102 protein-coding genes, 1 tRNA gene, 1 pseudogene and 1 riboswitch (1 of these 105 running past the window's edge) are annotated in these 115,343 nt (G+C 57.4%); of the genes and pseudogenes, 37 read left to right on the top strand and 67 right to left on the bottom strand.

Annotation, left to right across the window (positions count from 1 at the left end; genetic code table 11):
- Window positions 1-1,695, bottom strand: partial view of an acyl-CoA dehydrogenase gene (locus PFY00_RS09550; RefSeq protein WP_271432329.1) — the 5' portion only. 6 nt of this gene lie to the left of the window's left edge; only the first 1,695 of its 1,701 coding nucleotides appear in the window; it begins with the start codon at window positions 1,693-1,695; its stop codon lies off the left edge, out of view.
- A 134-nt stretch (window positions 1,696-1,829) separates the two neighbouring features.
- On the opposite strand from PFY00_RS09550, the gene PFY00_RS09545 reads away from it, so the two are divergent.
- Window positions 1,830-2,777 carry an L-threonylcarbamoyladenylate synthase gene (locus tag PFY00_RS09545; RefSeq protein ID WP_271432328.1) on the top strand — a complete coding sequence of 316 codons (948 nt, stop codon included), beginning with the start codon at window positions 1,830-1,832 and terminating at the stop codon, window positions 2,775-2,777.
- Window positions 2,778-2,883: 106 nt separating this feature from the next.
- Entirely contained in the window at window positions 2,884-4,353 is a 1,470-nt protein-coding gene (locus PFY00_RS09540; protein WP_271432327.1) for an ABC transporter substrate-binding protein, read from the top strand.
- Window positions 4,354-4,462: 109 nt separating this feature from the next.
- Here PFY00_RS09540 and PFY00_RS09535 read toward each other — a convergent pair whose 3' ends face one another.
- The 5 genes from PFY00_RS09535 to PFY00_RS09515 all read right to left on the bottom strand — a co-directional run bounded on the left by PFY00_RS09535 (window position 4,463) and on the right by PFY00_RS09515 (window position 10,581).
- Window positions 4,463-5,410, bottom strand: coding sequence for a hypothetical protein (locus tag PFY00_RS09535; protein WP_271432326.1), 948 nt, complete (start codon window positions 5,408-5,410; stop codon window positions 4,463-4,465).
- Window positions 5,411-5,497: 87 nt separating this feature from the next.
- Window positions 5,498-6,925, bottom strand: a complete 1,428-nt coding sequence (locus tag PFY00_RS09530; RefSeq protein ID WP_271432325.1) for a tetratricopeptide repeat protein — start codon at window positions 6,923-6,925, stop codon at window positions 5,498-5,500.
- Window positions 6,926-7,059: 134 nt separating this feature from the next.
- Window positions 7,060-8,817 (bottom strand): class I SAM-dependent methyltransferase, encoded by a 1,758-nt coding sequence (locus PFY00_RS09525; RefSeq protein WP_271432324.1) that lies wholly within the window; start codon window positions 8,815-8,817, stop codon window positions 7,060-7,062.
- A gap of 85 nt (window positions 8,818-8,902) precedes the next feature.
- Complete coding sequence (locus PFY00_RS09520) at window positions 8,903-9,586, bottom strand: hypothetical protein (protein ID WP_271432323.1); 684 nt, start codon at window positions 9,584-9,586, stop codon at window positions 8,903-8,905.
- On the bottom strand, window positions 9,583-10,581 hold the full coding sequence (locus PFY00_RS09515) for a hypothetical protein (protein WP_271432322.1): 999 nt from the start codon (window positions 10,579-10,581) through the stop codon (window positions 9,583-9,585). Before PFY00_RS09515 ends, PFY00_RS09520 begins: the two co-directional genes overlap by 4 nt.
- Before the next feature lie 315 nt (window positions 10,582-10,896).
- Between PFY00_RS09515 and PFY00_RS09510 the strand changes: the two genes are divergently transcribed.
- The 13 genes from PFY00_RS09510 (at window position 10,897) to PFY00_RS09450 (ending at window position 25,335) form a co-directional block, all read left to right on the top strand.
- A complete protein-coding gene (locus PFY00_RS09510) occupies window positions 10,897-13,179 on the top strand; it encodes a glycosyltransferase (RefSeq protein ID WP_271432321.1) in 2,283 nt (760 codons plus the stop codon).
- Entirely contained in the window at window positions 13,176-14,903 is a 1,728-nt protein-coding gene (locus PFY00_RS09505; protein ID WP_271432320.1) for a hypothetical protein, read from the top strand. The genes PFY00_RS09510 and PFY00_RS09505 overlap by 4 nt, the downstream gene beginning before the upstream one ends.
- A complete protein-coding gene (locus PFY00_RS09500; protein ID WP_271432319.1) occupies window positions 14,903-15,490 on the top strand; it encodes a hypothetical protein in 588 nt (195 codons plus the stop codon). Before PFY00_RS09505 ends, PFY00_RS09500 begins: the two co-directional genes overlap by 1 nt.
- A gap of 241 nt (window positions 15,491-15,731) precedes the next feature.
- Complete coding sequence (locus tag PFY00_RS09495; RefSeq protein ID WP_271432318.1) at window positions 15,732-16,019, top strand: hypothetical protein; 288 nt, start codon at window positions 15,732-15,734, stop codon at window positions 16,017-16,019.
- Window positions 16,020-16,241: 222 nt separating this feature from the next.
- A complete protein-coding gene (locus PFY00_RS09490; RefSeq protein ID WP_271432317.1) occupies window positions 16,242-16,670 on the top strand; it encodes an FKBP-type peptidyl-prolyl cis-trans isomerase in 429 nt (142 codons plus the stop codon).
- A 162-nt stretch (window positions 16,671-16,832) separates the two neighbouring features.
- Window positions 16,833-17,621: a 3-oxoadipate enol-lactonase gene (gene pcaD, locus PFY00_RS09485; RefSeq protein ID WP_271432316.1), complete on the top strand. Its 789-nt coding sequence runs from the start codon at window positions 16,833-16,835 to the stop codon at window positions 17,619-17,621.
- Between the two features lie 21 nt (window positions 17,622-17,642).
- Window positions 17,643-18,356 carry an alpha/beta fold hydrolase gene (locus tag PFY00_RS09480; RefSeq protein WP_271432315.1) on the top strand — a complete coding sequence of 238 codons (714 nt, stop codon included), beginning with the start codon at window positions 17,643-17,645 and terminating at the stop codon, window positions 18,354-18,356.
- 3 nt (window positions 18,357-18,359) lie between these two features.
- Window positions 18,360-19,697, top strand: a complete 1,338-nt coding sequence (locus PFY00_RS09475; protein WP_271432314.1) for a class-II fumarase/aspartase family protein — start codon at window positions 18,360-18,362, stop codon at window positions 19,695-19,697.
- 88 nt (window positions 19,698-19,785) lie between these two features.
- Window positions 19,786-20,991, top strand: a complete 1,206-nt coding sequence (locus PFY00_RS09470; RefSeq protein WP_271432313.1) for a TCR/Tet family MFS transporter — start codon at window positions 19,786-19,788, stop codon at window positions 20,989-20,991.
- A gap of 77 nt (window positions 20,992-21,068) precedes the next feature.
- The gene (locus PFY00_RS09465) at window positions 21,069-22,157 is read left to right on the top strand and encodes a Zn-dependent alcohol dehydrogenase (protein ID WP_271432312.1); all 1,089 of its coding nucleotides are present in this window, start codon (window positions 21,069-21,071) and stop codon (window positions 22,155-22,157) included.
- Between the two features lie 63 nt (window positions 22,158-22,220).
- Window positions 22,221-23,453: a mandelate racemase/muconate lactonizing enzyme family protein gene (locus PFY00_RS09460; protein WP_271432311.1), complete on the top strand. Its 1,233-nt coding sequence runs from the start codon at window positions 22,221-22,223 to the stop codon at window positions 23,451-23,453.
- A gap of 171 nt (window positions 23,454-23,624) precedes the next feature.
- Complete coding sequence (locus tag PFY00_RS09455; protein ID WP_271432934.1) at window positions 23,625-23,918, top strand: ArsR/SmtB family transcription factor; 294 nt, start codon at window positions 23,625-23,627, stop codon at window positions 23,916-23,918.
- A complete protein-coding gene (locus tag PFY00_RS09450) occupies window positions 23,908-25,335 on the top strand; it encodes an amidase (protein ID WP_271432310.1) in 1,428 nt (475 codons plus the stop codon). Before PFY00_RS09455 ends, PFY00_RS09450 begins: the two co-directional genes overlap by 11 nt.
- Before the next feature lie 34 nt (window positions 25,336-25,369).
- On the opposite strand, the gene PFY00_RS09445 is transcribed toward PFY00_RS09450, so the two are convergent.
- Window positions 25,370-25,672, bottom strand: a complete 303-nt coding sequence (locus tag PFY00_RS09445) for a DnaJ family domain-containing protein (protein WP_271432309.1) — start codon at window positions 25,670-25,672, stop codon at window positions 25,370-25,372.
- Between the two features lie 186 nt (window positions 25,673-25,858).
- Here PFY00_RS09445 and PFY00_RS09440 point away from each other — a divergent pair, with 186 nt between their 5' ends.
- The 5 genes from PFY00_RS09440 to PFY00_RS09420 all read left to right on the top strand — a co-directional run bounded on the left by PFY00_RS09440 (window position 25,859) and on the right by PFY00_RS09420 (window position 31,863).
- Entirely contained in the window at window positions 25,859-27,754 is a 1,896-nt protein-coding gene (locus tag PFY00_RS09440; protein WP_271432308.1) for an acyl-CoA synthetase, read from the top strand.
- A 191-nt stretch (window positions 27,755-27,945) separates the two neighbouring features.
- Window positions 27,946-29,145 (top strand): class I SAM-dependent methyltransferase, encoded by a 1,200-nt coding sequence (locus PFY00_RS09435; protein ID WP_271432933.1) that lies wholly within the window; start codon window positions 27,946-27,948, stop codon window positions 29,143-29,145.
- 12 nt (window positions 29,146-29,157) lie between these two features.
- Complete coding sequence (locus tag PFY00_RS09430; protein ID WP_271432307.1) at window positions 29,158-29,823, top strand: SOS response-associated peptidase; 666 nt, start codon at window positions 29,158-29,160, stop codon at window positions 29,821-29,823.
- A 54-nt stretch (window positions 29,824-29,877) separates the two neighbouring features.
- Window positions 29,878-29,951: transfer RNA gene (locus PFY00_RS09425), tRNA-Gly, on the top strand.
- Between the two features lie 112 nt (window positions 29,952-30,063).
- Complete coding sequence (locus PFY00_RS09420; protein WP_271432306.1) at window positions 30,064-31,863, top strand: ABC transporter transmembrane domain-containing protein; 1,800 nt, start codon at window positions 30,064-30,066, stop codon at window positions 31,861-31,863.
- Between the two features lie 100 nt (window positions 31,864-31,963).
- On the opposite strand, the gene pheT is transcribed toward PFY00_RS09420, so the two are convergent.
- From pheT to PFY00_RS09355, 13 genes are all read right to left on the bottom strand, one after another.
- Window positions 31,964-34,360 carry a phenylalanine--tRNA ligase subunit beta gene (pheT, locus tag PFY00_RS09415; RefSeq protein WP_271432305.1) on the bottom strand — a complete coding sequence of 799 codons (2,397 nt, stop codon included), beginning with the start codon at window positions 34,358-34,360 and terminating at the stop codon, window positions 31,964-31,966.
- 239 nt (window positions 34,361-34,599) lie between these two features.
- Window positions 34,600-36,279, bottom strand: coding sequence for a 30S ribosomal protein S1 (gene rpsA / locus PFY00_RS09410; RefSeq protein ID WP_271432304.1), 1,680 nt, complete (start codon window positions 36,277-36,279; stop codon window positions 34,600-34,602).
- A 204-nt stretch (window positions 36,280-36,483) separates the two neighbouring features.
- Entirely contained in the window at window positions 36,484-37,401 is a 918-nt protein-coding gene (locus PFY00_RS09405; RefSeq protein ID WP_271432303.1) for a sulfotransferase domain-containing protein, read from the bottom strand.
- The gene (locus PFY00_RS09400) at window positions 37,374-38,372 is read right to left on the bottom strand and encodes an aldo/keto reductase (RefSeq protein WP_271432302.1); all 999 of its coding nucleotides are present in this window, start codon (window positions 38,370-38,372) and stop codon (window positions 37,374-37,376) included. The genes PFY00_RS09405 and PFY00_RS09400 overlap by 28 nt, the downstream gene beginning before the upstream one ends.
- A gap of 16 nt (window positions 38,373-38,388) precedes the next feature.
- Window positions 38,389-38,994 (bottom strand): (d)CMP kinase, encoded by a 606-nt coding sequence (locus PFY00_RS09395; protein ID WP_271432301.1) that lies wholly within the window; start codon window positions 38,992-38,994, stop codon window positions 38,389-38,391.
- Between the two features lie 32 nt (window positions 38,995-39,026).
- Complete coding sequence (locus tag PFY00_RS09390) at window positions 39,027-39,650, bottom strand: hypothetical protein (protein WP_271432300.1); 624 nt, start codon at window positions 39,648-39,650, stop codon at window positions 39,027-39,029.
- Window positions 39,651-39,654: 4 nt separating this feature from the next.
- Window positions 39,655-40,998: a 3-phosphoshikimate 1-carboxyvinyltransferase gene (gene aroA, locus PFY00_RS09385; RefSeq protein WP_271432299.1), complete on the bottom strand. Its 1,344-nt coding sequence runs from the start codon at window positions 40,996-40,998 to the stop codon at window positions 39,655-39,657.
- 145 nt (window positions 40,999-41,143) lie between these two features.
- The gene (locus tag PFY00_RS09380) at window positions 41,144-42,478 is read right to left on the bottom strand and encodes an SPOR domain-containing protein (protein WP_271432298.1); all 1,335 of its coding nucleotides are present in this window, start codon (window positions 42,476-42,478) and stop codon (window positions 41,144-41,146) included.
- Between the two features lie 91 nt (window positions 42,479-42,569).
- Complete coding sequence (upp, locus tag PFY00_RS09375) at window positions 42,570-43,202, bottom strand: uracil phosphoribosyltransferase (RefSeq protein WP_271432297.1); 633 nt, start codon at window positions 43,200-43,202, stop codon at window positions 42,570-42,572.
- Window positions 43,199-44,203, bottom strand: coding sequence for an adenosine deaminase (locus tag PFY00_RS09370; RefSeq protein ID WP_271432932.1), 1,005 nt, complete (start codon window positions 44,201-44,203; stop codon window positions 43,199-43,201). The genes upp and PFY00_RS09370 overlap by 4 nt, the downstream gene beginning before the upstream one ends.
- A gap of 109 nt (window positions 44,204-44,312) precedes the next feature.
- On the bottom strand, window positions 44,313-45,524 hold the full coding sequence (locus PFY00_RS09365; RefSeq protein WP_271432296.1) for a phosphopentomutase: 1,212 nt from the start codon (window positions 45,522-45,524) through the stop codon (window positions 44,313-44,315).
- On the bottom strand, window positions 45,521-46,810 hold the full coding sequence (locus tag PFY00_RS09360; RefSeq protein WP_271432295.1) for a thymidine phosphorylase: 1,290 nt from the start codon (window positions 46,808-46,810) through the stop codon (window positions 45,521-45,523). The genes PFY00_RS09365 and PFY00_RS09360 overlap by 4 nt, the downstream gene beginning before the upstream one ends.
- Window positions 46,810-47,202, bottom strand: coding sequence for a cytidine deaminase (locus PFY00_RS09355; protein WP_271432294.1), 393 nt, complete (start codon window positions 47,200-47,202; stop codon window positions 46,810-46,812). The genes PFY00_RS09360 and PFY00_RS09355 overlap by 1 nt, the downstream gene beginning before the upstream one ends.
- A 197-nt stretch (window positions 47,203-47,399) precedes the next feature.
- On the opposite strand from PFY00_RS09355, the gene PFY00_RS09350 reads away from it, so the two are divergent.
- Window positions 47,400-49,679 carry an NADP-dependent malic enzyme gene (locus tag PFY00_RS09350; protein ID WP_271432293.1) on the top strand — a complete coding sequence of 760 codons (2,280 nt, stop codon included), beginning with the start codon at window positions 47,400-47,402 and terminating at the stop codon, window positions 49,677-49,679.
- A gap of 291 nt (window positions 49,680-49,970) precedes the next feature.
- Window positions 49,971-51,863: a propionyl-CoA synthetase gene (locus tag PFY00_RS09345; RefSeq protein WP_271432292.1), complete on the top strand. Its 1,893-nt coding sequence runs from the start codon at window positions 49,971-49,973 to the stop codon at window positions 51,861-51,863.
- A 75-nt stretch (window positions 51,864-51,938) separates the two neighbouring features.
- Here the strand turns inward: PFY00_RS09345 and PFY00_RS09340 are convergent, their stop codons facing one another.
- From PFY00_RS09340 to PFY00_RS09315, 6 genes are all read right to left on the bottom strand, one after another.
- A complete protein-coding gene (locus PFY00_RS09340; RefSeq protein WP_271432291.1) occupies window positions 51,939-55,520 on the bottom strand; it encodes a hydantoinase B/oxoprolinase family protein in 3,582 nt (1,193 codons plus the stop codon).
- Window positions 55,521-55,590: 70 nt separating this feature from the next.
- Window positions 55,591-56,874 (bottom strand): TRAP transporter large permease, encoded by a 1,284-nt coding sequence (locus tag PFY00_RS09335; RefSeq protein WP_271432290.1) that lies wholly within the window; start codon window positions 56,872-56,874, stop codon window positions 55,591-55,593.
- Entirely contained in the window at window positions 56,871-57,407 is a 537-nt protein-coding gene (locus PFY00_RS09330) for a TRAP transporter small permease subunit (protein WP_408648454.1), read from the bottom strand. The genes PFY00_RS09335 and PFY00_RS09330 overlap by 4 nt, the downstream gene beginning before the upstream one ends.
- Before the next feature lie 37 nt (window positions 57,408-57,444).
- Complete coding sequence (locus tag PFY00_RS09325; protein WP_271432288.1) at window positions 57,445-58,476, bottom strand: TRAP transporter substrate-binding protein; 1,032 nt, start codon at window positions 58,474-58,476, stop codon at window positions 57,445-57,447.
- 22 nt (window positions 58,477-58,498) lie between these two features.
- Window positions 58,499-59,332: a putative hydro-lyase gene (locus PFY00_RS09320; protein WP_271432287.1), complete on the bottom strand. Its 834-nt coding sequence runs from the start codon at window positions 59,330-59,332 to the stop codon at window positions 58,499-58,501.
- 93 nt (window positions 59,333-59,425) lie between these two features.
- Window positions 59,426-60,304: a LysR family transcriptional regulator gene (locus PFY00_RS09315; RefSeq protein WP_271432286.1), complete on the bottom strand. Its 879-nt coding sequence runs from the start codon at window positions 60,302-60,304 to the stop codon at window positions 59,426-59,428.
- A 235-nt stretch (window positions 60,305-60,539) separates the two neighbouring features.
- Here PFY00_RS09315 and PFY00_RS09310 point away from each other — a divergent pair, with 235 nt between their 5' ends.
- Entirely contained in the window at window positions 60,540-61,073 is a 534-nt protein-coding gene (locus PFY00_RS09310; RefSeq protein WP_271432285.1) for a ricin-type beta-trefoil lectin domain protein, read from the top strand.
- A gap of 41 nt (window positions 61,074-61,114) precedes the next feature.
- Here PFY00_RS09310 and PFY00_RS09305 read toward each other — a convergent pair whose 3' ends face one another.
- Genes PFY00_RS09305 through hisC form a run of 3 tightly spaced genes read right to left on the bottom strand, consistent with a single transcriptional unit; the run spans window position 61,115 to window position 63,791 of the window.
- Complete coding sequence (locus PFY00_RS09305; RefSeq protein ID WP_271432284.1) at window positions 61,115-61,789, bottom strand: extensin-like domain-containing protein; 675 nt, start codon at window positions 61,787-61,789, stop codon at window positions 61,115-61,117.
- A 2-nt stretch (window positions 61,790-61,791) separates the two neighbouring features.
- On the bottom strand, window positions 61,792-62,709 hold the full coding sequence (locus PFY00_RS09300; RefSeq protein WP_271432283.1) for a prephenate/arogenate dehydrogenase family protein: 918 nt from the start codon (window positions 62,707-62,709) through the stop codon (window positions 61,792-61,794).
- Window positions 62,706-63,791 (bottom strand): histidinol-phosphate transaminase, encoded by a 1,086-nt coding sequence (gene hisC / locus PFY00_RS09295; RefSeq protein WP_271432282.1) that lies wholly within the window; start codon window positions 63,789-63,791, stop codon window positions 62,706-62,708. The genes PFY00_RS09300 and hisC overlap by 4 nt, the downstream gene beginning before the upstream one ends.
- Before the next feature lie 141 nt (window positions 63,792-63,932).
- Between hisC and PFY00_RS09290 the strand changes: the two genes are divergently transcribed.
- Window positions 63,933-64,466, top strand: coding sequence for a CIA30 family protein (locus PFY00_RS09290; protein ID WP_271432281.1), 534 nt, complete (start codon window positions 63,933-63,935; stop codon window positions 64,464-64,466).
- On the opposite strand, the gene trmB is transcribed toward PFY00_RS09290, so the two are convergent.
- The 11 genes from trmB to miaB all read right to left on the bottom strand — a co-directional run bounded on the left by trmB (window position 64,467) and on the right by miaB (window position 76,216).
- Window positions 64,467-65,180: a tRNA (guanine(46)-N(7))-methyltransferase TrmB gene (trmB, locus tag PFY00_RS09285; RefSeq protein WP_271432280.1), complete on the bottom strand. Its 714-nt coding sequence runs from the start codon at window positions 65,178-65,180 to the stop codon at window positions 64,467-64,469.
- Window positions 65,181-65,243: 63 nt separating this feature from the next.
- Window positions 65,244-65,873, bottom strand: a complete 630-nt coding sequence (locus tag PFY00_RS09280; RefSeq protein ID WP_271432279.1) for a COG3904 family protein — start codon at window positions 65,871-65,873, stop codon at window positions 65,244-65,246.
- Between the two features lie 132 nt (window positions 65,874-66,005).
- A complete protein-coding gene (gene metK, locus PFY00_RS09275; protein ID WP_271432278.1) occupies window positions 66,006-67,184 on the bottom strand; it encodes a methionine adenosyltransferase in 1,179 nt (392 codons plus the stop codon).
- Between the two features lie 5 nt (window positions 67,185-67,189).
- Window positions 67,190-67,237, bottom strand: a riboswitch (SAM-SAH riboswitch).
- 37 nt (window positions 67,238-67,274) lie between these two features.
- A complete protein-coding gene (gene lnt, locus PFY00_RS09270; protein WP_271432277.1) occupies window positions 67,275-68,819 on the bottom strand; it encodes an apolipoprotein N-acyltransferase in 1,545 nt (514 codons plus the stop codon).
- Window positions 68,812-69,804 carry a hemolysin family protein gene (locus PFY00_RS09265; protein ID WP_271432276.1) on the bottom strand — a complete coding sequence of 331 codons (993 nt, stop codon included), beginning with the start codon at window positions 69,802-69,804 and terminating at the stop codon, window positions 68,812-68,814. Before PFY00_RS09265 ends, lnt begins: the two co-directional genes overlap by 8 nt.
- Before the next feature lie 35 nt (window positions 69,805-69,839).
- Window positions 69,840-70,343: an rRNA maturation RNase YbeY gene (gene ybeY, locus PFY00_RS09260; RefSeq protein ID WP_271432931.1), complete on the bottom strand. Its 504-nt coding sequence runs from the start codon at window positions 70,341-70,343 to the stop codon at window positions 69,840-69,842.
- A 41-nt stretch (window positions 70,344-70,384) separates the two neighbouring features.
- Window positions 70,385-72,394, bottom strand: a complete 2,010-nt coding sequence (locus PFY00_RS09255) for a PIG-L family deacetylase (RefSeq protein ID WP_271432275.1) — start codon at window positions 72,392-72,394, stop codon at window positions 70,385-70,387.
- Window positions 72,395-72,535: 141 nt separating this feature from the next.
- On the bottom strand, window positions 72,536-73,525 hold the full coding sequence (locus PFY00_RS09250; protein WP_271432274.1) for a PhoH family protein: 990 nt from the start codon (window positions 73,523-73,525) through the stop codon (window positions 72,536-72,538).
- Between the two features lie 220 nt (window positions 73,526-73,745).
- Window positions 73,746-74,075, bottom strand: coding sequence for a hypothetical protein (locus PFY00_RS09245; RefSeq protein ID WP_271432273.1), 330 nt, complete (start codon window positions 74,073-74,075; stop codon window positions 73,746-73,748).
- 15 nt (window positions 74,076-74,090) lie between these two features.
- Window positions 74,091-74,678, bottom strand: a complete 588-nt coding sequence (locus PFY00_RS09240; protein ID WP_271432272.1) for an OmpA family protein — start codon at window positions 74,676-74,678, stop codon at window positions 74,091-74,093.
- 236 nt (window positions 74,679-74,914) lie between these two features.
- Window positions 74,915-76,216, bottom strand: a complete 1,302-nt coding sequence (gene miaB, locus PFY00_RS09235) for a tRNA (N6-isopentenyl adenosine(37)-C2)-methylthiotransferase MiaB (protein ID WP_271432271.1) — start codon at window positions 76,214-76,216, stop codon at window positions 74,915-74,917.
- 104 nt (window positions 76,217-76,320) lie between these two features.
- Between miaB and PFY00_RS09230 the strand changes: the two genes are divergently transcribed.
- Window positions 76,321-77,190 carry a hypothetical protein gene (locus PFY00_RS09230; RefSeq protein ID WP_271432270.1) on the top strand — a complete coding sequence of 290 codons (870 nt, stop codon included), beginning with the start codon at window positions 76,321-76,323 and terminating at the stop codon, window positions 77,188-77,190.
- A 141-nt stretch (window positions 77,191-77,331) separates the two neighbouring features.
- On the opposite strand, the gene PFY00_RS09225 is transcribed toward PFY00_RS09230, so the two are convergent.
- From PFY00_RS09225 to PFY00_RS09175, 11 genes are all read right to left on the bottom strand, one after another.
- On the bottom strand, window positions 77,332-78,120 hold the full coding sequence (locus tag PFY00_RS09225; protein WP_271432269.1) for an enoyl-ACP reductase FabI: 789 nt from the start codon (window positions 78,118-78,120) through the stop codon (window positions 77,332-77,334).
- 98 nt (window positions 78,121-78,218) lie between these two features.
- On the bottom strand, window positions 78,219-79,241 hold the full coding sequence (locus tag PFY00_RS09220) for a glutathione S-transferase C-terminal domain-containing protein (protein ID WP_271432268.1): 1,023 nt from the start codon (window positions 79,239-79,241) through the stop codon (window positions 78,219-78,221).
- Between the two features lie 10 nt (window positions 79,242-79,251).
- On the bottom strand, window positions 79,252-79,818 hold the full coding sequence (locus PFY00_RS09215; protein ID WP_271432267.1) for a hemerythrin domain-containing protein: 567 nt from the start codon (window positions 79,816-79,818) through the stop codon (window positions 79,252-79,254).
- 168 nt (window positions 79,819-79,986) lie between these two features.
- Window positions 79,987-80,487, bottom strand: coding sequence for a cytochrome b (locus tag PFY00_RS09210; protein WP_271432266.1), 501 nt, complete (start codon window positions 80,485-80,487; stop codon window positions 79,987-79,989).
- Between the two features lie 31 nt (window positions 80,488-80,518).
- The gene (locus tag PFY00_RS09205; protein ID WP_271432265.1) at window positions 80,519-80,743 is read right to left on the bottom strand and encodes a hypothetical protein; all 225 of its coding nucleotides are present in this window, start codon (window positions 80,741-80,743) and stop codon (window positions 80,519-80,521) included.
- Between the two features lie 79 nt (window positions 80,744-80,822).
- Window positions 80,823-82,106 carry a sensor histidine kinase gene (locus tag PFY00_RS09200; RefSeq protein ID WP_271432264.1) on the bottom strand — a complete coding sequence of 428 codons (1,284 nt, stop codon included), beginning with the start codon at window positions 82,104-82,106 and terminating at the stop codon, window positions 80,823-80,825.
- Window positions 82,090-82,773 carry a winged helix-turn-helix domain-containing protein gene (locus PFY00_RS09195; RefSeq protein ID WP_271432263.1) on the bottom strand — a complete coding sequence of 228 codons (684 nt, stop codon included), beginning with the start codon at window positions 82,771-82,773 and terminating at the stop codon, window positions 82,090-82,092. The genes PFY00_RS09200 and PFY00_RS09195 overlap by 17 nt, the downstream gene beginning before the upstream one ends.
- Window positions 82,774-82,856: 83 nt before the next feature.
- Complete coding sequence (locus PFY00_RS09190; protein ID WP_271432262.1) at window positions 82,857-83,189, bottom strand: PepSY domain-containing protein; 333 nt, start codon at window positions 83,187-83,189, stop codon at window positions 82,857-82,859.
- Between the two features lie 168 nt (window positions 83,190-83,357).
- A complete protein-coding gene (locus PFY00_RS09185; RefSeq protein ID WP_271432261.1) occupies window positions 83,358-85,337 on the bottom strand; it encodes an ABC transporter permease in 1,980 nt (659 codons plus the stop codon).
- Window positions 85,337-86,356, bottom strand: coding sequence for a quaternary amine ABC transporter ATP-binding protein (locus PFY00_RS09180; protein WP_271432930.1), 1,020 nt, complete (start codon window positions 86,354-86,356; stop codon window positions 85,337-85,339). The genes PFY00_RS09185 and PFY00_RS09180 overlap by 1 nt, the downstream gene beginning before the upstream one ends.
- A 115-nt stretch (window positions 86,357-86,471) precedes the next feature.
- Entirely contained in the window at window positions 86,472-87,413 is a 942-nt protein-coding gene (locus PFY00_RS09175; RefSeq protein WP_271432260.1) for an ABC transporter substrate-binding protein, read from the bottom strand.
- A 287-nt stretch (window positions 87,414-87,700) separates the two neighbouring features.
- On the opposite strand from PFY00_RS09175, the gene PFY00_RS09170 reads away from it, so the two are divergent.
- Genes PFY00_RS09170 through PFY00_RS09155 form a run of 4 tightly spaced genes read left to right on the top strand, consistent with a single transcriptional unit; the run spans window position 87,701 to window position 92,756 of the window.
- Window positions 87,701-88,951, top strand: coding sequence for a sarcosine oxidase subunit beta family protein (locus tag PFY00_RS09170; protein ID WP_271432259.1), 1,251 nt, complete (start codon window positions 87,701-87,703; stop codon window positions 88,949-88,951).
- Between the two features lie 13 nt (window positions 88,952-88,964).
- Window positions 88,965-89,252 (top strand): sarcosine oxidase subunit delta, encoded by a 288-nt coding sequence (locus tag PFY00_RS09165; RefSeq protein ID WP_271432258.1) that lies wholly within the window; start codon window positions 88,965-88,967, stop codon window positions 89,250-89,252.
- Entirely contained in the window at window positions 89,249-92,200 is a 2,952-nt protein-coding gene (locus PFY00_RS09160) for a sarcosine oxidase subunit alpha family protein (RefSeq protein WP_271432257.1), read from the top strand. Before PFY00_RS09165 ends, PFY00_RS09160 begins: the two co-directional genes overlap by 4 nt.
- Window positions 92,193-92,756 (top strand): sarcosine oxidase subunit gamma, encoded by a 564-nt coding sequence (locus PFY00_RS09155; protein WP_271432256.1) that lies wholly within the window; start codon window positions 92,193-92,195, stop codon window positions 92,754-92,756. Before PFY00_RS09160 ends, PFY00_RS09155 begins: the two co-directional genes overlap by 8 nt.
- A gap of 16 nt (window positions 92,757-92,772) precedes the next feature.
- On the opposite strand, the gene PFY00_RS09150 is transcribed toward PFY00_RS09155, so the two are convergent.
- The gene (locus PFY00_RS09150; RefSeq protein WP_271432255.1) at window positions 92,773-93,768 is read right to left on the bottom strand and encodes a GlxA family transcriptional regulator; all 996 of its coding nucleotides are present in this window, start codon (window positions 93,766-93,768) and stop codon (window positions 92,773-92,775) included.
- A 150-nt stretch (window positions 93,769-93,918) separates the two neighbouring features.
- On the opposite strand from PFY00_RS09150, the gene PFY00_RS09145 reads away from it, so the two are divergent.
- Entirely contained in the window at window positions 93,919-94,542 is a 624-nt protein-coding gene (locus PFY00_RS09145) for a helix-turn-helix domain-containing protein (protein WP_271432254.1), read from the top strand.
- A gap of 64 nt (window positions 94,543-94,606) precedes the next feature.
- Here PFY00_RS09145 and PFY00_RS09140 read toward each other — a convergent pair whose 3' ends face one another.
- The 6 genes from PFY00_RS09140 to PFY00_RS09115 form a co-directional block, all read right to left on the bottom strand.
- Window positions 94,607-95,674, bottom strand: coding sequence for a heme-dependent oxidative N-demethylase family protein (locus PFY00_RS09140; RefSeq protein WP_271432253.1), 1,068 nt, complete (start codon window positions 95,672-95,674; stop codon window positions 94,607-94,609).
- Window positions 95,671-96,657: a PDR/VanB family oxidoreductase gene (locus tag PFY00_RS09135; protein ID WP_271432252.1), complete on the bottom strand. Its 987-nt coding sequence runs from the start codon at window positions 96,655-96,657 to the stop codon at window positions 95,671-95,673. The genes PFY00_RS09140 and PFY00_RS09135 overlap by 4 nt, the downstream gene beginning before the upstream one ends.
- Complete coding sequence (gene dmmA / locus PFY00_RS09130) at window positions 96,654-97,256, bottom strand: dimethylamine monooxygenase subunit DmmA (protein ID WP_271432251.1); 603 nt, start codon at window positions 97,254-97,256, stop codon at window positions 96,654-96,656. The genes PFY00_RS09135 and dmmA overlap by 4 nt, the downstream gene beginning before the upstream one ends.
- An 82-nt stretch (window positions 97,257-97,338) precedes the next feature.
- Window positions 97,339-98,490 carry an aminomethyltransferase family protein gene (locus tag PFY00_RS09125; protein WP_271432250.1) on the bottom strand — a complete coding sequence of 384 codons (1,152 nt, stop codon included), beginning with the start codon at window positions 98,488-98,490 and terminating at the stop codon, window positions 97,339-97,341.
- Window positions 98,491-98,681: 191 nt separating this feature from the next.
- Window positions 98,682-98,855, bottom strand: a complete 174-nt coding sequence (locus PFY00_RS09120; protein WP_271432249.1) for a hypothetical protein — start codon at window positions 98,853-98,855, stop codon at window positions 98,682-98,684.
- Window positions 98,856-98,867: 12 nt separating this feature from the next.
- On the bottom strand, window positions 98,868-100,253 hold the full coding sequence (locus tag PFY00_RS09115) for an ammonium transporter (RefSeq protein WP_271432248.1): 1,386 nt from the start codon (window positions 100,251-100,253) through the stop codon (window positions 98,868-98,870).
- 195 nt (window positions 100,254-100,448) lie between these two features.
- Between PFY00_RS09115 and PFY00_RS09110 the strand changes: the two genes are divergently transcribed.
- The 4 genes from PFY00_RS09110 to glnT all read left to right on the top strand — a co-directional run bounded on the left by PFY00_RS09110 (window position 100,449) and on the right by glnT (window position 104,831).
- Complete coding sequence (locus PFY00_RS09110; protein WP_271432247.1) at window positions 100,449-101,378, top strand: class II glutamine amidotransferase; 930 nt, start codon at window positions 100,449-100,451, stop codon at window positions 101,376-101,378.
- A gap of 1 nt (window position 101,379) precedes the next feature.
- Window positions 101,380-102,063 (top strand): GltB/FmdC/FwdC-like GXGXG domain-containing protein, encoded by a 684-nt coding sequence (locus tag PFY00_RS09105; RefSeq protein WP_271432246.1) that lies wholly within the window; start codon window positions 101,380-101,382, stop codon window positions 102,061-102,063.
- A 12-nt stretch (window positions 102,064-102,075) separates the two neighbouring features.
- Window positions 102,076-103,422: an FMN-binding glutamate synthase family protein gene (locus PFY00_RS09100; protein WP_271432245.1), complete on the top strand. Its 1,347-nt coding sequence runs from the start codon at window positions 102,076-102,078 to the stop codon at window positions 103,420-103,422.
- An 80-nt stretch (window positions 103,423-103,502) separates the two neighbouring features.
- Complete coding sequence (gene glnT / locus PFY00_RS09095) at window positions 103,503-104,831, top strand: type III glutamate--ammonia ligase (RefSeq protein ID WP_271432244.1); 1,329 nt, start codon at window positions 103,503-103,505, stop codon at window positions 104,829-104,831.
- Between the two features lie 56 nt (window positions 104,832-104,887).
- On the opposite strand, the gene PFY00_RS09090 is transcribed toward glnT, so the two are convergent.
- Window positions 104,888-106,129 carry an NAD(P)/FAD-dependent oxidoreductase gene (locus PFY00_RS09090; protein ID WP_271432243.1) on the bottom strand — a complete coding sequence of 414 codons (1,242 nt, stop codon included), beginning with the start codon at window positions 106,127-106,129 and terminating at the stop codon, window positions 104,888-104,890.
- Window positions 106,130-106,285: 156 nt separating this feature from the next.
- Here PFY00_RS09090 and PFY00_RS09085 point away from each other — a divergent pair, with 156 nt between their 5' ends.
- Entirely contained in the window at window positions 106,286-107,620 is a 1,335-nt protein-coding gene (locus PFY00_RS09085) for an NAD(P)-binding domain-containing protein (RefSeq protein ID WP_271432242.1), read from the top strand.
- Between the two features lie 78 nt (window positions 107,621-107,698).
- Here the strand turns inward: PFY00_RS09085 and hchA are convergent, their stop codons facing one another.
- Both hchA and PFY00_RS09075 read right to left on the bottom strand, forming a co-directional pair.
- Window positions 107,699-108,559, bottom strand: coding sequence for a glyoxalase III HchA (hchA, locus tag PFY00_RS09080; protein ID WP_271432241.1), 861 nt, complete (start codon window positions 108,557-108,559; stop codon window positions 107,699-107,701).
- A gap of 1 nt (window position 108,560) precedes the next feature.
- Window positions 108,561-109,202 carry an NAD(P)H-dependent oxidoreductase gene (locus PFY00_RS09075; protein WP_271432240.1) on the bottom strand — a complete coding sequence of 214 codons (642 nt, stop codon included), beginning with the start codon at window positions 109,200-109,202 and terminating at the stop codon, window positions 108,561-108,563.
- Window positions 109,203-109,261: 59 nt separating this feature from the next.
- Here PFY00_RS09075 and PFY00_RS09070 point away from each other — a divergent pair, with 59 nt between their 5' ends.
- On the top strand, window positions 109,262-109,690 hold the full coding sequence (locus PFY00_RS09070; protein WP_271432239.1) for a winged helix-turn-helix transcriptional regulator: 429 nt from the start codon (window positions 109,262-109,264) through the stop codon (window positions 109,688-109,690).
- Window positions 109,691-109,736: 46 nt separating this feature from the next.
- Here the strand turns inward: PFY00_RS09070 and PFY00_RS09065 are convergent, their stop codons facing one another.
- From PFY00_RS09065 to tdm, 4 genes are read right to left on the bottom strand one after another with little or no spacing between them, the layout of a single operon-like run.
- Entirely contained in the window at window positions 109,737-110,147 is a 411-nt protein-coding gene (locus PFY00_RS09065; RefSeq protein ID WP_271432238.1) for a hypothetical protein, read from the bottom strand.
- On the bottom strand, window positions 110,144-110,527 hold the full coding sequence (locus PFY00_RS09060) for a hypothetical protein (protein ID WP_271432237.1): 384 nt from the start codon (window positions 110,525-110,527) through the stop codon (window positions 110,144-110,146). The genes PFY00_RS09065 and PFY00_RS09060 overlap by 4 nt, the downstream gene beginning before the upstream one ends.
- Window positions 110,524-110,949 (bottom strand): globin domain-containing protein, encoded by a 426-nt coding sequence (locus tag PFY00_RS09055; protein WP_271432236.1) that lies wholly within the window; start codon window positions 110,947-110,949, stop codon window positions 110,524-110,526. The genes PFY00_RS09060 and PFY00_RS09055 overlap by 4 nt, the downstream gene beginning before the upstream one ends.
- Window positions 110,946-113,330 carry a trimethylamine-oxide aldolase Tdm gene (gene tdm / locus PFY00_RS09050; protein WP_271432235.1) on the bottom strand — a complete coding sequence of 795 codons (2,385 nt, stop codon included), beginning with the start codon at window positions 113,328-113,330 and terminating at the stop codon, window positions 110,946-110,948. Before tdm ends, PFY00_RS09055 begins: the two co-directional genes overlap by 4 nt.
- Before the next feature lie 156 nt (window positions 113,331-113,486).
- Here tdm and PFY00_RS09045 point away from each other — a divergent pair, with 156 nt between their 5' ends.
- The gene (locus PFY00_RS09045; RefSeq protein WP_271432234.1) at window positions 113,487-114,332 is read left to right on the top strand and encodes a DMT family transporter; all 846 of its coding nucleotides are present in this window, start codon (window positions 113,487-113,489) and stop codon (window positions 114,330-114,332) included.
- On the opposite strand, the gene PFY00_RS09040 is transcribed toward PFY00_RS09045, so the two are convergent.
- Window positions 114,329-115,195 (bottom strand): bifunctional 5,10-methylenetetrahydrofolate dehydrogenase/5,10-methenyltetrahydrofolate cyclohydrolase, encoded by an 867-nt coding sequence (locus tag PFY00_RS09040; protein WP_271432233.1) that lies wholly within the window; start codon window positions 115,193-115,195, stop codon window positions 114,329-114,331. The genes PFY00_RS09045 and PFY00_RS09040 overlap by 4 nt on opposite strands.
- Window positions 115,195-115,343, bottom strand: a pseudogene (locus PFY00_RS09035) (bifunctional methylenetetrahydrofolate dehydrogenase/methenyltetrahydrofolate cyclohydrolase); the annotation flags it as partial. The pseudogene PFY00_RS09035 and the gene PFY00_RS09040, both read right to left, overlap by 1 nt.

Genomic DNA, 115,343 nt, shown 5'->3' with positions numbered 1-115,343 from the left:
GGCCAAATCATCAGGCGACAGGGCCATCAGCGTTTCAGACCCAGCTTTGGCATGTGCGAACAAACCCATATGTTCCGGCAGAATTCGGGTGATGTAGAACCGTGCCAGACGTTCCGTTGCGCTGTCCGGTTCGGCCAACGCCGCGCGCAAATGGTAATAGCCCCCCAGAACCCGTGCAAATCCACGCAGAAACGGCACCGCACCGGCAAAGCGATCCGTCATGTCCATGGACAGCAGTGTTTCCAGCGTCTCTCGAAGGGTTTCGCAGGCCTGCCAGACTGGTTCGCCCAAATCCGGGGCTTTGCCACGCACAGATTCAGCAAAACCCTCGATCTCATCGACCAGCGCGAAAGCAGCCTCGCCACCGTCCATCAATTTGCGGCCGACCAGATCCATTGCCTGGATACCGTTGGTTCCCTCGTAGATTGGCGTCACACGCACGTCGCGCAGGAACTGTGCAGCGCCGGTTTCCTCGATAAAGCCCATACCGCCGTGAACCTGCACCCCGGCACTGGCCACATCAACGCCTGTGTCCGTTCCAAAGGCCTTGGTGATCGGGGTCAACAGGGCTGCGCGGGCCTTCCAATCGGCACTGCCCGTTGCCTTTGCCATGTCGATAGCAACAGCATTCGCCAACGCGATGGAACGGGCCACGAAAATATCAGCCTTCATCCCTGCCAGCATGCGCCGCACATCGGCATGTCCGATGATTGTCCCGGTTTCCGAACGCCCCTGTTTGCGATCCATGGCATAGGCCAATGCGTGCTGATAGGCGCCTTCCGCGACGCCAAGTCCCTGAACCCCGACACCCAGCCGTGCGTTGTTCATCATGGTGAACATGGCCGCCATGCCGCCGCCTTCCTCTCCGATCAGCCATCCTTTGGCTCCATCGTACTGCATCACGCAGGTGGCGCTGCCATGCAGGCCCAATTTATGCTCGAGGCTGACGACCTTGAGACTGTTAGGCTGAGCGGGATTGCCATTGTCATCGGGAATAAGCTTGGGCACCAGGAACAGGCTAATCCCTTTCGTACCAGACGGTGCGCCGGGCAACCGGGCCAGCACGAGATGGCAAATGTTCGATGCGAAGTCATTGTCGCCGCCACTGATGTAAATCTTCTGACCTGTGATTGCGTAGGTCCCGTCACCGTTTTCTTCAGCCTTGGTTGTCAGCGCGCCGACATCGCTACCGGCCTGCGGCTCGGTCAGGTTCATCGTCCCGCACCACTCGCCGGAAATCAGCTTGGGGATATACATCTCCTTGATGGCGTCGCTGGCATGGTGCTCCAGCGCTTCAATCTGGCCTTGGCTCATCAAGGTGGTGAGGTTCAACGACACACACGCGCCTGAGATCATTTCATTCACAATCGTCGTCAGCGTAATCGGCAGATCCATTCCGCCGTATTGTTCTGGGGCAGAAATTGCGACCCAGCCACCTTCGGCAATCGCGTGATACCCTTCGGCAAAGCCCTTTGGCGTTCGAACAACGCCGTTTTCCAGCCGTGCCGGATCGAGATCACCGATCCGTTGCAACGGCGCGACCATTTCCTGCGCAACTTTTGCTGCCCCAGACAGGATGGCCTCAGCGGTTTCGAACCCGGCCTCCGCGTATTTCTGCGTATCGGCCACGGCTTCATAGCCGACAACATGCTTCAGCAACTGGCGATAGTCATCAAGCGGCGCGCGATAAGCCATGATAATCCTCTTGGGTTGGCAATGTGCCACGGCTTTAGTAGCTAGAGGCACCGGGACTTAGGGTAAAGCCTCCTACGTGGCCTTCAACTCAAACGCCGCGTCACGACTTCGCGTTGGGTGGCAAAGAGATAGCAATGAAAACTCTGACAACCAAGAAGCTGAACGCCGATTCTGCAGGGCTGGCTGAGGCCGCCGCGTTGCTGCAAGATGGCGCATTGGTCGCCTTTCCGACCGAAACGGTCTACGGGCTGGGCGCCGATGCCAGCAACGACACGGCCGTTGCACGTATATACGAAGCCAAGGGACGCCCGGAATTCAATCCGCTGATTGTGCACCTTGCTGATATCGAAAACGTCCAACAGCTGGTTGTCTGGTCACCCGAAGCGCAAGCGATCGCAGACGCGTTCTGGCCCGGACCACTGACCTTGGTGCTACCACTTCGTCCCGGAGCCAAAGTGTCAAAACTGGTCACGGCCGGCCTGGACACACTGGCAGTCAGAATTCCCGAAGCGCCGGTTGCGCGCGCGCTTTTGCGCGCATTCGGCGGCCCTGTTGCCGCGCCCTCGGCAAACAGATCCGGACAAGTCAGCCCAACCCTTGCCGACCATGTGATGAACGGGTTGAACGGCAAAATCGAAGCGGTCGTCGATGGCGGGCGCTGTAGCGTGGGATTGGAATCGACCATTCTGGGGCTTGCGGGCAAGCCTACACTGCTCCGCCCGGGCGGGGTAACACAAGACGAACTGAACACGGTTTTGGGCAAACCAATCGCAGCCCGGCATGACGCTGAAGCGATTTCAGCGCCCGGACAGATGCGATCCCATTATGCGCCCCGCGCCCACGTGCGCCTGAACGCGACCGAATGGGAGGCCGGCGAAGCACGACTGGGCTTTGGTGCTGTTGACTGTGATCTGAACCTCTCGGCCACAGGCGATTTGACCGAGGCTGCCGCCAATCTGTTTGAATACATGATCCGTCTGGACGCCTCTGGCGCAAAGGTCATTGGAGTGTCCCCAATTCCGCATCTGGGATTGGGTGTTGCGATCAATGACAGGCTCAGTCGGGCTGCGGCCGAGCGATAGCGCAAACAAGAGGCGTGACGCCACGCCCTCCGACCTTTCCCTTGCACTCATGGGCGGTTTTGCGGGATGTTGAATATCACTATCCGTTTCCCAAGGAGGAACCTCCATGACCATCCGCCTCGGCCTTGCCGCCCTATTGCTCTCGGGCACTGCCACCTTTGCGCAGCAAACCGATCTGACCATTGCCCTGCAGCTCGAGCCGCCACATCTCGATCCGACCTCGGCCGCGGCAGGCGCCATCGACTCGGTTCTGTACACCAATGTTTTTGAGGGCCTCACACGCTTTACCGAAACCGGCGCGGTTGTGCCCGGTCTTGCCGAAAGCTGGGAAATCTCGGAGGACGGCCTGACTTATACGTTCAAGTTGCGCGCTGGTGTGACCTTCCATGACGGCACCGCAATGGATGCAGAGGACGTTAAATTCTCGCTTGATCGCGCTCTCGCCGAAGACAGCGCCAACGCGCAAAAAGCGCTGTTTGCCGAAATCGCGGATGTAACCGTTGTGGACGCGACAACCGTGCAAGTCACGCTGTCTCAGGCCAACGGGAACTTTCTGTTCAACATGGCTTGGGGCGACGCCATCATCGTTGCACCTGAATCCATCGAAGGTATCAAGCAAACTCCGATTGGCACGGGCCCGTTCAAGTTTGTTGAATGGAAGCAAGGCGACAGCATCATGCTGACCCAAAATGACGCGTATTGGGGCGACAAACCGGCCCTGACCGATGCGACCTTCAAGTTCATTTCGGATCCCACCGCAGCCTTTGCCGCCATGATGGCACAGGACATCGACGCCTTTGCCGGCTATCCGGCGCCTGAAAACCTGCCCCAGTTCGAAGCCGACCCCCGGTTTCAGGTGCTGGTTGGCAGCACGGAAGGCGAGACAATCCTGAGCACAAACAACAAAATGCCGCCTCTGGACAATGTCATGGTCCGTCAGGCCATTGCCCATGCCATCAATCGTCAGGATATCATTGACGGCGCGATGTTTGGGCTGGGCACGCCAATCGGCACGCATTTTGCACCGCACAATCCCGACTATGTCGATCTGACTGCGGGCTCGAATTATGATCCGACCAAAGCAAAGGCCCTGCTGGCCGAAGCTGGCTTCCCTGATGGTTTCACGACCACGCTCAAGCTGCCTCCGCCATCCTACGCACGTCGTGGCGGTGAAATCATTGCGGCCCAGCTGGCAGCCGTTGGCATCAAGACCGAGATCAGCAATGTGGAATGGCCTGTCTGGCTCGAAGAGGTATTCCGCGGCAAGGACTACGGCCTGACAATTGTCAGCCATACCGAACCCTTCGACATCGGGATCTATGCCCGTCCGGACTATTACTTCCAGTATGACAACCCGGATTTTCAGGCTTTGATGACCGAACTCACAGGCACCACGGATCCGGCCAAGCGTTCTGAACTGTTGGCGACGGCTCAGACAACCATCGCGCAGGATTACGTCAACGGGTACCTGTTCCAGCTGGCAACCCCAACGGTGGCCGATGCACGCATCGAAGGCTTGTGGAAGAACGCCCCGACACAGGCGACTGACCTGACCGGCGTTCGCTGGACCGAGTAGCAGTAGGCCAAGCTCTAAAAAATTGCCCGGGTTCTGGCTTCAGAACCCGGGCTTTTTTGTACCATCAGCGTATGTGCGGACTGATTGAACGATGACGACCAATCGTGCGTCAGGACACCGGTGAGAGCGCACCAAGGTCCGGGAACGCCGCCGCCAACTGTGCCATTCCGGCGTTTTTAGCCGTATCGCCCCGAGCTTTTCGCGCCTTGAGGTGGGCTTCGAGCATGGCCTGAGCGGTCTTGTCATCCCGCGACTGGATCATCTGGGTCAACGCCTGTGTCAGGGCCGCGTCGAACCAGTTCTCAACGACACGTTCCTTGAAGTCGTCCGTGTAGTGGTTCAGGTCCGGCTCCAGAGCTTCTTGCTGACCCATGTGCTGCATCATGTCCGTCGGATCGATGACCAAGCAACCTTCTTCCCCGGCAATTCGCTTTACCATCTGAATGTAACGGTCCCGCGTCTTGATAACCGTTCCTCCGGAATCGATCGCATTCACGTGGGTAACAAAAACAACAAAGGGCAGCGCTTCCTTCAAATATCGAATATCCGCGCGGGTTTGTTCCTCGTCTGCTCGGCGCAGACGGATATTCCTTAGAACCGCGCAATCTGCTTTTTGTTCGTCCGTTTCGGACCAGTGTTCCGCCAGAAGCGCGTCAATATCTTCCTGCGTGCCCTTTTCGATCGCCTTCCAATAAGCGTTCTTTCTTTTACCATCTGCAAAGAACGGCACGAACTGCGTCCGCAGATAATTGAGCTGCAGGTAAACGCCATTCATGCTGAGGATCTTTTCAGACGACAGCTCGACCACATGGATGTCACCGCTCTTGGGTGCCTGCGCCAGAACATCGGAGCGATCGTTGTTGGACACGTAGGGCCACAGCGCTTCTGGAATATCCAATTCACCGCGCATGAACTTTAACTGCTGAACAGCCTCGGGTGAGGTGTGCGTAAATCCGAAACTGCGGTTTCGCGACAGCTCAAACCCGTAGCCAGATCGAGCCCGGCGCAGCGGATCTACAATCCGGCACGACCCGATTGGAGTGATGGTAAATTTCATGAGCGGTTTACTCCCACTTCTGTTGTCATAGAGCCTAGCACGATCTGTTTGTTTCCCGCAGTCCGATTTTCCAATCGGTGTTTCCAATCACTGACGTTTGGCCAAAGCGGCAGACACCATACGCACCGCAGACCCGCGCAACGGGCCATGCTGGCATTCATCCCGGAAACCGGAATCCCGGCAGAACCGAACAACCGAATTCAGTGTCTTCTTGGTAAGTCTGCCGTTCTTTTTGCCCGAATATGCACCAAGCTGGGCCAGTTCAGACTGGATCAGGTAGGTGTAAACGTTCTTGTCAGCCCGCGAGACACCAACCATCAAATCATAGTATTCATCGGCCGACGCTTCGCTCAGCATTTTCGATAGGGCCGCACGCGCAGCCCGTGTGCTCTGTGTGTCGATGATGAACCGCGCTTTTTCCTCGGCCAAGGTCGCTTCGCTGAGAGTATCGGCATATCGGTTGATCAACGCCTCACGTTGTGAGGCATAGTTGCCAGACAAGCGCGGTTTTTGCCGGACAAACCGCAAAAGCGAGGCTGCGGCAGAGGCATTGCCTGAGTTGGCGGATGGCTCCAGCTTTTCAAGTAGCGCCTTTGAATCAAAGCCCAGTTTGAAGTTGTCCGCACGCAGATTGAGCGCCAGCGCGATGTATCGAGGGTCACCTTTTTCGACGCCCTCTTTGATCATGGACACACCCAATGATCGGTCAGACTTGCTACCAAGCATGCCGCGGATATGACCATTGGCCAGCTGAAGATCAGCGCCTTCTACTCCGGTTTCAATTGCACGTTCCAAAGTGGTTCGCCCATTTGAAGGCTTGCCGCGCCGGACTTCCATTTCGGCTGCGCCCAGAAGCGCATCTGACTGACCGGCTTCTGCCGCTTGGAAATAGTAGTCGCTGGCTTTGGGATAACTCCGCCTTACGCCCAGTCCGGATTGATAGAGCTTGGCCACACGTTGCAAAGCCGCCGGTTCACCAGAGTCGGCAAGGGGTTTTAGCACATCAAAGGCGCTTTCATAGTTAGCGAAACCAGTGCGAGGATCCGAATAGACTTTGGCCAGTTCGATCTTTGGTTTGACATCGCCGCCCTTTGCAATGGCCTTCAACAGCGTCAGCCCCTCTTCAGGGTCAGAATAGCGTCCAAATTTCCGCCGCAGATGCGACTTGGCGAAAATCAGTTCAAACCCTGTAATTCCGGCCTCCGAAGCTTTATCAAGCGCTTCAAACGCCTCTTCACCGCGTTCTTCCGAGAGCAATGCAACTCCCAGATAACGCCACGCCGGATCAAACCCCATGGTCGCGGCACTTTCATAGTACTGCAATCCCAGTTCTGGTTCGCGATCCACGAGCGTGCCACGGAAATAGATGTTGCCCAGACGAAACGCGGAACGCGCGTGGCCCTGTTCGGCCAGCCGTTGATAGACCGAGATGACTTCCTTCATATCGTCTTGGGTGCGTGCCGCTTTGCGGATTTCTTCTGTCTGTTTGTAGAGCCGCGTGACTTCCTTCGACATCGTCGCAGATTCTGCGCTGCCGGTGCTGCTGATCAAAAGCAAACAGGTCAAAGCTGCGGCGAAACAGTGCGCCAACCCCAAAGCGGGGCGACGAATTTGCAAAAGGCAAAATTTCTTTCCAGTCATCGGAGTCCTCATTTTACCGTGGCTATGCATGAAAGGCTTTGAACGAGAAAATCCCGTTCCGAAAGCTCAGGGTGCTGTGCCATGATTTCAGGTGTCAGTCGGTCGTGCCCAATGGCCGCCGTAGCAGGTTTTTCTTCGACCACATCCAGATCAAAGTAGCGTTCAACGGACTGCATGAGTGTATCGAGCCGAACTCGGTTCAAGACACGTCTGGTGTAATGATCCTCTGGTGCGTCCCAGGACAGGTGTTTCCAATCGATCAGATTGGCCTGATCGGGATCATTCACATCAATGGCATCGATGGTTTTCGGGGCCTGACGGTGTCCGTTCCAGCAATAGAAATTCTTGTGACGCAGAACAATCTGCCCCCCTGCCCGCAGCCGCTTTGCCACAGCGGCAAGAAGACCATCCACATCGTCGGATTGGGACAGGCAGTCGTTCAGCACCGCCAGATCGAACGTTCTATCGTTTTCAACATCCTGAAGAATAGACGGAACAACCGCCCAGGGTTCGATCTGTTCTGCGATTTGCTCGGGTGTCCAGCCAAAGGCTTCGCGACGTTTGGCGGCAAGGTTCTTGACCCTGTCCCGATCCAGCCGCAGTGAAGGGTCAACACCAAGAAACGTGTTGGCCCCCAGGCACAGATATCCGATGCCATGAAGTCCGGAGCCGCAGCCAACGTCCAGAACATCGCGGCCCGGCAGCATATTCCCGATCTCACGCGGCCAGTCCATGTAGCCAAACGCGCTGGCTTGAGCGATCACAGCAGGCGCAATAGACCGCGCCCGCCATTCCTGCCCGGCGTTGTTGATCCAAAACGCACGCGCCGCACCAATTGGCGTTCTGAGGTCATCTTCAGCCGACATGAGGTTCTCGGAAGGGTCATGATGGAGCTTCACGATCTCAGAGAATATCGCCAGTTCCATGGGGGGAACGTCAGAAGACAGGGTGACTTCGAGCTCTTCCCACAGCCGTAGCATTTCCGGGTTCGCCGCAGTCGCCTCCAGCGTTTCGTAGGCCTTGGACCATTGCCCAGTCTGAACCTGTTGGCTCATCTGAACCACTGCAAAGAAGTGCGGCGCAGGGTCTGCACTCTCCTGCGACATCGGTTCGGACCGTAGCGCATCGGAAAGAATGCCACTGCGTGCGCCGGGTGCCGCTTTGACAGTGAGTGTGGCGATGTTGCAGCGCTGAAAATCGTTGTCCTGGTCAAAGTCGAACAAACCTAGCCGGATCAGCCGGTCGATGTAGCCCATCATCTGGTGCTGTTTTGGGTTCAGACCGTTTTTGATCAAGACGCGCGCGCCGGGCACCAATGCCTCGATAACGCTGCTAAGGCATTCGAAAAGGGCCTTTGGGTTTTTCGGGGAATCGACAACCAACAGGTCGATTTGCGGACCGTCCCACTCAAAGTCACCAAAATCGCTTTCGTGAACAGTTGGCACCCCTTCGGTGCGTGCCATGATGTCCTCGAAAAGAGGTTTGAAGCTATCCCCAATCTCGATAAATCCCGGTACGCGACGGGCGTGATCTTTGGTCCAGACGAAATTATCGACAACGTGAAGATCACCATGTCGCGCCAGCTCAACACTCAGAAAGCCGAGCCAAGGGCCCATCTCTAGTATCGTCGAGCCACTAGCCAGCTCCGACGCAACCGATGAAACCCTGCGCAGATCCTCTTGTCCGACCATCCGTGGATGGCCTTGTTCGAGCAAAGCGTTCACCGTGCAAATATCTGTTTTGACATTCATTTTGGGTTTCGCCATTTGCATTCAGGTTTCTATTAACTGGTTGAAAAATAACTTTCTTTAGTAACTTTGATATGGGGCTTCGTGCGGTCAGGAAGGCATATCAGCCATTCCCACCGCCTTCGTTGCCAGTCCCGTTTCCGCCGCCATTGCCAACGCCATTGCCGTTGTTTCCACCGCCATTGCCGTTGCCATTGCCGCCGCCGTTGCCATTGCCGCCGCCGTTGCCATTGCCGCCGCCGTTGCCATTGCCGCCGCCGTTGCCATTGCCACCGCCGTTGCCATTGCCGCCGCCGTTGCCATTGCCACCGCCGTTGCCATTGCCATTTCCGCAATTGCCGCCGCATTCATAGGCACCGCCTTTGGCCAGATAGAGCCAATCTTTCAGATAGGTCTGACGATCCATGGTCTGCATACCAAGAACGCGGGAGCGAACATCCAGCATCGTGCTGAAACCGGCCTGATCCGCATTGTTGGCCATATGCCGGGTCCAGAACTCATCCAGAGCATCAATCTCAGCAGGTTTTGCGACCGAATAGCTCAGGGCCATGAGATGGCTGTTGTCAGAACCAGGCGCGACACGTTCCAACACCTGACGCAGTCCAGTGGAAAAACCGTCTGTGTTCTGATCTGCGCTCAATTCGCGGCGCACATCACGCCAGACATCCTGCGTGCCAGGCGATTGGACGATGCCCATAGCATGCCCAGTACCCGCAGCAGGAACAACAAGCGCGACGGTCCAAACCGCGACGCGGCCCAGACGTTTCAAAAGCGTGTCGACTGTCATTTTTCCAGTCCTGCAATTTTGGTCGGTTGCGCGAGCATGATGCCGGCCACCGAATAATCGCTGCTGGTACGGTAACCCGCCGTAAATTCGATCCGATCACCTGTGATGGCGTCGGTGGGGTACCAACCCAATTCGCCGTTCGATACTTCGCCAAGCTCACGCTCGGCTCGGGCACGTTGGATGATGTTCAATAGCGCCTGTTGGTCTTCGCGAATTTCCAGAATGCGGGCAGCGTTGTCCGATCCGACCGGGAACACCGGAATATCAGTCGCTGAGCCGATGATTTCATCCAGTTCGATCTGCTCAGACTCGAGGTTCAGGAAAATCGACTCTTTTGCCGGAGCAACGCGATCCAGCGACATGACAACTGAATTCAGTTCAGCGTCAGGCACGAGAATTTTCACATCACCCTCTTCAAAGATGACACGGTTCAGAAGATCACCGTCTTCTGTGAACAGGTCTGAAAACTGTTCGTTGAATGGCTCGGACGGCAACTTGAAGATGCCGTTGATACGCTTGCTTTGTGCGACGCGCGTGCCATCCAGGATTGCCAGATCGGCAATTTCTACATCGTCAGAGCTTTCCGGCCAATTCTGGTAGTGTGTCTCTTCTCCGATGAAGAGATCGCTCATCCATATACCTGTGAATTGCTGCGTTGCCGTGAACTGAACAACAAGACGCTCATCGATGTCGATCTCGTCATTTTGCTGGCCGCCCATTACGCCAAAGCCGTCTACCGGATCCCAATAGATAAGCGCCGGCTCCCAAACTCCATTGGAGACTTCACGTTCAGCGGTGACAGTCAGCGCCCCAAAGGCGCAGGTCGGCTTGGCAAGACACGGTTCAAAAACAATACTGCGGAAATCGATTTGCTCGGCAAGGGCGGTGTCGATGGCATCAGAGCGCAATTCACGCGCCAGCGTTTCAGCAGACACAGTTGTTGCGTAAACACTCAATAGCCATCCGGCTGCGACCGAAGGATGTAGTTTTGCCATGTCTTCGTTCCTCGTTACCCTACAGTCACCCAACGGCAAACCGCACAAACACAACACGTGTCAGCGGCTTTTCACCGTTGTGAGTATGTCGCGAAAAGATGCGAAGTTCTACTCAAGCTCTTTCTATCCAAGCCGAAATGTAACCGTAGATTGTGCCTAGAATATGGCTAAAAAACCTAATAGTCGCGCGGTCAAAAGGGGAAAAACCCGGAACTTTGGTCACGGAATCACGGCTATTGGGGAGTCAACATATCCTTTAGCGCCCCCTAAACTTGATTGTGGCAACCAATTCAAAAGGGTCCTAGGCTCATATCCATGAACTCGGATTTTGGAACGCTACGCACTCGGATCGTCCGCCTTTGTGCAGATGGCGCTTTCGTTGAGGCGTTTCTGGCGTTGGAAGACGCCGAAATCGAATCGCAAACAGCCGTCAGTCTGTGGGAATACCTGGAACGGCAAATGTCCCGCGTGGGTGAGACAAAGCTGGCGTCGACGGTGCGGGCTCGCCTTGCCACAGCAGGCGTTTACACTGAGAAAATGGCAATCGCTGATGCCGAAGCGGCGTTGGAACATGAAGACTTCCATCGTGCCTCTCTGATCCTGCGGTCTGCTTTCGGGGCTTTGGATTTGCCCAAAGATGCCGCGCGCGCAATGGCCCGTGCTCTGAACGGTTTGGCCAATCCGGATGCTCTGTTTCACCTGACAGAACTGGCACACGCCGAACCCGATATGGCGATCATGGAAATTGATTTGCTTCGTGCCGAAGACGCATTGATTTCGGCTCAGGACAAAAGCGCCGAATACGCCGCGCTTTTTCCTACAGACGACCGTTTTCTTGTTCGTGGCGCGCGAATTGCGGCATCCCTGAACCAATGGGACGTTGCTCTGGATCAGTGGAAGAAACTGCAAGAGCGCGGCAGTTTTCCACGCAGCACCACGCTTGGAAATCAAGTCCGGCTTTTGTGGCGGCTCGAACGCAAAGATGCGGCGATGGAGACCCTTTCTGAGTTTCTTTTGGCCGGACCGGCACTCACCGAATTGATACCGGTGACTTATACGCTTGGATTGGGCGATCTTCTCGACGAAGCGCTGGCCAAAGCCGTGCAACGCAATCCGGTCACGCCGGTTCCCGATCAGGATTGGGACGCAATCGCACAGTATCTATTGGATATCGGGCGGCTGGGCCATGTCGCTTGGTTGTCTCAGGCCGGGATTCCAATTGGCTCGACCGCGCAACTGGCGCTACAGGCCGCCAGCCGTCTGCTTGGAAACCGTGCGCTCGAAATAGGATCTTTGCCTTCGGCGGCACGCCTGAGCAGTCCGGATTGCCTGCTGCCTTTTGCATTGTTCCAACGGCACGCACGCCCCGCACCTTTGCCGCCAAAGAGCCAGATGAGCGTCATGCTGGTGAATGCTTCGCTGGTCAGTGGGGGCGCAGAGCGCCAGTTCGTCATGATGGTCAAGGCGCTGTTGCTGCAGGGACTTCGGCCTGATCAGATCGACGTAGCACTTTTTTCGCTATCCGAAGATCGGGGACGGTCGCACTTTCTGAGGGATCTCGAAGAGCTCGGCGTGCAGATCCATGATCTGGAAAACGTACCAAACAGTTTTCTGCGCATGCCATCGGAACTCGAAGATCGCTGTGCGCTATTGCCCAAGCCATTGCGTGCGGATGTGGCTGCCCTTTACAAATTGCTGGAACATAAACGCCCGGATGTTCTGCATGGATGGCAAGACCGCGCATCTCTGGCCTGTGGGTTTCTGGGGACGCATCTGGGGATCGGGCAAATCGTTCTGAGCGCACGTAACATGCAGCCGTCACGGCGCGATCGCGGATTGCAACAAGACGACCGCGCGCTTTTCTCAGCACTTTGTGGCTTGCCGAACGTAAAACTGGTCGCGAATTCCCGCGCCGGCGCACGTGACTACGAGGATTGGCTTGACCGACCGGTCGGGGACGTTGGCGTCATGAACAACGGTTTGGAAATTGACAGGTTCACCAAAATCGCCCAACCGGCACACAATCAAGTCGCCAAGGGTCGCCGAGTCGTTAATATCGTCGGGGTCTTTCGTCTGGCTCCCAACAAACGCCCCGAACTTTGGCTGGAAACCGTGGCCAAGCTTCAAGGGAGATCACAATACGACATTCGTCCCCGGATTGCCGGTGTAGGCCCCCTGAGCGACATTGCACAGGAACGCGCCGCTGCATTGAGGCTCCGGGATTTTCATCTGGAGGGCGGTCTCGTTGACCCGGCCGACATCTACCGCGACGCGGACGTGGTTTTGTTGATGTCCCGGGTGGAAGGCACGCCAAACGTTTTGCTTGAGGCACAGGCGCTTGGCATTGCCGTTGCAGGATGCGACGTTGGCGGCGTCAAAGAGGCCATGCTCGATGACACCGAGGCTGCGGGCCTGTTGCTTTCCGAAGATATCACGCCAGAGGATGCAGCCGCCGCAATCGAAGACTGGTTGCCACAAGCATTGAACGGTTCGAGGGCTGAGCGGATGTCGTTTATTGCGAACCGGTTTTCGGTTGAAGCGCTCGGCGCATTGGCAATGGAATACTACGGGCAATCTGACGGCGAGGGGGCACAATGACCGGCGCCCGGCTTCTCATAGATTTCGCCGGCTCCGATCCCGTCGCGGGGCTTTTGGCAGCCCAGATCGGCGCGGACGGAACGCTTCAGACCGTCACCGCGTCACACACGTTCGGGCCGCAAGATACCGTCTGGTTTTGTAGCCAAAACGGGTTTTTCGATGCCGTCGATCGGTGTCAGTCGACGGGCGCAACCGTCAACGTGATTGTCCGGCGCGCAGCGAAGTCGCCAGCAAGGCACCATCCTCTGCAATACGACCTTTTGAAGACGCTGGTCGCAAAGGTGAGTGGATTTTCGCTCCGGCTGTTTGCACTGGGCGAAGCTGCCGCGACCGAGATCCGCGCCTCTGGGCTGGAGTGTGAGCCGCTGGTATCCCCTCAGGGTGGAGGAGCTCAAACATTCGGACGGGCCGAGTTCAACGCCAGCCAATCCCGCTTCCGTCTTCTTTCCGAGAACCGGGACAGCGTCCTCGATTTTGATGCGATCAACTGGGCGCGACTGGCCCGCGACTATCGGCTAAGCGCTGTACAAGAAGACCCGCCGGACCTGATCGATATTGCCGAGTTCGCAAATCGCCTGCCTGCGAAGCAGCCTGCCGATCGATCAGATTTCCTGTTTGTCACCCCCAATGGTGTGGGATTGGGCCATTTGACCAGACAATTGGCCATCGCCAAGGAATTGCAGAACGCCAGTCCAGACCCGGATCAAGTCAAGATCGCGTTTTGGTGCTTTTCCCGAGCCGCAACAATCATTCAGCGCGCTGGATACAGCGTGTTCCTGCGCCATAACGCAGATCATCTGGGCGCCGACACGCCGCCTTGGCAGCAGTGGGAAACCCAAGCGTTTGCGCACCATCTGCGTCATAGCCGACCGACCGCGGTCATCGCGGATGGCAGCCGTATCGAACCTTTCATTGTCGATGCGATGAAACAGCCCGGATGCCATCATGCACGGCTGTTTTGGATCAGGCGCGGGATGTGGCGTGCCGATGCCGATGATCGCAGTCTGGCCGACGTCAGGTTCTGCGACCGGGTCTTGATACCCGGTGATCTGGCATCAGCGGCGGACCCCGGCGCAACCGCGCGCAGCAATCCTCACCCGGCGGGCTTGTCGTCTCTGGTCACGACAGCACCTGTTGTTCTCAGCAAACCTGATGATCGCTTGACCAGACGCGCCGCGCGGCGGGCCCTTGGCATCGGTATTGGGCGGGGAAAGACATGTCTGGTGTCACTGGGCGGTGAGGCATTTGCCCGAACATCGATCATCCATGACAAACTGATTGAGGCTGCGCGCAAAGCCCGCGTGCGCCTGATCTGGGCGCAGTCGCCAATGGCAGCGCGGCCTTCTGTTGACAATGACAATGAGGAACGGGTGTCACTTTATCCGGTCACGCCCTACCTCGCAGCTTTTGACGGTGTCGTTGCCGCGACCGGGTACAATACATTTCATGAACTGATGTTGCAGTGCACTTGCCCTGTGCTGTTCGTTCCGACAACGAACGAACGTCTTGATGATCAGGCCGCAAGAGCCCGCTTCGCAAGCGAACAAGGCTGGGCCGAAATTCTGGAACACGAAACCGGAGAGGAAGAAGAGGCCAAGTTGGATGCCTTTTTCCAACAACTGCGCCAATCCCAACCTGTATCGCGCCCGGCACTGCGCCGGGACGGAGCCATTGAAATGGCGACTGAGATATTGAACGCGACTACTGCAAGAGGAACATCCTGATGGCAGCTGGTCCAAATGATCTGGCAGGCGTGGATCCAGACGCTCTTCGCGTTTTGCGACGGGCTGGGCTAGAGCGTCAGGATCTGGCGCAACGACTGGCGCGCTTTGAGTTTCAATCGCTGCGCCGTGAATTGAGTTCAGCATCCGTTTTCGATTTGCAGGTAGACGTTGCCACCAGAAAGGCGGACCCGGTCCCCGAGCAAGCAGAGCCAGAAATGTCGATGCCCGCCGAACTTTTGGCGGGCCTGCCCCAACTGCCCGTCCCACTGGGCCGCATTGCATGGACCAAACGGCCCGAGGACCTGCAGGTTGCAGGTATTTTGATTGATGTGGAGGGTGACGACGCAGCACTGTCCTCTGCCCTGCTCTCGCTTCTGACTGAACACCACAGGAACCCGTTCGCGCGCATCGTCTTTCTGTGCCGCACACTTGATCCGGTTCACGTTCTGGGCCGCTACGGTTTCCTTTGTCATCAGGTTGGTCGCGCTGATCCGGCCAACATTGGCGCACTTATGCAGCGGCGATATGGCATGAAGCAGATCCGGAGTTTGGATAGCGGTCACAAGTTGTGGTCGGCGCTGGACTGACCGGGCCGGTCCGCCCATAACACCTGATCAAGAACTCAAAAGCAGTGCCACGACTACCCGTATATGGGGTTTTTTGAACCCCACTGTTTCTATTATGTGACCAATAGTCGAAATTCTAAAACTGTTTGCAAATAAACGCCAAATTACAAATTCTGCCCCTTAATTTTGACATATTGGTTACGCAGCGTAAGATCACAAACGATCCACCAAGACCGGACACTCACTCAATCTAGGTCATGCAATGAAAAAAATAACATTCGCGCTCCTGTTGATTTTCACAGCCAGCGCAGCCCAGGCAGAGCAATGTGCATCATCAAAGCAGGTTGCAGAACAAATCCAGACCCGGTTTGGCGAAAAGCTGAGCCATGTTGGTGTCCTGCCCAACGCCAATGTTCTGGAAATCTACTCTCACCCCAGAACGGGTACGTGGACCATGCTGGTTACCTTGCCCGACCGCCGATTGAGCTGCTTGCTTGCAACCGGCACCGGGCGGGCGTCATTGGATTTGCACCTCGCCAGCTTGTCCTGAAACGACGAACGCCGGGGTTGGGTCAATCCACAATCGCCGCTCAGGTATTGACGGCGAACGCCCATTGATTGGCGCGAGATACGGGTCGCTTTAGCGTTTATCCGGTTTTGCCGGTGGCCATTTGCAATTCACCCATTGCAACATTAGGCTAACCGCATCAATCGCGAGCACCCGGTCAGGCCGGCCTCGGCAATCAACCAATCCCCACATCTGGAGACCCTCATGACGCAGGTCAAATCCGGCGACACTGTTCGCATTCACTATACTGGTACGCTGGCCGACGGCAGCACGTTTGACAGTTCCGAAGGACGCGATCCGCTGGAGTTTGAAGTTGGTTCCGGCCAGATCATTCCGGGTCTCGATCGTGCCATTCCCGGCATGGAAGTCGGCGAGAAAAAAGTAGTGAACATCGCGGCAGATGACGCCTATGGACAGCCCAACCCGCAAGCGATGCAAACTGTTCCGCGTGGGGATATCCCTGCGGATATTCCGCTCGAGGTTGGTCTTCAGCTCCAGGTGCAAACCCCGACCGGTCAGGTCATGCCCGTGACCGTGACCGAAGTGACCGACGAACAGGTTACTCTGGATGCCAACCATCCTCTGGCAGGAAAAGACCTGACGTTCTCATTCGAGATCGTGTCCATCGCGTAGCGGCGGAATATCCACATCTGACCAGATTGGTCCTTGGATTGTGGAAAACCGATAAAGACAGGGGCCGGCCAACCGAAGTGGCTGGCCCCTTTTTGTGTGGCACCACTTTCCGCGCTGCCCGCAAAAAGATACATCTCATCCAAACGCAAGAGAGGTGGCTCCATGCACATGGCTGACCTGGGCGATGTTCGCCTGCACTACCGTATCGACGGTCCCGAAGACGGCGCGCCAATCGTGTTCGCCAATTCGCTGGGAACTGATCTTCGACTCTGGGATCCGATCATGCCGCTGTTGCCGGCCGGGCTGCGCATCTTGCGGTTTGACAAGCGCGGACACGGTTTGTCGGATTTGCCCACTGGCCCCTACTCCATGGGGGCGTTGGTCCGCGACACGGAAAACCTGATGGATCATCTTGGTTTCAAGGATGCCATTTTTGTGGGTCTGTCGATCGGCGGTATGATCGCGCAGGGTCTGGCCGCCAAACGATTGGATCTGGTCCGTGCCATGGTGCTGTCGAACACCGGTGCGAAAATCGGCACACGGGACATTTGGGCCGAACGCATCGACGCGGTGAACGCAGGCGGCCTGCAGGCCGTGGTGCACCCCACAATGCAACGCTGGTTTTCTGATGCCTTCCACAAAGACCCGACATTTCCTGCCTGGCGCAACCTGTTCCTGCGCACACCAGCAGAAGGTTGGACAGGGTGCGGCGCAGCGATCGCAGGTACAGACTTTTACACTACCACAGCCAGCCTGCGCTTGCCCGCTTTGGGAATCGCAGGCTCGGAGGACGGATCAACACCCCCCGATCTGGTTCGTGAGACAATAGACTTGATCCCCGGCGGGCAGTTTGCCCTGATCCGTGGCGCCGGGCATCTGCCTTGCGTCGAGAACCCCGTCGAATATGCCCGTATCTTGAATGAGTTCATCTCGGCACAAGGTCACATCTAACGTGGCAAAGGACAGCTGAGTTTGGCACGATTCCTACTGATACACGGGGCAGCGCACGGTGCTTGGTGCTGGCACAAGACCATACCTGCCCTGCAGGCACTGGGCCATCGGGCCTATGCAATCGATCTGCCATCAAACGGCGATGACACGACACCGCTTTGCGACGTAACCCTTGATTCCTGTGCTCGCGCGGTTCTGGATGCGCTGGACGAACCCAGCATTGTGGTCGGACATTCCATGGGGGGATACCCGATCACGCGCGCCGCTGATCTGGATCCGGACAAAATCGAGAGGCTCGTCTATCTGTGCGCCTATGTTCCACGCCCCGGTTTGACGTTGGCGGACATGCGCAAGCTGTCTGACGAACAGCCACTGATCGAAGCGATCCAGCGAAACCCAGATGGTCTGTCCATGCGCTTTGACCCAAGCAAAGCGCGTGAAAAATTCTATCACGATTGCAGCGATGAAGATCTGCAATACGCCTTGGAACGGCTGTGTGACCAGGCCCTTGCACCGCAAATGACAGCGTTCGAACCCGGCGACGCGGTGTCACGCATGCCGCGCAGCTATATCACCTGTGAACAGGACGGTGCCATTCCACCCCAGTTACAGGACGAAATGGCAAGCGCGCTCAATCCATCCGACCGGTACCGGCTGAACAGCTCGCATTCGCCGTTCTTTTCGATGCCGGAACAATTGGCCCAATTGCTGGGCAAAATCGCAGAAAAAGGCTGACCGATGCCCGCGACACCCTTTGACAGTGCCCATCTTTCCGCTCTTTTCCCGACGGGTGATGCCGGCCGATTGTTTTCTGACACGGCAGAAGTACGCGCGATGATGGTGGTTGAAGGCACACTGGCCCAAGCGCAAGCGGCGCAAGGCCTGATACCCGAGACCGCGGCCAAGGCGATCCATCGGGCCAGTCTGGAACTCCAGATCGACCCCGGCGCACTGGCGCAACCGACCGGCCAGAACGGGGTTTCGGTGCCCGGACTTGTCGCTGCCTTCCGAAAGGAAATGCAGGCCCCGGAACACGCACAATATCTGCACTGGGGCGCGACCTCACAAGACATCCAAGACACGGCGCTAATGCTGCGATTGCGGCAAGCACTGGCACAGTCAGAAGCGCACTTGCGAAAAATTCTGGCTGCACTCGGGTCCCTGGCCAATCGACATGCGCAGACACCGATGGCCGCGCGCACCTATGGCCAGCACGCAACGCCTACCAGTTTCGGCGCTCAGGTGGCGGAATGGGGATGGCCGCTGCTCACAGCCCTCGAGACATTGCCAAAACTTCGTCAGGACAACCTGCTGGTCTCGCTAAGCGGCGCAGCCGGAACGGCATCCGCATTGGGGCCGGACCCCGCAGCATTGCGCGCTGATCTGGCCAGTCGGCTGGGGCTTGGTGATCCGGGGCGCAGCTGGCACAGTGACCGGTCGCCAGTGCTGAACATTGCAAACTGGATGACGCAGGTGACGCTGTCCTTGGGTAAATTTGGCGACGATCTCACGCTGATGGCGCAATCCGGAATTGGTGAAATCACGCTGGGCGGTGCAGGAAGCTCTTCGACCATGCCGCAAAAACAAAACCCGGTGGCCCCATCGGTTTTGGTGGCTTTGGCCCGGCATGCGCAGGGCATCAATGCAACGCTGCAAGGCGCGGCCATCCATCGTCAGCAGCGGGATGGTGCGGCATGGTTTACCGAATGGCTATGTCTGCCCCAGTTGGTTTTGTCCTGCGCCGCAGCCCTCACCCAGAGCGTCACCCTTGCTGAAAACATGGCACCACGCGAAGCCGAAATGGCCGGGACACTGGACAACTCTGGCGGTCTGTTGCTGGCCGAGGCAATCAGTTTCGCCTTGGCTGAAACGATGCCCCGCCCAGATGCCCAAGCCGCTGTCAAAACCCTGTGTCAGGATGCCATCGCATCCGGGAAAGACCTATCCACTCTGGCAAAGGAAGCCTATCCAGAGCTGCCGGGCGACCTGTTTGACACGCGCAATCAACTTGGCAATGCGCCAAGGGCGGCGGCTGCTTTTGTTGAAAAACTGCGTGGTTTAGAGCCAGCCCTGTAAAACGAGCGTCACGGAACCCTTTCAAATCCGGGCGGGCAAACCTAGTTTGCAGCCAAAGGGCATTCCGCCCGGGGACGAAACAAACCGCATGCGCCTGCCCACAATATTCATTCTGATTACCGTTCTTATCGATTCCATGGGCGTTGGGCTGATCATCCCGGTGATGCCGGATTTGATTCAGGAAGTGTCCGGTGGCTCTCTGGCACAGGCCGCGCTCTGGGGAGGTTTGTTGTCGACGGTTTTTGCCGTGATGCAATTCCTGTTCGGGCCGTTGATCGGCAACCTTTCAGACCGCTACGGCCGCAGGCCGGTCTTGCTGATCTCGCTCGCAGTGATGGCGGCAGACTATGTCGTTATGGCATTGGCAGGGTCAATCTGGCTGTTGCTGGCTGGCCGGGTCGTCGGCGGTATCACCGCCGCAACACAAAGCACCGCGAGCGCCTATATGGCAGACATCTCTGAGCCCGGGAAAAAAGCACAAGGGTTTGGTTTAATCGGTGCTGCCTTTGGTTTGGGTTTCGTCATTGGACCGCTGCTGGGCGGCTTCCTTGGAGAATACGGCACGCGCGCGCCGTTCTGGGCGGCTGCGGCACTGGCCGCTGCGAATGGTGTCTTCGGATACTTCGTGTTGCGTGAAACGGTCACCGATGAAATCCGCCGGCCCCTTGATTGGCGACGCGCAAACCCGCTGGGCGCGTTCAAAGCTCTCGCAGAATTGCCGGGCATTTCGCGCGGCCTGCTGATCTTCTTTCTCTATCAGGTGGCCTTTATGGTCTACCCGTCCGTCTGGGCCTACTTCGGTGTCGCCAGGTTCGGATGGGATCCCGGCATGATTGGCCTGTCCCTTGCGCTTTTCGGTGTGATGATGGCGATTGTCCAAGGCGGCTTGATCCGGGTGATCCTTGCATGGTTCGGCGAACGCGGAACCGTGGTGTACGGGCTGGTCTTTGACGTCTTTGCCTTTGGCGCAATCGCATTTGTAACGTCGGGAACCATTGCCCTGATCCTCACCCCGCTCGCGGCATTGGGCGCTGTAATCACGCCCGCCTTGCAGGGTATCATGAGCCAGCAAGTCGGACCGCAAAGGCAAGGCGAGCTGCAAGGCGCTTTGACCTCTGCCAGCGCCATCGCGATGATCGTATCCCCGCTCGTGATGACTTCGGTCTTTGCGGCCTACACGGCACCGGACGCGGCGGTCTACTTTCCCGGCGCGCCTTTCCTTGTCGCGCTTGGGCTGATCATCGTGGCGCTAATCGTATTCCTTTGGCCCCCACGCCGGGACGCCGTCGCGTAAAAACAATCAACAGGTCGTTTTCACGCTTGCGCAATACAGATTCTCAAGCGCACGGTTGCGAAAAGGCCGGAGGATTCATGCCGCAGATCAAAGCCGCAACCTGCACCGCATTCGGTGCGCCGCTCGAAATTGAAACTTTGACCCTGCGCGCCCCCGGACCGGGCGAAGTCGCTGTGTCACTGGATGCCTGCGCGATTTGTCATTCAGACATTTCTTATGCAGACGGAATCTGGGGCGGTGATCTGCCTTTAGTCTTGGGGCACGAAGCCGCCGGACGCATCACCGCAATGGGCGCAGGCGTGACCGGGTTCAAAACAGGTGATCAGGTCGTGGTGACGCTGATCAAATCCTGCGGACGATGCAGCAATTGCACCGCAGGTAAACCAACCATCTGCGAGGGTGGCGCAGACGTGCCCACCAAATTGACACGCGCCGATGGCACAGCCGTTACTGCGGCGATGAACTGCGGGGCATTCGCAGAAGCCGTGGTTGTCGATCAAAGTCAGATCGTGGCGCTGCCCGACAGCATGCCGCCCGAAGCCGTGGCCCTCTTGGCCTGCGGAGTAATCACCGGTGTAGGCGCCGTTGTGAATGCGGGCAAACTGCGCGCAGGTGAGGATGTGGTGGTGATCGGGGCTGGCGGCGTTGGTCTGAACGCCATCCAAGGGGCCCGCATTGCGGGTGCGCGCCGGATCGTTGCCGTGGACATGAGCGAGGAAAAGCTCGCGATTGCCAAGGAATTTGGTGCCACACACGGCGTTCTGGCGACGGAAAAGGCCCCTTGGCGAGCGGCTATGAAAGCGCTTGGCGGCAGAGGGGCTGACATTGTCGCCGTCACTGTTGGCGCAGTACCGGCTTATAACGACGCACCCAGATATTTGGGTTGGGGCGGGCGCATGATCATGGTCGGCATGCCGGCGTCTGGAGCCATGGCGGAATACGAACCAGTTGTTCCTGCCTTCATGGGCCAGCACTTCGTTGGCTCAAAGATGGGCGACGTTGTGATCCAGCGCGACATTCCATGGTTGGCGGATCTCTATGAACAAGGCCGTCTGCAACTGGATGAACTGATTTCAAATCGCTTTCCACTTGAGCAAATCAACGAAGCCATCGCAGACACCAAAACTGGCTCAGCAAAGCGCAACGTGATCCTGTTCAAAAGCTGATCCGCGCATCGCGCATTTTCTGGCGCCGCCGGTGCACATGCCAATTTTCCGGGAACTGATCCGATGAAACTGCAAGATCTGGACATCATCGTCACCGCCCCACCCGCTCCGGGATGGGGTGGGCGATATTGGATATTGGTCAAACTGACCACCAGTGACGGGATCGTCGGTTGGGGCGAGTGCTATGCATCTTCGGTTGGCCCGGAAGCCATGCGCGCCGTGATCGAAGATGTCTTTCACAGGTATTTCGAGGGAGAAAACCCTGAGAACATCGAAAAGATGTTCCGCCGGACTTATTCATCCGGGTTTACACAGCGTCCGGACCTGACGGTCATGGGCGCGTTTTCGGGCCTTGAGATCGCGTGTTGGGATATATTGGGCAAAGCCCGCAACCGCCCGGTTTGGGCGCTCTTGGGCGGGATGATGAACGAGCGGGTACGGGCCTATACCTATCTCTACCCTCTTGAAAGTCATCGCATGGCTGATTTCTGGACCAGTCCCGAACTCGCCGCCGAGGCTGCGTTGGATTGCGTGTCGCGGGGCTATACAGCGGTGAAATTTGACCCCGCCGGTCCGTATACCATGCGCGGTGGGCACATGCCGGCCATGTCTGACATTTCGCAGTCCGTTGCCTTTTGCAAAACCATCCGCGAAGCGGTCGGGGACAAGGCAGATCTGCTATTTGGCACCCACGGACAATTCACGCCAGCCGGCGCTATTCGGCTGGGTCAGGCAATTGAACCCTATAGCCCGCTTTGGTTTGAAGAACCGATCCCGCCAGACAACCTGCTTGATTTCGCAAGAGTGGCCCAATCTGTGCGGATTCCGGTGGCAACCGGCGAACGGATGACCACGCGTTCGGAATTCGCCACGTTGCTGCGCACTGGCGGCGCTGAAATCCTCCAACCGGCATTGGGCCGCGCAGGGGGGCTTTGGGAAGCGCGCAAAATCGCGGTTCTGGCAGAAAGTTATGGCGCACAGATGGCTCCACACCTTTATGCCGGTCCGGTGGAGTGGGCGGCAAATATCCATCTGTCCGTCGCGATCCCGAACCTTCTGATTGCCGAGAGCATAGAAACGCCGTTCCACGACCAATTGATCCGAGGCAGCATTCGCGTAGATCAGGGCTTTGTCACCGCACCACAAAACCCCGGCTTGGGCATCGACATTGACGAAGATCTCGCGCGGGCCCATCCCTACACGGGCGACGGCTTGCATTTACAGATGCAGGATGACCCTTGCGACTATGTGAATGGCAACGCGTTTGAAGGTGGCGCACCCGCGCGCGAAAAGTGATCCGCGCAACTTTTGCCCAAAATTTAGGCGCTTAGTTTGAGTGCGCCGCATAATTCAGCCAGACTGGTTCAAAGGCTCGCCTTTGTGAAAAGGCGCTGCTAGAGTTTGCGCGCGAAACCGTAGGGCTCGAGAACCGTGACGATCCAAGAAAAAACCGCACCGCCAGACGAAATGGCCGACAATGCGCAGCATGCCGCTGCATTCCTCAAGACGCTGGCTCACGAAGGGCGTTTGATGATTCTTTGCCATTTGGGCACCGGCGAACGGTCTGTTGGCGAACTCGAAGCACTTTTGCAAATCCGGCAGGCCGCTGTCAGCCAGATGCTCGCGCGATTGCGCGAAGAAGGACTGGTCACGACGCGCCGCGAAGGCAAGACAATCTACTACAGTCTTGCCGACGAGAACACAGCACGCGTTATTGGCTTGTTGTACGAAATCTTCTGTAGTGGATCAGATGCCTGCTGAAAAAACTGCCTTTTCCGGCCCCGACCTTTGCAAATTGACCGCGCGTGAAGCGATCGCGCTGCTTAAACGCAAAGAGGTGTCCTCTGCGGAGCTTCTGGCTGCCAGTCAGGAACGCATTGCGCAAACCAGCCCGGCAATCAACGCAATGGTGACGCAATGCCCTGAGCGAGCCGCGGACGCGGCCGCGCATTCCGAACCATCATCGGTGCTGGCCGGATTGCCAATCGGCATCAAGGATCTGACCCCGGTTGCAGGCGTCAGAACAACATTCGGCACACCGGGGATGGCCGATTTCGTTCCCGAAGAGTCTGATCCGCTGGTCACCCGTCTGGAAGACCGCGGTGCTGTGGTCGTAGGCAAAACAAACACGCCGGAACTGGGCGCCGGTGCAAACACCTTCAATCCCATTTTCGGCCCCACCCGCAACCCTTGGGACACGCGTATGAACGCCGGCGGATCTTCGGGCGGCGCGGCTGCTGGTCTGGCTACGGGCGAGGTCTGGCTGTCGCATGGCTCGGATCTGGGCGGATCACTCCGGACACCCGCCGGATATTGCGGAATCGTTGGCCTGCGCCCATCACCCGGTGTTGCCGGTGGCGGCTCCGCCCAGCAGGGCTTTGACTCCATGCCAGTTCAAGGACCAATGGCCCGGAACGTGGCTGACTGCGCCCTGTTTCTGGATGCCATGGCCGGGTTTGACCCCGTTTGGCCGCTTTCGATGCCCGCACCGATGAACTCTTATCTCGAAACCTGTCTTGCAGATCCCGGCGCGGTGCGCATTGGCTTCTCCCCGGACATGGGCGGACTGGCTCCGATCGACAAGGCTATGGAGGATGCCCTGCGTGACGGCATGGCCCGCATTGATATCCCCGGTTTCGAAGTTGTCGAAGCCGCACCTGAACTGGGTGCGGTAGACCAGACATTCCGCACGCTGCGCGCGCTTGGTTTCTGGGCAGGCGCCCGCAAGACGCCCGAGGAAATCACGCGTCAGTACAAGGCGACTTTGCAGCAGAACATTGCGGATGGCGTCGCTCTGAAGCCAGAAGACATTGCAGAGGCTTTGATCGAACGCTCAGCGATCTATGACCGCATTCTTGCCTTCCTGGGACAGTATGATGTGATCGCCTGCCCAATCTCTGGTCTCTTCCCGTTGCCTTGGGAAAATGAGTATCCGCCGGAGGTCGCCGGCGTACCCAGCCGTGACTATCTCGATTGGCTTAAGTTTACCTTTCCGGCATCGCTGTGTGGGCTTCCTGCTCTTGCCCTGCCGCTTGGACGGAACAAGGATGGGATGCCATTTGGTGTTCAGTTGATTGGTCAGCCAAGGGGCGAAGGACGTTTGTTGCAGATTGCCCGTGCGATTGAGGAATCTCTGGCACTGGGTCAGGTTCCCGTAGACCCGAACGTCACACACTGAGGTCAACCAAGCTCTCTTGAACATCTGCGAGAGGCTATCGCCCTTTTTGCGCCAGTTCGATGCGTGCTTCGAGCACCGCCATGTCCCGAATGATACGGCGGCGTTCGTCCCGATCTGAGTTATCCATCAGTTCTTCGCGAAGCCGCCTCAGTTCTTGCGAAATGCTGACGATCTCGGGCACCGCGCCGTTGTCTTTGAGAATGCGGTTCAGCACGGCATTTTCCGGATCGTCGCAGCGCGGCAGAGGTTTGCCAGAGCCCGGCAAATCATCGAACGCGCCGTCTTTTTCGGCGGCTCGTATCTTGGCGTTGATCAAGTCTATCAGCGGATGATCCATGGTCCGCTTTGTGCCACGAGGCGGGATAAACGAAAAGACCCGCAAAGACGCTGCGTCAATTCATGCGTTCCCCAGCGTTCATGCCCCTTGCGCGAAAGCAGATAGCTTTCCAAACTGCCTAGGATAAGATGACTAACGGGCCAACCAAACAAGAGCCCAAGCCAACGATATGGGAGGAAACGGCCGATGACCTATGCAGGGATCGCCGATAGGGATGCAATTCAGGGCGAAATGCCTTGGGCGGAACGGGATGTACCGCAAACGCTTTGGGGACAACTCAGCAAAACAGCTGACGCTTTTCCGGATAGACCCGCGATCAGTTATCAGTTGCTGTCCGGCCCAACCGATAAGGCCGAAACCCTGTCCTGGCGGCAGCTGAAAGAGGGAACAGCGCAGGCTGCAAACCTTTTTCGTTCGCTGGGTGTGCAGGAAGACGATGTCATCGCCTACGTTCTGCCAAATGCCAACGAAACCATTCTGACATTGCTGGGCGGCGCCGTCGCAGGAATCGTTAACCCGATCAACCCACTGTTGGAGCCCGAACAGATCGCATCGATCTTGCGCGAAACCAACGCCAAGGTTGTCGTGACCCTGAAGCCTTTTCCCAAAACAGACGTTCCTCAGAAGGTCGCCGAGGCGGTGCGCCATGCGCCCAATGTGCAGACGGTTCTGCAAATCGACCTGAACCGCTACCTGACACCACCCAAAAGCTGGATTGTCCCGCTGATCAGGCCAAAGGTTTCCACCAACATTCATGCTGACATCAAGGATTTCTCGAAAGAGATGAAGCGCCAGCCAAAGACGCTTCAATTTGATGACAGCACCGGCGACCGGATCGCAGCCTATTTCCACACCGGTGGCACCACCGGGATGCCCAAGGTCGCGCAGCACAAATATTCGGGCATGATCTACAACGGCTGGCTCGGTGCCCGTTTGTTGTTTGATGAGACCGACAGCATCATGTGTCCGCTGCCCATGTTCCATGTTTTTGCGTGCCACGTGATCCTGATGGCCGCGTTGTGTTCGGGTGCGCATGTGGTGTTCCCCACGCCGCAAGGGTATCGTGGCGATGGCGTGATGGACAATTTCTGGAAGCTCTGCGAGCGCTGGAAGATCAGCTTTGTGATTACGGTGCCAACGGCTGTTTCCGCGCTGATGCAGCGCAAGGTGGATGCTGACATCTCTACCGTGAAAACCGCCTTTTCCGGTTCTGCGCCCATGCCGATGGAGCTGTTCAAGCGGTTTGAAGAAGCCTGCGGGGTTACGATCTGCGAAGGCTATGGTCTGACCGAAGCAACATGCCTCGTCTCGGTGAACCCGGTGGACGGCCTGAAGAAGGTTGGGTCTGTCGGCATCTCGTTGCCATATACCGAGGTGAAGATCATCAACGAAGTGGACGGCGCGCCGGTTGAATGCGGCCCTGACGAAGTCGGTGAAATCTGCATTTCCAATCCAGGCGTTTTCGCCGGCAATACCTACACAGAGGCCGATAAGAACGTTGATCTGTTCCACTACGGAACGCATCTGCGCACCGGCGATCTGGGCCGCGTGGACGAAGACGGTTATCTGTGGATTACGGGCCGGGCCAAGGACCTGATCATTCGCGGCGGACACAACATCGATCCAGCCGAAATCGAAGAAGCGCTGGTTACCCATCCCGCCGTGGCGATGGCAGGTGCAATCGGCCAGCCCGATGCGCACGCGGGTGAATTACCCTGTGCGTTTGTCGAACTGGTCGAAGGTGGACAGGTCACCGAGGAAGAATTGCTAGAGCACTGCAAGGTTCACGTTCATGAACGTGCGGCGCAGCCAAAGCACATGACCATTCTACCTGAACTGCCCAAGACAGCTGTCGGCAAAGTCTTCAAACCTGACCTGCGCAAAAACGCGATCACACGTGTTTACAACGCCGCGCTTGAAAAAGGCGAATGCCCTGCGCGTGTTGTTGGCGTGACCGACAGCAAGAAGCGCGGTCTCGTGGCTCAGGTCGAAGCGAATGGCGCCAGTGCAGAGGACGTGAGCAAGATCTTGGGCGATTTTGTGCGCCCATGGGAATGGGCCGAAGCTGAACAGGCAGCCTGATCTGGAATATTCCGGGACCTGCGCTCCGGAATTCACCTTGGGGACAAAGCGAAGGGGGGCGAAATTCGCCCCCCTTTTTTCGGGAGGCGCAAGCAACCATCAAAAACCGGCTGGCCCCTACCAGATGCCGGCCCTTGCCCTTGAACCGCCCTGCCCTCTGCGGCACTGTCCGCACACTGACAGGAGCACGCATGGTCACGGTCCAGCAACAATACGAAGCCTTTCCGTACCCGGAACGCGATCCCAAGGACGAAGCGAAACGGCTGATTATGGGATCTCCTTCTCATCCGCTCGAAATGGATCATTTCCTGTGGGGCGGCCGGCGGGATTGGTCAAAACCCCTGCGCGCACTTGTGGCTGGCGGTGGCACTGGCGATGGACTGATCCAACTGGCCCAGGTTCTGACCTCTGCAGGCAAACCCTTTGAGATCACATATGTTGATCTGTCCAAAGCCTCCCGCGCCGTGGCAAAGGCCCGTGCCAAGGCAAGAGGTCTGAAAGGCATCTCCTTTCACACCGGTTCTTTGCTGAATGCTTCGGACTATGGGCAATTCGACTACATTGATTGCTGCGGTGTGCTGCATCATCTGCCCGACCCCGCCGCAGGTTTCGCAGCCTTACGCGCGGCCTTGGCCCCCGGCGGCGGCCTTGGATTCATGGTCTACGCGCCCTATGGCCGGTCAGGGGTTTATCCTCTGCAAGAGGCTTTTGGCGCGCTCTTTGACGGATTGCCGCCCCAGGGACGCTTGGACGCTGCAAAATCCATCGTAGAGGCTCTGCCCGATGGACATCCGTTCAAAGCGAATATCAATCTTGGTGACCATCACGCATCAGACGCCGGGTTCTACGATCTGCTTCTACATGGGCAGGACCGCTCTTATTCGGTTAGCGAACTTCTGGACGTATTGGACCAGACCGGTTGGCGCCTACAAAGCTTTGCAACGCCCGCTCTGTACGATTTGGCCCGAATGACCGATCGGCCTGATACCATGCGCGATGCAGTGGCCATGGCCATCGCGGAAAAGCTGCGTGGAACGATCCGCGTTCAGGTTGGCTACGCCCTGCCCGCCGACGACAAAACGCCTATTGCCAACGGCCGCAAACGGACCGTTATCCCGCATCTGCGCGGCGTGCAGCCCAAAGCCTTGGCTCAGGCCGTCGCCCAAGGCAAACCGATCCCGGTCCGCATGAAGGAAGCTCAGGCCAACCTTCGCCTGCCCAAACGTGCCGCCCCCTTGATCGCTGCTATCGACGGGCGCCGGGATCTGTCGCAGATCGCACAGGCGGCGGGATTGGATACCCTCGCATTCGGAGCCTTGTGGACCCCGGTCGAAAAAGAACTCTGTGATTGGGGCCTGATGCTTTATTCTGATCTGGGCAAACGTGTGTAGGAGATCAGCCCGATGTGCGGACGATTTGCAGTGACATTGCCAAGCGATGCAATGGCCCAACTGTTTTCGGCACAGCCTGCGAATGATCTTCCTGACGTGCCAAATTACAATGTCTGCCCCACCAATCTCGTCCATACAATCAGCATTCAGGGCGACCAAAGACGTCTTGCGCCGATGCGCTGGGGCTTCCTGCCGCACTGGTACAAGGCAACCAATGCGGGCCCTCTACTGATCAACGCACGCAGTGAAACGATTGCAGAGAAACCAGCATTCAAGGCCGCCTGCCGCGAAAGACGTTGTTTGATCCCGGCCACCGGTTTTTACGAATGGACAAAAGACGAGGAAGGCAACCGGCTGCCGTGGTACATCTTTCCAGAACAAGATGATCCGCTGGTCTTTGCCGGGGTCTGGCAGGATTGGGAACGCGATGGCCAGTCCTTGAGAACCTGCGCTATCGTGACCTGCACCGCAAATCAGACCATGTCCCAGATTCATCATCGAATGCCGGTTATCCTCAAAGAACCGGATTGGGCGAAATGGCTGGGCGAGGAAGGGCATGGCGCAGCCACTCTGATGACCGCGGCCGCCGAGAATGCCCTGTCGTTTTATCGCGTCGGAACCGAGGTGAATTCCAATCGGGCCAGTGGTGCGGCGCTTTGCGCACCGATTGACGCATGAAGTTCCCCGATCTGCTTGACCCCGGCGCGGCGCTGTCCTAATTCTGCGCGCAGCGCGGGCGTTGTGTAATGGTAAGACCCTTGCCTTCCAAGCAAGAGATACGGGTTCGATTCCCGTCGCCCGCTCCAATCCTCCCAGAACATCCAATTTCGTACGCTTCAACCCGGGCGCGGCAATCCTGAGCCTTGACGCCCTGCGCTGGCATGGCAAAACAGCTTAATGCAAGGAACAGGAGGCTGAATGGCCCGAGGAGACGCTGCGGCGCACGCAACCGAAGAGCGGGAAAAATCCCGTAAGCTGGGATCGCTCTCTGCGCTCTGGCCATTCATGAAGCCGTACCGCGCGCTGATGGCAGCGGCGATTCTCGCTTTGGTGGCGACAGCCTGTATCTCATTGATCCTGCCTTTGGCGGTTCGACGGGTGGTTGATAATTTTAACGTCAAATCCGGCGAATTGCTGAACTTGTACTTTGGGGCCGCCCTCGCCATTGCGGCGGCGCTCGCGTTGGGCACTGCGTTGCGCTACGCGCTGGTCACGCGTTTTGGCGAGCGGGTAGTCGCAGACATCCGCAAGGCAACATTTGACCGCGTGATTTCCCTGTCGCCCGCATTTTTTGAACGCACCATGACAGGCGAGGTTCTGAGCCGGATTACAACGGACACCACGTTGATCCTCTCGGTGATCGGATCGTCCATTTCCATCGCTTTGCGCAATGTGCTGCTTTTCATTGGTGGCTTGGTCTTGATGCTGTTCACCTCTGCGAAACTCACGGGTTTGGTTTTGCTAATCGTGCCCGCTGTGATCGTTCCGATCCTCGTTCTAGGCCGGCGTTTGCGCGTGCTGAGCCGCGAGAACCAAGACTGGATCGCACAGAGTTCGGGCAACGCATCAGAGGCGCTGACTTCGGTACAAACCGTTCAAGCTTACACCCACGAGGCCATTTCGAAGGGCGCGTTTTCAGAAGTAACCGAAAAGAGTTTTGATGCCGCGCGACGCCGCATTTGGACACGGGCACTGATGACGGCCATCGTTATTTTCCTCGTGTTCACCGGCATAGTCGGCGTGCTTTGGATCGGTGCCTGGGATGTGCGCGCGGGCGGCATGACGGCGGGGACATTGATTCAGTTTGTGATCTATTCGGTCATGGTCGCAGGCGCTGTCGCGGCCCTGTCCGAAGTGTTCGGGGAACTCCAGCGCGCCGCAGGTGCAACCGAACGGCTGGTCGAATTGCTTAATGCCGAAGACACCGTGCAAGACCCCGCACAGCCCAAGACATTGCCCAGCCCGGTTCGGGGTGAGATCAGTTTTGACAACGTCGGCTTCACCTATCCATCCCGACCCGACGTCGCGGCATTGGATGCCGTTGATTTGACAATCGAGCCGGGGGAAACCGTAGCGCTGGTCGGCCCGTCTGGCGCTGGCAAGACAACCGTCATTCAGATGATCCAGCGGTTCTATGACCCGCAAAGTGGCGCGGTGCGAATCGACGGGCACGCGCTGACCGACATGGCCCGGCAGGATTTCCGCCGTCACATCGCATTGGTCCCACAAGACCCGGTCATCTTTGCCGCCTCGGCTCGGGACAACATCCGCTTTGGCCGTCCGGATGCCAGCGACGCAGAGATCATGGCCGCCGCACAGGCAGCGGCTGCGCACGAATTCCTGTCCGACCTTCCAGAAGGCTATGACACCTGGCTGGGGGAACGCGGTGTGATGCTGTCCGGTGGTCAGAAACAGCGCGTCGCAATTGCGCGGGCAATCCTGCGCGATGCGCCAATCCTGCTGCTGGACGAGGCGACCTCGGCTTTGGATGCCGAAAGTGAACGGGCGGTTCAGGCCGCAGTAGATACATTGGCGCAGGGGCGGACCACCGTGATCGTCGCGCACCGCCTTGCGACGGTGAAAAAAGCGGACCGGATTATCGTCATGGATCAGGGACGCGTCGTCGCCACAGGCGAACACGATGCGCTGGTTGCCGAAGGTGGGCTTTATGCACGGCTTGCCCGGTTGCAGTTTACTGACGGCGTGGCCGCCGAGTAGTCCAGCACTTCAGTCGAAACAGGACAAAAAAGCCCCGCGCACAGAACAACCTGAGCGCGGGGCTTTTTGTTTGCGTCTGACGGCCTGTCAGCTGGGCGAATTACCCGCGCAGCACGCCACCTGTGGCCTTGCCTACCTTTTCGATAATCTTGGCAGCGACAGCCTCAATATCTTTTTCCTTCAGCGTTTTGTCCGATGGTTGCAGACGCACCGTAATCGCCAGAGACTTCTTGCCCTCACCCAACGACCCACCAATGAATTCGTCGAACAAACGGACGTCTTCGATCAGCGCTTTGTCCGCACCTGCAGCCGCGTTCATCAGATCCAATGCCTGCACGTCATCGTTCACAACAAAGGCAAAATCACGCTCGACAGCCTGCAGATCGCTCATGACCATCGCACCGCGGCTGGCCCCGCTCTTTCTGGGTAGTGGCACTTCCTCTGGCCAGATCGTAAAGGCAACCGCAGGGCCCTTCACATCCAGTTCGCGCAGCACTTTGGGGTGCAGTTCGCCAAAGATACCCAGCACTTTTTTAGGGCCAAGGCACATCTTGCCATGGCGTCCGGGGTGCCACCATTCGTTGGCGCCGCGCAGGATCTGCATCTTGGCAGGTGCACCGATGGCCGAAAGCACAGCTTCTGCGTCGGCTTTGGCATCATAGAGATCAACGGGCCGCGATGCCCCATGAACATCCTTCGGGCCAGTGCGCCCGACCAAAAGGCCTGAAATCAGCAGGTGCTGTTCTTCTGGCTCGCCTCCGTGGAATGCGGCGCCCACTTCGAAAAGGGCCATATCCATGTAGCCGCGCGCCTGATTGCGTGCAGCGGCTTGTAACAGCCCAGGCAAAAGGGCCGGACGCATATGGCTCATTTCCGAGCTGATCGGGTTGGCGAGCATGGTCGCATCGTCGCCGCCGCCGAACAGTTCAGCCGCTTTGCTGTCGATAAAGCTATAGGTCACGCATTCGTTGTAGCCGAGCGCTGCGGCCGTACGCCGGGCAATCTGTTCGCGCTTTTGCATCGGAGACAGGATCGGACGCGGAACACCGGCTTGGACGCGCGCAAGTGGAACGCCCTGCAGCTTGGTCAAGGACGCAACGCGCGCAACCTCTTCGACGAGGTCCGCCTCGCCCAGCACGTCAGGCCGCCAGCTGGGGACATGCGCCATGGTGCCTTCCATTCTGAAACCCAAGGCCGTCAGTGTCTGACGCTGCTCTGCCTCAGGGATCTCCATACCAACCAGCGAGATGACGCGCTTGGCATCCAGTTTGTAGGCCCTCGACACGTCAGGCACTTCGCCCGCGACGATCATTTCGGATGCCTCGCCGCCCGCAACATCAAGGATCATGCTGACTGCCAGATCGAGGCCGGTCGAGGTAAAGGCCGGGTCGACACCACGTTCAAACCGGTACCGCGCATCAGAATTGACCTTGAGCGCCCGGCCCGTGTAGGCAATCTGCACAGGGTCCCAATAGGCGCTTTCAACGAACACATCGGTGGTGTCGTCCTGACAACCGGTTTCTTCACCCCCCATGATCCCGGCAAGGCTTTCCGGACCGTTCTCATCGGAAATGACCATCTGGCCTGCCTGCAAAGTGTAGGTCTTGCCGTCCAGCGCCAGAAGTTCTTCACCGCCCGCCGCGCGATGCACGCGCAGATCACCACTGACCTTGGCCATGTCAAAGACGTGCAAAGGGCGATTGCGATCGTAGGTGAAGAAGTTCGTCACATCGACCAGGAAATTGATCGGGCGCAGCCCAATGGCGCGCAACCGATCCTGCAGCCAGGCCGGGCTCGGGCCATTTTTGACACCACGAATGACGCGGCCGCAAAAGACCGGGCAACCATCAAGAGTGTCATCGTCGATGTGGACCAATAGAGGTGCAGCAAAGGACGCTTCAACCGATTTGGAGTCCTGTGATTTCAGCGTCCCCAATCCGCGCGCCGCAAGATCGCGGGCGATGCCCTGAACGCCCAGCGCGTCCGGGCGGTTCGGCGTAATGGCGATTTCGATCACAGGATCAACCTTGGCTGGATCGTTTTCCGCAAGCCAATCGGTGAATTTCTGACCAACTTCGCCAGAGGGCAATTCAATGATGCCGTCGTGCTCATCAGACAGCTCCAGCTCGCGCTCTGACGCCATCATACCGTGGCTTTCCACACCGCGAATATTGCCAACCGACAGTGTCACGTCGATGCCGGGGACATAGTCACCAGGTTTGGCCAAAACGACCGTGATTCCCGCGCGTGCGTTTGGAGCGCCGCAAACAATTTGCTTTTCGCCTTCATCTGTCTCCACACGGCAGACCCGCAGACGGTCTGCATCAGGGTGCTGTTCGGCATGAACCACCTTGGCCAGCGTAAACTTGGCCAGCTTGGCCCCCGGATTTTCCACGCCTTCGACTTCGAGGCCCAGATCGGTCAGGGCTTCGGCGATTTCATCGACCGATGCGGTGGTGTCCAGATGGTCTTTCAGCCACGATAGGGTGAATTTCATGCGACTTGGCCTTCGGGTTGGATGCGTTGGTTGCGCAGTCCTTACCGGATCGGCGGGAAGGTGAAAAGAGGCTGCGACAAGCCGGCAATTCTACTGCAGCCGCAGACTGTGCGGTCGGGCCAATCAAAGTCTGGCCCCAGTTATAAAATTCGCGGGGTTTCGGGCCCAAGGTTGTGGTCTCATCGAAAAAGGCCCCGCATTTCTGCGGGGCCTTTTCTGATTTTCATAAGTGCAGACGATTACTCGTCGCCGCCCTTCAGAGCTGCGCCAAGGATATCGCCGAGCGATGCGCCGGAGTCGGAGGAACCGAACTGTTCGACGGCCTCTTTCTCTTCTGCGATCTCGCGTGCCTTGATCGACAGACCCAGACGACGGGTCTTGGAGTCGATGTTGGTGACGCGCACGTCGACCTTGTCACCGGTGTTGAAGCGCTCTGGGCGCTGCTCGGCACGGTCACGCGACAAATCGGAGCGGCGGATGAAGGACTTCATGCCTTCGTATTCCACTTCGATGCCACCATCTTCGATTGCGGTCACTTCGACGGTGATCACGGAGCCGCGCTTTACGCCGCCAACCGCGTCCGCGAACTTGTCGCCGCCCAGGTTCTTGATCGAGAGCGAGATACGCTCTTTCTCAACGTCCACTTCGGAGACAACGGCCTGAACCATGTCGCCCTTGCGGTATTCCTGGATGGCTTCTTCGCCGCGCTGATCCCAGCTGAGGTCGGAGAGGTGAACCATACCGTCGATCTCGCCTTCGAGGCCGATGAACAGACCGAATTCGGTGATGTTCTTGACTTCGCCTTCGACCTGCGTGCCCTCGGGGTGTGTTTCTGCAAACACTTCCCATGGGTTGCGCTGGGTCTGCTTGAGACCAAGGGAAACGCGGCGCTTGGAGCCGTCGATTTCCAGAACCATGACGTCCACTTCCTGCGAGGTGGAAACGATCTTGCCGGGGTGCACGTTCTTCTTGGTCCAAGACATCTCGGAGACGTGAACCAGACCTTCAACACCGGGCTCGAGCTCAACAAATGCACCGTAATCGGTGATGTTGGTCACGCGACCTTTGTGGACCGACGACAGTGGGTACTTGGCGCCAACCAGATCCCATGGATCTTCCTGCAGCTGCTTCATGCCGAGGCTGATGCGGTGCGTGTCTTTGTTGATCTTGATAACCTGAACCTTGACCGTCTCGCCGATCGTGAGGATCTCGGAGGGGTGGTTCACACGGCGCCATGCCATGTCGGTTACGTGCAGAAGGCCGTCTACGCCACCAAGGTCGACGAAGGCACCGTATTCGGTGATGTTCTTGACGACACCGTCCACAGCCTGACCTTCGGTGAGGTTGGCAATGACTTCGGCGCGCTGTTCGGCACGGCTCTCTTCGAGGATCGCACGGCGCGAAACAACGATGTTGCCACGGCGACGGTCCATCTTGAGGATCTGGAATGGCTGCTTCAGACCCATGAGCGGGCCAGCGTCGCGCACGGGGCGCACGTCAACTTGCGAGCCGGGCAGGAAGGCTACGGCGCCGCCGAGGTCGACTGTGAAGCCACCTTTGACGCGGCCGAAGATCGCGCCTTCGACGCGTGCATCGTCGGCATAGGCCTTTTCCAGACGATCCCAGGCTTCTTCACGACGCGCCATCTCACGCGAGATGACAGCTTCGCCGCGGGCGTTTTCAGCCGAACGAAGGAAGACTTCTACCTCATCGCCAACAGCGATTTCGGGCGCTTCACCGGGATTTGCGAATTCTTTGAGTTCGACACGGCCTTCCATTTTGTAGCCGACGTCGATGATGGCTTGTCCCGCTTCGATTGCGATGACCTTACCTTTGACAACAGACCCTTCTTCGGGTGTGTCCATTTCGAGGCTCTCGTTCAGGAGGGCTTCGAATTCTTCCATAGTTGCATTAGCCATGTGGCGTCTATTTCCTTACATCTAGGTTTTACTGGCCGAGCGGTTGTCTCCGCCGGTCTTAGGGTTTCGTTGGTCAGACGGTCCGCAAAGCAAAGAGGGCCGGTAGACCCCGACCCTGCTCGATTCTTGTGCTTGCGGCGTTACCGCCTTGTCGACAGCGCGCGTATACGCAAAGGCCGGACCGATTTCAAGTCATAACGGCCCTTATGCAGAAGGGCCTGATCCCCATTCCAGCCAGCGCCGTTCAGCCGGTGACAAGACCGCATCGACGACATCGCCGTAGGCCGCCAGATCATCTTCTGTCAGGATGCCTTCCCACTTGTTGCAGCTTGCACTGTCGAAAAACCCTGTATCATTGCGCCAAAACGCATGCCCGGCAGACGGCGTGAATCTAGCCGCATTGGCCCTCATGCTGTCGAACCGCGCCGCGTCCGCGATTACATCCATCAAATCAGGGGCGTGACTGATCCCCGTATGCTTTGCGATCTGCGCAACGGCCCCGGGCAGATCATGCAACATGTCTGCATAGTGCAGGCAGATAAGGTTTTCGCGTTCTTTCCGCGCCAGAGTTGCGCGGAAATGGTCCAAGATCAAAGGCAACCCCAGATGATCGCGATCGTTGACCAGAAAGGCTTGGAAGCTCTCTCTTGGGTCTTCTGGCATCGGATCCAAACCTACGTCATGCGCAATGTTCGCCATATGCTTTCGCGACGAAAAATGAACATCGATCGGATGTCGATAGACAGTGATGTAACGCAGTGCATCCCAATAGGGGATACAGTCAAACGGCGAATGGGACTTCACCTGCCGGCGATGGTCCTGCGCATCAAGGCGCTCCATAACCTCGTCAAACGGGCGTACCGCTATGTCTATCCACGGTGATTTGGTCGACGTTTGCGCATCCACACCGGGATCGCCGGAAATCAGCATGGCCAGAATACCCTGCATCCAGGTGGTGCCGGATTTCGGCGGTGTGCAAACGACAATATCCCCTTCACGCGGACGAAAACCCTGCCATCGGCTGGAGTCATTGATCGGGTCACGAAAAATGCGGCTTGCGGGTTCGGCAGGTGCAATCATGCGATAAGCAAGGCTCAGCAGAACCGTTCCGGACCGATCCATTGGTCTTCTGTGTACCGGTCGCCATAGGCCCATCCGATCGGAAGGATTTCGTCAATACGCGCCAGAACATCAGGCGTCAGGGTGATCTGTGTACCGCGCACCAGATCGCGAAAGTGAGACACCGACCGGGTGCCCGGGATGGGCAGCACATGGTCACCACGCGACACCAGCCATGCGATGGCCAGCGCAGCTGTCGGCTCACCCAGTTCGGCTGCCAAATCACGCAGCGGCTGTGTCAGGCGCAGGTTCACGTCATAGTTCGGCTCAATAAAGCGCGGGTTGGTCCCCAGAAATGGCAGGGAGGGGATCACATCTTTTGACAGCGGGTCATCCGTCAGTAGTGAACGGCCAACCGGGGAAAAGGCGACCAAGGTAGTTCCCAGTTCTGCACAGGTTTGCACCAGACCCATTTCAACGAAACGCGTGGACAAAGAATACTCGGACTGAACAGCCGCCACGGGTGCAACAGTCCGGGCGCGGCGCAGTGAACTGGGCGCGATTTCAGAAAAGCCAAAGGCTTTGATCTTGCCCTTTTCCTGCAATCCAACGAGCGATTGAGTCACCTCTTCGATCGGGCGTTCTGCCTCACGCCGATGCACATAAAACAGGTCTACGCAGTCCAAGCCCATCAGAGCCAGTGACTTGTCCAGCTCAGCTTCAAGATGCTCGGCCGAATTATCGTATTTGCGGTTTCCATCCGCGTCCCGAGAGATGCCGGCCTTGGTCGCCACATGAAAATGATCACGTGCCTCAGGGCGTTGTTTGAAGAACTGCCCAATGGCCTTTTCGGAGCGGCCCATTCCATAAACATTGGATGTGTCGATATGGGTCACGCCCTGATCCATAGCCTCAGCCAGAATCGCGTAGGAGTTTTCTTCCGTCGTGGGGCCATAGAATTCAGCAAAGCTCATGGCGCCAATGCCCAGACACGACACCATTGGGCCACCCGGACCGATTTGAACCTGCTTCATTCTGCGTCTCCCTACGTTATCGCTTGGCGTCGATTGCGGCCCTTGCTGCTGACACGGCATCTTCGATGGTCATCTCGGACGTGTCGATTTGCAAGGCATCTTCTGCCGGACGCAGGGGCGCGTCCGCACGCCCCATATCGCGCGCATCCCGTTCCCGCACGTCTGACAGAACCGTATCATAGTCCACGTCCATGCCCCTTTCGACAAGCTCTGCATGCCGACGACCGGCCCGCACTTCGGGGCTGGCGGTGACAAAGAGTTTCACGTCGGCGTCCGGGCAAATGACCGTACCAATGTCCCGGCCATCCAGAACGGCGCCCCCTGAGCGGCGCGCAAATGCTCGCTGGAAATCCAGCAAGGCCTGTCGCACTTCGGGAATAACGGCAACCTTGGAAGCGGCTTGCGCAACCGCAGGTGTCCGCAATGCATCGCCATCCAGATCTTCCGCCCTCAAGCTGTGCGCGGCCTCAATGGGTTCGACACCGTCCAGCATCTTCTTGCCAACCGCACGGTACAGCAGGCCCGTGTCCAGATGCGCATACCCGTAGAATTCGGCCAACTGGCGACTGATGGTGCCTTTGCCACTCGCGGCCGGTCCATCTATTGCAATGGTGAAACCCATGGGGCCGCTCCTTTCAGTTGTCGTCGCCTACCCTATTCAGCTTCATAAACGAAAGCAGGAGAAAAGGCAGGGGCACCGGACGATCCGGCCTGTGCGATCAGTTCCAAAAGCGGCCAATCGTCATCGTATTCATCCGGACTGGCTTCGGCGCTTTCACGCAGGTCTTCGAGGCTTTTCAACCGAACATTGCTGTCGCGCAGAACCTCCAGCAATTCAGCCAGCGCCTCCTCTGGTGTTCCCGGGGCGGTCGCGAGCACCAGCTCACCGGCGTAGGGCTCTGGCCCCTCCATCGCCGGGTCATACACGTCCATCACCACCGCACAAACGCCGCTTGGCGTGTCAACGCCCCATGGCTCAAAGCTGTAGGCTTCGCTCGATACCAATTCCCCGTCGCGGCTGCCGTCGATCATGGCCTGCATGTCCGCTGGAAAGGGAAAATGTTCGTCAAGGAAAGCCTCGGCAGGTCCGGCATGACCAATACGCAACAACCGGCAACCTTGATCGGCGATCGCTTCGACCACATCCCCCAGCGCCTGCTCCAAGGACTCTGCATGATGCACAAAGAGGCGGGCTTCGCCGCCATAGGTTCCGGCACCAGCCATTTGGGCCGGCCCCAGAGGATCGAACAGATGCAGGCTTACGTAATAGGGGCGCACCTGATTACGTCCTGTCGATGCGAGCGCCCAGCCCGGACATCAACGATTCAAAGATGGGGAAGGACGTAGCAATAGGGCCGCCGTCATCGACAGAGACCGATGCGTTGGATGCAAAGCCCAAGATCAGGAAGGACATGGCAATCCGGTGGTCCAGATGGCTCTTGGCGGTCACGCCACCCGGCACATTGCCAAAACCGAGGCCATGTACTGTCCACCAGTCTTCCCCTTCGTCCACCTGCAGCCCCGCTGCCCGCAGACCTGTTGCCATAGCGTCAATGCGATCGCTTTCCTTGACGCGCAGCTCTTTGACGCCCGGCATATGCGTCTTGCCTGCAGCAAAGGCGGCCACTACCGACAGGATCGGATATTCATCAATCATCGAAGCCGCACGTTCAGCCGGCACCTCGATGCCTTGCATGTCGGGCGAGAATTTGGCCCGCAGATCCGCGACAGGCTCACCGCCTTCTTCGCGCATGTTCTCAAACGTCAGATCGGCGCCCATATCCTGCAACGTGTAGAAAAGCCCCGCACGGGTCGGGTTCAGGCCAATGTTGGGCACCAGCACGTCCGACCCTTCGGTGATCAGGGCAGCGCAGACCGGGAAAGCCGCACTGGACGGATCGCGCGGCACGATGATTGTCTGTGGACGCAATTCCGGCTGACCCTGAAGCGTGATGACATGGCCCTCGGCCGTGTCTTCGGTTGCAATGGTTGCGCCAAAGCCTGCCAGCATCCGTTCGGAATGATCGCGGGTTGCTTCGCGTTCAATCACCACGGTTTCGCCCGGTGCATTCAAACCGGCCAGCAATACGGCAGATTTCACCTGCGCAGAAGGCACCGGCGTTGTGTAGCGTACGGACAATGGATCAGATGCACCGACAATGGTCATCGGCAACCGGCCACCCGAACGCCCGTAAGAGCGCGCGCCAAACAGCGCCAACGGATCGGTGACCCGCGCCATCGGACGCTTATTCAAGCTGGCGTCGCCGGTAAATGTCGCAGCGATCGGGCTGGTTGCCATGGCGCCCATGATCAGCCTGACACCAGTGCCCGAGTTCCCACAATCTATGACTTGCGATGGCTCGGCAAAGCCGCCGACACCGACGCCATGAACATGCCACGTATCGTCGATCTTTTCGATCTCGGCACCGAAGGCCTGCATCGCCTTGGCTGTGTCCAGTACATCCTGCCCTTCGAGCAATCCTGTGACCTTTGTTTCCCCGACTGCAAGCGCGCCAAGGATGAGGGATCGATGCGAGATCGACTTGTCACCCGGCACATCAGCCTGCCCTTGCAAAGGGCCGGATTTATGCGCGGTCATAGGGATCGGAGCGCCGTGGGATGACATGGGCAAGCCTCACTGAATTGGGTCGGGCGGGTGATAGACCAGCGGTCTGGGTCTGTCCATGGCGGTTTGCAAAACGGCTACAACGCGCATGAAAAAACCGGCGCTGTTCCCGCGCCGGTTTGAAGAAATCTTTCGGCTTCGGGGCTTAGCGCAGGCGAGCCTGCGTATAGCCAACACCATGCACCGCTGCGAGCGCTGCGTTGGCCTGACCACCGTTTGCGTAAGGGCCGACAACAAGGCTGCGCATGGTTTTTCCATTGCGCTTTACTGTCCCCATTTTCACGGGCAACCCTGCCGAGGTCAGACGCCCCGCTGCGGCCCGTGCTTTGGCTTCTGTGGTGAAAAGCCCGATCTGGACATAGCGCGACTTGCCGGCGACAGGCTTGGGCGCAGACCGTGTTGCCACAACGGGTTCACGCTGCGCGGCACCCTTGGTCGAAACGTAGGCCGCCTGCGCGTCAGCCGCGCGGCCGACGATTACCGGATCTTTGACTTTGTGCCGACGGACCTGAGTGACAAGCTTGCGCGGCACGGTGTTCGTCCAGACCTGCTGGGTTGCATAGTAACCATCAACCGATTGGTTGGCACGATGCGGGTTCAGGCGGTCGTCATCCCAGGCAGGCCGATAACCTTCAGGCACATAGGTTGTCTTGGCTGTCAGCGTGCGCTGTTCGTAGACATGACGCGGAACAATCCGGGTGTTGCCGTTCAGGTTAAGGTTGCTGCCCTGCCAGCTTCCGCCGCGGTAGACGTTTTTACCGTTACCCGCGGGTTCGCCGCGGCGCAGGATTGTCACGTGGGGCGCCTTTTGCGGACCGCAGCGAACCGCAAGGGTCTGGCCATCAACCACACGGGTTGTCTGGCCGTTCTTGCAGGCACGGTACGGTGCGACGTCAACCATGCGGCCCGCAGCCACCGGCGCCTTCTTCACCATGCGCTTTGGCGCAACAGCGACTTTTGGCGCGGGCGCAGCTGGTGCGACCGTCGGAACGCGGCGCACCACGCGTGGCGGCTGAGCTGCCTGCGGTTTGGAAGCGGGCGCGCGGGTCACCGTTCTTTGAACTTTGGTCTTTTTGGGCACAAGCGTGGGCGTTGGGGCCGCCTCTGGCTTGGGTGTCAACTTGGCCGCAGCAACAGCCGCTGGCGCTGGGGCCGGTGCAGGCGCTGCATCAAGTGTAATCTGAACCGGCTTTTGAACGCTCGGCGCTGGCCCTGAAGCCGTTGCGCCAGCGAAGCTGGGCTTTTGACCGCAGATCGCTTTGCGCTGGCGCGAAACGCGTGGCACCCATGTGACCGCTCCGTCAAAACCGGCGCGGACGAACACGCAGCCGTTGTTGTCGACGAACTGTCGGCCTCTATAGCCTTCAGGCGGGAAGTTGACCGGGACGCCGACGCCCCGCTCCTGCGCTGTTGCCGCCCCGGAAACAATCCCGAGGCTGGATGTGAATAGTGCGATAATCGTTAACGATTTCAAAGTCATGTCTGCCCCCACAGATGCAGTGAGTAACATGCCCTATCCGTAACGTCCTGTAAAGACTACAGAATTGCCACAATTTTGACACAATCTGTTTTCACTTCGTTCCAAACATGCGGTCTCCGGCGTCGCCAAGCCCCGGAACTATATACCCTTTTTCGTTCAGACGATCATCCAGGGAAGCGGTGACGATTGGCACGTCCGGGTGCGCTTCACGCATTCGTGCAACGCCTTCGGGCGCCGCCAAAAGGCAAAGGAATCGGATATCACGGCCACCCGCCTGCTTGACCAGATCAATGGCTGCAGCCGACGAGTTACCTGTCGCCAACATGGGATCAACGACAATGCACGCGCGGTCCCCGATCTGTGAAGGAAGCTTGTTGTAGTACTGAACGGGTTCGAGTGTTTCCTCGTCGCGGTACAGCCCCACGAACCCAACACGCGCTGAAGGAATAAGTTCGAGAATACCATCCAGCAACCCGTTGCCCGCACGCAAAATGGAAACCAGCGCCAGTTTCTTTCCCTCAAGGACCGGCGCATCCATCGCACACATTGGCGTTTCAATCTGTCTCGAGGTCAGCGGCAAATCTCGGGTCACCTCATAGGCCAATAAAAGGCTGATCTCGCGCAGCAACTGCCGAAACTCACTGGTCGATGTTTCGCAACGGCGCATCAACGTCAATTTGTGCTGGACCAAGGGGTGGTCAACGACGGTCAAATGATCGCTCATGATAGCTCCAGTTTCTTGGCTATGGTCTCGCGGGTTTGGTCATCACAGAATGCCGCGTCGATGGCGTTGCGCGTCAGGTCATCGAATACCGACGCATCCCAGTTAAAGCACCGGGCCAGATCGCCATACTCTTTTTCCATCGTGGTGTGAAAAAAGGGCGGGTCGTCCGTCGAAACGGTAACTTTGACGCCGCGCTTGCGCAGCTGGTCGATGGGATGCTCAGCAAGGCTGCCATAAACGCCCAGAAATACGTTTGAGCCCGGACAAACCTCAAGCGTCACTTGTTTCTCGGCCAGCATGTCGACAACCGCCAGATCACCAATCGAACGAACTCCATGCCCGATGCGATCAACCCTCAGATCATCCACCGCTTCCCTGACCTCTTGGGGGCCGCGCCATTCACCCGCGTGACTGGTCAGTTTCAAACCGGCCTCACGCGCCATATCAAAGCTGTAGGCAAAGTCGCGCTGCTTGCCTTTGTTTTCGTCTCCGGCCATGCCAAAGCCCACCAACCAATCATCGGCTGTTTCGGCCGCGCACAGAGCGGCTGACTTGGCCTGTTCAGGCCCGAAATGACGAATGCAGGTGACGATCCCACGTAGTGTGACGCCCATTGTTCGTTCTGCGTGATCTGCCGCCTCACGGATCGCTGCGAGGTATTCACGCCACGCGCCCACGTCACCGCCGCCACAGAAATCGGGCGATAGAAACGTCTCAGAGTACACCACCCCATTTGCCGCGCTTTGTTCGAGCACCGCAGTGCACAGGCGTGCAAAATCCTCGGGGGTTTTCAAAACGGAGGTGGCGGCCTCGTAGACGGACAGGAAGTGCACGAAATCACGATAGTCGTATGATCCATCCTCTCGAAAGATCCCGGACAAATCGACGTTCTTTTCTTTGGCCAGTCCACGGATGAACGACGGCGGCGCTGCGCCTTCAAAGTGCAGGTGCAGTTCTGCCTTGGGGCGCTTTGAGATGGCGATCAGCGCTTCGTCGCTCAACGGCTCATTCGGGTCACGGTCCGTATTCAATCTGCGCTCCTGTCGTTTTGCCCACTGTCCGATGCAGAGGTTTCCTATTCATGAAACACCCTGAGAATGCAATTCGCAGTCACTGGGTTTGGACGCTGGCGGATGGCGCTGGGACATCAACGCCCAAATGGTCAGCAACCCGCAAAGCAACGTCCGTAAAATTCATCTGGCCTAATGCGCCATGTCCCTGCCCGGCAATCAGCACAGGAACGCGTTCGCGTGTGTGGTCCGTGCCAACCCAAGTGGGGTCATTGCCATGATCCGCGGTGATCAGCATCATGTCACCGACACGCAACTGCATCAGCAATCGGCCCAGTTTCGCGTCGAACCATTCCAAGTGGCGGGCATAACCGGACACATCACGGCGGTGTCCGTACAGGCTGTCAAATTCGACAAAATTGGCAAAGGTCAGGCTGCCCTCTTCGGCATAGCGCACCCAGTGTTCCAGATGTTCCATCAAATCCGCATCCGGGCCTTTGCGCACGTCATCGATACCCTGCATGGAGAAGATATCACCGATCTTGCCGATGGCATGCACCGGGCGCCCGGCATCCTGCACCCAGTTGGTCAACACCGAACTGGGCGGCGTGATCGCGAAATCGCGCCTGTTTGCCGTTCGTTGAAATGCTCCGGGCTCTCCGATGAAGGGACGTGCGATGACCCGGCCAACCTTCATCGCGTGAAGCATCGGAGCCAGTCCGGCGCAAAGATCCATCAGCGCGCCAAGCCCAAAGCTCTGCTCATGGCCTGCAATCTGGAACACGCTGTCCACAGATGTATAGCAAATCGGCCAGTTTGATTTCAGATGTTCCGCGCCAAACTGATCAATCATCACGGTGCCAGAGCCGTGGCAGTTGCCCAGAATGCCATCGGTTCCGGCCAGTCTGCAAACCTCGGCGGTGACCTCGTCGGGAAAAGAGGGTGTCGATTTGGGAAAATAGTGCCAATCCCAAGGCACCGGCAGGCCTGCCAACTCCCAATGCCCGGACGGTGTATCTTTGCCTTGTGACTTCTCCGTTGCAGCCCCCCAAAGCCCGCCCGAAGGTTTGTTGGGCGCGTCAAAAGATGGGTCTGCCAGAGCCAAAGCATGCGACAGCCCAAGCGTATCCAGATTGGGAACCTTCAGCGGACCGCTGCGCCCGTCTTCGGCTTTTCCTGCCGCGCAGGCAGCGCGGATATGACCCAAAGTATTTGCGCCGGTGTCCGGAACATCACCGTTGAAAAAATCATGCGCGTCCGGCGCACCGCCGATTCCAACAGAATCCATGACCACGACAAATGCCCGGGTCACGCGATCCTCTCCTGCACCAATTCGGTCTTTTTCGGCTCTTGTCCGAGCCGGATAGCCTGACGGACAGCTGCTTCGGCGATATCGGCCTGTTCCAGCCGGGCAGCATGGATGCGCGCCAGGGGCTGCCCCTTTTCCACACGCTCGCCGAGGCGCACGACTTCGGACAGGCCAACCATCGGGTTGATCTGATCTGTTTCGACCTGACGGCCTCCGCCCAGCGCGACAACCGCCAATCCAAGCGCTTCTCCGTCGATGGTCGACACCTGTCCGGATCGCTCCGCTTCCACGGCCCGGATCACTGGCGGTTCAGGCATGAAACGCTTCCAATCCTCGACAAAACTGATGGGGCCCCCCAATCCATAGACCATCCTGCCAAACCGATCAGCCGCAGCCCCGCTTGAAATCGCCTGTTCCAATTTGGTTTTACCGTCACTGATGCCACCGCTGGCCAGAACCTCGGCGCCAAGCGCTATCGACAATTCGTACAGCGGTCCCTTCTCAACCCCGGTCAGGACGCGCATCGCGGCATCCACTTCCAGAGCATTGCCCAGTGCCGGGGCCAAGGGCTCATCCATCCCAGTGATCAGAACCGATGTTTTACAGCCCGCGTCGTTTGCCGTGTCCACCATGGCCTGACTGAGGGCGCGTGCCTCTTCAGGCGACTTCATGAACGCGCCCGTCCCGACCTTTACATCCAGAACCAGCGCCTCGAGACCAGCCGCCAGTTTCTTGGAAAGGATCGACGCGCAAATCAGATCAAGGCTTTCGACCGTGGCCGAGACATCCCGCACCGCGTAGAGCCGACGGTCCGCAGGCGCGATTTCGGCGTTTGCTCCGACAATGGCGCAGCCCACGTCTTTGACGACAGAACGAAACCGGCTTTCGTCAGGGTTTGTCATGTAGCCCGGAATCGCATCGAGCTTGTCCAGTGTTCCTCCGGTATGACCCAGACCACGGCCCGAGATCATGGGGACATAGACGCCACAGGCAGCCAGTGCCGGTGCGATCACCAAACTGGTGCAGTCACCCACACCCCCTGTCGAATGCTTGTCGACAACAGGGCCATTCAAATCCCATTGCATCACATGACCGCTGTCACGCATCGCCATCGTCAGCGCAACGCGGCCCTCATCACTCAGCCCGCGCAGACAGACGCCCATTGCAAATGCACCTGCCTGAGCATCACTGACCGAGCCGTCGGCCAAGCCCTTGGCAAACCAGCGCAAGGCATCGGCATCGACCGGCTCCCCTTTGCGCAAGCGCGCGATAACCTGACGAGCGTCCATCAGGTACGATCCATGTGCGAGGCAGAGAAAGCACCGGGCAATAGATCCGCCACCCGCATTTCCTGTTCGTCGCCATCAATCGTCGCAAGTGTGACGGTCACATCACTCTTGGCAAATTCAGCCAGTTTCTGTCGGCACCCGCCACACGGCGGAACGGGGTGTTCCGCATCTGCGATGACATAAGCTTCGAGGATTTCAGTCTCACCGGCGGCAACCATTGCCGCAATAGCACCAGCCTCAGCGCAGGTGCCCTCGGGGTATGCAACGTTTTCGACGTTGCATCCGACATAAACCGCGCCGCTTGGTGCCCGCAATGCCGCGCCAACCTTGTACCGCGAATACGGCACGTAGGCATTTTCACGGACAGCCCGGGCTGCGTCCCTCAAAGACATGTACTCTCCCCCTCACAACTGAGTCGCCATGTTGCGAAGCACAGCAGGTGAATGCAAGGGCGACCCAGCGGTCGTTTTGGCTTTTGGCTTTCCAAACGACAGCCAACCCTGTAAGGCAAAATCCATCAGACAGTCGCGACGAAAAATTTTTGTTTAATATTAAACTTATTTTTTGATGCGACAACGGGAGGCTACAAATGTCGGATACATCCAACGAATCCCTGCGTCAGGCGGCGCTGTTCTACCACGAGAACCCAAAGCCCGGAAAACTCGAGATCCGTGCCACGAAACCACTGGCGAATGGCCGCGATCTTTCACGTGCCTATTCCCCCGGTGTTGCCGAAGCCTGCCTTGAAATTAAGGCAGATGAGGCCAATGCTGCACGATATACTGCGCGCGGCAATCTGGTTGCCGTTGTCTCGAACGGCAGCGCTGTTCTCGGGCTTGGCAATATCGGTGCTCTGGCTTCGAAACCCGTGATGGAAGGCAAGGCTGTCCTGTTCAAGAAGTTTGCGAACATCGACTGTTTTGACATCGAAGTGAATGAGTCCGACCCGGAAAAGCTGGCTGAAATCGTCTGTGCGCTTGAACCAACGTTCGGCGCGATCAATCTTGAAGACATCAAAGCGCCTGATTGCTTTATCGTTGAACGGATTTGCCGCGAACGGATGAATATCCCCGTATTTCACGATGACCAGCACGGCACCGCCATTGTTGTCGGCGCAGCAGCGACCAATGCGTTGCATGTTGCAGGCAAGAATTTCGAGGATGTAAAAGTGGTTTCGACCGGCGGCGGAGCAGCCGGGATCGCCTGCCTCAATATGCTTTTGAAGCTGGGCGTAAAACGCGAAAACATCTGGCTGTGCGACATCCACGGGCTTGTCTATGAAGGCCGGGCCGAAGACATGAACCCGCAAAAGGCGGCTTTTGCGCAAGCATCTGACAAACGCACTCTGGACGAGGTGATTGACGGCGCAGATTTGTTCCTCGGCCTGTCCGGACCCGGAGTTCTGAAGCCGGAACAGGTTGGGCGCATGGCATCACGCCCGATCGTCTTTGCGCTGGCAAACCCGACACCCGAAATTCTGCCGGAACTCGCGCGCGAAGCCGCCCCGGACGCGATTATCGCGACTGGTCGCAGTGACTTCCCCAATCAGGTCAACAACGTCCTTTGCTTTCCGTTCATCTTCCGTGGAGCGCTGGACGTTGGTGCGACGGAAATCAACGACGCGATGCAGGTGGCCTGCGTCGAAGGCATTGCCGCGCTCGCCCGTGCCACGACAAGCGCCGAAGCAGCGGCCGCCTATCAAGGCGAGCAACTGACCTTTGGGGCCGACTACCTGATTCCAAAACCGTTTGACCCACGACTGTCCGGCGTTGTTTCGACGGCTGTTGCAAGGGCCGCGATGGAAACTGGCGTGGCCAAACGCCCGGTCGCTGATCTGGATGCCTACAAGCACAAACTGGATGCATCCGTCTACAAATCCGCGCTCTTGATGCGCCCGGTCTTTGAGGCGGCTCGCACGGCATCGCGGCGCATCGTTTTTGCAGAAGGCGAAGACGAACGGGTGCTCCGCGCGGCGCAAGCCATCCTTGAGGAAACCACCGAGACACCGATACTGATCGGACGTCCCGAAGTCATCGAAGCCCGCTGCGAACGGCACGGGCTGGAAATCCGGCCGACCCGCGATTTCAAGATCGTCAATCCAAATGACGACCCGCGGTATCGCGACTACTGGGGCACCTATCACCAGATCATGGCGCGGCGCGGCGTGACACCGGATCTTGCCCGGGCAATCATGCGAACCAACACAACAGCCATTGGCGCGGTCATGGTTCAGCGCGGCGAAGCGGACAGCATGATCTGTGGGACATTTGGTGAATTCCGCTGGCATCTGAACTACGTCACGCAGGTGCTCGGGGATGAAGCGCATTCACCGCATGGCGCGCTGTCGATGATGATCCTCGAAGACGGGCCATTGTTCATCGCTGACACGCATGTCCATTCTCTGCCAACGCCGGATCAATTGGCGCAAACGGCCATCGGCGCTGCACGTCACGCCCGGCGTTTTGGTGTTGAACCGCGGATTGCCTTTTGTTCGCAGTCCCAGTTTGGCAATCAGGCCGAAGGGTCGGGTAAACGGCTGCGCGAAGCGATTTGCCTGCTCGACGCGATGGAGACTGATTTCCAATACGAAGGTGAAATGAATCTGGATGCCGCGCTTGATCCTGACCTGCGCGACCGTTTGTTGCCGGGCGGACGTTTGCAGGGCCCGGCCAATGTTTTGATCTTCGGTCACGCGGACGCTGCCTCTGCCACACGAAACATCCTCAAGATGAAAGCCGGCGGTCTCGAGGTCGGACCCATTCTGATGGGTATGGGCAATCTGGCACATGTGGTGACGCCGGGCATCACGGCACGCGGATTGCTGAACATGGCAGCCATCGCCGGGACGCCTGTCGAGCGCTACGGCTAAGGACCGGCATCCAATCAGCCGCAAGGTATGACCGCAATAACAGGCCGCCATCGCGTGGCCTGTTGCCATTTCTATCTCACTAAATTTGCAGCTGTGTGATTTGCAGATTTGCAAAAGAGGCTCGCAGGCAAACAAAAAAGCAAAAATCTATCGGCTTTGCAAAAATTTGCAGAGTACTTCTGGCGAATTCTGCAAATTTTCTGCGGTAATCTGCCGCCGTTTGCGCCAACTGCCTTGCTGCAATCCTACCCGACAGCTTATCCCTTTTCGCAATACCCGAGGAGGACGATCATGGGCTACAAAGACGTTTACGCCAGTTGGCAGGCAGACCCTGAAAACTTTTGGATGACCCAAGCCGAAGCGATTTCATGGGATCAGAAACCCACCCGAGCGCTGACCAGCCCTGACACGGATCTTTATGAATGGTTCGCCGACAGCATGGTGAACACCTGCTACAACGCTGTTGACCGGCACGTTGAAAACGGGCGGGGTGATCAGGTTGCGATTATTCATGACAGCCCGATCACCAACTCGATCCACAAAATCACCTTCGCGGAGCTGAAAGATCGCGTGGCGTCTCTGGCTGGCGCGCTGGCCGCCAAAGGCATCACCAAAGGCGACCGGGTAATCATCTATATGCCGATGGTGCCCGAGGCTCTCGAGGCGATGTTGGCCTGTGCCCGTCTTGGCGCGATCCATTCGGTGGTGTTTGGCGGCTTTGCCTCCAACGAACTGGCCGTACGCATCGATGACGCTCAGCCCAAAGCGATTATCGCCGCATCTTGCGGTTTGGAGCCCGGCCGTGTGGTCCACTACAAACCACTGGTCGATGGCGCCATCGAACTGGCACAGCACAAGCCAGAGTTCACGGTAATCTTCCAGCGCGAACAGGAAGTGGCTGCGCTCAAGGATGGCTATGACTTTGACTGGCATGGCTTTCAGGCAGGTGTGACACCGGCTGATTGCGTTCCGGTAGAAGGCAACCACCCGGCCTATATCCTGTATACGTCCGGAACCACGGGTCAGCCCAAGGGCGTCGTGCGCCATACGGCAGGGCATCTGGTTGCTCTGAACTGGTCCATGAAGGCGATCTACAACGTCGATCCGGGTGATGTATTCTGGGCCGCGTCTGACGTTGGCTGGGTCGTGGGGCACAGCTATATCTGCTATGGACCCTTGATCCACGGTAACACCACAATTGTCTTTGAGGGCAAACCCATCGGCACGCCCGACGCAGGTACTTTCTGGCGTATCATTGACGAACATAAGGTGCGTAGCTTCTTTACCGCGCCAACAGCTTTCCGCGCTGTAAAGCGAGAGGACCCCAAGGGCGAATTCCTTGCCAAGTACGACATCTCGCATCTGCGGGCGATTTATCTGGCTGGCGAACGGGCCGACCCGGATACTATCGAGTGGGCGCAGAATGTGACCGGCAAGCCGATCTACGACCACTGGTGGCAGACAGAAACCGGTTGGACCATTGCGGGCAACCCCGCCGGGATCGAGGCTCTGCCCGTCAAGATCGGCTCACCCACTGTGGCGATGCCGGGCTATGACATTCAGGTTCTCGACGAAGGCGGCAATCAGATGCCGGCAGGCGAACTGGGTGCCATCGCAGTGAAACTGCCCCTGCCCCCGGGCACGTTGCCCACGCTGTGGAACGCCGAAGCGCGGTTCCGCAAAAGCTACCTGACGACATTTCCGGGGTACTATGAAACCGGCGATGCAGGGATCATCGACGAGGATGGCTATCTCTACATCATGGCGCGGACTGACGACGTCATCAACGTGGCCGGGCACCGCCTGTCCACCGGCGCGATGGAAGAAGTACTGGCCAGCCACCCAGATGTGGCGGAATGCGCAGTCATCGGCGTGACAGATCAACTGAAGGGCCAGTTGCCCATGGGCTTTGTCTGTCTGACAACAGGCGTGAACCGTCCGCATGAAGAGATCACCGCCGAATGCGTCAAGCTGGTGCGGGAAAAGATCGGGCCTGTGGCAGCGTTCAAACTGTGCGCGGTGGTGGATCGCCTGCCCAAGACACGCTCGGGCAAAATCCTGCGGGCCACAATGGTCAAACTGGCCGACAGCGAAGCGTTCAAACTGCCCGCGACAATCGACGATCCGGCCATTCTGGACGAGATCAAAGTCGCGTTGCAGGGCTTGGGTTACGCCAAGGGCTAAACCCTGCCCCTAGACAAAACGGAAAACGCCCGCGCATCAATCGCGGGCGTTTTTTGTTGCACGACAGAGCCTCGATCAGGCCACGGGCTCTCCAAAACCACCGCCACCCGGCGTCTTCATTACAAAGACGTCCCCGGCGGAGACCTGCGTTTCGTCATTGCCTTGCAAGGCCTCGATCGTGCCGTTTGCCCGTTCGACAGCGTTTTCGCCTGTTGCGCCGGGCTGCCCGCCTTTTGCGCCATGCGGTGGTACCTGCCGGTGAGAGGACAACACAGTGACTGTCATGGGTTCGAGGAACTCCAATCGGCGCACGATCCCATTGCCGCCATGATAAGCCCCCTGCCCGCCCGACCCATCACGGATCGAAAACTCCCGCACCCTGACGGGAAACCGGGTCTCCAATACTTCGGGGTCTGTCATCCGCGTATTGGTCATGTGGCTATGCACGGCACTTGTTCCATCAAAGCCATTTCCGGCCCCGGTGCCACCGCAGATGGTTTCATAGTTTTGGTGGATGTCGTTGCCGTAGACAAAGTTGTTCATGGTCCCCTGACTGCCGGCGATAACCCCAAGCGCTCCATAGAGCGTATCCGCAATGGCCTGGCTGACCTCTGTATTGCCTGAGATGACTGCAGCAGGCGCATTTGGGTTAATCATGCTGCCCTCGGGCACCTTCAGCACCAATGGCTTAAGACAGCCTTCGTTCATTGGAATGTCGCTACCCACAAGCGTGCGGAAAACGTAGAGCACGACCGCCCGACAGATCGCCATCGGCGCATTGTAATTCAGCGGACTTTGCGGCGACGTTCCTGCAAAATCGATGATCGCTTCACGCTTTTTGCGATCAACCGTGATGGCCACTTTGATCTGCGCACCATCGTCCAGCGGATAGCTGAAGCTGCAATCGGTCAGAACGTCGAGCACGCGTCGAACGCTCTCTTCGGCATTGTCCTGAACGTGACGCATATAGGCCTGCACTGTATCCAAACCGAACTGCCCAGTGATGCGCAACAGTTCGGAAACGCCGGTCGCGTTGGCGGCGATCTGCGCGGCCAGATCGGCCATGTTCTGATCCACGTTTCGGCACGGGTATCGACCGGACGCCAGCAGAGTTCGAACAGCTTCTTCCTGCAAAACGCCCTGTTTGACGAGCTGGACATTGTCCAGCAGGACGCCCTCTTCCTCGATCGTGCGGCTGTCAGGCGGGGCCGACCCCGGCGTCTTGCCACCAATGTCGGCATGATGGCCACGGCTGGCCACAGTGTAGAGGATCGACTGACCTGCCTCGTCGAACACCGGTGTGATCACCGTGACATCCGGCAAATGCGTGCCGCCGTTGTACGGGTTGTTCATCATGAAAACATCGCCGGGTTTGATCTGGCCTGCATTTTGCCGCAACACAGTTCGGACGCTTTCCGACATGGATCCCAGATGCACGGGAACATGCGGCGCATTGGCTACCAGATCTCCGGCACCGTCAAAGATTGCGCAGGAAAAATCATAGCGTTCTTTGATGTTCACCGAATAGGCCGTGTTGGCCAATGTGGCCCCCATCTGGTCAGCGATCGACATGAACAGGTTGTTGAACACCTCAAGCATGACCGGATCAACCTGTGTGCCAATGGCCTCTTGGCGGGCAAGAGGGACAACGCGCTCCAAGATCAGGTTGCCCCCGGAAAGGCACTCGGCCCGCCAGCCCGCTTCGACCACGTTGGTACCCGTAGGTTCGGTCAGGATCGCCGGGCCAGTTATCACATCGCCTGTTTTCAAAGCTGTCCGGTCGAGCATGGGAACCTGTTGCCACTCTTCGCCGCCCCACATTCTGGCAGTCTGATCCTCCTTTGGTTCGGCTGTTCCATCCGGCAAGGTTACGGTTTCACCTGTGCTGCCAACCGCTTCGGCGGTCAGCATCTCGATCAAGAGCCGTGCGCCCTGCGGCACAAAGCCAAAGCGTTGCCGATGCGACTCTTCGAAGGCCTTGGTCATGCTCTGTTCATCACCAAATGACACTGGCAGGCTTTGCTGGGCACCATCGGGGCGAATGTGGGCGGTGCGCAGGATTTCGATCCGGGTCTCGGGAATATCCTGCCCCAAGACTTCTGCCTTGGCCTGTGCCACCAGATCATCCATCCGTGTACGCGCCGCAGACAGATTTTCCATGCCCGCGCCGAACTGGTGTTCGCGCATGGCCCGCACATCGGCGAGCCCCATGCCAAAGGCAGACAAAACACCCGCAAACGGATGAATGAAGATGCGTTTCATGCCCAGTGCATCGGCTACAAGACAGGCGTGCTGCCCGCCTGCTCCTCCAAAGCAATTCATCGTGTAGGTCGTGACATCATAACCGCGCTGGACACTGATCTTTTTGATGGCGTTGGCCATATTCTCGACCGCGATGCGCAAGAACCCCTCGGCCAAATCCTCGGGTGTCCGCCCGCCCCCGATTTCACGGGCCATGGCGTCAAATTTTTCGCGCACAACAAGCGGGTCCAGCGGTTGATCGGCATTTGGCCCAAAAACGGCCGGGAACTGATTGGGCTGCAGCTTGCCCAGCAAAACGTTGCAATCAGTCACTGTCAGCGGGCCACCGCGCCGGTACGCGGCAGGGCCGGGATTGGCCCCCGCACTTTCCGGGCCGACTTGCATCCGGCCATCGCGATACGACAAGATGGAGCCGCCCCCGGCGGCCACCGTGTGAATGGACATCATCGGGGCACGCATGCGCACGCCTGCAACCTCGGTTTCAAAGCTGCGTTCAAAATCACCGGCGTAGTGGCACACATCGGTTGATGTACCGCCCATGTCGAAACCGATCAGTTTCTCATACCCGTGTTCAGCAGCGCTGCGCACCATACCGACGACGCCACCCGCCGGGCCGGAAAGAATGGCATCGCGCCCTTCAAAAAGCCGCGCATCGGTCAGGCCACCACTAGAGCGCATAAACATCAACCGCTCACACCCACCACCGCCAGTGCCCAGTGCATCCGCCACCTGGTTCACATAGCGGCGCAGAATGGGCGACAGATAAGCATCGACAACGGCTGTGTCGCCGCGCGAAACCAGCTTGATCAGAGGGCTGGCCTCATGGCTGAGCGACACTTGTTCAAACCCGATCTCGCGGGCAATTTCACCCAGCTGCTTCTCATGATCAGGAAACCGGTAGCTGTGCATCAAAGCAATCGCGACCGACCGGTAGCCGTCACCAAAAGCCCCCAAAAGAGCGGCCCGCGCGCTTTGTGCATCCAGCGAGGTCAGTACGCTGCCATCTTCAGCGAGGCGCTCATCAATTTCGATGACATCGTCATAGAGCAATTCCGGCAGTTCGATATTGAGATCAAAAAGGCGAGGCCGGTTTTGATATCCGATCCGCAGCAGATCCCTGAGGCCCTTTGTAATCAACAGCAAGGTGCGTTCACCCTTGCGTTCCAGCAGCGCGTTTGTGGCGACCGTGGTGCCCATCTTGACCGCCTTGATGGTTGCCAGTGGGATCGGCGCATCTGAGCGAAGCCCCAGCATTTCGCGAATGCCATGAACGGCGGCGTCTTGATAAACCTCGGGGTTTTCAGACAGCAGCTTGTGTGTGCGCAGTGCCCCGTCAGGTGTTTTGGCCACGATATCGGTGAAGGTGCCTCCACGATCGACCCAGAATTGCCACATCGGACAGATCTCCCTTGTTTGCGGCCCATCATGCGCCGCAGTCATTTGTGTTGAGAAGGAATGGTTCGGATTATTGCAAAGCGTTCGGCAGGAAGAGCGCTATGGATGGAAAGGCGATCAACAGGAATGCCATGGCCAACATGGTCAGGCAGTACGGTAAAGCACCCAGCATGACCTCGTTCAGCGTTCCTGATTTCCTTGCGCCCTGCACCACGTAGAGGTTCAGACCCACAGGCGGTGTGATCAGTGCCATTTCGATCAGCACGATCATTAGGATGCCAAACCAGATCACGTCATAGCCCTGCGCGACGACCAGTGGGACGATGATCGGGATCGTTACCACCATGAGAGACAGTGTCTCGATGAAGAACCCCAGTACGATGTACAGCACGACCACCACCAGAATCGTCTTGAGCGGCGTCAGGCCCAAGCCGGTCATGAATTCAGTCAATTCGCGCCCCAGACCTGCCGAGGCCAGCGTAAAGTTCAAAAAAGATGCGCCGATCACGATCAGCATGATCATTGAAGTGATCTTGACCGTGCCAAGCATGCTTTGCTGCAGCATGTCCCAACTTACGCCTCCGAAAGCCAGCGCGATCAGCATGGCGCCAGCCACTCCGACAGCGGCGGCTTCGGTCGGGGTTGCCCATCCGCGATAGATGGATCCCACGATCAGGCCGAACAGGATGATGATCGGGATAAGATCGATCAAACCGCGCAGCATCTGGGTCAGCGGGAAGGTGCGGCGCTGTCCACCCAGTTCAGGGCGGATCAGGCAAATCACCGTTGTGACCGCCATAAAGGCCAGCGCCAGCGCAATTCCCGGGACCAAACCTGCAAGGAACAGCTGCGGGATCGAGGATTGGGTCAGAAAGCCATAAACGATCAGATTGATCGAAGGCGGGATCATGATGCCCAAAGTCCCCCCCGCCGCAATCGCGCCTGAAAAGAGTTTGGGGTCGTATCCCAATTTCTCCGCCTGCGGCATGGCGACAGTTGCCACCGTTGCAGCCGTTGCCACCGACGATCCCGAGGTGGCCGAAAACATCGTCGCCGTGGCAACATTGGCGTGAACCAGACCACCCGGCAGCCACGACACCCAGCGGTCCAGCGCGGCGTAGGTCCGCGTGGCAACACCGCTGCGGACAAGGATTTCGCCCAGCAAGACAAAGAATGGAATGGCGATCAGCGTTGCATAGCTAGACGACGACCAGACCATGTTTCCCAAACCCCGCGTCAGCGGAAATCCGGAAAAGAAAATATCGACACCAAATCCCAGCAGAAACAGAACAATACCAACGGGAATGGACAGGGCCAGCAGACCAAGCAAGCCAACAGAGACATAGGTGATCATTGCAGTGTCTCCTGCTCTGCAAAGGCGCCGACAAAGCTCTCGGTTTCAGCATGTCGCCGCAGCAGCAGCAGGCTGAGCGCGGCCAATGTGGTCAAACACGACATGATCGCGAACCAGACCCAACCCGCAAACCACGGCACCTGAACCAATGCGAGCGGCGTTTCCAGTGGGGTATTGGCCCGTGATCCATTGACCAGGGATCTTTCGACCACCGGCCATGCCTTTATGGCGATCATGACGACCACACCGCTCATGACGATCATGGCAAATACGTCAAACAGGGCCCGTCCAAGTGATCCGGCACGGCTGCGTAGCAAATCAATGCGAACATGCCCCAGTTCCAGCAGGGTGTAGGACATCCCCCAAGCGGTCGCCAAGGCCATCGCATAGCCTGCGATTTCCTCGGTCCCGCCAAGGGACGTGCCGATCTGGCGCAGGATGATATCCAGAAGCACGAAGCCCGCACAGGTCAGCAATCCCAAGCCAACCACCAACGCAACCCCTCGGTTGATTGCGCGCAGGCGTCTGATCATCTCCAGTTCCATTTTTCAGCACGTCCCTCTTGATCGTTTAGTTGATCGTTACACCAACGACTTTGCCAACGCTGTCATTCCAGCGTTGCGCCCAGTCGCCACCAGCGCGTTCGGCCCATTCCGGCAGAACTTCACCGGTAAGGATGTCCCGCGCCCGCGCAAAATCAGCATCGCTGACATCGACCAAGGTCATGGAACGCGACTCGCCGGCAGGGCATTCACCGTTACCAGTCAGGCATGCGATGTCATTGACCAGCGCGTTCTGGGCGCTATCCCATGCCGGGTCTTCAAAGCCGCTGGCGATCTGATCGGTGATCAGAGCCTGCGTATCGGCATCAAGGCTGTTCCACTTGTCCATATTCACGGCCGTTACGACGGAATCCCATCCACCCAGCGGGATCGGCAGCAGGTGTGTGGAGACTTCCCACCAGCCCGCGCTGTAGCCAGAACCGGCCCCGGTCACGGCGCAGTCTACAACACCGTTTTGCAACGCGCCCGGCACTTCTGAGAAAGATACGTTCACACCTTCGGCGCCCAACGCTTCGAGCAGCTTGGCGGTCATGCGGCCAGAGGCGCGGACCTTCAGACCTTCCAGATCCGACAGCTGTCCAATCTCGGCGTTGCAGAAGACGACCTGCGGTGGATAGGGCGCAATGGCCAGAACATGGCTGTTGAACCGTGTCTTGTAGATGTCCGCGACCATGGGCCGAGCTGCGTCAACCATGGCCCGCGCTTCGTCTGCCGAAAGCGCCAAGAGCGGAACATCCAGTCCCTCCAGTTCCGGCGCGTCAGCAACGGCATAGTCAGCGACCGTCATCGCCACGTCGTATACGCCCTGCCCCAGCAGCGGATAGATATCGCCCAGCCCGAGGCTCATCTGATTGTGTGTGGTCAGCTCAACGGTCAGCTTGCCACCAGACGCCGCCGGAAGCGTTTCAGACCAGAAAGGCGCCTCATATTGCTTGTGGAGCGGCAGGCTGGACCAGCTGCCGACAACCGACAGGTTTTCGGCAAAAGCAGGCGCAGCCAGCATCGTGCTTGCGGCCAGAATGGATAGGGTCGTTTTCATTGGTTTCTCCTTGTTGGATGGCTTATTCGTTTTCTTCGTTTGAATAGATCGTGGTCTCGGCGTCTTCTGCGACGTCCGCGATCAGCATGTGGCCCGGCGAATGCGTGATGCAGATCGGAAGGCGGGCATCGAGCAACACGTTTTGCGGGGTGACGCCACAGGCCCAATAGACAGGTACTTCGCCCTCGCGGATATGAACGGACTCGCCCCAGTCTGGGGCATCCAGATCGGCAATTCCCAGATTTTCAGGATCACCATGCGCAATCGGTGCACCATGTGCTTGCGGATACCGACCGCTGATTTCATAGGCCTGCTGAACCTGATGGGCTGGAATAGGCCGCATGGTCACGACCATCTGACCGCCAAAAGGACCCGCGGGCACAAGATCGAGATTGCTGCGGAACATCGGGACGTTGCGACCGCTTTCCATGTGGCGTACGGGCACATCGCAACGCAACAGAGCATTTTCGAATGTGAAGGAACAGCCCAGTGCGACCGTTACAAAGTCGGGCTGCCACAGATCCGAAATGTCAGTCGGTTCCGCAACAAAGCTGCCGTTTTCAAAAACGCGATAGCGAGGAACATCGGTCCGGATGTCGATGTCCGGCCCCAACGTTGGCAACATCGGATTGCCCGTATCACCAACCGCAACCAAAGGGCAGGGTTTGGGATTGCGTTGACAAAACCGCAGGAAATCGAGGGCGTAGACCTCGGGCAGGATGGCCAGATTGCATTGCAGTTTGCCTGCCGCCAGCCCCGAGGTATGCCCGCCGTAAGCGCCTGCTCGGATAGCGGCACGCACTTGTGCTGCCGTGCTGTTTCTCAGCTCTGCCTGAGTGACTTGCTGGTCCGTCATCTTGGGCCCCTTTGATCCAAGCCAAGCCTGTCACAAAGACACCAATCCAATCAAATTATCATTTTATATCAAAGGTGATAACATTTTTAAATGCTACTTGGGGTGTGAGCTGTCCCAGTTCATCGCCACGTCGCGCGCGATTTTTGCACTGTTTTCAACCAGAAAGCTACGCGGCTCGGCAATGTAGGACGCTGTGAACTCGAGTGGTTGCGGAACGAAACCCGGATCAAATTCAACGATCTGCCCAGCCTCCAACAAATCGTTGGCCAACGCGCGGGGGTATGGGCCGACAGCGATTCCCGACGCAATCATCTTCAAACTGGCCGACAGTGAGGCCGAGGCAAAGACCCGCGCCTTGGGCCCGACCGAACGCGACAGTTCAGACATGAGTTCGCGATATGGCCGGGTTTTGCTGGAATACGAAATGACCGGAATTTTGCTCAGGTCCGTCTGGGGATTGGATGCCGCGCGATACCAGTGCAGCGCAAAATGCGGCAGCTCAATATTGGTGACCGAATACTCGGACACCGGACCCATCAGAAAGGCAAGGTCGAGCCGCCTGTCCAACAAGGCCGCCCGCAGGTTCAGCGAGATATCGACCGTCAAATCAACGTTCACGCGCGGGTACTGGTCGCTGAAAGCCTTAAGAAAAGCGGGCAACCAAGCCTGCGCAACTGTTTCGGATGCGCCAACACGAAACAGACCTTCGGTCTCTGCCGGATTGGCAACGCGTTGCTTGATCTCTTCTTCGACGAACAACAGCTGTTCGGCATAGGACAGCAACAACATGCCATCCTTGGTCAGCACCAGATCACCCGGCCCGCGCTCAAACAATGTGACACGTAGATCCGCTTCGAGGTTGGCAATCCGAGTGGAAACAGCGGGCTGCGAAAGGTGCAACCGTTCTGAAGCTTTCCGAAAACCGCCCAGACGGGCCACCCAGAGAAAGGTTCGGATTTGATCAAAGGTCATTGCGCAAAGCCTCGTGAGTGTCGAAATCGCGATATAGCAAAACTCTATCAATATGCGTCCAAATCGATAGAATTCGCAATATGCGTCTCTTTCGGGTCTCAGATCACTGCGCCCGTGCAAGTACCTTCGCATTGGAGCGCCTTGCAGCGTCTCAAAAGAATTCAGAACAATTTTCGACGGAATTCCCGGCCAAAAACGTCTAAGTTGAAGACACTGATACCCCTAGGAGATTTCGATGAACTCTTATTTCAAAGTCACCACACTGATGGCAGCCATGTTTACAGCGACCAGCAGCTACGCCGAAGATGTGGAAATTTATTTGGTGGACATACTCGACAACAAACAAAACGGATACTGCATCGACATTGCAAAAGGCCGCGAAGAAGCGGCCAAGCCAGAGGACGGCCTACAGGGGCACACCTGCTACAGTCCGGGTGGCGCTTTGGGATACGACCAGACTTTTGATACAGCAAAGCTCGAAGATGGCATGCTCTACATGACCAATTTCGATGTTTGCGCCCAGATCAGCAGCACCGACGCTGGCAGCGCTTTGGAACTCAAGGCCTGTGATGGCAGTGATGAGCAGAGCTTCGTCTTCTCGGGCGAAGGGACGATCACCCCGACACTTGCGCCGCAGATGTGCATCACTGTCGCCGAGGACACCCGGTCCGGCCGCAGCGATGCCAATCAAATCAAGGTCCTGTCGCTTGAGTCATGCGATGAAAGCCGCAGCGCTTACCAGACATGGGCAGTCCGCACCGCAGAGTGAGGCAACAATGCTGGTGGCCCTTGCAGGGCCACCTTCCTCAATCAGCGGCAGTACGATCCGCTGCGGTAGCTGGCGGTATCGAAATGGAAATGATCCTGATGGAACCGATCAGAATCCGGGCCAAGCACCGTGCCAAAGGGGCCGCACGCCGCTTTGTGCATCGCGCGCAGTTTTTTCGAATGCTTGCCCCGCCAGCCTTCCTGAATCGTGATTGACGAGCCATCGGCCAGATTGATCGCCGAAATGTCGATTGCCTTGCCCTTGCCGTGCTCTGAAATCTTTGCGCCGGGCTGATGATTGCGTGTCCGGCATGCATAATGGGCAGCCACTCTAAGGCTGGAGACACCGCCGCCAGTCTTGCCGATTGCGGGTTTCACACCGGTTTCCACCCATGTGCGCAGCGCTTTGGCCGTGTCGCATGTAATCGTGGCCGGCTGCGATAGAGTAACGTCCCCAACTTGCCGCAAACGGACTGCGTTCTCGACCCCGCAAGCCCCTTTGTCGGGCACTGCGCCGACCACTTCACCCACCAACATCGGGTCACCACACAGACCGCCACCAACAATCGCGCCTGACTTTTCGTCCGATGAGGTTGCAAACGCGTTTTTCAAAAATCCGCGAACGCCGTCCAGATCATCATTCTGTTTCGGTTCGGGTGCGCGACCACCGCAAGATGCCAGCGCAATCATGAAACTGCCTAGAATGATCCAACGCATTTCTATTTTACCTTTGTGCGGCCAAAGTCTGGCGCATCTGTATCCTGTCCGGCCTCCAGAATGCCACGCCGGATGGCGCGGGTGCGGGTAAAATAGGCATGAAGCTGCTCACCATCACCGGTACGAATGGCGCGTTGCAAGGCGAACAGTTCTTCGGTGAAGCGCCCCAGCATCTCGATGGTTGCATCCTTGTTGGTCAGGAAAACGTCCCGCCACATGGTTGGATCCGAGGCCGCAATCCGGGTGAAATCCCGAAAGCCTGCGGCCGAAAACTTGATGACTTCCTGGTCCGAGACGCGGCTAAGGTCATCGGCCACACCAACCATCGTGTAGGCAATCAGATGTGGGATGTGACTGACAACAGCGCAGACAAGATCGTGGTGCTCGATCTCCATCCGTTCGGTCATTGCACCCAGCCCCTGCCAGTAGGCTTCGAGGCGCTGTACGGCCTCTTCGTCCGTTCCACTGGGCGGGACAATCAATGTCCATCGATTGTCAAACAGGCTGTCAAAGCCTGACTCGGGTCCGGAATGCTCGGTTCCAGCCATCGGGTGCCCCGGCACAAAGTGTACGGTGTCGGGCAGGTGCGGGCCAACGGCGTCGATCACGGTCTGCTTGACGCTGCCAACGTCCGTAACCGTCGCGCCCGGCTTCAAATACGGGGCCATTTCCTTTGCAACGGCGCCCATGGCACCCACAGGTACGGCAAGGACGATCAGATCAGCGTCCCGCACGACTTCTGGCAATGTTTCGCACACGGTGTCACAAAGCCCGATCCGGCGCGCGGTTTCCCGTGTCTCAGCGCTGCGGGCATAGCCAGATACATGCGTTTGCGTTCCGATGCGCCGCATGGCCCAAAACATCGACGATGCAATCAGCCCCAAACCAATGAGGGCAACACGTTTATAAGGCTCGCTCATCGTTCACCCGCCTTGAACTGACCAATGCAATGCGCAACGCGGCGACATGAAGACTCATCCCCAACGGTGATCCGCAGTGCGTGCGGCAAGCCATAGCTGCCCACCTGACGCACGATCAGACCCTGACTTTGAAGATAGCTGTTGCAGGCCTCTGCCTCGGCTTCATCATGAAAGCGCGCCAGCACGAAGTTGGCCATCGACGTATCGCTGGGAACGCCGTGTTCTGCCAGCGCTTCGGCCAGCCAGACGCGCAGGCGTGTGTTCTCGGACCGACATTTTTCGACATAGGCGGTGTCGCGGACCGAAGCCTCTGCAGCAGCCAAAGCTGTGCCCGAAAGGTTAAAAGGCCCCCGAATGCGGTTCAGGACGTCGATGATTTCTGCAGGGCCGTAGCCCCACCCCACACGCAGACCGCCCAGACCGTAGAGTTTGGAAAATGTACGGGTCATGAACACGTTGCTGCGGGCCTCGACCAAACGGGCGCCACCGTCATATCCGTCCACGTATTCGGCATATGCCCCATCAAGCACCAACAGAGCTTGCGGGGGCAATCCTTCGGCCAGCCGCTCAATCTCGGCCAATCCGATCATTGTACCGGTCGGGTTATTGGGGTTCGCAATGAAAACCAGTTTGGTGCGTTCATTGCAGGCAGCGAGGATGGAATCCACGTCGGTCACCCGTTCGCGTTCTGGCACCTCGATAGGCGTCGCGCCGGCGGCGAGTGCGCCGATCTTGTAGATCGCAAACCCGTGTTCCGTATGAATGACCTCATCACCTGGCCCGGCATAAGCCTGACAAAGAAGGTGCAGGATTTCGTCACTTCCAACGCCACAGATGATCCGCTCAGGATCGAGCGACTGAACCTCTGCAATGGCGGACCGCAGCGAAGCATGGTCGGTGGATGGGTATCGATGCAATTCGTGCACAGACCGTTTTACGGCCTCTTGCGCAGCAGGGCTTGGCCCGAACGGATTCTCGTTCGAACTGAGCTTGGTTACATTCGTCACACCGGCGACTGACGACTTGCCACCCACATAGGGCGCGATGTCCAGAATCCCGGGCTGGGGTCTGATGCTGGTCATGGAACACCTCATTGCACTGGCGTTGTGCATAACGCCCGCAAACGCCCATGAAAAGGCGCATCTGGAAAGGCGAAGCATGGTGGCCTTCATGCCGCAGCAGTCTGCCCTTTGCCCAACCGCAGGTCGCGCTACCTTCAGATCATGAAAACTTATGCCTGCACCTACGCTTTGGCGTTCCTGCTTGCCCTGCCATTGCGAGCCGACCCCATGCTGATAGACCGATTTGAAGATGGCCGCGCAGAGGGCTGGCGCTTCATTTCCGATCAAGTCATGGGCGGCGTATCTGAAGGCCGCGCAACCGTTGAAAACGGCGCGCTGATTTTGCGTGGAACGGTTTCCACCGCCAACAACGGTGGTTTCGTTCAGGTGCGGCTGCAGGGCCTGAACCTGCCAGCCAGTGCCAAATCGTTGAAGCTTCGCGTGCGCGGGAATGGACAAGACTACTTCATTCACGTTCGCACCCGCGCGACCCGGTTACCGTGGCACTACTATCAGGCCCGGTTTTCAGCCTCTTCTGATTGGACAGAAGTTCGGTTGGGCTGGGACAGCTTCAAGCCAAGCAACGGTATATTGCCTGCCCGGATCAGCGCCAATGATGTGACCAGCATCGCCCTCGTTGCCTATGGTCGCGACCACGAAGCTGACGTGCGCATTTCCGAGGTCTGGGCAGAATAGTCAGCGTCTGACAAACGTCATGTAGTGCGGGACACGATCCTCGCGCAGGGCCTTTTGCTCATAGCGCGTCGAGATCCAGTCACCCCAGGGCTCTCGCCAATCTGACGGCCCTTCTGCGGTCCATTCAAATCCCGCGCGCGGCACTTCAATCATCGTCTGTCGCACATAGTCCGGAATATCGGTCGCGACACGAAACTCGGCCCCCGATTTCAGGCAACGTGCAAGCGGCTCGAGATGTTCGGGTGTCACGAAACGACGGCGGTGGTGCTTTTTCTTTGGCCAAGGGTCCGGATAAAGAAGAAACGCCTTGTCGATCGAAGCCTCGGGCAAGACATCAAACAGATCGCGTGCATCACCGGGATGCACGGCCAGGTTCGTCACGCCCGCATCCCGGATCTTACCCAGCAGCATGGCCACGCCATTGATGTAAGGTTCACATCCGATAATGCCGACCTCGGGATTCTGCGCGGCCTGATGCACCAGATGCTCACCGCCACCAAATCCGATTTCGACCCAAACAGGTTTTCCATCAAACCGAGATTGCAGATCCAGCGGGTTTCTTTCCGGGTTCACATCCCAATCGACCGCGCCCGGGGACAAGGCATCGAGGTCTTCCTGAATATAGGTTTCCTGGCTCGGGCGCAGGGTCTTGCCTTTGATGCGGCCATAAAAATTGCGCCATGGCGCCTTGGGGTGCTTGTTGGATGTGGTCATGGGCGCGCGTGTACCTGCCAGCGCGATTTGCTGCAAGACCGGCCTTGCAAACACCCATGACCGTCAGTCCCGTAGAACTCCGGCATCGATCAATTCCGATCGCGTCGGAAACCATGTTCCAGAACGATAGCGTTTCGTTTCGATAGCAAACTCGGGCTCAACCCCACGAGAGATCATATAGGTGAGATCCTTGAAGGTTTCTGTCTGCGTATCCTGATAAACCCATGAAGCGAATTCAAAAGGATCGGCCCAGTTCTCATCTTCCCGCCAGCGATCATAGTAGCTTTCGATGGCACTGGATGACCAACTGCGCTGATGAAAGCCCATCTTCGATCCGCGGGTCATGGTCCGTGTGCGACCGGCCAGAAAAATGGTGACGCAAGAACTCGAACACTCGCCATCAACCACGGTGCTGAGATCAAAATCCATCACGATGCGGGCCATTTCGTTGCCTGCCCAGACACTGCCGCCGGTCGAGTTCAGCTTTACAGTGCGAACGCCGGGTGTATCGCGCAAATGCCGTTTCATCACATCGATGTCGTCGTTCGCGACTTCTCGGTCGCCCCGGACGCTGGCTGCCTCGGTGTCGTAGAACAGAACGCTGCCCTGCACCGAAAATTTTTCGTCAGGGCCTGCCAAGGCAGAAAACGGTGCGATGCAAAGCACCATCATCGGGATAAAACGATCAAGCATTGTCAAATCTCACGCGGTTGAACCGCCTCATGAGACTATTCCGCGCCCGGTCTGACAAGACCGGAATGCCATGCTTTTGTCGTCCAATTCAAAAAGGCGGGTACGCGACCCGCCTTTTTCAGGTGTCTTTGATCAGACCGAATTCTTCAAAGCATCGGCCAAATCGGTGCGTTCCCAGCTGAATCCACCGTCGGCTTCCGGCTCGCGGCCAAAGTGACCATAAGCAGCGGTGCGCTGATAAATGGGCTTGTTCAGTTCCAGATGCGTCCGAATACCGCGCGGCGTCAGATCCATGACCTTTGGAATCGCAGCTTCGATTGCAGCAGGCTCAACGTCGCCGGTGCCGTGGGTGTCGACATAGATCGACAACGGTCGGGCAACACCGATCGCATAGGACAGCTGAACGGTGCAGCGTTCCGACATGCCCGCCGCAACGACGTTCTTTGCCAGATAGCGCGCTGCATAAGCCGCCGACCGGTCAACCTTGGTCGGATCCTTGCCCGAGAACGCACCACCACCATGAGGCGCAGCACCGCCGTATGTATCCACGATGATCTTGCGGCCCGTCAGACCCGCGTCCCCATCCGGACCACCAATCACGAATTTACCGGTTGGGTTCACATGCCAAACCGTTTCATCCGTCACCCATCCCTCGGGCAGAACCTCAAGGATGTAGGGCGCAACAACGGCGCGCACGTCCTCAGATGTCATGTCTTCGTCGAGATGCTGGGTCGAAAGCACGATTGAGCTGACGCCCACAGGTTTACCATTTTCATAAACGACAGAGAGCTGCGATTTCGCGTCCGGGCCCAGTGTCGGCTCTGTTCCGTTTTTGCGCACTTCGGCCAGTCGGCGAAGAACCGCATGGCTGTATTGAATTGGTGCAGGCATCAGCGCGTCAGTTTCATTGGTCGCATAGCCGAACATGATGCCCTGATCACCCGCGCCTTCGTCGCCCTGCTCGCCCGTTACGCCCTGCGCGATATGCGCGGACTGTTCGTGCAGCAGATTGGTGATTTTGCAGGTTGCGTGATGGAACTTGTCCTGCTCATAACCGATGTCCTTGATACAGGCGCGCGCGATCTCTTCGATCTTGCCCATATACTCGGTCAGTTTGTCCTGATCTGTCAGGCCCACTTCGCCCCCGATCACAACGCGGTTTGTCGTGGCAAAGGTTTCCGCGGCAACACGCGCCAGCGGATCTTCGGCCAGAAACGCATCAAGCACTGCGTCGGAAATCCGGTCACAGACTTTGTCTGGGTGTCCTTCCGAAACGGATTCAGAAGTGAAGGTATAGTTCTGTCGGGACATAAAGGTGCTCCATTGGGGTTCGCCGTCACGCCAGGAAGCCGTTGTGACAGAGGATGATTCGTTTCGGCGTACGCGGGCGATGCCTTGCGGTCAATCGGATTTCCGACCCGCTATACGGATTAGCACAAGAGACGCGATGCAGAGCAACACAAGCGCCGGGAAATCCCCGTATCTGCTGTAGACCGTAACGCGCATCGGTGGTGGAAGTTCTGCATCCAGATAGCCCGCTTGCCCCAATGGCAAGCTGGCCAGAACACGCCCTGCCCCATCGATGACCGCAGACACGCCAGTGTTTGCAGAGCGCAACATCGGCAAACCCTGTTCAATTGCCCGTATGCGCGCCTGCGCCAGGTGCTGATAAGGACCAGACCAGTTGCCAAACCATGCGTCATTGGTGATTTGCAGCAAAAAGTCCGCACGCCCCGGGGCCCGATAGACATCCTGCGGAAAAACGGCCTCGTAGCAAATCAGGGGCAGTGCATGTCCCAGTTCGCCCAAGTCGAGCAAAGTTGGACCCGGGCCGGGGGTGTACCCACCCTCAGCACGCGCAGCCAAACCAGCAATGTTCAATCGTTTGAAGAACCCGCTTGCAGGCATGTACTCCCCGAACGGCACAAGGTGATGCTTGTCGTAGACGTGTGACAGACGGCCCTGTCCATCCAGAACTGCCATTGAATTATAGTACCGCCCGGCATCGCCGCGCTGCACGCCGATCACAACCGAGGCCGGGCCTGCTGCATCCGAAATGATCGCCAAAGCATCGTTTGCCCGGTGCAAAAGGCCCGGCAAGGATGTCTCTGGCCAAACGATCAAGGACGGGTTGGCCTTGCCTTGTTGGGCCGGGGCTTCGGTAAAGGCCACCTGACGATTGAAGAAGATTGGTACCTTGGCCGGGTCCCACTTTTCATGTTGGGCCGCGTTCGGTTGCACCAAACGCACAATAGGCCGATCAGCCAATGATTGCTCTGGCGGGGTCAAACTGTACCCACCCGCCATGAGACCCGCGAACACGGCCAAAGCCGCCAACGCGGGCTTGGCTTTCCCTTTACGTAACGATCCTGCGACCAGTCCACAAAACGCCAGTGTCGCGATGGACAAACCCAAAGGGCCGACGACGGCGCTCCATTGAATTGCAGGTGTTGGCAGCCAAAGGTAGGCCAATAGAGCCCATGGAAACCCCGTAAACACATAAGTCCGGGCCAGTTCAGCCGCGCTCCATGCCAGAACAAGCGCACAGAGCCGCGCACGCGGCGCATAGGCTGCGCCCCAAAACGCCAGCGCCCAGAACAGGGCCAGTCCTCCGGCCAAGCCTATCAACCCAAAGGGAGCCATCCAGCCCGTGGTAGCGGCATCAACCTGAAAGGGTTCGACAATCCACCCCAGCGCAAACCCGAAATACCCGAACCCGGTCGCCCAGCCCGTGCCAACCGCACGCAGAGGGCCCGGTGACATTGTGAACAGCACGAAGGTCGCGACTATGCCAGCGAGGGACAGATACCACAGATCATAGGGGGCCATCCCCAACGCGATGACGACACCCGCCAATATGCCCAACAACAAACGCGCCCAGCGCGGCAGCAAAACGTCAGACCGCGTTGCAGCATCATCTGAAGCCCGCCGGGCGGGTTCAGCCATGCCCGGTCTCTTGCTTTTGGGGCGCCGCGGCATCTGGCACCAAGGCTGCCGCTGCCGGATTGCCTGTGCGATTGCCCGGCAATCGTACGCGCAGCCGTTTGATGCGGCGCGGATCAGCATCTACAACTTCAAAATCCAGACCTTCGGGGTGGGCAACGACTTCGCCACGTGCAGGAACGTGACCTGCCAACATAAAGACCAGACCACCGAGCGTGTCGATTTCCTCGGCGTCAATGCCCTCATGCTGTGTCAGGTGAATACCAATCTCAGCTTCGAATTCGTCCAGAGGTGTCTTTGCCAGTGCCAGAAAACATCCCGGCGCTTCGCGGGTCCATAACTGGTCTTCGCCGGTGTCATGCTCATCTTCGATCTCACCGATAACCTGCTCGATCAAATCCTCGATCGTCACGAGACCATCCACACCGCCGTATTCATCAATCACCAAGGCCATGTGACGCCGTTCCGTCTGCATCTTGGTGAGCAGAACGCCAATCGGCATTGACGGCGGGACGTACAACAGGGGGCGCAGCATCTTCTTTAGATTAAAACGGCCGCCACCGTTGCCCATACCATAGCTCAGGGCAAAGTCCTTGAGATGCGCCATCCCGATCGGCGTGTCCAACGTCCCTTCGTAAACCGGCAATCGGGTAAGACCGCTATCCCGGAAAACCTGTACCAGATCGTCTTTGGTGATCGTGTTGGGGACAGCAACGATTTCGGCCTTTGGAATGGCCACATCCTCAACCCGCATACGACGCAGATTGATCATGCCGTGCACGGGCCGTTCCGGGGCCGGTGCGCCATTGCTTTGAATGGGAAGAGCAGGCTGATCGTGCCCACCGTTGCGACCGAACAAACGCCGGAACAATCCCGGTCTTGCTTGTTCAGTTTTAACATTTGCACCCGCCGTCGCGGTGCTTGATGTCGTTTGCTCTGTCACACGCGCGCCCTGCGCTGCGTTAGACGAGCCGTCGGTATCGCCCATTTATCCGTTCCAGTTAAAGGCCATGATCAGGCCGGTCATTCCCTATATGGGTCCGGAAGACCCAGATTGCCAAGTATTTCAACCTCTGCGCGTTCCATAAGCGTGGCATCTTCATCACGGATGTGATCGTAGCCCAACAAGTGAAGAACGGCGTGCACAACGAGATGGGTCACGTGGGCCTCTAGCGTTTTGCCCTGTTCTTCGGCCTCTCGCGCGCAGGTTTCAAAGGCAAGTGCAATATCCCCAAGGTGGTGAGGCTCATCGCCCGTGTCCCGGTCCGGTCTGGACGGAACTCCGCCCGCACTCTCAGAAGCGAGGTCCTGTTCGGGCCAGCTTAGCACATTCGTTGGGCTGCGTTTGTCGCGAAAATCGCCATTCAATTCGGCAATTCTGTCATCGTCGCAGGCCAAAACCGCTATCTCAAAAGCGGACGGCGCCAATCCCTGGTGCACCAAAGCTGCGCAGGCCGCGGTTTCGGCCAGTGGACTCAGACTGTCCTCATCCCATTGTTCGTTTTCTATGATGACATCAGTCAGCATCGGCAATCACACAGTTCCTGTTCGGCGTGCCGATACCTGTTTCAGACGGTCGCGTCCATCTCGGCCGCATCTTGCTCATCCTCCATGAGCAGAAATGCCTCGGATTCATCATCTGGAATTGTCAGTGCTGCCATCAGGGCAGCCCCATCAGGGGCCGGGATCAGAGTGCCATCCGATCCAATTTCAAAGCGCAGCTCCTCTGTCGAGAGGGCGCTTCCATCTGCGGCGATAGCAGTGCGTGAGATCTCGTACACATTATCTTCATCTACATCCCATGCATCGCCCGCGTCTGGCGCAAACCAGGATTGCAGTGACAGCTCGCCCGTGAGCGGATCAATGACAAAGACCTCGGCATCGGGACCAGACAGCAAATAGGCATAGACCTCTTCTCCACCACCGTCGTTTGCAGGCGGCTCGGGCGCTGGATCCTCTACTGTGTCATCCTCCCCGACTTCGACTCCAGTATCTGCCTCTGGCTCCGGATCTACAGGATCAGGGGTGGTCACATCGGGGGCTTCTGTTTCGGCCTCGGAAACCAAAGACAATTCACCGTCAGCGACGGTTTCAAGCCTCAGGGTTTCTTGCTCAGCGTCCGATCCGTCAGCGGGTGTCGCAACACGGATCAATTCATAGACGTGATCTTCGTCCTGATCCCATGCGTCATTCAGAGTTGGCACAAACCAAGCCTGCGGAGAGACCTCTCCGGTCTGATCATCAATCTGGAACAGAAAGGCATCATCCCCGGTCAAAGAATAGGCAACCGCGAGCGGCATATCAGGCACGGGCGGAACGTCTTCGACATCCGTGGGTGCACCAGTGTCCCCACTATCGTCCCCGCTGAGAGTGTCCTGCCCTGTATCCGGATCGATCGGTCCAGCATCGCCGTCCTGCTCATCTGTATCCGAAGATGTTTCATCCTCGACATCGGGCGTGTCATCCAGATCGTCCTGTTCGGTTCCCAGAGTCATCGTGAAAACGCCATCAGCGGTCATTACGAATGTCACTTGCTGTTCTTCAACAACATCTCCGTCCGCTGACTCCGCAACGCGCGTCATTTCATAGACATGGTCCTCGTTCTGATCCCACGCGTCCGTCGCGGAGGGAACAAACCAGTCTTCAGGCTGAACGGAACCGTCAGCGGCATTTATCGAAAACAAGAATGCGTCCGGGCCGTCTAGGCTGTACACCCAGTCTCCTTCGCCGGGCCAGTCTGACTGCGGGTCTTGCTCGGGCAGTGCATCGTCCGCGGACGTATCGAGACTGTAGCTTTCAGCGATGTACTGTCGTCCCGTCCAGGTTTCGTACACTTCGGCAAGATTGCCGTTCTCGTCCAAAACCCCGGGATCGTGCTCAGCATAGGCCAGCATCACTTCCAAAGACAGCGCGGCCTCATCCGGTGTCAGGTTGGCCGGCATCAAGCGACTGTCGTAGTGCACGTAGTGCGTGACCTGAACCGTTCCGCCGGAATAGGCGAGCAGCGCTTCCTCCGAGAACTCAGCCGTGTGTGTGTGGTCAGTATGCTCGGCAGCGGCCGTTTCCCCCTCGTGAACCTGCAATCGCAACGCGCTGGGTTCATGCAGGGTGAGTAACTCGGTCAACACGTCGACAACATCCGACCGCGAATAAACACTTTCGCCGTCTATAGTGGTTACACTTGCCAATTCACCGCTTTCCAAACGGGCAAGCTGCTGTTCTTCGCCCGGCCCCAGAGCGCCACCCCCGTCGGGCAATCGCAGGAAATAGAGCCTGATTTCCGGGGCCTCCAACAAATATGAAGTATGCACATCTATCGACTGAGACCCGGTATCGATCGTGATCGTTTCATCAACCCATTCATCGTGACCCGTCATAACGGAGTAGGCAGCCTTGGCGCCTTCTTCCCGGCCCTGCCAATAGGCATCGCCCAGACCAGCGTCGCCCGCAGTCACAAAAATTGTGGTATTTGCCTCGCCTTGCGCAATGCTCTGCGCAATGTCCGGGTTCATGAAAAGTATATCGTCATCCTGATGAGCCACGATTGAAATGGCCCCACCGCGCGAAAGCACCGGCATGGTTGAATCCTTAGAAAACCAATTGTTTGAAAATGCCCCAAGGGCCAACCAATTAATTTACCTTAGGTAAACACTAACACGAAATTTCGATGCTGCACGGGCAAACTTATTCCAAAATGGAAATACTGCGTTTCCAGGTCTTCACGCCTTGGGCGCGTCAGCCTCATAGGCTTCGATGATCGCTGCGACCAACGGATGCCGCACCACATCTTTGCCAGTAAAGTAGTTAAACGAGATATTCGGAATTCTGTTCAGCAAGCGCTCCGCATCTGCCAAGCCAGACGGGACACCGCGCGGCAAATCAATCTGTGTCCGATCACCGGTAATGACCATGCGAGACCCCTCACCGAGGCGTGTGAGGAACATCTTCATCTGCATAGAGGTTGCGTTTTGGGCCTCATCCAGAACCACAAATGCATTGGACAGTGTACGGCCGCGCATGAACGCCAGAGGCGCGATCTCCACGGTCTTTTCCTCGATCATCTTTGCCAGCTGTTTGCCGGGCAGAAAATCATTCAGCGCATCGTAAAGCGGCTGCATGTAGGGATCGACCTTATCCTTCATGTCACCGGGCAAATAGCCAAGCTTTTCACCGGCTTCGACGGCTGGCCTCGACAAGATGATTTTGTCTACGGCACCGGTGATCAGCATGTTCACACCCACCGCTACGGCAAGATAGGTCTTACCCGTGCCCGCCGGACCAATCCCGAACGCCAGCTCATTGGAGAACAATGATTGGACATAGGCCTTTTGGGCATCTGTTCTGGGCTCAACCAGTTTCTTGCGGGTCTTGATCTCGACCGCGCCGCCCGCAAACATTTCCAGCTGATCTTGCGGCTCGTCTTCCCCGGCCATGCGAAACTGGCGGTCAATTTCGGCTTTGGATACTTCGCGCCCCTGTTCAAGCCTGTCATAGAGCGCGCGCAGCACGTCAGCCGCTTCGGATTGCCCATCCGCGGGCCCATGCACCGCAAGATGATTTCCGCGTCGCAGGATTTGCACACCGGTACGCGCTTCGATGTGGGTCAGATGGCGATCGTATTCGCCGCATAGATCAATCAGGAGCCGATTGTCCGGAAACTCCAAGATGGTTTCCGATGGTGGTGCGGTTTCAATGATCTGGCTCGTCACACATCTCTCCTGAAGTGGCGTGTTGATTCCAAGATTGCCAAGCCAAATGCCACATGTCCACAGCTTGCTCGGGTTTCACACAAGAATTTGTGTGCCGCTTCGCAGAACGCACAAATGAGGCGCAGCCCAAGAGATCAAAAAAACCCATGACTTGGGCCGGAAAACAGCGAAAGCCGCCGGGCTATTGCACGGCGGCTTTCTGGGAAACACGTACTGTACTTTAGAGCGGGTCGCCGATGATCGACGTCGAGCCCTGCTTGAAGTCACCCGTTGCGATGGTCGGCGGTGCCGTACCGGAACAGACGGGCTTGCCGTATTTGTCCAAACGCTGGGACAGGTAACCTTCGACGCCATCGTCGATGATCCAGTGGTCACAGCCATTTGGGTCGATCCAGACACCTGCGCGCATATTGCTCAGGTCATCTTTGTCGATGCCACGGTCAACGCTTTTGTCAGGTCCGTACTCGCCAAAGCCTTCAAGGCCTGCGCCTTCACAACCTGCCAGCGCAACACCCGCGCCCAGCAAAAGAGCCAATTTGGTCAGTTTCATAACAATCAGCCCCTTTTAGCGAATGCAGATGATTTCGACACGGCGGTTCTTTGCCATGCCATGTGCGCTGCCGTTGGAAGCCACGGGCAGGCGTTCACCGTAACCACGGACGTCCGCGATGCGGGCACCCACTGATTTCGCAACGTTCGCAACCGAAAGCGCACGGTTGTAGGACAGCTTCATGTTGTAGCTGTCAGACGCACGGCTGTCAGTGTGACCTGCGATGATATACGAAGTCGCACCAGCGCTCCGGAAGAACTCGGCCAGTTTGGCCTGTCCCTGCGGTGAAATACGGTGCGAGTTTGTAGCGAAGAACTGATCAGAGTTCATCACACCACAGGTGTTACCACGGTTGCAAACCGGGATACCCTTACGATTGACGTGCGGGCTCATGTAGCCCTCGACACCGTCGTCCATCACCCAGTGTTCGCAGCCATCGGGATCAACCCAGATACCCGGAATATACTGTTCGCCCTGAATGGTGCGTGTGTTTTGCGTCGAAATAAACGGATTATTTGCCCCCGCCTTTTCGGCATACGCGGGTGCAGCCCCCGCAATACCGGCGACGACAGCCAGCGCAACTGCGCCGATGGCATTGGTCATGTGTTTAGCCACAGCCTCTGTCCCTATGGTTTGTGTTTCCCCCACGCGCACCCAAAATTGGCAGCGGAACGCGCAAATTTACTATAATCAACACCTTATCAAACAATGCGCAGGTGTGAAGCGAAAAGGGCTGTGGATTGTCACGAAATCGGAAACAATTCTCTTAGGTGAGCAGAACTGTTGAAAGTTTCATCTAAATCAGAGGCTTAAAGGTCCTTGTTCACCCAAGGTTTGCCTTAGTTCAGAACACCCTTCAAAGAGTTCGGTCCGCTCTCGACGATTCGGACAGATCGCAAATCGCCCGGAATCAGCGTGTCCGATTCTACGTGAACGGCATGCAGATATTCTGACTTTCCGACCATCTGACCAGGCAATCTGCCCGGCTTTTCGAACAGTACATTGACCGTTTTTCCAACCATGGCATCCTGCAAAGAACGCTGCTGACTGACCAACAAGGCTTGCAAGCGCTGAAGCCGCTCATCCTTGACGCTTTCAGGCAATTGATCACGTTCTGCCGCCGGCGTGCCGGGACGGGTCGAGTATTTGAACGAAAAGGCAGATCCGTATTTCACCCGCTCAATCAGATCGAGGGTCTGGGCAAAATCCTCTTCCGTCTCTTCCGGAAATCCGACGATGAAATCGCCAGACAGGTGTAAATCGGGACGCACCTCGCGCAGCCGATCAATGATCCTGAAATAGTCGTCGCGCGTATGCTGGCGATTCATCCGCTTGAGGATCTTGTCGCTGCCCGCCTGAACCGGCAAATGCAGATAGGGCATCAGCTTTTCACAATCGCCATGCGCCGCAATCAGATCGTCGTCCATATCGTTGGGATGAGAAGTGGTAAAACGGATACGTTTCAGATCTTCAATCTCTGCCAGCGCACGGATCAAACCTGCCAAGCCCCGTTCATGCCCGTGATAGGCATTCACATTCTGCCCCAAGAGCGTAATTTCACGCACCCCGCGCTCAACCAGATCGCGCGCCTCGCTCACAATCCGATCAGCCGGGCGCGACACTTCTGCACCGCGGGTATAGGGCACCACGCAAAACGCGCAGAACTTATCACACCCTTCCTGAACCGTCAGAAAGGCCGTTGGTCCGCGTTTGGCCTTGGGACGCGATTTCAGGTGTTCGAATTTGTCCTCTTCGGGAAAATCGGTATCCAGCGCCTTTTGCCCGCTACGCGCCTTGGCCTCCAGTTCCGGCAACCGGTGATAGCTTTGCGGACCAACAACCAGATCGACCATAGGCTGGCGCTTCATGATCTCTTCGCCCTCGGCCTGCGCGACGCAGCCGGCAACACCGATTTTGAGATCAGGCTTGTCCGCCTTCAAACCTTTGTACCGACCAAGTTCGGAATAAACCTTCTCAGCTGCCTTTTCACGGATATGGCAGGTGTTCAGCAGGATCATATCCGCGTCATCCGGCGTATCGGTCGACTCATACCCAGCCAGAGCCTCTGCCATACGCTCACTGTCGTAGACATTCATCTGGCAGCCATAGGTCTTGATATACAGCTTTTTGGGAGCAGACATGCAATTGGCCTCCGTGGCGGGGTACAGAGCGCGCAGATAACGCAGAATCTGCCTGCCTTGCAATGCACGAGATTTTCACCGATTCTGTGCCAAAGGGAATGGGCATGCATTACACTGGACTTGACGACTTTCTGAACCAAAACAAGGCCGCCCTGACCAAAGGGCCGGTTGCCTTGATCTTTTCCGAAGACGACGTCGAGCTGGATACAACCCTGCGGCACCATCGGCACCTTGGCTTCAAAACCGTTTTGGCCTTCGTCAGCCCGCTCTGGGACATGCCGCCCGATCTGACGGATAAGGTCCACCGGATCGATTTCGACATCCGCAGCGAAGGCGCCGTCCCAAATGCCGTAAACGCAGTCATCGCGGCGGCTCCCGGGGTTTGGCTCTACTACTGCTATAACGCCGAATACCTATTCTATCCGTTCTGTGAGACGCGCCTGATCACCGAGCTTCTGGCCTTCCACACCGAAGAACGCCGCGACGCCATGCTGACCTATGTGGTCGATCTTTATGCAGGCGATCTGGATCGCTGCCCCAATGCTGTCAATCTGGACGATGCCCACCTGGACCGGTCCGGCTACTACGCGCTTGCCCGCAATGATCCGGATAACCACAATCACCCCAAGGAACGGCAATTGAACTTCTACGGCGGCCTGCGCTGGCGCTACGAAGAACACGTTCCCCAGGCGCGCCGCAAGATCGACCGTATCAGCTTGTTCAAGGCAAAGCCCGGTTTGACCCTGCGGGACGATCACACCCTGTCAGACGAAGAATACAACACCTACGCCTGCCCCTGGCACAACAACCTGACCGCATCGATTGCCTCATTCCGCACGGCCAAGGCGCTGAAGTCCAATCCGGGCAGCACATTCGATATCCGCACCTTCCGCTGGCACAATTCCACAGCATTTGAATGGCACTCCCGCCAGCTGCTGGACCTCGGCCTTATGGAGCCCGGTCAATGGTTCTGACCAGACACCCGTGACAAGGGCGCTATGTTTCTTCGTGCAAAAATATCCCCAGAGGGGTTTGGGGAGGGCGGCGCCCTCCCCAAGGCCTGCGTGGCCTGAACGCAATCAAACCGGCGCGCCAAAGGCGCCCCAGTTTACAAATCAAAGATTGTCGTACTGCGGCATGCCCAAGACATGGAACCCGCCATCCACTCGGACGACTTCCCCTGTCGTGCAGGCGCCAGCATCGGAAATCAGCCAGACTGCCGTTCCGCCAACAGCTTCCAGAGTTGCATTGCCGCCCAGCGGCGCATTCTGGTCCGTGTGCTTGTAGGTCTTGCGCGCGCCGCCAATGGCAGCACCCGCCAATGTTTTCATCGGGCCGGGCGATACAGCATTCACACGGATGCCTTCGGGCCCCAGATCATTTGCAAGATACCGCGTGGCCGATTCCAGCGCCGCCTTGGCAACGCCCATGACGTTATAGTTCGGCGTCACGCGGTTTGATCCCATGTAAGTCATGGTCAGCAATGTCCCGCCTTCGGTCATCAGCGGCTGCGCCCGCCGGGCGACGTCAATGAAGCTGAAGACCGAAATGTCCATTGAGTTTTTGAAGTTGTCACGGGTGGTATTCAGGATGCGGCCCTGCAGTTCGGACTTGTCCGAATAGGCGATGGCATGCACCACGAAATCCAGCCGATCCCAGCGCTGCCCCAGCGCGTCAAACGCGGCATCAAGGCTGGCTTCGTCCGTCACGTCGACGTCCACCATGAAATCGCTGCCGACCGAGGCCGCCAAAGGCTCCAGCCGTTTGCCGAACGCCTCTCCTTGATAGGTGAATGCCAGCTCGGCCCCCGCTTCGGCACAGGCCTTTGCAATACCCCAGGCAATGGATCGTTCGTTGGCGACACCCATAATGAGCCCGCGCTTGCCATTCAGTGAAATCGTCATCAGCCCCTCCGGTCCTTTGGGTTTTACTGACCGGATCACGCCAAGAGGTCAAGCAAACGCAATGCCTTTGTTCGCTTGAACGCGGAAAGCCTGCGCGTTCATCCGGCCAGCTCAGGATGTTCATAGGCCTCGGGATAGGTCATCGGAACCAGTGGTCCAAGAGGCACGACACCGTTCCAGGATCGTCCGAAATAACCCTGCCGGCAGTGGATCAAGGATCCGGCGCCTTGCACCCCTTTGATTGCGTAAACGCGGCAAAGCCAACGCCATAGGTGCGGATAATCAACGATCCGCCCACCATTCAGTTTCATCCGGACATAGTAGACCGGGTCATGGCGATAAAGTGTTGGGAACAAGCGCAAATCAGCTTCGCCAAAGTCAGGGCCCGTTAGAAATGGCCTACCATCAGATAGCAGATCGTTCAGGAAACCTAGCGTCTCGAAATAGGCATCAAACGCCTTGGCATAGACCGTCTGGTCAGAGGAAAAACCGGCTTTATAGGCTCCGTTATTGATGGTGACATAAATCCGTTCATTCAACGCTTCGACATGCTGTAGAACCGCCGGATCACTGGGAACAAGTATCGGCCGGTCCCATGAGAGTTCAGATCCCGCCAGCGCCCCGGCGTGTCGGTCCAGCATGCGAATAATCTCGGCGCTTTCGTTGTTCACGATACGTCCGGCCACTTTGTCATACAGGATCGGAACCGATTGTTCCTCCGAGCCTTCAGCGCGGTAGATGTCCTTTGCCAGTCTGACGTCACGTCCGGTTCCGGTGTCACGCGTGCATTCCGGCAATGCTGCACCGGTCAGGGACGCCTTGCGATCCGGCGCAAACTCCCAAAGGTTCGGACCTTCCGGATCGGCCTCATCCGTACGATTGGGAAAGGCCACGCTCATTGTGATGCCGTCTTCCAACCCCAGAACACCACGGGCCAGAGTCACACGGTGACACCACGGGCAGTTCAACGCGACAAACAAATGATAGCGTCCGGGCTCTGCCGGAAAATCCGGATCACCGATGGCATGCCTGAAGCCGCTGACGCCGCGCACGAATTCACCCCGCGCACGGCGCGCCTTGGCCTGTGACTGATCTTCCTGAACAGATTTGTCGTTTGTCATGGTGGCAGTGTCACCCTCTCAACCGGTGATGCAAGATAATTGGTACGGCCAGTTCTTCTTCATCGGTCAAATGACGCTGCAGGAAGGCCTCAATGGTTTGCGACGCCTTAAGGACCTGCGCTGCTTCTTCGCGGGCCTGGTTGGCATCCAACCCGGACAATTTGATCGCGCGGTTTGCACTGCGCGTGAAATCGTCAAGCACCCGATCAAGGTCAGCATGATCCTGTTCCAGCAACTCCAACCCGGCGTCAAACCGCGGGTCGGCTGCCGACAGTTCCGGGAAATAGCTGTGGTCTTCCCAGCCATGATGGCCGTGAAGGTTTGACACCAGCCCTCCGCCGAAATGCGACAGACGCCCTGCGTATTCATCAACGGCGAGATCGCGGTTCAGAACCTCTTCGGTGTCCACGCGAATGCGACTGGCAACGCGACGAAACATCTGATGCGCGCCCAGCCAATGCCGGGTCTTCTCGGCAAAGCCAGGGTGGTCTTCCCAGCTTTCTCGCGGATATCGTGAAAGCAGGAAGCGCATGTCCTCGGGCATGGCGTCTTCGCGAATATTATAGGTATCAAGCATGGCACTCTCCTTTCCCAACAACAGTTGGGCAGGCCCGCACCCGTCGAGAACCCCGAAATGCGAGGGGGCGGCTATGCGCTCTTGGCATGGGCTGACTGTCACCCGGCCATAGAAAAGGGCCGCCTGTCTTGCGACGGCGACCCCAAGTTTTGCTCCGTGAGTGAGAACTTAGAGCGGCAATTTACCTGTCATGCTTTCCAGAACACCGTCGCGGCGGACGACTTTGTGCCAGATCGCCCCGGCGATATGGGCCAGCAGCAAAACAGGCAGTGCGGAAAGCGCGAATTCATGCAAACCGATCATTGCCGATTGGAACAGGCCCCCAAGAACAGAGGTTGTATAGGCCAGCGCAATGCCCAACCCGGATAAGACAATGCCGAACACCGAGGCATAGAGGCCAACATGGACGGCCTTTGACGCAAAGTGTTCCCACTTTGGTGCATCCGTTGGCAGGCGCGTCGCGCCGGCCGCCCCTTTGGTCCAGAACAGCCGCAACAGAAAAAGTGCACCCAGACCAAGGGCGAAAGCCACCTCAAACTGCATCACGCCCGGATGCGAGAGCTGCGCAACATCGTCCAGCCCTTTCAGATAGCCATAGCCGATCAAGCCAGCCGACAACCAGTGGATGCCTTTGGTTACAAAACCGTGCGAGTGCGCCGTAGAAGTCATGATAATCCGTCCTGATAAATGAGATGCCGATTTAGGCTGTTTCCGCCTGGGCGGCGTCCTGTGGATCAGGGTCGTCGTTGCCGGTCTGTGACAGCGCAACAAATGGCATCGCCAGCAAGGCAACGCCCATGGCTGCCAGTGCAAACAGTGCAAGCGTGCCAAGCGCTGCAAAACCCATGGCCGCCAGCACGACGCCAAATGCAAACATCGCAATACCCGAGAGGGTGGACGTGAATTTTTCAAAAAGGGTTTTCATTGTGTGATCTCCAGTCTCATCGTTGTGTTTCGATGATCTGGATATGATGCGCCTGTTTTACGGGCGCCTGACCGCAGCCTTACAATTTTGCAAAGTTCAGAATAACCCGCAGGCCAGTGGGCTTTTGGGCGGAAAATTCCAGCCTTGCGCCATGCCGTTCAGACACCGCCCGGACCAATGCAAGCCCCAAACCCGAACCTTCGGTGGTCCGGGCAGCGTCGAGCCGGACCATCGGTTTGACGATTTCGTCGAACTGGGCAGGGTCAACACCCGGCCCATCATCGGCCACACCTACAGATTGCCCCTGCGCAACAAGGGTAATCGTCGAGCCACCATGGACCAAAGCATTCTGGATGAGGTTGGCCATGGCCTGCACCAACATCTGCCGGTCCGCCTGAACCTGCCCCGGTGTCGATACGTCAATTTTCAGGTCTTTGCCCACATCTTCCACAACCGGGCCAAAAGTATCGGCCAGTTCTTCGACGAATGGCTCCAAGGCAACCGTTTCGAATCCGTCGCGCCCCTGCTGCGCTTCGATCCGGGCAACGCGCATGATCGTGTCGAAAATCGCTGACAAACGGCTGGCTTCTTCCAGTGCTGCGCCTCGGGCCGCACCATCAGGCAGCATTTCCAGCTTGGCCCGCAGGCGTGCAAGCGGAGTGCGCAGATCATGCGCGATGCTGGCGCTCAAATGGCGTGTTTGCGCCACAAGGCGTTCCAGCTCGGTCGCCGTATGGTCCAGTTGGTGCGCGATATCGTCCAGATCGTCCTTGCGTCTGTGATGCTCTGTCCGTGCGGTCAGGTCACCCGCCGCCAATTGATCCAGCGTTGCGCTTATGCGTTGTACACGGCGTTGGGCCATCGAACCTGTAACCAGCCCAATGATCAGGCTCAAAACGATCACCAGACCGGCCGTGGTCCAAAGGATACCGCCCAGCACCTCCTGAGCCTGAGAGCTGACTTCCAAAGGCACGGCAACCATGACCGGCGTGTTCTGACTGTCCCGCGACACCAGCACGCGCCAAATGTCAGATCGCAGAAAATCATGCTCCAGATCCACAGTGCCGCCGCCGCGTTCGACTGCACGGCCAAACGGTCGGGGCAATCCGTCCAGATCGTCAGGGCTGCGCATAATCATCGAGGCCGTGGTGGCTTGGGCAGTTTCCAGCACCGCAGCACCGGCCAGAGCGGTCAGGGTTGCGTCCACACGACGTTCCAAGGCGTCCTGGCCCAGCGTCAGTGCTACGAAAACCGAAATCGCCATTCCGACGGCAAAGACAGCGGACAACAAAAGCGAAAGCCGCAAGATCGACGAGCGTTTCAGCCAGCGCAGATTTTCCACAAACCTACCGACCAAAGACATATCCCTCGCCACGCCGCGTTTGCAGCAACGCGTCTTCAAACGGTTTGTCGATCTTGGCGCGCAGTCGACTGATGTGGGTCTCTACAACACTGGTCGTCGGGTCAAAGCTCATTTCCCAAACTTGTTCGAGCAGCATTGTGCGCGTCACCAGCCGTCCGGGACGGCGCATGAAATACTCCAGAAGCTTGAACTCCTTGGCCATCAGATCAATGGACTGCCCCTGCCGTTCACAGCGTCTGGACAAAAGATCCAGCGAAAGATCCGCGTACCGCAACACAGTCTGCGTTGCTTCGCTTTGATCCGGCCCATCGAGTCTGCGGCCCAAAGCACCCACCCGTGCCGACAACTCGGCAAATGCAAACGGTTTGGTCAGATAATCATCGCCGCCCGCTTCGAACCCTTCGACACGCGCATCAACCTCTCCCAAGGCTGTCAGGAACAGAGCAGGTGTCGTATTCTTGGAGGCGCGCAGGGATTTCAGAACTGACAATCCGTCCAGCCCCGGAACCATCCGGTCGAGGATCAAAAGATCGAAATCCTGCCCCATGGCGGCGATCAAAGCGTCTTTGCCATTTTCGAAATGATCGACGACATGGCCTTCTTCGCGAAGGCCTCCGGCGATCCAAACGCCCAGTTGCTGGTCATCTTCCAACAGCAATATCCGCATTGGTGACCCCTACTCATTCAGCAGACAGTTTGAAGGCCGCTGAATACAGCAGCCTTCGATCCGGTCAAACATTTCAATCCGCGTTACGCGTCTTCTTCTTCGTCGTCGTCATGCTTGTCGCAATCTTCGCCGTCCGCCTTGACCTTCAAAACATCGCCCGACTCGGCTGCGATCTCAACCTCCATCTCTGAACCATCTGCAGCCAGGATTTCGACTTCATAGACCTGCTGGCCCCGGTGGCGTTCAAGTTCGACTTCCTGAACTTCTCCCGGCACTTCGGCCAGCGCAATTGCAATCACCTGCTCTTCGCTCAGGCCCGTTGCCGTTGCTGCGGATTGAGCCGAAACCATGCCCGCGATGCCAGCCGACAGCAAAAGACCCGTGAGAGCGCCACCTGCAATGAATTTCTTGTCCATGTCATTTCTCCTTTTGAGGGGAGCAACAGAATGTCGCCCCGATGACACAAGACTTGGGGTGGCCAGCTTACAGCCACTTCGACCGAAGTTTACAATTTCGTAAGGACCGGAGGTTTCTGCATAGAGTAAGGACGCGCGGCCCTGGATCGTGGCCCGCGCGCTGCCAGATCACAGACCCAAAACGCGTTTCTTGCGCTCGGCCCATGTCATGATCGCCATATCAAATGTCAGGGCCATCAGGGACACACATATCCCTAGGACAAAGTTCTTGCCCAGATCCGTGCCAGCGAGGGTTTTCTGCAATTCCTGCCCCAGATCCTGCGTGCCGATAAAGGCGGCGATAATGACCATGAAAAATGCAAACATGATTGCCTGATTGAAACCCACGGCCATGGTTGGCAAAGCCAGTGGCAATTGGACATTCCACAGCTTCTGCATTCGGGTTGAACCCGACATATCCGCCGCTTCGTTCATTTCTGGCGGAACGCCCCGCAGGCCTTCGACGGTGTATCGAACCAACGGCACCATGGCGAAGATCAGGATGGACATTACAACAGAGGTCGCAGTGATGCCAAAGAGCATGATCGCCGGGATCAGGTAGATAAAACTTGGGAAGGTTTGTGCCGTGTCGCAGATCAACAAAACGCGCTTGGACCATTTTTCGGAACGCGCCGCGGCAATACCGATCGGCAAGCCAATCAAAGTCGCAAGGATGACAGCGGAAATCACCGAGTACAGCGTGATCACGGAACGATCCCACCACCCTGTCAGCGCGACGAGACCAAAGAAGACTGCCGCATAAATTCCGGATTTTCTGCCGCCAAGCGCCAATGCCCCCGCGACGACAAGCAGGATAAATCCTGTGGTCGGGATCGACAAAAGGAAATCGCGGAACGGGTTTAGAACCCAAACGTTGAGAACGTAGCGAATTTTCTCAGTGGTACCCTGCACAATGTCAAAAGCCAGAAACGTCTTGATGGCGGTGTCGATTTCCTTGCCCTGAGACAGGCTCTGACGGCGGCCGATTTCGGCGAACCATTCAACGAATTGCCCAAGCACCGTAAAGAAAACAAACGCGCCCAGACCGGCCAAAAGGTATTTGTGCCGCTTCCACCAAGGCGTGCCCTTTTCGAAGTGTTCGGGCAGTTTCACCACCCACGCCTTGGACAACCGATCGAGTGTTACAGCCAGCAACACGATGGTGACCCCGATTTCAAAGGATCGGCCCAGCTTGAAGCTTCCCATCATCGCGAGCAGTTTCGCGCCCAAACCGGGCATCCCGATAAAGGCGGTCAGAACCACCATCGCAAGGCAGAGCATGATGACCTGGTTCACGCCAACCAGAATTTCCGTGCGCGCGGCTGGCACGTAGACATGTCGCAACATTTGCCAGCGGGAACAACCCGACATCTTTCCTGCCTCAACAACCTCAGGAGACACCTTTTTCAGTCCAAGGGTTGTCATGAGGATCATCGGCGGGATCGCGTATATAATCGTGGCAACAGCACCTGCTGTCGGACCGACCTTGAAGAAGATGACCGCAGGCAAGAGATAGGTGAAAAACGGAAGCGTTTGCAGAACCGAAAGGATTGGTTTGATCGCCCGATCGACCCAAGCATATTTCCACGCAGCAATACCCAGACTGATGCCAATGCAAAACGCCAGAGGGGCGGCCACTAGTAGAACCGACATGGTTTCCATGGCAATCTTCCACTGACCGATCAAAGCGGTCCAGACGAATGTCCCCCCCGCCAGAACAGCAAGCCGCCAGCCGCCAAGGTAATAGCCCAGAACCGCCGCAGAGGCGGCGATCGCGCTCCACGGGATCTGTTCAAATCGAGGCCAGCGTTTCTTGCCGTAGAGCAGATTGGCCGTTGTATCGAGCATGAACTGAAGCGGACCTTCGGCAAACCAGCGCGTCAGTTTTTCCAGCCCGAGATCAGTGCGAACAAAGTTGAAGGCCGCGTCAAGCCAGACCGCGAAAGGCGGTATCCAGCTTTCCGGTAGCCGGTGCAGCCAAGCCGGCAGCAGCCCCGCGTATTGCAGCGCTGTCAGGACTATGGCGAGGCATACCAACCCCGTGGCCACTTTATTCGATGACATCTGAGGCGCTTTGCTGCCCGCTGAATTGGTCGACAGCACAGCCATCAATTCGAACCGACCAGCACGTGCAGCGCTTCCTGCCGTGAAATGGCGCCAATGACGGTGTCATTGTCCACAACAGGAATGAATTCGCGTGTGTCAGACACCAACGTCGAAGCCAGCGCATGAATGGTCGCACCCGCTGGAACGGGATCGCCTTCGCCCTTCTGATCTGGCTTGACCAGAATGCCTGCATGAACCACGCGGGATTTATCGATTTCTTCGGTGAACTTGCGCACATATTCCGTCGCCGGGTTCATGACGATCTGATCGGGCGTGTCGCATTGTTCTACGGCACCATCCTTCATGATGGCGATCCGGTCCGCCAATCGCAGCGCCTCGTCAAAATCATGCGTGATGAAAACAATCGTCTTTCCCAGCATTTCCTGAAGGCGCAAAAACTCATCCTGCATTTCGCGACGGATGAGCGGATCAAGTGCGGAAAACGGCTCATCCAGAAACCAGATATCAGGCTCGATTGCGAGACTGCGCGCGATGCCGACACGCTGCTGTTGTCCGCCTGACAGCTCTCTTGGGAAATAATCCTCGCGGCCTTCGAGGCCGACCAACTTGATGACTTCCAGCGCTCTGGCCCGTCTGGCGTGTTTGTCCTGACCACGCATTTCCAGAGGAAACGCCACGTTGTCTAAAACGGTGCGGTGCGGAAGCAAACCAAAGCTTTGAAACACCATTCCCATCTTGTTGCGGCGCAGGTCGATCAGCTCTTTTTCGGAAAGGGCCATAATGTCCTGGCCTTCGACCTCGATGGTGCCCCCGGTAATGTCGTGCAACCGCGAAAAGCAACGGACCAACGTGGACTTTCCCGAGCCGGACAGCCCCATGATCACCAGCATCTCACCGCGCCCGACCTCGATCGAGACGTCTTTCACTCCGGCGATATACCCATCAGCACGGATGTCATCATAGCTGTGTCCGGATGGCATTTTCTTCAGATAGCCGGTCGGATCATCTCCGAAGATTTTCCAGACATTTCTGCAAGCGATTACAGGTGCATCAGATGCCATGAAGGTGCCCATCCAGGTCTTGGCGATTTGGTCTTGGACCATTGCCACATGTGTTTTTTGCCAAAAGCCCTGCCCGACATGCGGACAGGGCTCGTCTTGATCGAATGTCCGAAGCTTAGTTCAACCAAGCTTTCCAGACATCTTCGTTTGCTTCAAGCCATTCGGCAGCAGCCTCTTCCGGCTCAAGCTCATCGATGTCCACCAAACGCGCCATTTCAGCGATCTGAGGGTTGGTGAAGCTGATTTTTTCCAGGACTGCGTAAGCAGTGGGCCATTTGGCTTCCATGCCTTCCCAAGCGGCCTTTTTCAGGTAACCATCAGCCGGGTTGCCACAGTCGTAAAGAGCGTCGGGGTTCGGGCCAACAGCCGGATCCTTGTCACATCCGTCGACCCATTCCGGGAACTCCACGAATTCGCCGGGCCAAACGGCTTCGGCAAAGTTGGGTGTCCAGTTGAAGACAACCACGGGGCGCTTGTCCGCTTCGGCAGCGCCGATTTCAGCCCAAAGTGCAGCTGCAGAACCCGCGTTGATCACTTCAAAGTTCATGCCCAGCGCTTCGACACGCTCTTTACCGTGCTTGAGCCAGTCAACCGGACCATCAAGATAACGGCCTTTTGAGCCTGTCTCGGCTGTTGCGAACAGTTCCGCACAGTCGTTCAGAGCTTCCCAGCTTGGCAGGCCCGGGCAAGCGTCCTTGGTCCACATCGGGTACCACCAGTCTTCGCGTGTGACCGCGTTGTGGTCGCCCACATCAACGATGCCGCCCTTTTCCAGAGCAGCGCGGAAAGATGCGCCGAACGCGCCTTCCCAAACTTCAAGCTCAAGCGTCACGTCACCCAGACGCACCGATTCATAGACGGCTTGGCTGTCTGTTGTGACGTACTCGACGTTGTTGCCCATCTCTTCAAAGATCTGGCCAACGACATTGGACATGACGATTTGTGACGACCAGTTGTGGATCGGGATTACGATCGGATCCGAACTGTCTTCGGCAAATGCGGTCAATGGAGCAAGGGCCAGCACACCCGTTGCCAACGCAGTGGTTAGTTTCTTCATTTGACGTCTCCCTGTTCATTGAGCGTCGATTGTTCCGGCCTTGGCCGCACGCTCTTGATTGCAGCCCGTACGCGCTTCCCGACGTATACGACTGTCCACGACAAACTCTCCATTTTTTCACTGTGGATCAAGTATTTTTCTTTTCAAGGGTGATTTTCTATGGCTAGCTGACTGAGTTCTCGGCAAATATTTGGCTCGGGAATGTCCGATTCACATAGAAATTGGTCCGTTGCAGCGGCGATTCCGACTGCGAAAAAAACGATCCTGCGAAAAAGGAGTCCGATTCCATGCGTTATTCCGGCTTGCGGGTCATAAAAGAGGCACTTACCGGCCATAAAGGGTGGAAACCTGCTTGGCGGGACCCGGAGCCTCAGCCCAGCTACGATATCGTCATCATTGGCGGCGGCGGTCATGGCCTTGCGACGGCTTACTACCTTGCCAAGGTCTACGGTCAAAAACGCATCGCCGTGCTGGAAAAGGGCTGGATCGGCGGTGGAAACGTCGGCCGCAACACAACCATTATCCGGTCCAACTACCTGCTGGACGGCAATGAGCCGTTCTACGAATTCTCGCTCAAGCTTTGGGAAGGGCTGGAACAGGAGTTGAACTACAATGCCATGGTTAGCCAACGCGGCATTCTCAACCTGATTCACACAGACGCCCAGCGCGACGCCTTTATAAGGCGGGGCAATGCGATGTTGTTGAATGGCGCCGACGCCGACCTTTTGACAACGGCGCAAATCAAACAGCGTTATCCATTCCTGAACACTGACAACGCGCGTTTCCCAATCAAGGGCGGTCTGGCCCAGCATCGCGGCGGAACTGTGCGACACGATGCGGTGGCTTGGGGCTATGCGCGCGGCGCGGACCAATTGGGCGTCGACATCATCCAGAACTGTGAAGTCACCGGCTTTGTGATGGAAAACGGCGCATGCACCGGCGTCGAAACATCACGCGGAGTGATCAAGGCAGGCAAGGTCGCATCCTGCGTTGCCGGATCATCCAGCCGGGTGATGGAAAAGGCTGGCATGCGGTTGCCAATCGAAAGCCACGTGCTTCAGGCCTTTGTGTCCGAAGGGCTTAAACCGGTTTTGCCGGGCGTAATCACCTTTGGTGCGGGTCACTTCTATTGCAGTCAGTCAGACAAAGGGGGCCTGGTCTTTGGTGGCGACATCGACGGCTACAACTCCTATGCGCAGCGCGGAAACCTGCCTGTGGTCGAGGACGTCTGCGAAGGCGGCATGGCCATCTTCCCGATGCTCGGGCGGGCCCGGCTCTTGCGGATGTGGGGTGGCATTATGGACATGTCGATGGACGGCTCTCCGATCATTGATCGCACACATATCGACGGGCTCTTCTTTAACGGCGGATGGTGCTACGGCGGCTTCAAGGCAACTCCGGCTTCCGGATATGTCTACGCGCATCTGCTCGCCACGGGTGAGCCCCATCCCACTGCCACTGCCTACCGTTTTGATCGCTTCAATCGTGGTTTGATGATTGACGAAAAAGGCATGGGCAACCAGCCCAACCTGCATTGAGGGGCGCGCAATCATGATAATCAATCATCCTCTTCTGGGCCCGCGGGATTCGTCAGAGTTTACCTATTTGGGTGACGCATCCTTGATCCACAGGCCTGACTGGCAACAACCAGACGCCGTGCAGCAATTTGCCGACTACGGATATCTGCGAAGCAATCCCGCCGGGCAACATCGCGAACTCTGGTTCCACGAAGGCGGCGATCGGTCATGGCTGGTCGTGACGCGGGATACCACAACCCACGAAATCACCTTGGTCGAACTGGCAAGGGATGTCGCCCGTCGGGAGGGCCGTTCAACATGACACAGTCGAACCGGGTGCAAGGCGGATTGATCAACCGTGACAAGACGATCAATTTCACATTCGACGGCAAACGCTACCAAGGCTTCGAAGGCGACACGCTCGCCTCGGCTCTTTTGGCGAACAATGTCCGGCTTATGGGACGGTCCTTCAAATATCATCGCCCCAGAGGACCGCTGACCGCCGGTTCTGAAGAGCCAAACGCCATTGTGGAATTGCGCGAAGGTGCGCGGCAGGAACCCAACACACGCGCGACAACAGCCGAGCTTTTCGATGGCTTGACTGCGAAATCGCAAAACCGATGGCCGTCCTTGGCCTTTGATGCGATGGCGATCAACGACCGGCTGTCCAACTTTTTTGCAGCGGGCTTTTACTACAAGACCTTCATGTGGCCGGCGGCCTTTTGGGAAAAGGTCTATGAACCGATCATCCGCAAAGCGGCCGGGTTGGGTTCTTTGTCTTTGAAATCGGACCCCGACAGCTATGACAAAGGCTTTTTGCATTGCGATCTTTTGGTCGTGGGCGCCGGGCCGTCAGGATTGATGGCTGCTCTCACGGCCGCTCGGGCTGGCGCGCAAGTCATCGTGGCCGATGAAGACTTCATGCTGGGTGGACGTCTGAACTCCGAAAGCCTGACGGTTGGAGATCAAACCGGACATGCGTGGGCCCAAAGCACTGCTGCAGAACTGGCGACAATGCCAAACGTCCGGATCATGCCCAGAACGACCGTGATTGGCGCGTTCGATCATGGCATCTACGGCGCTGTAGAACGCATCGCAGATCATCTGCCAACACCACCCGAAGGAAAACCGCGTCAGATCCTTTGGCGCATTTACTCAAAACAGACAATTCTGGCCACTGGCGCGATCGAACGTCCGATTGCATTCGAACAGAATGACCGTCCCGGGATCATGCTGGCCTCTGCATTGCGGAGCTATGTGAACCGCTGGGCAGCAGCCCCGGCCAAACGCGTGGCCGTCTTTACCAACAACGATGACGGGCACCGAACGGCCACGGATCTGCACGCCAAGGGCATCAAGATCGCTGCGGTTATCGATTCACGCCCAGATGCACCAACAAGCACCGACTATGAAGTTCTGCGCGGCGCGCAGATTAAGGACACCATGGGCCGTCTCGGACTGACCTTCGTAAAGGTCGCGCAGGCAGACGGATCGCAGCGCACCATTGAGTGCGGCGCACTGGGCGTGTCAGGCGGCTGGAACCCGAACGTTCATCTGGCGAGTCATCAAAGAGGTCGCCCAACCTGGAATGCAGAAATCGCGGCATTTGTTCCCGGAGATACCTTGCCGCATGGCATGCATCCTGCCGGATGTGCTGCGGGTCTATTTTCGACACATGCCACGCTGAAAAGTGGTGTGGACATGGCTGAAGCTGCGTTGAGCGCGCTCGGTCACAAGGTGATCAGGCCCGGTCTGCCAGAGACTGAAGATGCCCCGGTCCGGATCACCCCCTTCTGGCATGTTGAGGGCGCAAAGCGTGCTTGGCTGGATCAACAAAACGATGTGACCGCCAAAGACGTAAAGCTGGCGCATCAGGAGAATTTTCAATCTGTTGAGCATCTCAAACGGTACACCACGCTGGGGATGGCTACAGATCAGGGCAAGACATCGAATATGGGCGGTCTCGCGATCATGGCGGAACTTGCGGGCAAAGCGATCCCACAGGTCGGCACCACGATCTTTCGGCCACCTTACACTCCGACGGCCATCGGCGCCTTTGCCGGGCGGTCGCGAGACGAGGATTTCAGACCGGTCCGCAAGACACCCTCTCACACCTGGGCCGAGGAACAAGGCGCGGTTTTCGTCGAGGTCGGTATGTGGCTGCGCGCGCAGTGGTTCCCCAAGGCCGGCGAAACGCACTGGCGTCAGTCCGTGGACCGCGAGGTGCTACAAACCCGCAAGAGTGTCGGCATCTGTGACGTGACAACTCTGGGTAAGATTGACGTTCAAGGCACCGATGCGGCCACTTTCCTGAACAAGATCTACTGCAACCCGTTTGCCAAGGTCCCGGTCGGCAAGGTCCGCTATGGCCTTATGCTGCGTGAAGACGGCATCGCTATGGATGACGGCACCGCGGCACGCATGGCCGAAGACCACTTTGTTGTGACCACCACAACAGCCAACGCGGTTGGCGTCTATCGGCATATGGAGTTTGTGCGGCAATGCCTGTTCCCCGATCTGGATGTTCAACTGATCTCCACGACCGAAGCATGGGCACAGTATTCCGTCGCCGGGCCCAACGCGCGCAAGCTTTTGCAAAAGGTCGTAGACCCCGAACACGACATCTCGAACGAGGCGTTTCCCTATATGGCCTGCGGCGACATCAGCGTGAGCGGCGTACGTGCCCGTTTGTTCCGCATTTCGTTCTCTGGCGAACTTGCGTATGAAATTGCCGTTCCAACACGCTACGGCGATGCATTGATCCGCAAACTGGTCGAGGCCGGTGAAGAATTTGATGCAGTGGTCTATGGCACCGAAGCGCTGGGTGTCATGAGGATTGAAAAGGGCCATGCCGCCGGCAACGAGTTGAACGGAACGACCACGGCATTGAACCTTGGCATGGCGCGTATGGTCAACAAGAAGAAAGACAGCATCGGGTCCACCCTGTCAGAACGGGACGGGCTGAACACCGATGACGCCTTGAAACTTGTGGGGCTCAAGCCCGTTGATGCAGCCAATCCGGTGCCCGCCGGTGCGCATTTGATGACCAAAAGCGATCCCGTCGATGCGTCCCATGATCAAGGCTATGTCACATCGGCCTGTTTCTCACCAAACCTCGGGCATCATATCGCTATCGGTTATCTGAAACGCGGCGACGCGCGCATGGGCGAAGTCATCCGGCTGGTCAGCCCTCTGACCGGCGTGGACCACGATGTCGAAGTGGTCAGCGCCCATTTCATCGACCCCGAAGGAGACCGGCTCCGTGTCTGACTTTCGTCCCCTAACCCCGCTGGGCGCGCATGAACCGCGCACAGATACGCATGGTCCGGTCACTCTGACCGAAGTGGTGGATACCGCCTTGGCCTCTTGTTCATCTCGGCTTGGGCACGAAGCGCAAGTGCGATCCGCGCTTCAGGACTTTTTAGGCTTTGCTCTGCCAGAGCCAGGGCAAAGCGTTTCGAACGATCCCTATGGCGCATTCTGGATGGGTCCAGATCAGTGGATGATCTGCGCACCCCATGGCACACATGAGGATCTTGCTGCTCAAATCAAAGAAGCTGTCGGCGAAACAGCCAGCGTCACAGAGCAGAACGATGCGTGGTGCCGATTTGATCTGACCGGAGACCACCTGCCCGCGGTATTCGAGCGGCTGTGCGCAGTTGATTTGCGTAGCGGGTCCGGCGGAGAAGCAACAAGAACCAGCATCGACCATCTTGGCTGCTTTCTTGTCATGACCAACCCTGATCATGTCCGCGTTTTGGGCCCCCGCTCTTCTGCGGGCTCGCTTCATCACGCGCTGCTTACGGCGATGCGCTCCGCGCTCTGAGCCACAGCATCGTTGCTCAGACAGATGGCACGGACAGGTTGCCTTTGACACGGAACAAGTTGATCCGGTTGCGGTCTTGTTTGGGCGTTACGTCAAAGGCGGATTGATAGTGCTTTGAAAAAGTCTGAAGGCTGCCGTACCCGACCGCAGCAGCGATTTCGCCAAGCCGTTCGTTCGTGTAGCGCACCATTTGCCGTGCCGCATCCATGCGCAGTTTGCGATAGTAGTGCGTGGGGCTCAAACCGGTGGATTGTTTGAATGACCGCTCAAGATGGCGGGCCGTGATCCCCAGTTGATCGGCCAGCTCTCCGATCCCAACTGGCTCAGACAGGTTTTCCGTCAAAATGCGCACAGCGCGGGAAATCAACGGCGATAGCGCATCGCCGGTGTCGCCGGTGCTGAGGGACGGAACCGCCTGAGACACACCCGTGTTGCGAATGACAGGGTGCTGGAACCAACAGGCGACTTCGGTCGCGATGCCGTTGCCCAGCTTTTGCTTGATGATGTGCAACGACAGATCAAACGCTGCGGCCGCGCCTGCCGCGGTCAACAAGGATTCAGAGATCTCAATCACCTGATCCGAGCTGTTCTGTTCCGGAAAATCGGTGTCGAACGCAGCCTTGTAACACCAATGAACCGCCAGCGGCTTGCCCTTGGCCAGCTCGGCACGAACAAGGGGAAAAACACCACCACTGACAGCGCCAACCGCTGTTCCATGACGCTGCAATGATCGAAGTTTGGCAGCGCTGGAGTCGCTTTTGAATTGTGCGTTCGGGCCAGACAGCAAGATCAGCAAATCCAGATCCCGTATTTGATCCAGCGTTTTTCCAGGCTCAAACGCCACCAAGGCACTGGCGTCGACACGATCCAAAGTCTCTGAAATCAAGACCCATTCAAAGGCCTTGGTATCCGAAATTTCATTGGCCGCGCGAAGCGGTTCGATCATCGACGTCAGGCAAGCCATCGGAAAGCCCGGGAAGATCATAAAACCGGTTGAGAAGGGTCTTTGCATGGTATCCGCCAGTTCTGAGCAATCAAAATTATACTCACAGGAATAATTGTAGCAATAAGAAGAAACTTCGCTACACTTTTCAGAATGGACAGGCCCGCGGGTCCATCGTAAGGAGGCGCGATTATGGAACAAGCTGAATTGGTAGCAGAAATGAGCACGCGCCTAACGCAAGATCCACATTCCATTCGATCCTCACGAGAGAAAGTTCTTGAGGTCGCGATCGGGCGAGAAGTCCGGGCATTCCGAAAAGCTCACGGCACCACAGTTGCCGAATTGTCGGAATTGACCGGTTTGTCCATTGGCATGCTTTCAAAGATTGAAAACGGCAACACCTCGCCCTCGCTTTCGACGCTGCAAACGCTGGCGAATGCGCTCTCCGTGCCGCTCACTTCTTTTTTCCGTCAATACGAAGAACGCCGTGAAGCCGTACACACGAAATCCGGCGACGGGGTTGAAATCGAACGGGACGGCACCCGCGCCGGCCATCAGTATAATCTGCTTGGACACCTTGGCAGCAATTCCAGTGGTGTCATGGTGGAGCCGTATTTGATCGAGCTCACCACGGAAAGCGACACCTTCGAGACGTTTCAGCACGGCGGGATCGAAACGATCTACATGCTGGAAGGCGCAGTCGATTACCGGCACGGTTCAGAGGTCTATCCCCTGCGGCCCGGTGATACGTTGTTTTTCGACGCGGATGCGCCGCATGGGCCAGAGAACCTTGTTCAGCTGCCAGCGAAATATCTGTCGATCATCAGTTACCCTCAGGGCTGATCACGAAAAAAGCGCGCGATGTAACTCGCGCGCTTTTGGTTATCCAGCCATTACAAGAGCCGGGCTATTTTTGTAGCGCAGGCTCCGTATCCTGATCTGGGAAGACACCCGGGCTTGTCGGCAAACCGTCGTCGAACTGGCTCAGGTAGTCCAGCATCATCGGCCGGTTGTCGATAAAGCCTTTGTAGGTAGCCAATTCATCCGGCAAGTCGCGAACGACGCGGTGCAAACGGCGCCCCCATTTCGGCATCGTGACGAGATCCTGGAACGAAATCAGGTAGCACCGAATGGGAAAGACCAGAGCATTTGAACGCGGCAGTCGGAAAAACGTCTGCAACTCCACCCGCAAGTGTTGCTTGGACCCGATATTTTCCGGTGTCAGCGTCGTCTTCTGAATGCCCCACTTGTGATAGTTTTCCGGGCTGGTGTCCAAAAGCGGATTAACCGTCATTGTCCAGTTCAAACGGCGCGCCGGCGCCCCTTGCTGGATATTCAGCAGGAATTTAAGCGCGCGTTTGAAGATGCCCATTTCATGAGCCAACGGAACAGGCGCATGCCATTCGAAGAAGTTCATGCCAATGTCGAAATCAAGGGACCAGTCCGCCTGGGTCGTGACCATCCCAGCATCCATCCAAAGCATTTCGTCACGCTGGTCCAATACACAGAAATCGCCCTGCGCCTGCCGGGTAATGTATTCCATCGGCCCATAGGGCAGCGTGGTTTCGTCCAGAAAGGTGAACGTGTCATCGATTCCCAGCGGTTTATTGATCCACCGCCATGTGTTGCCATCGCGATGCAGTTCAAACAGGTCCGGGTAGTCCTCGGACTTGCTGACCATGATCAATTCCAGCAGGTCCCACCCGGCCAGCGTCATGTGCGGCAAGGATTGGCAACGCAGCGGGTCATCGGCCAAAACCATCGCCCGGTCGCGCATCTCGGACACATAGTGTTCGTCCACATCGAACCGCTTTTCATAGACGGAACCTTCAGGGCCGCCTCGGTGCTGCTCCATGTTGACCGAATACATGTAGCTGTCTTCGTGGAACGGGAATGGGAACCGTTTGATAGCCCAATCAGAGTTGTGGAACGAATAGTCGTCGCGGAAGGTCTCGTTGTTGAACTGAATGGTCATCTGTCAAGCTCCAGAGATTTGCCAACAAAACGGCTGACACATGGCATGATTTTCTTTCCGCTGGCGTGCTGTTCATCGTCCAGCCAGTGATCCCGATGGATAAATTCACCATCGGATGAAACAACGTCGGTTTCGCATTGGCCACAGGCCCCGCCACGACACAGGAACGGGGCATCCACGCCTTCTCGCTCCAATGCCTCGAGCAAGCTTTCGTTTTCACCAACCTGAATCGTCTTGTCGGATTTGCACAGCCGAACCTCAAAGGGCTTGCCAGGCTGTGGCGCTGTGAATTCTTCGGAATGCACCTGCGCATCTGGCCAGCCAGCAGCCGAGGCGGTTGCATGCACCCAATCGATCATTCCCTTGGGCCCGCAGACGTAGGCATTTGTTCCAAGAGGTTGCCCATCCAGCAGGTCCTCAAGCGGGATGCTTTGCGATTGATCGTCGTAATAGACATGTACTTTGTTCGGGAATTTATAGCGCAGCTCGTCCACATAGGTGCCCAGCGTTTCGGTGCGGACCGAATAGTGAAGTTCCCAATTGCCGTTCATGCGCTCAAGTTGAGCAATCATCGACATGAAAGGCGTGATACCAATCCCACCCGCAAAAAACAGGTGCTTGCGGGCGCGCAAATCCAGCGAAAAAAGGTTCACTGGATAGGTAATCGTCATCTGGTCGCCGACCTTGACCCGGGTGTGCATGAACAGAGATCCACCCCTGCCCTGATCATCCCGACGGACAGAGATCGCATAGAACGATGTATCTGATGGATCGGACATCAATGAATAGGGGTTCAGGCGAGTCCGGCCGTCGTCGTCCATGGTCACAACGGTATGTGCACCACCTGAAAACGTCGGCAAAGGCTGGCCATCGGTGCGCGAAAACTCGAACCGGGTCACCAGATCGTTGAGGGGCACCACGGCGCTTACTGTCACCGCAATCTGCTCTGCGCCGGACTTTGCTTTTTGAGGGGCAGCGCTCATTTGTACAGCTCCACTGGTTCCGGGATATTTCCATGATCTTCCGCGTCAACACGGACACCCTGATAGGCAGCCAGACGCCGCGAATAATGATCCCGCACGAACAGATGCAATCCGCAATGCGCGCATTGGAACGGGTCATGCATAACGTCTTCGGTGATGCCTTTGCAGTGAACGCATTGCATCCGCCGCGCAACCGATCCGCGATGCTCTGTCTGAATTGCTGTATGCGGAATACCGGCCTGCATAGCCTCGTTCTGGGCTTGCCCCATCAATCCTTCGGTGCCTGCCAGATATACCTGAGTGCCCTGATGCGCGTTCGCCAAGACGTGACGCAGACGCTGAACCGAAGCCTCATATGAGGGGCCTTCGTAGTACTGCGCCGGGTTCAGTGCTTGCAGCTTATCGCTGTAGGCGGTGCCCTTGGGAATAAAGATGATGTGGGCCTTGGCCATCAGATCCGCATCCTGAGCGGCAAGATCCAAAAGCGCCTCGGCACCTTCAGCATCGGCTATCATCAAATGCGATTTTCCGGGACGCGGCTCAAGCGTGCCATAGACTGGTCTGCTCTTGATGCTTTCCGGGAATTGAAACTTTGACATCGCTGGGGTCTTTCGTGGCTCGTTGCTTCACCGAAAATGAAGAAAGGGCGCGCTGCCATCCAGCGCACCCCTTGTTTGCGTATCAGCCTTTCGCGGTGCGGATCGACTTGTCTTTGTCGTAGAACGGCATCTCTTCCGCAGTTGCTGCCAGTTCAGTGCCGTCTGGCTGAACCACCGTCAGCTTGGTTCCCGCGACAGCGACCTCAGGCGACAGACGCGCGATCGCGACGGAATAGCCGTTCAGTTCGGATGACAGACCATACGTGATGACACCCACGTCCTTGCCTTCGTGATGAACGCGCGCGAACATTTCCATCTGCTCCATGCCACCGGAAAGCTGAACACCGAAGATCTTGAAGCGCTCTTTGCCCTTCATGGCATAATGGTTTTCGGAACCAACGAACCCGATCTTGTCCGGCGAAACTGTAAAGTCGAGGCCCAGTTCCCAAAGCGTATCGCCACAGGGCGAGCCGTCTTCGAATGGGAACGTCTCGGAGTTATCGCCGGGATAGAACAGCAGGTAGCTTTCAATCCGCAGCATATCCAACGTGCTGAACTGCGTCGGACGAACGCCTTCTGCAGCGCCTTTTTCCAGAATGTTGTCCCAGATGTGCACAGCATCCTTGGCCCGGCAGAAAATCTCGTAGCCACGCTCACCGGTGTAGCCTGTGCGCGAAATCATCACGTCGCGACCGTAAAGGCGGGTTTGGATGATTCCGAAATAGGCCAGATCCCGGATGCTCGGAATGTCCTTTGCAAGGATATCAACCGCCTTAGGACCCTGCAGCGACATATCGTGCAAATCATCATCAAACAGGATTTCGCAGTTCTTGCCCGCCGCGGCGGCTGCCAGTTGCTCCATGCCCGTACCCGTGCCATGCACCACCAGCCAGGAATTGACCGCAATGTGATAGATGATGCAGTCATCTACAAAGTACCCGCGATCGTTGAGGAAGCAGGCATAGGTCGACCGGCCCGGTGCAATCTTTTCGACGTTCCGCGTGGTCGCACGATCGATCACATAGGCGGCGTCAGGTCCGACGACGTGAACTTTTTTCAGACCCGAAACATCCATGAGACCCGCTTTGGTCCGGATCGCTTCGTAGTCGGCTTTGGCACGTTCTGGTGTGTCATCATAGAACCAGGCAGTTCCCATGCCGTTCCAATCCTCCAGCTCACCGCCGATTTCGGCATGGCGCTGCGCCAGTGCGGACGTTCTCCAAAGAATAGCCATAACGGCCCCCCTGTTTTCGTTCTTTTGCGTGTTTTGGTTGCGGTTATTCAGACCGATAGGGCGTCAAAAATCAATACTGGCGTGCAGATTTTTTTCCTGACAGGCAAATTATTGATGTTTGGTGCCGCAAAGACTGGCCGAATTCAGAAAAGGGCCGCATGGTCGCGGCCCTTTTCCAGTTCTTCGTGAACTTACTTGTGCTTCGAGTACTTCGAAGATTCGGCCTTTTGACCCATCGCCAAGGCGACGATGCAGATCAGGATACCGATCAAGGCGAATATCCCGGGTGCCGAACCGCCTGCGCCCATGAAGATCGGTCCAGAGACGTCAGTCCAGGTACCGCCATTATCGAATGGAAAACCCATTTTACTCTCTCCTTATTGAGCTGCAGGTGCCGAAGCCGGAATGCCTTCGGGATAGGCCTGTGCGGGAACCTTAACGGTATCCAGACCGGCAATTTCAGCGGCTTCCGGAACACGCAGCATCCCTGCCATCTTCAAGACGAGCGAAGATACGTAGCCTGTCACCAACCCGATCGCGACGAACACGACGGATCCGACCAACTGGCCCATGAAGGAAACAGTCGCTGCCCCTTCGCCCAGACCGGCTGGGTAACCCGATGCGAAAACGCCGAGCAACAGCACACCGTAGATACCGATCGTGCCGTGGACTGTGACAGCGCCAACCGCATCGTCGATTCCCATCCGCTCGAGAACGCCCGCTGCTGGCTTCAGCAGGACACCGGCGCTAAAGGCGATGATGAAGGCAAGTGCCGGATAGTAGATATCCAATCCGGATGCGCAGGAAATGATACCGGCCAAAGCACCCGACATCATCCAGAACGGATCGCGGGTCATGACCCATGCACCGATGATTCCGCCAGCGACGGACATCAGAATGTTGAATGCCAGAGCACCCAGGTTGGTCGGTGTGCCGTAAATGGTTGTGTAGTTTGCACCCCAGGACCAAGCTTCACCACCGACAACCAGACAGGCCATCAGGAAGCCCCAGAAGCCAACAATGATCAGCATCAGACCAGTCGCTGTGAATGGCATGTTGTGGCCGGGCAGATCATTGGCGCTGCCATCCGCGTTGAATTTACCAATGCGTGGTCCAAGATTGATCAATACGCCAAGCGCGAAGAACGCTGCGACCGCATGAACAAGTCCAGCCGCGCCGAAGTCATGAAGACCCCACTGGGTGACCATCCAGCCATCCGCGTGCCAGCCCCATGCCGCAGCCAGCGTCCAGCTGAACCCGCCAAGGATGATCGCAAGAATGACAAACCCGACGGTCTGAATGCGCTCGATCACGGCACCGGACATAATCGAAGCCGTTGTCGCAGCGAACAGCGTGAATGCGCCCCAGAAGACGCCGTCGATCTGATCTTCGGTGTTCGGACCCATGTAGGCTGAGCTTTCGCCCCATGCCAAAGCAATGGACCCAGCATAGCCTGCGCCAGAAATCCCGTTGGGCCCTTCAGAAAGCGTAAAGCCTGTTGGAAACGCCCAGTAGACCCACCACCCGAAGAAGTAGAAAGCCGGGATGACAAAGGCGAACGCCAAAATGTTTTTCACACCTGAGGACAGAGCGTTCTTTGCCCGGGAAGCGCCCATCTCGTACGCCAAGAACCCAGCATGAATGATGATCATCAGGGGAATGGTTAGATAATAATATGCCTCGGCAAACATAGTGTTCGTCATGTTTCCCTTGGCTTCCATCGCCGCCACTTGGGCAGCAAGTTCAGCAAGTTGTTCTTCCACGTTTCCCTCCGTGTTGCAGTTTTTTCGCGCCCGGTTGTCGTTCGTGTGCACAAGACGCCCGTCGCAACTGAAACAGAAGAAGTCCGATCTGACTAGAATTTTTTGCCTTAGGTGAAAAAAATATTCCTCGTGGTTGTCGAACGACTAAAAATGGTGCTAGCGTCAAAAAATCAGTTGAACACGGAGAACACGCCAATGTGCGGCATTGTTGGACTATTCCTAAAAGATAAATCGCTGGAGCCGCAGCTGGGTAACATGCTTACCGACATGCTTATTACCATGACTGATCGTGGTCCGGACAGCGCCGGCATCGCCATCTATGGTGATGATTCGGATAACTCTATGAAGTTCACGGTTCAGTCCGATACGCCCGAATCGGACTTCGAAACTCTTGCGAAAGATCTGGGCGACGCACTGGGACAAACTGTGCAAGTGGAGGTCAACTCGACCCACGCTGTGCTGATTGTGCCTGCAAAAGAGGCAGATTCGATCCGCGCGACACTTGCCAGCATTCGGCCAAACGTTCGCGTCATGAGTCGTGGTCAGACCTTGGAGATCTACAAGGAAGTGGGTCTTCCCAAGGACGTCGCCGCCCGGTTCGGGCTGAGCGGCATGCACGGCACCCATGGAATCGGCCACACACGTATGGCAACGGAATCCGCCGTCACAACAATGGGCGCGCATCCATTCAACACCGGTGACGACCAATGCCTGGTGCACAATGGATCCCTTTCGAACCACAACTCATTGCGCCGCAAACTGCGCCGTGAGGGCATTCATATCGAAACCGAAAACGACACCGAGGTCGGCGCAGCCTATCTGACTTGGAAAATGCGCGAAGGCGCGTCGTTGGGTGAAGCACTGGAAAGCGCACTGGACGATCTCGACGGCTTTTTCACCTTTGTGGTGGGCACCAAGGACGGCTTTGGCGTGGTCCGAGACCCGATTGCCTGCAAACCAGCAGTTATGGCGGAAACGGATCAGTATGTTGCCTTCGGTTCCGAATACCGCGCTCTCGTGAACTTGCCGGGTATCGAGGATGCACGCGTCTGGGAACCTGAACCTGCAACCGTCTATTTCTGGAGCCACGATTCGGCCCCAACAACGAAAGAAAAGGCTGCCTGACATGCAGACACTCGATCTTCAGGAAATTGGCCTGCGTGAGGTCAATGCAACCCTGCACGCTCAAGCGGAAAATACCAATCAGACCGCTTGGGAAATTGTGAACCCCAAAGGCGCGCACGCGATCGCCTGTGGACTCGATGCGCCGATCGAAGTCACCGTGCGCGGATCGACCGGTTACTACTGCGCCGGGATGAACCAGCAGGCGACCGTAAACATCGCCGGCTCGGCGGGTCCGGGCACCGGTGAAAACATCATGTCCGGCAAGATCGTCATCGAAGGCGATGCAAGCCAGTATCTCGGCGCGACGGGCCACGGCGGCATGATTGTCGTGAAAGGCAATGCATCGTCACGCTGCGGGATTTCGATGAAAGGCGTGAATATCGTCGTGCAGGGCAACATCGGACACATGTCTGCGTTCATGGGGCAATCTGGAAATCTCGTGGTTTGCGGCGATGCCGGCGACGCCTTGGGTGATAGTTGCTACGAGGCCCGTTTCTTTGTGCGCGGTTCCGTCAAAAGCCTGGGCGCGGACTGCGTTAAGAAAGAAATGAGACCAGAGCATCTGGAACTGTTGAAATCCCTTCTCGATGAGGCGGGCATCGACGCAGATCCCAGTGAATTCACTCGATATGGCTCGGCTCGGAACCTCTACAATTTCGACGTCGACAATGCTGGCGCATACTAAGGACACCTGACAATGAATTCACACGATTCCAAAGGTATCCCGCATACCACGCCGCGACAGTCGGCGACGTTCACACAGGATGTGAACAGCGACATCCGGCGCGCAGCGGCAACCGGCATCTATGACATCCGCGGGGGCGGTGCGAAGCGCAAGGTTCCATCGTTCGACGATCTGTTGTTCATGGGTGCCTCGATCTCTCGTTACCCACTCGAAGGGTACCGTGAGAAATGCGAAACATCCGTGACCATCGGGGGGCTGCACGCCTCGAACCCGATTGAACTGGACATTCCAATCACCATCGCAGGCATGTCGTTCGGTGCGCTGTCCGGGCCGGCGAAAGAAGCGCTTGGGCGCGGTGCGTCTGCGGCTGGCACGTCAACCACCACAGGCGACGGCGGCATGACACCGGAAGAACGCGGTCACTCCAGCAAGCTGGTCTACCAGTACCTGCCCAGCCGATATGGTATGAACCCGAATGACCTGCGCAAAGCGGACGCGATTGAAATCGTGGTCGGTCAGGGCGCGAAACCCGGCGGCGGTGGCATGCTCCTGGGTCAGAAAATCTCGGACCGGGTCGCTGAAATGCGTAACCTTCCCAAAGGGATCGACCAACGCTCGGCCTGTCGTCATCCCGATTGGACCGGGCCCGACGACCTTGAGATCAAGATCCTCGAGCTGCGCGAAATCACCGGATGGAAGGTGCCGATCTATGTCAAGGTTGCGGGCGCCCGGCCGTACTATGACACCACTCTGGCCGTGAAGGCGGGCGCAGACGCGGTGGTTCTGGATGGCATGCAGGGCGGAACAGCTGCGACTCAGGATGTGTTCATTGAACACGTCGGTCTGCCCACACTGGCAATCGTGCGTCCGGCGGTTCAGGCTCTGCAGGATCTGGGTATGCACCGCAAAGTGCAACTGATCCTGTCCGGCGGCATTCGGTCCGGTGCGGATGTCGCCAAGGCGATGGCGCTTGGCGCGGATGCTGTTGCGATCGGCACGGCTGCCCTGATCGCGCTGGGTGACAACGATCCGAAGTGGGAATCCGAATACAACAAGCTCGGCACGACCGCAGGCGCGTATGACGATTGGCATGAGGGCATGGACCCGGCGGGGATCACCACACAGGACCCCGACCTCATGGCACGCTTTGACCCGATAGAAGGCGGGCGACGCCTGAAGAACTATCTCAAGGTCATGACGCTCGAGGCCCAAACCATTGCCCGAGCCTGCGGCAAAAACCATCTGCATAACCTCGAACCCGAGGATTTGGTCGCCCTGACAATGGAAGCCGCCGCGATGGCGCGCGTGCCGTTGGCCGGGACAGAATGGTACCCCGGCAAACCCGGCACAGGCTACTAACAAAACCAACAGGGCGCGTCCGATTTCGGAACGCGCCCCTTTCAATTCCGACAGACCACAAGACGACAGGGAACATGCTCATGGCAATCGATCTCGCAGAATACGCCAAGAAGAACGGCGTCAAATATTTCATGATTTCATTCACCGACCTTTTTGGCGGACAACGCGCCAAGCTGGTCCCGGCTCAGGCCATCGCGGACATGCAAGAAGACGGAGCTGGCTTTGCTGGCTTCGCCACTTGGCTGGATATGACGCCCGCCCACCCGGACATGCTGGCTGTGCCAGATCCTTCTTCGGTCATCCAGTTGCCGTGGAAGCCAGAAGTTGCTTGGGTCGCTGGCAATTGCGTCATGGAAGACGAAGACGTCGCTCAGGCGCCGCGTAACGTTCTGCGCCGCTTGATTGACGAAGCCGCAGCAGAAGGTCTGCATGTCAAAACCGGTATCGAAGCAGAATACTTTTTGCTGACCCCGGATGGCCGCGAAATCTCGGACGAGTACGACACCGCTGAAAAGCCCTGCTACGACCAGCAGGCGGTGATGCGCCGCTATGACGTGGTGCGTGAAATCTGCGATTACATGCTGGAACTGGGCTGGGGCCCCTACCAGAACGACCACGAGGATGCGAACGGCCAGTTCGAAATGAACTGGGAATTCGATGATGTGTTGAAAACAGCGGACAAACACAGCTTTTTCAAGTTCATGACCAAATCAGTGGCCGAAAAGCACGGCTTCCGCGCCACCTTCATGCCCAAGCCGATCGAAGGACTGACCGGCAATGGCTGCCATGCGCACATCTCGGTTTGGGATGCGCCGGGCGCGGACTCCAAGGTCAATGTTTTCGCTGGCGAAGGCGAAGGCCAGACCGGTGAAGTCGGTCTGTCAGAGCGCGGCAAACATTTCCTTGGCGGGATCATGAAGCACGCGAGTGCGCTGGCTGCGATCACCAATCCGACGGTCAACAGCTACAAGCGCATCAACGCCCCACGCACCATGTCGGGCGCAACATGGGCACCAAACACCGTGACATGGACCGGCAACAACCGGACGCATATGGTGCGAGTTCCCGGCCCCGGCCGGTTCGAGTTGCGCCTGCCCGATGGTGCCGCGAACCCCTACCTGCTGCAGGCGGTCATCATCGCAGCGGGCCTAGACGGTATCCGCACCAAAGCAGACCCCGGCAAGCGTCACGACATCGACATGTACGCCGAAGGTCACAAGGTCCGCGGTGCGCCCAAGCTGCCTTTGAACCTGTTGGATGCTCTGCGTGAGTACGACAAGGATAAGGGTCTCAAGGCCGCGATGGGCGACGAATTCAGTGCGGCCTATCTCAAGATGAAGATGCAGGAATGGAATTCCTACGTCTCGCACTTCTCTGAATGGGAACGTGCGAACACGCTGGACATCTGATCCCATCAGCCTTTTGCAAATGGACAAGCCGCGCCCCCTTGGGCGCGGTTTTTCGTTCACGTGAACCGGTTCGGATCATAGGCTGTCATGTCGAAGTTCGGCGTGTTGCCCGCTATAATTTGCGCAATCAATCGTCCGGTCTTGGGTCCTGCGGTCAGACCCACATGCTGATGACCAAAGCCCGCAAATATACCCGACTGACCAATTTCTCCGATCAAAGGCGTGCTGTCCGCAGGTGTCGGCCGGAAGCCCATCCATTCCTGCGTTCCGCTACAAGTCAGATCCGGGAAAGCGCGGGACACATGTCTTTTGATCATCTCGATCGGTTTCTGGCGGGGCCCGGCATGATGACCCCCCAACTCAACCGTTCCGGCAAAGCGCAGACCCATGTCCATCGCGTTCACGCCGAATTTTCCTTCGGCCATCAGTAATGGATTGCGCGGCACTGCAGAGGGATTTTCATAAATGACATGATAGCCGCGCTCCGCTTCCATCGGCACGGATAAACCGAGCTTTCGCATCAGGTCCTTTGACCAGATCCCAGCTGTCAAAACGGCCGCTTCGCAGTCAATTGAACCGACACTTGTCTGGATCCGTGCGATCCGTCCCTGTTCCAAAGCCATGTCCGTGACCTCAGCCCGGACAAGACGGCCACCCTGCGCTTCGAAATAGCGAGCCAAAGCGGCGACGTAGCCACCCGGATCCGTGATATGCCCTTGCCCTTCGATCATCGCCAGACACTGAATCGACGGGCCCAGAATAGGTTCTTCTTCGCGCACCTCTGCTCCAGTCAGAACCGTCGGCTTTATCCCAGCCTGCCGCTTCAAGTCCCAGCTGTAATGATCGGCTTCGAAAGCGCGCAGGGATGGGTACGCAAATCCACATTTGCTGTCCCGGACCCAGTGTTCCAACGCTGTTCCTCGAACCAGTGATTTGTGCTGTTCGACTGTATCCCCAACCAGCCCGGATATGGCATCCACGATGCGGCGTGTGCCTTTGTCGGTGGCATGGCTGAGAAATTTCAGCATCCAGGGGGCCATCTTGGGCAGGTGCGACCAACGCATGAACAATGGACCATCCGGGTCAACCAAATAGCGTGGCGCTTCACGCCAGAGACTAGGTGAGGTTACCGGAGCGACGGCCCAAGCTGCCAGCAATCCTGAATTCCCAAAGGACGCAGCCTGCCCAGGTGTATCCCTATCCAGTAGCAGGACTTCGCGCCCCAAGCGCTGCAACCAGATTGCGGTTGAAACACCAACGATCCCCGCGCCGATCACAACTGTCGGAAATTGCTGCATTTCAAGGACATCTTTAAGGTTTCCGATACTCCACAAAAGACAGCCCAATCCGGCATCAATCAAGCCTAAAGTCTAGTTTACTGACAGGAAAAAAGATTGACCTACAGGGCGAGTTGGTAGTCCACTGAATCCAATGGATTCGAAGGAGACCCCGTTATGACCAAACGTGTTGCCGTACTAGGAGCCGGACCTTCCGGGCTTGCCCAGCTTCGTGCTTTTCAATCAATCAAGGAAAAGGGCGAAGACATCCCGGAAATCGTTTGCTTTGAAAAGCAATCTGAATGGGGCGGGCTTTGGAACTACACATGGCGTACGGGTCTGGACCAGTACGGTGAACCGGTTCACGGCTCAATGTATCGCTACCTTTGGTCGAACGGTCCAAAAGAAGGTTTGGAGTTTGCCGACTATTCCTTTGAAGAACACTTTGGAAAGCAGATCGCATCATACCCCCCACGCGCGGTTCTCTTTGACTACATCGAAGGCCGTGTGAAAAAGGCTGGTGTGCGCGACTGGATCCGGTTCGAAACCGCCGTCAAAAACGTGAGCTTTGCAGATGGAAAATTCACGGTCACCCTGCGCGACCTGCCCAAGGACGAAATGTACTCCGAGGAATTCGACCACGTGATTTGCTGCACCGGGCATTTCTCGACGCCGAATGTTCCCCAGTTTGACGGCTTTGATAAGTTCCCCGGTCGTGTGCTGCACGCCCATGACTTCCGCGATGCGGTCGAGTTCAAGGATCAGGACATCCTGATTATCGGCACCAGTTACTCTGCCGAAGATATTGGCTCCCAGTGTTGGAAATACGGCTGCAAATCCGTGACCGTGAGCCATCGCACTGCGGCCATGGGCTATGACTGGCCGGACAACTGGCAAGAGGTGCCGCTGCTCACCCATATGGACGGCAAAACGGCGCATTTCAAAGATGGCACTTCGAAAGAGGTGGACGCGGTGATCCTGTGCACCGGGTATCAGCATCACTTCCCCTTCATGGAAAACGATCTGAAATTGGTGACCGCAAACCGTCTGGCCACGGCAATGCTGTACAAGGGCGTGGCTTTTGCGCCAAACCCGGCACTGTTCTACATCGGAATGCAGGACCAGTGGTTCACCTTCAACATGTTCGACGCGCAGGCATGGTGGGCGCGTGACGTGATCATGGGCAAGATCGCACTACCCGATCGTGCTACCATGGACGCCGACATCGCCGACCGCGAAGCGCGCGAAGATGCAGGTGAAGACGACTATGACGCGATCTGGTATCAGGGCGACTACGTCAAGGAGCTGATCGCGGAAACCGACTATCCCAGCTTTGATGTTGAAGGCGCTTGCATGGCTTTCAAGGAATGGAAGGGTCACAAGAAAAAAGGCATCATGACATTCCGCGATAACGGCTACAAATCCGTCATCACCGGTACCATGGCCCCCAAACACCACACGCCATGGAAAGATGCGCTGGACGACAGCCTGGAAGTCTATCTGCAAAACTAATTGGCACCGCCGGAAGAAACGAACCGCGCGATTTGAGCGCGGTTCGTAGGAGTTTGCGAACTAAGACTGGAACGCGCTTTAGCGCCCGTTTTTCAACAGTGTTTCCGCAGCCAGTCTGCCAAAGGCATTCGCCGCCTTGGGGCTTGCCCCTGTAATCAAGCGGCGATCCACATGGCATGAGGCATCCGCTTTGGTGTTGATGATCTGCGCGCCAAGCGCCGTCAGCTTTTCACACACCCACCACGGCATCGGTCCGGGCAGATAGCCGATCACAGGGGTTTGTTTGTCAACCGAATCCGGGAAGACCGTCATCTTGTAACCATCATACAAGAACCCTTCCTGGGTCTTTGCAGCCAACAGAGCGGCTGGGCCGTGACAAAGTGCCAAGGTGAACAGATCCTGTTCATTCGCCCAGTGCAACACCTTGCCAAGGTCGGCATTCTCGGGCAGCCCAAGCATCGCACCATGGCCTCCTGGAATGTAGACAGCGGCGTAGGACACCGCGCCATCCATGTCCTTTGCAACGAAATCAGCCAGACTGCGGGGATTTGCAAAGGCATCTGCATAGTCACGATAGAGTTGTTTTACCGCTGCATCCTCGGCTGGCATCGCCCAGTCTTCGATCGCGACAGGCGCGCCAGTTGGCGTCACAACATCAATTTCAAAACCAGCATTCATGAGATGCAGCATTGGCAGGCCCATTTCGACAGGATGGTTCCCTGTCGAGAATTTCTTGCCGTTGGCCATCGTCATGTTGCGTTCTTCGGTGCAGATCATCAGCACGCGGTTTTGGCTGCCAGTATAGGGCCTAGTGTAAGCCCCACCATCATAGTCTGTTGTCGCGGATGTGCCCAACTTGATTGCGAGTGGGGAGGGGCTGAAAGCCCCGTCTGACGTCGGGGTTGGTGAGGCCCGAAAGAGTGTGCGCAGAATACCCATATCAGTTGACTTCAGTGACGATGGCATCACGGGATTTTCGGACTTTGCCCATGGGGGCCAGCCAATCACCGCTTTCGTCTCGGTAGCCCAGAGGCATCAACACGACTGAGCGCAACCCGCGTTCCTTCAGCCCGAGGATCGTGTCCACGGCATCAGGGTCAAATCCTTCCATCGGCGTGCTGTCTACCTCTTGCTCGGCCGCAGCAACCAGAGCAATGCCAAGCGCGATATAGGCTTGGCGCGCCGCATGGGCGTAGTTCACTTCGGCGTCGCGCGGCAGATAATTGGATTTCAGATTGTCATAGTAGGCGTGCAGCATAGGCAGATCACCCCGTTCCGAGACATTCAGAGCCACGACGTGATCGATCCGTTCTGCCGTGTAGTTGTCCCACGCTGCAAAAACCAACAGGTGAGAACCATCGGTGATCTGCGCCTGATCCCAGGCTACTTTGCGGATTTCCCCCAGAACGTCGGGATTGGTCACGACAAATACTTCGAACGGCTGCGTGCCGCTGGAGGTCGGCGCCATGCGGATCGCATCGACAATGGCATCAACCTTGTCCTGCGGAACTGCTTTGGAGGGGTCCATTTTCTTGGTTGCGTAACGCCAGTTCAGAAGATCATTCAGTGGCTTTGTGGTCATAGGGAAGGTCCTGTTGTCAGCGCCTCGTCAAGGCAGTATACATTTGTAACTTACTATCTATGGGGAACCGAAATCTGCCACAAGAAGGCACATTTCTGACCCTCGGTTACACAAAAGGAACCGCCGTGCTGGATGAACGATGCCCTGACTGCAAACGCATCAACGAGGTGCTTTCGCGTGTTGGCGACCGATGGAGCGTGCTTGTCGTGATTTCACTGGCAGAATACGGGACGCTGCGGTTCAATGAACTCAAGCGCAACCTCGGCATCTCGCAACGGATGCTCAGCCTGACGCTGAAAGAACTGGAGCGTGACGGGCTCGTCAATCGTGTCTATCATCCGACGATCCCGCCAAAGGTTGAGTACAACCTCACCGAAATGGGTCAGTCGTTTCGAGAGCCTGTCAGCACCTTGGGCTATTGGGCATTGGACAACCTGGCAAAGATCGATGCCGCCCGCGAAGCCTATGACGAGGCCAGCGCGAAATAGGCGACCTTTGGCGTATCCGTGGTGGCGCCAAGCAAAGCTGGCAGTATTATTCGCTCATCACACGCAGAAAGATCAGTGTCTCCTGACGGGCGCCTTTGTCTTTGATCGACAGACTGAAGGATCGCCCATTTATGGTGGTCGTCAGTTGCTCAAAGCTGTCGGGATGGTTGACCGATCCTGTATCACGGATCACCGGACCGTCTGTGCATTGGGTTAAACCGTCGACCAAATCGGAAAACGCAACCTGCGCAACCTGCGCGCGGTAGTCAAACGGCCAATGGCAATCGCGCGATTGGCCGCCACCCAGCTGCCGCGACGTGGTGCAGATCGCCGTGGCCCCATACAATTCAAAAGCCGCATCACCTGCCGCAAAGGCGTGAAACTTGGCACAATTGTCCGCCCAAGCCGGAAATCCGGCGCAGGCACAAAGCAGCACAAAAGCCCTTGTTCCATTCATTGCGCCGCCAGCTGCTGCCCCTCCAATATCTGAAACGGTGTGGGCGGGGTCTTCTTCGAAACCCAATAGAAAGTGTCGCCAAATTCCATGACGAACCAGCCTTCCCATTCGGCGTCGCGTGGCCAGATGCTCTGGTATTCCTGTGCCGCATCATCAACACGCCATTCCCCTCGGGTCGATCGCGCGCCTTCCTGGGCGTAGATCGTCACACCATCAGCCCCAAAGAACTGTCGGTACTTGGCCCCTTCCCAACGGCCTACCGCCGTATTCCCCGTTAGCAGGTCACGGATTTCGGCCCCTGTCAGTTTGACGGCCTGTGCGTCTGCCTGAGACGACCAAACGCCAAGAACCAAGCTGGCTGCGATCATTGCGTGTTTCATGGGGTTTCTCCTACGCGCCAATCAGGCAGATCATTTACCAACATCAGCGCCGCACGGCGGACCGTTCTGCGCAGGTTCTCAACAGGCTGGCCAATGTGACCACAATCCTGCAAGGCCTGATCCCACATGGCCAGCCACATTTCTGCATCAACCTCACGGATGGGAACATGTGCGTGGATCTCGCGCAGATCCATATGGCCATGTCGTTCACGATAATATGCACGGCCGCCCATGAACCCCGACATGAATTCTATCTGGGCTTCGCGCGTGTGATCCACGCCATGTCCGCGAAAATGCAATCGCTGCAAGTCGCGCGCTTCCGGCCTTGTTTCGACCAGATCATAAAAGCGGGTGACCAGACGCCGAAGCGCTGGTTCACCGCCGATTTGCTCGATCAGGGCCTCGTGCCTGGGCCGGCTCATGATCTAGGTTTGGTTTTGCCCGGATCATAGGCCGCCAGATCGGCGCGTACAGTTGCAGGCAACCTTTTTTGATGGCCATCCAGTTTCCCGATCTCGACTTCGGTTCCGGCCTCGGCATGGGCCACATCGATGCGGGCCATGGCGATGTTCCGCCCAAGCAACGGAGAACGCATGGATGAACAGATTTCTCCGACCTGTGCGCGGCCGATGTGCACACAATCGCCGTGTCCAACGTCAACATTCGACCCTATGTCCAAACCGACCAGCTTGCGCATCGGGTGCTCTTTGCGGCGGATCAGAGCATCTCGGCCGATAAAGTCATCCGTTTTCGATTTGAGCGGGCAAGTGAACCCGATCCCGGCTTCGAACGGGTCGGTCTGATCGCTGAAGTCATAGCCGGCAAAGATCAGTCCTGCTTCGATCCGAACCATGTCGAGCGCTTCCAGTCCCATGGGTGCAAGACCATGTCCATCACCGGCAGACCAAACCGCATCAAATACCGCGCTGGCGTGTTTCGGGTGGCAGAAAATCTCGTAGCCCAGTTCACCCGTGTATCCCGTACGGCTGATAACAATCGGGGTTCCGTCGTGGTCGCCGATCCGGGCCGGGGTAAAGCGGAACCATGCCAGATCATCAAAATCTGGATGATGCGGTGCGGTCCATACCATCTTACGCAGGATGTCACGGCTCTCCGGGCCCTGAACAGCGATGTTGTGCTGCATGTCTGTGGATGATCGAACCAGAACCTTCAGGCCCAGTTTTTCGGCCTGCTCGCGGATCCACTCACCGCCATAGTCGGAGCCGCCGATCCAGCGGAAATTATCCTTGCCCAGGCGGAACACCGTGCCATCGTCGATCATGCCCCCGTGTTCGTAGCACATAGCCGAATACACCACGCCACCGATGGGCAGAGTCTTCATGTTTCTGGTAAAGATATACTGACACAGCGCCTCGGAATCCGGTCCGGTTATTTCGAACTTCCGAAGTGGCGACAAATCCAGCACCACCGCTTTTTCGCGGCAGGCGTGGTATTCCTGAATCGGGCCTTCGGTCGACATGCAATTGGCCAACCAATAACCGTTGTATTCGATGAAGTTGTCGGTGAACCGGTCAAATCGGTCATGGAACCCGGTTTGTTTTGTCATTTTTGGCTCCGCATCAGGGGTTGGCCGGTAGGCCACAGATCGTTGAAAGGTTTCCTTGCCGCTGTAGGTGCGCACATGGATGTCGGTTGGGTTCCAGCCATTGGCCGGGCTGGTGTCATCGGGACAGGCCGATGAAACACAGACCAAATCGGTCAGTGCACGCAACAACACGTAGTCACCGGGTCGGGACCACGGCTCATCGGAGTACATGACCCCGTGTTCATCCAGTCCAGTGTTGAAAAAGAAGTTGATCGCCATCCAACCCGCGCGAGGTGTCACGCCATGTTGGGCAAGTGCGCCGTTGAAGTTGTCCGAGCAATTGATGTGTCCCGGATAGCCAATGTCGTCATAGTACTTAGCGGCGCAAGCCAACGCGAAAGCATCGTGCCGACCGCAAGTATCCTGAATGACCTCGAGAAGCGGGACCATGTCCTGATCGTAGTATTTCGCGTGCAGGCCCGGCATTGGATAGGCGTGCTCCATCAGGGTTCGCGTCGTGGTCACGTCCAGCGCGTGTTCGATCCCCTTGTCCAGCTTGCGCGCATCAAAGCACTGAAAATCGGTACACTGGCGACCATCAACGTCCAGCACCTGAATGTAGTCCCCTGCTTTGACAAAATAGGACTGCGCTGTCTGCGAATGAACGCGGATGTCCGCCACCGGATCTGCAAGCGGGTCAGGCAATTCGAAACGTGCCGTTTGCTTGATCACGGCGCGTCGAACGTAAATCGTAAGAGGCGTTGCCGTGTCCTGAGCCTCGAAGTCCATGATCCCGCTGGAGTTGGGATGCGGCGCCGCCACGATCACAACGCCATCCCGCTGCGCCTGAAATTCGGCCTTATCACCCGCGGGAGAGGCGGCGCCAAATACCGTGATCGCTTTGCATTGAGCGAGATCGATGGAACGCGCTTCCAGACCCAGCCGCAAGGACCGCAGGCTTTGATCCGATCCGTCCAGCAAGGCCATCAGTCCGACCGGCACTTCCGCGCCCGCAGTCGCCAGAAGCGCCGGATCGCTCACACCGTCGGGGCCACAGGCCACGATCTCGCAGGGCTGCCCACCTTCCGTATTGATCACTTCAATGCGGTCGCCCGTTTCGACTCGCAACAGGATTGCGCCACACCCTTCGACAACATAGCGTTCGGTTCCCGGCGGCATTGAAAAAACGGCGGGTTCATAGATGGCGCTGGGTTTTGGCGGACCCGGTGTCACCTTAGGGTACAGATCATCCAGCACGTTGAACCTCCATTTCAAATTTCCGAAGGCAGGCCCTCAAAAATTTGCATCTGTGGAATAAAAGTTTAATCATGAGAATATCACCTCTGAGCCCTCTTGCAAGCATCGGAAGCCCTTCATGACACCATCTTGCGCATTTCAAGTGCCGGTTCACAAATGACGGCATTGGGTTTGGGTCTGATCGCGGCGCTCTGCTGGGGTCTGCATGACATCACGATTCGGTTTCTCAGTCGATCCGCGCCCATGATGGCCTGTTTGTTCTGGGTCTTGCTGGTCGGCGCACTGTTTCAGTTCGGCGCATCCATCGCATCCGGAACCCAACTGGAAATGGACGGACGCGCGGTCTGGCTTTCAATCGGATCCGGGATCGCTTTCTTGCTGGCCAGTGTCGGCCTATATTTTTCATTTGCACGCGGCCCCGTGCGCCTGGTTACGCCAATCGTTGCGTGCTTTTCGGTCATCTCGGTGGGTTTCGCGATCCTTGAGGGCAATACCCCGGCATGGGATCAGGGAAGCGCTGTGCTGATACTGTTGCTGGGCATTGCCATCGTGGCGTTTTCGGCGCCAGCAGACACTCAGACCTATCCAGCAATCGGACCGACAATCGCCCTTGCCGCGATGGCGGCCTTTGGGTTCGCCTGCACATTCAAATTGGGGCAAATGGCATCTCAAAGCGCTGATGAGCTTGTCTCGACCCTACTGGCCCGGATAACGGCAACCGGATTGCTCTTTGCCGTTCTGATTGCACGAGGGCTTTCGATCAACCCCGGGCGCGCTGCCGTGATACCGCTTCTGGCAATGGCCGCTCTGGACAGCATTGCAATCTACTCAGTGATTGCGGCGGCGCCGCTGCCCAATCCGGAATATGCGGCCGTGGCCAGTTCCACCTTTGGGTTGCTGACAATTGTCCTCGCGTGGATCCTTCTCGGAGAATCCCTGAGCAAACTGCAAAGCTTTGGATGTCTGCTGACCTTTGGCGCCGTCGGTTATCTGGCGCTCTAGGTCAGCCAGCCCGACGCGATTTGGCGTTGGTGCGCGATGGTGGCATTTCGCATCAGAATGGCAACAGTCACAGGCCCGACGCCGCCCGGAACTGGTGTAATCCAACCGGCCACTTCCTTGACGGCCTCTGTATCCACGTCGCCCAGAATGCCATCAGGGGTCTGATTGATCCCGATGTCGATGACCACGGCTCCGGGCTTGATCATGTCCGGGCCCAACAGATGCGCCTTGCCAACCGCCACCACGACAACATCCGCCCGACGCGAGTGCATCGCCACAGAGCGCGTCATGTGATGGCATACCGTGACTGTCGCGCCCTCTGCCATCAACATCATCGCCACCGGCTTTCCGACGATCTCGGAATGACCGACCATGACGACTTCCAGCCCCTCCATGTTCAATCCTGTTTCACGGATCAGCTCGACAGCAGCAGCAGCCGTGCATGGCGCGAGGGCTACATCATTGTAAATGATATTGCCGATTGAAGCAGGGTTCATGCCTTCAACGTCTTTCAAAGGATGAATAGCGGATTGGAGTGATCTAAGGTTAATATGATCCGGAACCGGCCTTTGCAGAATGACCCCCAAAATGCTGGGGTCATCGTTCATCTCCTGAAGGCGCGCCTTGCATTCCTCTTGGGTGACATCACTGCCCCAAAATTCCTGATCGAAGGGCAGTTTCAACTGGTGGGCCACACGCGCCTGATTTCGCACATAGACAGCGACTTCTGCCACTTCCCCGATGGAAATAGACACCAATTTGCCGATGGACGATTGCGAAGCGATGTATTGCGCCGCTTCATCCAGAATGCGCTGACGGACAGCGGCACCTCTGAGCAGCCTGGGATCGTTGTCCTTGGCCATTATGCCGTTAGACCTTTTGGTTCATTTAATTTGTTTGCTCTGCAGCATGCGGTGAGAGTGTTTGCGAGCAGGCATGCGATTGTCATGGGGCCGACGCCGCCCGGGACGGGGGTAATGGCTTTGGCGACTTCGCGGGCCTCGGCGTAGT

Origin of the sequence: Thalassococcus lentus, assembly GCF_028023555.1 — a bacterium.
Taxonomy (GTDB): Bacteria; Pseudomonadota; Alphaproteobacteria; order Rhodobacterales; family Rhodobacteraceae; genus Thalassococcus_A; species Thalassococcus_A lentus.
The sequence above is the reverse complement of the archived record's forward strand: the minus strand, read 5'-3'. Positions and strand labels throughout refer to the sequence as shown.

What these genes read in the sequence shown, in the direction of transcription:
- PFY00_RS09515 (WP_271432322.1), bottom strand. Translation starts at nt 10,581, where the DNA reads ATGGCAAAACTACATCCTTCGGTCGCAGCCGGATGGCTATTGAGTGTT.
- PFY00_RS09460 (WP_271432311.1), top strand. Translation starts at nt 22,221, where the DNA reads ATGAAACTGCAAGATCTGGACATCATCGTCACCGCCCCACCCGCTCCG.
- hchA (WP_271432241.1), bottom strand. Translation starts at nt 108,559, where the DNA reads ATGGGTATTCTGCGCACACTCTTTCGGGCCTCACCAACCCCGACGTCA.
- pcaD (WP_271432316.1), top strand. Translation starts at nt 16,833, where the DNA reads ATGCACATGGCTGACCTGGGCGATGTTCGCCTGCACTACCGTATCGAC.
- PFY00_RS09090 (WP_271432243.1), bottom strand. Translation starts at nt 106,129, where the DNA reads ATGCAGCAATTTCCGACAGTTGTGATCGGCGCGGGGATCGTTGGTGTT.
- PFY00_RS09405 (WP_271432303.1), bottom strand. Translation starts at nt 37,401, where the DNA reads ATGGATCGGTCCGGAACGGTTCTGCTGAGCCTTGCTTATCGCATGATT.
- PFY00_RS09045 (WP_271432234.1), top strand. Translation starts at nt 113,487, where the DNA reads ATGACGGCATTGGGTTTGGGTCTGATCGCGGCGCTCTGCTGGGGTCTG.
- PFY00_RS09180 (WP_271432930.1), bottom strand. Translation starts at nt 86,356, where the DNA reads ATGGCATCTGATGCACCTGTAATCGCTTGCAGAAATGTCTGGAAAATC.
- PFY00_RS09510 (WP_271432321.1), top strand. Translation starts at nt 10,897, where the DNA reads ATGAACTCGGATTTTGGAACGCTACGCACTCGGATCGTCCGCCTTTGT.
- pheT (WP_271432305.1), bottom strand. Translation starts at nt 34,360, where the DNA reads ATGAAATTCACCCTATCGTGGCTGAAAGACCATCTGGACACCACCGCA.
- PFY00_RS09195 (WP_271432263.1), bottom strand. Translation starts at nt 82,773, where the DNA reads ATGCGGATATTGCTGTTGGAAGATGACCAGCAACTGGGCGTTTGGATC.
- PFY00_RS09490 (WP_271432317.1), top strand. Translation starts at nt 16,242, where the DNA reads ATGACGCAGGTCAAATCCGGCGACACTGTTCGCATTCACTATACTGGT.
- PFY00_RS09360 (WP_271432295.1), bottom strand. Translation starts at nt 46,810, where the DNA reads ATGGACGCTCGTCAGGTTATCGCGCGCTTGCGCAAAGGGGAGCCGGTC.
- PFY00_RS09110 (WP_271432247.1), top strand. Translation starts at nt 100,449, where the DNA reads ATGTGCGGCATTGTTGGACTATTCCTAAAAGATAAATCGCTGGAGCCG.
- PFY00_RS09475 (WP_271432314.1), top strand. Translation starts at nt 18,360, where the DNA reads ATGCCCGCGACACCCTTTGACAGTGCCCATCTTTCCGCTCTTTTCCCG.
- dmmA (WP_271432251.1), bottom strand. Translation starts at nt 97,256, where the DNA reads ATGTCAAAGTTTCAATTCCCGGAAAGCATCAAGAGCAGACCAGTCTAT.
- PFY00_RS09105 (WP_271432246.1), top strand. Translation starts at nt 101,380, where the DNA reads ATGCAGACACTCGATCTTCAGGAAATTGGCCTGCGTGAGGTCAATGCA.
- PFY00_RS09400 (WP_271432302.1), bottom strand. Translation starts at nt 38,372, where the DNA reads ATGAAGCAGGTTCAAATCGGTCCGGGTGGCCCAATGGTGTCGTGTCTG.
- rpsA (WP_271432304.1), bottom strand. Translation starts at nt 36,279, where the DNA reads ATGGCTAATGCAACTATGGAAGAATTCGAAGCCCTCCTGAACGAGAGC.
- PFY00_RS09500 (WP_271432319.1), top strand. Translation starts at nt 14,903, where the DNA reads ATGGCAGCTGGTCCAAATGATCTGGCAGGCGTGGATCCAGACGCTCTT.
- PFY00_RS09300 (WP_271432283.1), bottom strand. Translation starts at nt 62,709, where the DNA reads ATGAGCGAGCCTTATAAACGTGTTGCCCTCATTGGTTTGGGGCTGATT.
- PFY00_RS09445 (WP_271432309.1), bottom strand. Translation starts at nt 25,672, where the DNA reads ATGGATCATCCGCTGATAGACTTGATCAACGCCAAGATACGAGCCGCC.
- PFY00_RS09450 (WP_271432310.1), top strand. Translation starts at nt 23,908, where the DNA reads ATGCCTGCTGAAAAAACTGCCTTTTCCGGCCCCGACCTTTGCAAATTG.
- upp (WP_271432297.1), bottom strand. Translation starts at nt 43,202, where the DNA reads ATGAGCGATCATTTGACCGTCGTTGACCACCCCTTGGTCCAGCACAAA.
- PFY00_RS09380 (WP_271432298.1), bottom strand. Translation starts at nt 42,478, where the DNA reads ATGACTTTGAAATCGTTAACGATTATCGCACTATTCACATCCAGCCTC.
- PFY00_RS09215 (WP_271432267.1), bottom strand. Translation starts at nt 79,818, where the DNA reads ATGCTTGATACCTATAATATTCGCGAAGACGCCATGCCCGAGGACATG.
- PFY00_RS09435 (WP_271432933.1), top strand. Translation starts at nt 27,946, where the DNA reads ATGGTCACGGTCCAGCAACAATACGAAGCCTTTCCGTACCCGGAACGC.
- PFY00_RS09420 (WP_271432306.1), top strand. Translation starts at nt 30,064, where the DNA reads ATGGCCCGAGGAGACGCTGCGGCGCACGCAACCGAAGAGCGGGAAAAA.
- PFY00_RS09540 (WP_271432327.1), top strand. Translation starts at nt 2,884, where the DNA reads ATGACCATCCGCCTCGGCCTTGCCGCCCTATTGCTCTCGGGCACTGCC.
- PFY00_RS09265 (WP_271432276.1), bottom strand. Translation starts at nt 69,804, where the DNA reads ATGGGCGATACCGACGGCTCGTCTAACGCAGCGCAGGGCGCGCGTGTG.
- PFY00_RS09150 (WP_271432255.1), bottom strand. Translation starts at nt 93,768, where the DNA reads ATGCAAAGACCCTTCTCAACCGGTTTTATGATCTTCCCGGGCTTTCCG.
- PFY00_RS09070 (WP_271432239.1), top strand. Translation starts at nt 109,262, where the DNA reads ATGGGGAACCGAAATCTGCCACAAGAAGGCACATTTCTGACCCTCGGT.
- PFY00_RS09240 (WP_271432272.1), bottom strand. Translation starts at nt 74,678, where the DNA reads ATGACCAATGCCATCGGCGCAGTTGCGCTGGCTGTCGTCGCCGGTATT.
- trmB (WP_271432280.1), bottom strand. Translation starts at nt 65,180, where the DNA reads ATGACCACATCCAACAAGCACCCCAAGGCGCCATGGCGCAATTTTTAT.
- PFY00_RS09455 (WP_271432934.1), top strand. Translation starts at nt 23,625, where the DNA reads ATGGCCGACAATGCGCAGCATGCCGCTGCATTCCTCAAGACGCTGGCT.
- metK (WP_271432278.1), bottom strand. Translation starts at nt 67,184, where the DNA reads ATGTCCCGACAGAACTATACCTTCACTTCTGAATCCGTTTCGGAAGGA.
- PFY00_RS09140 (WP_271432253.1), bottom strand. Translation starts at nt 95,674, where the DNA reads ATGACCATTCAGTTCAACAACGAGACCTTCCGCGACGACTATTCGTTC.
- aroA (WP_271432299.1), bottom strand. Translation starts at nt 40,998, where the DNA reads ATGTCATCCCACGGCGCTCCGATCCCTATGACCGCGCATAAATCCGGC.
- PFY00_RS09340 (WP_271432291.1), bottom strand. Translation starts at nt 55,520, where the DNA reads ATGTGGCAATTCTGGGTCGATCGTGGAGGCACCTTCACCGATATCGTG.
- PFY00_RS09430 (WP_271432307.1), top strand. Translation starts at nt 29,158, where the DNA reads ATGTGCGGACGATTTGCAGTGACATTGCCAAGCGATGCAATGGCCCAA.
- PFY00_RS09255 (WP_271432275.1), bottom strand. Translation starts at nt 72,394, where the DNA reads ATGCCGGTGCTTTCGCGCGGTGGGGCCATTTCAATCGTGGCTCATCAG.
- PFY00_RS09205 (WP_271432265.1), bottom strand. Translation starts at nt 80,743, where the DNA reads ATGAAAACCCTTTTTGAAAAATTCACGTCCACCCTCTCGGGTATTGCG.
- PFY00_RS09245 (WP_271432273.1), bottom strand. Translation starts at nt 74,075, where the DNA reads ATGAAACTGACCAAATTGGCTCTTTTGCTGGGCGCGGGTGTTGCGCTG.
- PFY00_RS09280 (WP_271432279.1), bottom strand. Translation starts at nt 65,873, where the DNA reads ATGCTTGATCGTTTTATCCCGATGATGGTGCTTTGCATCGCACCGTTT.
- PFY00_RS09175 (WP_271432260.1), bottom strand. Translation starts at nt 87,413, where the DNA reads ATGAAGAAACTAACCACTGCGTTGGCAACGGGTGTGCTGGCCCTTGCT.
- PFY00_RS09065 (WP_271432238.1), bottom strand. Translation starts at nt 110,147, where the DNA reads ATGAATGGAACAAGGGCTTTTGTGCTGCTTTGTGCCTGCGCCGGATTT.
- PFY00_RS09185 (WP_271432261.1), bottom strand. Translation starts at nt 85,337, where the DNA reads ATGGCTGTGCTGTCGACCAATTCAGCGGGCAGCAAAGCGCCTCAGATG.
- PFY00_RS09315 (WP_271432286.1), bottom strand. Translation starts at nt 60,304, where the DNA reads ATGACCTTTGATCAAATCCGAACCTTTCTCTGGGTGGCCCGTCTGGGC.
- PFY00_RS09060 (WP_271432237.1), bottom strand. Translation starts at nt 110,527, where the DNA reads ATGAAACACGCAATGATCGCAGCCAGCTTGGTTCTTGGCGTTTGGTCG.
- PFY00_RS09210 (WP_271432266.1), bottom strand. Translation starts at nt 80,487, where the DNA reads ATGACTTCTACGGCGCACTCGCACGGTTTTGTAACCAAAGGCATCCAC.
- glnT (WP_271432244.1), top strand. Translation starts at nt 103,503, where the DNA reads ATGGCAATCGATCTCGCAGAATACGCCAAGAAGAACGGCGTCAAATAT.
- PFY00_RS09310 (WP_271432285.1), top strand. Translation starts at nt 60,540, where the DNA reads ATGAACTCTTATTTCAAAGTCACCACACTGATGGCAGCCATGTTTACA.
- PFY00_RS09170 (WP_271432259.1), top strand. Translation starts at nt 87,701, where the DNA reads ATGCGTTATTCCGGCTTGCGGGTCATAAAAGAGGCACTTACCGGCCAT.
- PFY00_RS09200 (WP_271432264.1), bottom strand. Translation starts at nt 82,106, where the DNA reads ATGTCTTTGGTCGGTAGGTTTGTGGAAAATCTGCGCTGGCTGAAACGC.
- PFY00_RS09325 (WP_271432288.1), bottom strand. Translation starts at nt 58,476, where the DNA reads ATGAAAACGACCCTATCCATTCTGGCCGCAAGCACGATGCTGGCTGCG.
- lnt (WP_271432277.1), bottom strand. Translation starts at nt 68,819, where the DNA reads ATGGCTGAACCCGCCCGGCGGGCTTCAGATGATGCTGCAACGCGGTCT.
- PFY00_RS09230 (WP_271432270.1), top strand. Translation starts at nt 76,321, where the DNA reads ATGCATTACACTGGACTTGACGACTTTCTGAACCAAAACAAGGCCGCC.
- PFY00_RS09225 (WP_271432269.1), bottom strand. Translation starts at nt 78,120, where the DNA reads ATGACGATTTCACTGAATGGCAAGCGCGGGCTCATTATGGGTGTCGCC.
- ybeY (WP_271432931.1), bottom strand. Translation starts at nt 70,343, where the DNA reads ATGCTGACTGATGTCATCATAGAAAACGAACAATGGGATGAGGACAGT.
- PFY00_RS09220 (WP_271432268.1), bottom strand. Translation starts at nt 79,241, where the DNA reads ATGACAAACGACAAATCTGTTCAGGAAGATCAGTCACAGGCCAAGGCG.
- PFY00_RS09470 (WP_271432313.1), top strand. Translation starts at nt 19,786, where the DNA reads ATGCGCCTGCCCACAATATTCATTCTGATTACCGTTCTTATCGATTCC.
- PFY00_RS09085 (WP_271432242.1), top strand. Translation starts at nt 106,286, where the DNA reads ATGACCAAACGTGTTGCCGTACTAGGAGCCGGACCTTCCGGGCTTGCC.
- PFY00_RS09465 (WP_271432312.1), top strand. Translation starts at nt 21,069, where the DNA reads ATGCCGCAGATCAAAGCCGCAACCTGCACCGCATTCGGTGCGCCGCTC.
- PFY00_RS09165 (WP_271432258.1), top strand. Translation starts at nt 88,965, where the DNA reads ATGATAATCAATCATCCTCTTCTGGGCCCGCGGGATTCGTCAGAGTTT.
- PFY00_RS09135 (WP_271432252.1), bottom strand. Translation starts at nt 96,657, where the DNA reads ATGAGCGCTGCCCCTCAAAAAGCAAAGTCCGGCGCAGAGCAGATTGCG.
- PFY00_RS09100 (WP_271432245.1), top strand. Translation starts at nt 102,076, where the DNA reads ATGAATTCACACGATTCCAAAGGTATCCCGCATACCACGCCGCGACAG.
- PFY00_RS09190 (WP_271432262.1), bottom strand. Translation starts at nt 83,189, where the DNA reads ATGGACAAGAAATTCATTGCAGGTGGCGCTCTCACGGGTCTTTTGCTG.
- PFY00_RS09330 (WP_408648454.1), bottom strand. Translation starts at nt 57,407, where the DNA reads ATGATCAGACGCCTGCGCGCAATCAACCGAGGGGTTGCGTTGGTGGTT.
- hisC (WP_271432282.1), bottom strand. Translation starts at nt 63,791, where the DNA reads ATGACCAGCATCAGACCCCAGCCCGGGATTCTGGACATCGCGCCCTAT.
- PFY00_RS09440 (WP_271432308.1), top strand. Translation starts at nt 25,859, where the DNA reads ATGACCTATGCAGGGATCGCCGATAGGGATGCAATTCAGGGCGAAATG.
- PFY00_RS09545 (WP_271432328.1), top strand. Translation starts at nt 1,830, where the DNA reads ATGAAAACTCTGACAACCAAGAAGCTGAACGCCGATTCTGCAGGGCTG.
- PFY00_RS09530 (WP_271432325.1), bottom strand. Translation starts at nt 6,925, where the DNA reads ATGTCGAAGGAAGTCACGCGGCTCTACAAACAGACAGAAGAAATCCGC.
- PFY00_RS09525 (WP_271432324.1), bottom strand. Translation starts at nt 8,817, where the DNA reads ATGGCGAAACCCAAAATGAATGTCAAAACAGATATTTGCACGGTGAAC.
- PFY00_RS09145 (WP_271432254.1), top strand. Translation starts at nt 93,919, where the DNA reads ATGAGCACGCGCCTAACGCAAGATCCACATTCCATTCGATCCTCACGA.
- PFY00_RS09495 (WP_271432318.1), top strand. Translation starts at nt 15,732, where the DNA reads ATGAAAAAAATAACATTCGCGCTCCTGTTGATTTTCACAGCCAGCGCA.
- PFY00_RS09395 (WP_271432301.1), bottom strand. Translation starts at nt 38,994, where the DNA reads ATGGGTTTCACCATTGCAATAGATGGACCGGCCGCGAGTGGCAAAGGC.
- PFY00_RS09355 (WP_271432294.1), bottom strand. Translation starts at nt 47,202, where the DNA reads ATGTCTTTGAGGGACGCAGCCCGGGCTGTCCGTGAAAATGCCTACGTG.
- PFY00_RS09320 (WP_271432287.1), bottom strand. Translation starts at nt 59,332, where the DNA reads ATGACGGACCAGCAAGTCACTCAGGCAGAGCTGAGAAACAGCACGGCA.
- PFY00_RS09345 (WP_271432292.1), top strand. Translation starts at nt 49,971, where the DNA reads ATGGGCTACAAAGACGTTTACGCCAGTTGGCAGGCAGACCCTGAAAAC.
- PFY00_RS09335 (WP_271432290.1), bottom strand. Translation starts at nt 56,874, where the DNA reads ATGATCACCTATGTCTCTGTTGGCTTGCTTGGTCTGCTGGCCCTGTCC.
- PFY00_RS09120 (WP_271432249.1), bottom strand. Translation starts at nt 98,855, where the DNA reads ATGGGTTTTCCATTCGATAATGGCGGTACCTGGACTGACGTCTCTGGA.
- PFY00_RS09160 (WP_271432257.1), top strand. Translation starts at nt 89,249, where the DNA reads ATGACACAGTCGAACCGGGTGCAAGGCGGATTGATCAACCGTGACAAG.
- PFY00_RS09520 (WP_271432323.1), bottom strand. Translation starts at nt 9,586, where the DNA reads ATGACAGTCGACACGCTTTTGAAACGTCTGGGCCGCGTCGCGGTTTGG.
- PFY00_RS09535 (WP_271432326.1), bottom strand. Translation starts at nt 5,410, where the DNA reads ATGAAATTTACCATCACTCCAATCGGGTCGTGCCGGATTGTAGATCCG.
- PFY00_RS09040 (WP_271432233.1), bottom strand. Translation starts at nt 115,195, where the DNA reads ATGGCCAAGGACAACGATCCCAGGCTGCTCAGAGGTGCCGCTGTCCGT.
- PFY00_RS09305 (WP_271432284.1), bottom strand. Translation starts at nt 61,789, where the DNA reads ATGCGTTGGATCATTCTAGGCAGTTTCATGATTGCGCTGGCATCTTGC.
- miaB (WP_271432271.1), bottom strand. Translation starts at nt 76,216, where the DNA reads ATGTCTGCTCCCAAAAAGCTGTATATCAAGACCTATGGCTGCCAGATG.
- PFY00_RS09125 (WP_271432250.1), bottom strand. Translation starts at nt 98,490, where the DNA reads ATGGCTATTCTTTGGAGAACGTCCGCACTGGCGCAGCGCCATGCCGAA.
- PFY00_RS09505 (WP_271432320.1), top strand. Translation starts at nt 13,176, where the DNA reads ATGACCGGCGCCCGGCTTCTCATAGATTTCGCCGGCTCCGATCCCGTC.
- PFY00_RS09350 (WP_271432293.1), top strand. Translation starts at nt 47,400, where the DNA reads ATGTCGGATACATCCAACGAATCCCTGCGTCAGGCGGCGCTGTTCTAC.
- PFY00_RS09055 (WP_271432236.1), bottom strand. Translation starts at nt 110,949, where the DNA reads ATGAGCCGGCCCAGGCACGAGGCCCTGATCGAGCAAATCGGCGGTGAA.
- PFY00_RS09075 (WP_271432240.1), bottom strand. Translation starts at nt 109,202, where the DNA reads ATGACCACAAAGCCACTGAATGATCTTCTGAACTGGCGTTACGCAACC.
- PFY00_RS09290 (WP_271432281.1), top strand. Translation starts at nt 63,933, where the DNA reads ATGAAAACTTATGCCTGCACCTACGCTTTGGCGTTCCTGCTTGCCCTG.